Source organism: Pseudomonas sp. Leaf129, assembly GCF_001423465.1.
Lineage (GTDB): Bacteria > Pseudomonadota > Gammaproteobacteria > Pseudomonadales > Pseudomonadaceae > Aquipseudomonas > Aquipseudomonas coleopterorum.
In genome coordinates, this window is record NZ_LMOC01000001.1 from 170,047 (window position 1) to 282,769 (window position 112,723).

The following is a 112,723-nucleotide window of genomic DNA, read 5'->3' on the forward strand; positions in this document are numbered from 1 at the left end:
CGAGTATGCGCTCCTCGCCAGGCCCTGGCGCACCGCCCAGCGATCAGCGACCTTCGAGCAGCGCCCCGGCCTGATCGAGCAGCGCCAGCGGATCATCGGTCTTGTGGATGTCCACCGACAGCAGTTGGCGAAATTTGCGCGCGCCGGGAAAACCGGTGCCCAGGCCCAGCATGTGCCGCGTGACGTGATGCATGGCACCGCCCGAGGCGATATGCGCAGCGATGTACGGACGCATCTGTCGCAACGCATCGAAACGACTGATCACCGGTGCGTCGCTGCCGAACAACTGCTGGTCGACCTGCGCCAACAGATAGGGGTTGTGGTAGGCCTCGCGACCCAGCATCACCCCGTCGAACGTCTGCAAGTGCTCGGTGCAGTCTTCCAGGGTCTTGATGCCGCCATTGAGGATCACTTCCAGGTCGGGAAAATCAGCCTTGAGGCGCTCGGCAACGTCATAGCGCAACGGCGGAATGTCGCGGTTTTCCTTGGGCGACAGCCCTTCGAGGATGGCGATGCGCGCGTGCACGGTGAAACTGCGACAGCCGGCCTCCCGCACCTGCCCGACGAAATCGCACAACGCTTCATAACTGTCGCGGCCATTGATCCCGATGCGGTGCTTGACCGTGACCGGAATCGACACCGCATCGCGCATGGCCTTGACGCACTCGGCCACCAGCGCCGGATGCGCCATCAGGCAGGCCCCGATCATGTTGTTCTGCACACGATCACTGGGGCAGCCCACGTTCAGATTGACCTCGTCGTACCCGTGCGCCTGCGCCATGCGTGCACACGCCGCCAAGTCGGCAGGCGTGCTGCCGCCCAACTGCAGCGCAATCGGATGCTCGGCCTCGTCGTAGCGCAGGAAACGCTCGTGGTCGCCATTGAGCAGGGCGCCGGTGGTGACCATTTCGGTGTAGAGCAGGGTGTGACGCGAGAGCAGGCGCAGGAAGTAGCGACAGTGGCGGTCGGTCCAATCCATCATCGGCGCGACAGAAAATCTCCTCACCACCGCATCTGTTGGGGATGGCTTTGTTTCTGCGGCTCCGGTCGACATTCTGCTATCTCTCATTCTCTACCATTTACTACTGTTTTTGCTTATTCTCCAAACCCCTTTGCTGAAATTCAGCAAGACAGTTGGAGGTTTCAGCAAAATGGGCTCTATCTCAGTCCGCAAGCGCAAGGACGGCTCGACCGCGTATCACGCGCAGGTCCGCATCATGCAAAAGGGCGTAACAGTCTATCAGGAAACCCAGACCTTCGATCGCAAGGCGACGGCCCAAGCCTGGATGAAGAAGATCGAGACCGAGATGGCGCAGCCAGGGGCTATCGAGAAATCGAAGCGTCACGGGGTGACCGTCAAGAAGATGATTGAGAAATACCTGCTCGAATACGGAAGGATCCGGCCTCTCGGCAAGACCAAAAGTGGAACCCTGATTGCAATCGGCAACACATGGCTGGGCGATATTGAAGACACAGCGCTCACCAGCCAGGTTCTGGTCGAGTATGCGAATCGACGAATGCAGGAAGATGGCGTGCTGCCGCAGACCGTTGGTAACGACCTGGCACACCTTGGATCGGTCCTGTCTGTCGCTCGTCCTGCATGGGGGTATGACATCGACCCCATGGCAATGCCTGATGCGCGGCGGGTACTGCGGAAGATGGGCGCAGTGTCCAAAAGCGGCGAGCGTGACCGACGCCCCGCCATTGATGAGCTCGAACGTCTCATCGACTTTTTCGTCAGGAAGCGTGAAGCACGGCAGCAGGAAATCGATATGGTCCGGGTGATCGCCTTCGCGCTGTTCTCCACCCGTCGCCAGGAAGAAATCACGCGGATCCGCTGGGATGCCATCGACGAGAAGCGTCAGTCGGTGCTGATCACTGACATGAAGAATCCTGGTCAGAAGCACGGCAATGACGTCTGGTGCCATTTGCCTGACGAGGCATGGAGCATCATGCAGTCCATGCCGAAAGTCGCTGCCGAGGTCTTTCCCTACAACGCCAAGTCGATATCAACGGCGTTCACGCGGGCCTGCAGCTTTCTGGAAATCAAGGACCTGCATTTTCACGACCTTCGCCACGACGGCATCAGTCGGTTGTTCGAAATGGGGTGGGATATCCCGAAGGTTGCCTCTGTATCCGGCCACCGGGATTGGAACTCGATGAGGCGCTACACGCACCTGCGGGGGAATGGCGATCCGTATGAAGGATGGCCGATGCTGGAGGGGGTAATATCGGGCCCCGTGATCGAGGCCCAGAAGAGGAAGTCACGAAACCCGTCGTAGGCCTTTACCCATCAACTTGCCGTGCTCGGTTTTGGCCTTTAGGTGCTGGGCGTCCAAGTAGTCAGCCAGGTCGTTGAGGTGCACACCGCGCGCCGCCTTCTGGCTGCTCTCCATGCGGATCAACGGCAGGTCGATTTCCCCGGCCGCCACCTTCATCTTCATCTTCTCAGGTGTGAGGTGGCTGAAGTAGTCCGTGCACACGCGCTCGAGCGGAATGATGGCCATGCCGTTGTACTGGGCCATCAGGAGAAACTTGGTATTCATGTGGTGCTCCGTGCCGCGCTTGGCGGAAGAACGGGTTAGTCGGATATCTTGGCCAGCACGGCGTCGGCAATCTTCATGGCCGCCTGGGCATCATTGACGTATGCGGGGTCGAATCCCCCGCATAGATGGATGGTGGCCTGGCAGGCCCGTAGGTTTTCGCGGGTCAGTTTCAGGGCTGCGACCAACTCTTCGCGTAGCGCACCTTCGGCGCGGCCGATATCCCAGAAGCGCTGACCCCAATGACCCTCTGGAGGCGGATTGGTGTTCTGGTGCCCAACGCCCATGGCGCCAACAGCTGCGTCGAGCAGGTCTCGCTTGTAGGCGTTGTCACCGTCGATGCTCAAGCCGCGTCGACGCAGGGCGCTGACCACCTCGTTTCTATCCAGACCCTGGTCTTCCAGAATGATGTCTCGCTCCGGCTCGCCCGGGGTGACAATGATCAGGGCCAGCTTGGCGCCTGGCAGGCAGTACTCGCTGAGTTTGATCAGGGCGTCGTTTGCTGCTTCGTGGAATCGCTGAACTGCTGACATAGGGATACCTCGCTTGCCAATCACCGGCAGGCTGCATAGATGGGAGGGGAGGGGTTACTGGATGCGGCCGGTCAAGCGCTCTCGCCAGGTAAGGCCGCGGGGCAGATGCTCGCGGTCGTCGATCTCGATCAGCGTGAAGTCATTGCTGTAGAAGCCGCGACGCCCTCGATGGATAAGCGCTGCCTCCATCTCGGCCTGCCGCTGATCGAGCGCCTCAAGCTGGATGACATCAAAGCCCCGGCTGTGAACGTGCCATTCGTGAAACACGGCGATGAAGCGGCTCATGACTGTTCCTGCTCGGCGGCTTGGGCCAGCCTTTCCAAGCGATCGGCGGACTGCGCCACAAGCGCATCATGATCGGCTTGGTCGAGGGCAGGCATGGGCACGAACAGGATGCCGGCCTTGACGTAGGTGTGGGCCACAACGGCGGCTCGGCGAAGGTCTGCTGGATTGGCTCGCTTCATTGGATCAACTCCTTGGGAACCTGCACGGTGTCGCCCAGCTTGGCGGCTACGATGGCGCGGCAGGCGGCAATCAAGTGGGAAGGTCCAGAAGCGGAGCCGCCCAAGTCGTCCAGTCCGACGCAAGCGAAAAAGCCATCTGGGTAAATGCCGAAGCCCATGCGGTGGCTGCGAATCAAAAGCCCGTCCACCGCCCAGTCAGTAGATGGCTGATAGTATTCCGTCCAACATCCGGAACCGCATGGCAGCTCGTAGATGCAGCAGATTGATCCAGCCGCCGTGATGCGCAAATCATCGGCTCCTGTTGCCTTGGCCACGGCCCAGTCAAGGGCGGCGCCGGCCAGGGTGCTGGTCTGTACCTCGAGCAGGTCGGTCATGACCTCTTGCTCCGAGCGACATCCTCATCGGTGACGATATGCGGAGTAACGTCCTTGATCGTGAAGAAGTCAGGCTGGCAATGCTTGCGCGCCCAGGCCTTCAAAGGTGCGAGCGCTATCTGCAGCTCTGCCTCGGCCGCCTTGCTGAGGTCTGGATAGGCATCAACCCATTCGCCAGCGTCGCTATCGCAGGCGTTTTCGTACATTCGCTCGGTCACATCTTCGGCATCTGGTAGGAAGCGAGCGGGGTCGTCCTTGCACACAACGCCTCGATAGACCGTGCCGCCTTCGTACAGTCCAAGCCTGAAGCTGGCCGGGTGCCCATCGCCGTCGCTGTCGTGGCCGTAGTTGTCCTTGAGCAGCTCCTCGAGGGTGTCGTAATCCCATGAGCCGTTTTCACCGTCCAGCGACCACCTTTCACCGGCCACGAGCGCCTCATAGGCAGGGACCAAGTTCGCGGCAGCTATTGGTAATGCGGCCTTGAATTGCTTGAGGTACTCAGCCTGTGTAGATCCCCAGCTATTAACCAGGCACTTGTCATCTACCGGATCACCTGAGTCTTCGGGATCATCAGATGGCTCACCTGGCACCATGAAAAACTCGCTCTCCACCGCGTGCAACAAATCGGAAAAGCGTTTGGTGTTTTCGATATTGACTAGAAGGGTAGACAGCTCATGGTTTGAGCTGAGACCGAACACATTATAAATGTGGGCCAGTTCCGGCCGATGCTTAGGCATGACTTCGTCCTCACCGCTACAGCGGCTGACTTTGAATTGAAGGGGAAGGGGTTACTTGGCGATGACGTCGGCGCTTGCGATGTAGCGGCCGATGATCATGCCGAGGGGAAGTTGTAGGCAGAGCCACACGATGACGCATTGAGCGGCTAGTAGGCTCATTGTTTCCTCGCTTGTGCATACCGCTGCTGGCGCTTCTTGGAGCAGGAGCGGTGGTTTCCGTGGGCGCGGTATTGGCCGCATTCGTCGCATACCCCGTTGAGTTCGAGGCAGGGCATAGGCATGGCGCGGGGTGTGGTGGTGCGGCGCAGGGCGGTCAAGCTGCCACCGCCTTCACTTCATCGATCACCGACTGCACACCGCGCGCAAAGGCCGCTGGCTTACCCTTCAAGCCACGCTCCAGGTAGTTGATCAGCTGCCGGTACCCGTCAGGCTTGCCGACGACGTTGTGCAGGTTGCGGATGGATTCGAGGGCCCATTCACGGCCTTCGCGGTAGAGGATGGTGCACATAGAGAGGCTCCAGAATTGTCACGTTTCTGTGCTGGCGCAACTGATGGATGTGAGGTATTTGTTTCCGACCGGCACTGTGTCGGATCAAGGAGAAGAGCTTGAAAACACCATTGGTTGATCATCTATGGACGAAAATTGCAGAGCGCGACGGAGTCGCTCGCGCTGTCACTGAGCAGAAGTTGCAAGAGTTGAAATCCATCGAAACAGCGATTGCTCTCCACGATGGCGCAGAAGCCGTGCACAACGTTCTGGCTTACGGCTCGATCCGGAGGGCTTTGGAGCGCTGCCTGCAATATCACCAAGGCGCAGAAGACATGGACGATGTCGATATGCTCATCTTTTACAACTACGCGACCCGTGCAGCCAAAGAGGCCGAAGACGTGATCGATAGAGAGCTCCCATATCTAGGGTTATAGAGCCATCTCTACCTGAGCCTCCCGCTGCCAGATCGGCGAACTGTTATAAGCTTCGATTCTGTCGGCGATAACACAGGCGCGCTGGCCGGCGGTGGGCGGGGCATACATCCCAAAACGGCTGATGCTTCCACCATTAACCGCGGCATTGGTGGAGTCAGCCGAAGCGAAAGGCAGGTGCTGGAAGATGGCTGGGTCGAGCATGCGAAGGCCGTGCAGGCGGCACGCTGGCCGGCCTTGGTCGTCGCAGATGGCGTCCATGGCCGCAGCCATTCGCTTCCACCACGCTGCTGTGCCGGGCGAGCGCCATTGCCCTGAACTGCCAAAGGCCACAATCGGCCACTCGCTGGCGAGCCGTTGCAAGCGCTCGAGCGATTCATGCAGATGCCACACCGGCACGCCACGCAGCGCCCTTGGCCACGCTGCGAGCAACGCATCGTTCGCCGCTTCATCCCCATCGATCACATCGGGGATCAACGCCCAATCGAAGCCTGGGTGCCGATGCCAGTCCTCAACCCAACGGGTATAGCCGTCGACGTCGAGAGTCCCGCCCTTGTTCCAGATGCTGAAGGCACCGTTGTCGAACACGAACGACTGGCAGACCTCTGCGACGATGCCCATGTCGTCCTGGCGCGGGAAGGGAACCAGGGCGTGCCGACCGGCAAGAAACCGTGCGCCGTCCTGGCGGGTGCCGCCGACCGGCGTGCCGTGGTAATGGATCATTGGTCTCTCCCCGAGCCTGCAGCGCGGTCTCCGGGGGACCATAAGTCGAGACCGGCGAACAAATCGATTGCTGTGGTCAATGTAGCCACCTACTGGTAAATTGAGGTTAACTATTTCGGATTTTTTGTGATGACTGAGATTTTGACTAAAGACGCTGTAAAAACTGCTGTTGCCGAAGTTGGCGATTTATTTGGCGATCAAGGCGTGTCTAACATTCTTCTTGAAGAGGTTGATAGGTCGGCGGATAGGGATTTCCTGATAACTATCGGGTTTGATAGGGATGTTAAAAGACCAAATATAGGGGCTTTAGGCGCGGCTCTGGCTGGGCTAGCAAGCAGGGAGCGAGTCTATAAAGTTGTCTGTTTAGAGTCGCAAACCGGCATGGTGAAATCTATTAAAGATCGTCTTATTGATCGAAAATGAAAGAAAAAGTTATCCTAGATACGAATCTTTTGTTGCTGCTCGCCGTAGGGGTATATAAGCCCGACTACATCCGGCTGCACAAGCGAACCGATACTTTCTCAGCGGATGACTTTGAGGTTCTCTTGCTAAGATTGCAGGATTCTGATATCGCCGTTACCCCAAATATCGCAACTGAGGCAAGCAATCTTCTATGGCAGACGAAGGACCCACATAAGCGAGAAATTCGTCAGGTGCTTTGTGAGCTCGTTAGTAACTTTGCAGAGCATTATGTCAAAAGTAGGGATATTGTAGTTGTTAATGAGTATAAAACCCTTGGGTTGACGGACTGTGGGATTCTGGAACTGGTTCAAGGTTCAGGCACAATCCTTACGGTGGATTTAGATCTTTACTTGGCAGCTCAACAACGCGGCATCCCTGTAGAAAATTTTAACCACAGCTACCGGATGTCTGGGCGGTAGCGATTGGACGGCTTGTTTGCGCGGTGCGCGGTCCGCCTGCCGAGGCGTTCAGCGTGATAGGTGAAGGTAGGGGGAGGGTCAGGCCGCTGGCGCTGAGTCGCGAAACACATCCATCTGCGCAGCGCCATCCAGCCAAGCGGCGTCGATCCGGGCGCGTGCCAATGCCGCGTATTCTGGGTTCAGCTCGCAGATGATCGAGCGTCGTCCTTCCTGCATCGAAACCAGCGACGTGGTACCTGCACCGCCGAATGGGTCCAAGACTACTCCGCCCCGTGGCGCGCCCGCCAAAATGCATGGCCTGATCAGCTCAGGCGGAAAGGTCGCAAAGTGGGCTCCCTTGAATCTTTGGGTCGGCACTCTCCAGACGCTACGCTTGTTGCGCTGGGCCCGAGGTCCGATTTTGTGAAGAGAGCCCCTGAGGTTTGAGTTCTGTGTTGCGCGTTCTCCAGGCAACGACTCAATGGGTGCAACGTTGCCGGGCCCGCGCGGCTCCAGCGCCTTTTCAGCGATGGCGGCTTGGTCGAAGTAGTAGTGACGCTGTTTGCTCAGCAGAAACAGATATTCATGGCTTCTGGTGCAGCGGTCACGCATGCTTTCAGGCATCGGATTGGGCTTTTGCCAAATGATGTCCTGGCGCAGATACCATCCGTCATCCTGCAGCGCAAAGGCGAGCCGCCACGGGATACCCATAAGGTCTTTCGGCTTCAGCCCGATCTCGCGGCCACGTACACCGGTCTTTGTGTCGAACGACGGGTGGTTATTGATCTGCCGAGCCGACACCACGCTTCGCCCGGCCATTTGACCGTTACCTTGTGGCCGCCCCTGCGCACCCCAACTCCCAGCGTAGCTATCGCCCATGTTGACCCAGGCCGTGCCGTCAGGGCGAAGCACCCGACGAACTTCCCGGAAGACCTCCACCAGTTGAGCGATGAATTTTAGCGGGGAGGCCTCAAGGCCAAGTTGTCCGTCGACCCCGTAGTCGCGCAGTCCGAAGTAGGGCGGGCTGGTCACGCAGGTGTGCACGCTCTCGTCCGGTAGCGTCCGCATCATCTCGATGCAGTCGCCGACCAGAATGCGGTGATTTTCCATGGATGCTCCAGGTAGCCGCCCGCCTGCCGAGGCGTTCAGCGTGATAGGTGAAGGTGGGGGTGATGGTCAGGCGCCGCGCAGCTTTGCAATCTCGTCGCGAGCCGGGCGGCGGTAGTTCAGCAGCCATGGCGGCATCTTGGTCAGCCTGCCATTGTGGGTAGCCCGGACGCTGGTGCCGATATCGGGCTGGTTTGGAAAAGCGTCGTCGTACTCATTGAGCAGCACAGCCATGCGCTCCTGCCACTCTTCTGGCATGTCCTGCATCAGCACGCGCGGAAGGACAAGAAAGCTCGCATAGCTGAGGCCGAACCAGCAGGCCAGGTCTTTGCGTTGGTCAAAATCAACCGATTGGCTCATGGCAATCTCCATTGCAGGCGCCGCCCTCCGTATCCGGAAGGAGGCGAGACTGGTTAAAATGATTGTTTTGGTCTGGATGGCACAGACATGGACACAAGGACGAATGAGGCAAAGCCCCTGAGCTACAAAGGGCATACAGTCAGAGCCTTCGTTCACTGGACGAGTGGATCTGGGGAATCGCATCCGCTGCGCATCATCAATGTGGTTGTTGGCATGAAGACCAAGGTTATCTATGGGCCTTGGGAGTCCAATGAGGCTGCCATCGAGGCAGTGCTGAAAGCAGCCGGCGAAATTCTCGACTCTTCACCTCACGCCGTGCTCGGCCCTCCGATATCTCGGTGAGTGGCAAATAGGGATGGGGTGGGCTATAGATATTAGCCGGCATTGGGCCGGATCAAGGAGCGAAAATGGCAAATCTGGTTTACGTGGACAATTCAAACGTATGGATTGAAGGGAAGCATGTCGCAGCCTACGCGAACGGTCTGGCGCCAAGCGTTTGGGATGCAGTGACTAACAAAATCTGCGACAACAGCTGGAACATAGATTTCGGAAAGCTTTTCGCTTTCGCCGGAGGTGATAAGGCAGATGTCAGAAAAGCTGCGCTGTTTGGGTCCCGGCCGCCGCAAAATGACTCTGTTTGGGACGCTGCCCGGAGAAACGGATGGGATGTAACAACGTACGATCGCAATGTTGCAAATCACGAGAAGAAGATTGATACCGATATCGTCGCGACCATGATCGAAGACTCGTTTCTTGTTCTACAGCCTGGCGACGAAATCACACTTGTTGCTGGGGATGCAGACTATGTCCCTGCCATTGAGAAGCTGAAAGCACGCGGCATTTCCGTCCATGTCGTCTTTTGGAAGCATGCCTCTCGCGAGCTAAGGCAGGTTGCCACGAAATTTATAGAGCTCGATTCATATCTTGATCATCTTTCTCGCTAATAGGGGCTAGTACTTCATCCCCCGGATCCTGCTGAATCATCAGCATGCTCTTCCGTTCGAAAGCCAGCGCCACAATCCGCGAAGGTCGGTATTCGTGGCGCGGCACTTCCAGCAACGGCAGTGCCCGATCAGGCCCTAGTTCATGCAGCCGATGAATCATCAGGGTTAGCGCCTCGCCCTGTTCCTCGATGCCCGCCCACCGCATCAACTCGGCCAGAGCCTGCTTGGTGCCTGGCCGAACCTTCAGCCGCAGATCCTCTTCCTGCAGCCTGGCCGCTTTGTCGTGCCGGCGCTGGTCCCGCTCTTTCTGTGTCATACCCATCGCAAGGCTCCGTCAGTCCGCTGGGCGGGATGTGAAATTGTTCCACCCGGCGACGCCAGGCTTTCTGCTTGATCATCCCTTCCTCGGCTTCGTAGTGCGCAGGGGAAAGTCGATGGCGTACTGGTCGACGATGCGGGAGAGGACCTTCTGAGTGATGCCGATCTGTTCGGCCGCATTGCGTCGTGTGCATCCGCTGGGAAGCAGAGCTTTGATCTTCGCGACGATCGCCAACTCGTCCTCAATCTTGGTGCGGGTGCCGAAGCGGATCTTGTAGTCAGTCGAGATCCGACGGATGCGGCCGCGACGCACGCCCAGCGCTTCGGCAATCTCAACCTGGCCCATGCCTTGGTTGCACATCTCGCGCACCTGGGGGGCGAGCTTGGCATCGAGAGCGCGCTCCGCTTCGTGGCTTCGAGCGAAGACCATCTTGTTCTCCGAGGCAATCCGGCTTAGGCGGTGCTGGGACACGCCCAAAGCCTTTGCCGCCTCGACCAGGCCTACGTCCAGGTAGGCAGTCAGCTTCGCGGCGATACCGTCCTCGAACGCTTTCTTGCGAGCCTTGTTCGCCGCCTTGATTGCAGCATTTCGCTTGGATGCCGGGGAAGGTGCACCATCCGATGGGCGATCAAATCGCACAGAAGTGGACTGGATGCTTTCGCTGTTGAACCGGGTTGGGTTGAACAGGCTTCGGCTGATAGGCACTACCTCTACCACTCGGCCGGCCTCGTAGTCCGCCATCGCCCGAGCAAGCCAAGCGCGTTCGGTGTCCTTCTGCTGAATGCTGCTGAGCTCAAGGCTGATCATGCTGACTGCTCCAATGGTGTGAGCTCAACTTTCCGCTTGTCCTTCGCTGCAACCACCTGAACGACCAGGTCGTCGAACCCAATCGCAATTGCCTTGGCAGCATTGAAGGCCGACTGGAGCCCAGCCATGTCGGTAGCAGTGGCAATATCCGCAAGGGCATCAATCAGTAGTTCCTTGGCGCGCGCTTCCGGACTGACGCCTGAGTTGAGCCAGGCCAACAGCTTCTGGCCTGTTGCCTCGGTGATCAGCTCCGGCTTGTCGAACAGCTTCGTTCGATCTTTGCTGGCCATCGCGGTGTGCACGTCGTGTGTCAGATCCAGCACCACGGTGAACTCGTAGTCGGTGCCGTCGCGCTGTTCCGACTTCATACCCAGCTTCACGATCTTTTTGCCCTCACCCTGGACTGTTTCCGTCTTGCTGCGCATGGTGCAGATGACGTGAAGGGTGCTGGTCAGGATCTTGTTGGTCAGCTGACGGTGCCGCGGCGTAGTTTCGTTCCAAGCAGCCCAGGTGTTGCCTCGAAACTTCTGGTGGGCGAGCGCCTCATTCGATTCCAGGCAGCCACCTGGCCCGGTCCACTCATGTGAGTAGCTATCGATGATCAGCACGCTGTAGCCAGCTGCCTCGGCGGCGGTGATGGCTTCAACGTATCGTTCAGGCGAGAAGGGCGCCTGCAGCTCCAGAACATCGAAGTCGGCAATGTCGGAGTAAAGCGAGGCACTGCCCTGTTCGGTGTCGATGACCGCGATCCGTCCGCCCAGACCTTTGGCCATGAGCAGGGCGGAGTAGGTTTTTCCTGAGCCCGACGGCCCGGCAAGTGCCAGCCGTAGCTTGGCCTGCTTGCGTTCAGCTTTCTTGAACATGAGTGGTTGCCTCAGTTGGCGTTGTTTTCCCATTCCCGCTCGATCAAGCGGGCTTCGTCTTCGTATGCGGCGCGGTCGTCGCCAGTGAATTGCTCAGGTGCGAACTCGCCGACCTGGGCCCAATCGAGATGGGCGGCCATGCGTGGTGTGCTCATGGGGTGCTCAGTAAGCGATGGTGATTGCCGGGATCTGCTTGCTGGCAATCAGTGTGATGGCCTGCTTTGCGCAAGCTTCGGTCATGCCGTGGTTCAGGAAAGCTGCGATGGCGGCACGGTTGATGGCGCGTCGATGCTCCACATCAGCCTCGCGCAGCCTTTCCTGCCGGATGATCTCTTCAGCAGCTGCCTTCTGGCGCGCAAGCTCGTCGAGTCGGGCCTGCTCCACAGCTTCAGCGTGTCGACGTTCAGCGGCGATTCTGTTTTGCTCGGCGCGCTGCTCAGCGGCCAGGCGATCCGCTTTTTCCTGTGCTGCTGCGCGCTCGGCTTGCTCGGCCTGGAGCTTCAACTGCAGCTCGCGCTGTGCTGCGGCTTCGCGCTCAGCTTGTGCTCTTTGATCGGCTTCGCGTTGGACTCGCGCCGCTGCTTCAAGGGCAATGGCAGCTTCATGCTCGGCGCGTTCCCGCTCAGCTTTTTCAGCATTGAAGCGAGCGATCTCGGCCAGCTCGGCTTCATGCTTTTGCCGCACTGCCAGAGTTTCACGAAGCGTCTTCAGCGAGTCGTCTTTGGCGCGCGCTGCCTCGGTTTCGAACTCTTGCCACCGATAACCCAGCTCAACCGCCTCGACCATTTCGATGCGGCCCAGCAGGTCGTCAACGATGATCCCTTCAAGGTCGGAGGCCAGCACAGTAATGCGCAGGATCGCGTCACGGTGACGATCGATCCGAGCATCTTCTGCCGCCTGCCAGTCATCCAGCGGCTTGCGCACTTCCTTTTTCCAAAGCTCCAAGGTGTCCCATACGCGCTTGCGCTCTGCGTCGATCTTCTTCGGGAGCTCCTTCTGCTTGGCAGACAGCGCCTTTCCTACCGCTTCGAGAGCTGTCTTGGACTTGGCAATCTGATGCGCCATCGACGCGTACCGATCACGACCCTTCTGCGTGGTCAACTCAGGTAGCGTTTTGTTGAACTCGTCTACCTTCAGCCGGACCTGCTGCAGCCAGGGCTCAAGGCCTTTATCAGTGGTGAATACCTGGAGCGCCGTTTCAGCAGGCGGCACTTCTGCCAGCTCTTTGGATTGGGTCATGCTGACTCCTTGCGCTCCATGTTGAGCGTCGTCATGGGTTAGGGGGCCGCCGCCACAAACACTCTGCATCTGGCGAATGGCGTGGTTCATACGGTCCGGCAGTCCGGCCAGTCGCTTTCGCTCGGCGGCCTGTTTCCGTGCAGCGATAAGTGCGTTGTTTTCGTCGTCGAACCAGTCGTCAACGAATACGGTTGAGGGCTCTGCAGCCATTCGCCGATCGCTTTCGAGCGCTTGGAAGCTGTCCGCATAGCTCTCATTGACGTTCATTGCCGGCCACCGCCGATCCGATACCTCAGAACGTGAAGGCGCCGGCCGTTCGGTGCAGGGTCTTCATACTGCTCGACTGGGGCGCCGTAGAATCCGCGCCGCTCGGCCAGCCGGTAGGCATCACGCATGTCGAACGCGCTGAAGTCCTCCAGCTGCTCGTCTCGGGTGCTTTTAACCAATGGGGTAGTCATGCGACCTCCCTACGACTTGAGCAGCAGAGAAGGGCTATTCGGCGTGTGCGTACCGCACGGATGCGCTGATGCATGAGGGTGGATTCCTCGTGCGTGATATCGCCGGCAAAGAATGCGTAGGACACCAGCCCCGCTGCCCATCCCAGTTCATGCTCAAACCCGAGCTCGTGCTCACGCGCCATGTTGCTTGCAGCTTCGATGTGGGCGTCGAAAGCCGACCTGGCTGTTCTGTTGATCATGCGCGAATACTCCTGAGCATCTGCCGCGCCAATTCATGAGCGTGCGCAGCATCAGCCAGGCACTGCTGGGCGTACTTGAAGTCGCAAGCGACCATGAAGCTGCGCGCTCGGGCGGTGTGGCTGAATGCAACGTCAAAGCACTGCTGGACCGCCGACCGTGGCCAAGCTTGGCGTGAGCGGCGGCGCGGAAGTTTTTCCAGGCGTTTGGCCATGGTGGTGTCCTCGGTGGGTTATGCCGCTGAAGCCATCAGCACCGCGTAGGCATCCAAAGCTTCTTGTTTGGTGTCGCCGAATGCGTAGTTGCTGGAGGCCTGGAGGTCTTCGAAGCCTTCGCCGACTACGCACCACGCAGTTCCGTCCTTCATCACGCGGACCTTCCACCATGGCTTCTGGAAGCCATCGCTGTTGCATTCGTTGCAGGCCCAAGTGCCTCCGTAGACAAAGCCGGGGGTTCTACACTTGCCGTGCGGAAAGGGATGAACGAAATAGACTTTTCCTGCTGCGATCTTTTTATCGGCGGCCCACCATCCCTGCTCACGCTCCCAGCGGTACGCTCCGCGGATAGCGCTGTGGAGCTCTACACCCTGAATCCGGGAGTTGAAGCCACCCGCGACGTGCGGCCCGCAAGCTGCGATGTTTGGAAAGTCTTGAGCGAACAGAATGGCTTTCGGTTGCTTGTTCATTGATCGATCCTCTGACCGCATTGGTCGGATGCCAGGCAACAGGGACCAAGCTGGGCGTGAATAGCCAGCCTGGCACCCGCCGATGCGGTCGTATGGGTTGGGGTGGGGTTAATGCAGGGGGCCGCGTTGCGCGGTGCAGAGTCGTCCGCATCCCGCTGCGCACTCGCTGAATGCGCAGGAGGATGGTTCAGTCCATCATGATCGGATTGGCCAATGCATGATCCATGGCTTCGGACTTGGCGATTTCACTGTCCAAGAACCGAATCAGGTATGGCATCACCGTGTCGACTTTGCCGTCGGGGAACTCGACGATGGCTACCGTGTAGTTACCGGGGCCAGCTTCGAACTCTTCGTAGCCGGAGCCCCAACCGTGAAACTTGCCTTCGCGATCATCATCAAGCCCTTCGAGCCTCCGTCCGAGCGAGTCATGAATCGTCTTCATCGTCATTACTGGTCGCACTGTCTTGCCCTCCTTTGATTTCCCGTCTGGCCCTGTTGCCAAGGCCAGCCAGTGAAATCTGGTGCCGGTCTTTTCCCGGCTGTCATCCAGTCCTCGGCACTGGCGCCGCTCCGTGCCCGCTGCTGATTGCAGGCCGTGAGCCGTCGATGGTTTGGGCGGTGAGCTTCCTCCCCAGGGCGTTAATCAACATCTGTTCGCCTTGGATCGCGGGCCTATACAACATGCATGCTGCAGCTCGTTTGCCCGGATGAGTGGGGCAGGGTGCATGAGGTCCGGCGCTCCCAGCCGAAGCTATCGGGGGCGCTAATTCGATTCGGTCTTTCTGAGCCCCGTTACGTGCCACGGTGGCCTTGGCTGCCTAACGGCTATCTCCGCCACGCTAAATCGCCGGATTCATATCACTGCCCGCTGCCGCAACTGGCGTCACATCGGGTGGCTGTGCGTGGTTTCGCTTGCCCTCATATGGGACAAGGCCAGTTCCAGAGCTGGCATGGGATCGACTGTTTGTTGCTCGCACTTACCTGTGAAGGGGTAGTCGGTCGCGAGGATCTTGGCGGTGGTAAAGAGCGGACCGATCCGCGGAGGGCCTCGTGAGGGGCTGTTGCGTCTCGATGGGTGAACATTACAACCTAGAATTGTAGCCTGCAACTTAAAATTGTAGCTTGAGGCGAGATAAATTGTAGCCCCTGTAAAATCAGGGGCTTGCGGATTGCGGAGCGGGATTGGAATTCAGACCAAGGTTAAGCTGCGCGCTCGTAATCGATGATTGCGGCAGCGGCCTCTTCGGCACCGTAGAAAACGTGAGGCTCTATACCTTCCTCAAGGCTTTGGCGCTGCAGGTCCTCAAGGCTCTGCTCGTACTCGCTTATCAGGGCAGGGTCAAACCGGTCCAGATCCTTGGGCGTCCAAATGAACAGGGTGCACTTATTTTGCGGGGCATCCTCAACCTTGTATTTCACGAGGTGCAAATCCCATAGCCTGCTCTTGGCGCCGTCTACATGCCTGCTTATCTGCTTGGAAGGCTTGATCTTCGCAAGGCTGGCGGCCATTCGGTTTCCGGCAAAGAAAAGACTTCCCCTGGAGCCCTGCATGGCCTGCGTATGGAGAGGCAGATTGAAGCGATCCTTAAGCCTGGGCAGGATGCCAAGCACGCGATCTTGAATATCGGAACGTAGCTGACCAAGATTCAGCTCGTAAGCGACAGGATCGTCAGAGTCATCATCTTCTTCCACCAAAGCATCTGAATGGACTGTAGAAAGGCTCGAGCTAAGGCTCGATGCTTGCTGGAGTATGTGGCTCATATTCTCCCCGAGCCCCATACGCACCTTCCCAATGACAACGCCGTGTATGCCGCAAGAAAAAGGCCCGGTAAACCCCGATTTCGCATAGTCAAGCGCACCCGAAAGAGCCATAGACATCATGCGCTGCATACCGGCCGCCGAGGCACCATAGAGGCACTTTAGGGCTTTTTCGCTGATAGTTAAGCATCCATTCACCTCGTCACCGGACGAGGCTACGACTGCTATTGTCAGCCTCTCACCGGACTGCACTATGGGTTCGAGGTAAACTGGAGCCCACCTCGCCTCATACTCGGGGAAGCTTGGGAAATCAGAGAGATCTGGGAGCATCCTTTAGACCGCCATGGTTTTCTGTTTGATGCCAAGCGCTCCGTCCATTAGAGCACTCATGTGCTGCACGCGCGATTCGAGAAAGTCTACTACCCGGTCGACGTGGATCTGGTCTACCTGACAGTAATGAGGCTGACTCGCTGCAGCATGAGCCCGGAAGTCCGCAGTATAAACAGGAGCGGAACGGTCCTTCAGTTTTTTGGATGCCTGGTGGCGCTCAAATTCTGAGACCTCTCCGAGCACCATGCCAAGCAGATGGTTCCTAATGTTTTGGCTAGCCTGCAGCGAAGGCGAGGCCAGCGCCTCCTCATGATCTATGAGCCAGATTGCCCCATCACCGCCAATCAGCATATTCCTCAGATTTCTATCTGTGTTGGCCAAAAGCTCATCAAAGACAATTGCCGCATGCAGGTGTGACCACTTGTTCAGGAGATGGGAAACCTTGTCAAAATTTATGACCCTGCTTATTGGTACCGCGTTGGTGTCAACGCTAGCGAGCACAATGCATTTGCCCGAGCCTCGTCCGACGTCTATCCCGCGCGCTATCGCTAAGGCGGTCAGCGGTATTGGCAGCCCGAAATATCTTCCAATACTCGCACTCATGGTTTCCGCAAAAAGTCGCTCAGCGGGCAGAACCTTAACGTATGCGTGTAGGTCCCGGCGGTAGCCCTTAAGCCCACTGATGGTTCCGTAAAATAGAGGATGCTGACCCTTGATATCAGGGTCATCCACAGCCTCCCCTTGGAGGTAGAGAGCAAGGGGGATATCAGCCGATACTGGTTTTGCGCTTTCCATGCTTGATCTTTTCGTCCTTTTCCACTGATTTACTTAATCCATGGCCAATCATCTTTAGGAGATCATCTGCATCACCGCCCTGGTCCGCAGTTGTGAACGCGGCTTCAGCTAGCCCATCCAAGTGCTCCGGCAAATTCGGAGCAGATGGCTGGATTGATCTATTTTTCTCGATCAGTGCGGACGCGAGCTTTGCCAAGAGCAAAAGGTCGCTTCGTGTCAGCATTGCCGTCTCAAATCCCTCCGCAAGCACTCCACCGATAACTGGTACTGACCTCAGCGAAGCAAGCTTAGAAGCGCCAGATCGCCTTTGCAGCTCGTCGTGAATTTCGTCTCCGCTTACCCCTTCACTCTCGACAAGGTGGGTGATGGAAACGCCAAGAACGATGGCTAGTGATTCGAGCTTCTTTGGTCTGGGGATGTTTTTGTCTGACTCCCAGGCCTGTACTGACTGGGGAGTGACCTTTAGCGCGCGCGCTAGCTCGGACTGATTCAGCCCGGCCTTCTCTCTAGCGGCAGCAATACGTTTTCCAATAGTTCTCATAATCAGAACTGTACAACCACCAGTTGTAGGCAGCATTTCAATTCTCAGTTGTAAATAAATTTGCGTGGTTGTAACCTTGCGTTGTAATCCAAATTTCAGAGGTAGTTATGAGCCAGAACGCCGCAATGCGTGCAGCTGAGGCAGCCGGAAGCCAGTCCGCATTGGCCCGCGTTCTCGGCTGCACGCCTCAAAACGTCCAGAAATGGTGCGCCAGTGGGCGCATACCGGCAGAACGGGTACTAAGAGTTGAGCAGGCTACTGGTGTGCCACGGCATGAGCTTCGCCCCGACCTCTACCCATAAAAACCAATCATCCAAGCTGCTTAAACCCATTCACCACCCAGGAGTACCCCAAGCATGTACATGGATCCCAATCAAAAGCGCGCCATTCCGGTGAAGGTTCGTTTCGAACCTGTGCTTGACCGGATCTTGCGCCGCGCCGCAACCAAGACCCGCATGCAACACGCCACGTACCTGTACGAAATCATCGAGTGGGCGGTAGCCAACGGTGTGATCGAAGAGCTGATGCAGGACAAGCAAGAAGATATCGCGGGCTGAAGCCCCTTTGGAGGGCCAAATGACCGTTGAACTTGAAAAGCTGCCGCCTCAAACACGGCAAAGAGTCGAGGGATTGATGGCTGAGAACGGCTGGACGTTCAGCCAGGCCATCAACGCGATGATGGAAAGTGCGATCGCCAATGGAGCGCTTTCTGAAGTGGGCAGGAGGAAGGCGAAGGTTCTTCAACTGGTGACCCCAATGAGGGCCTCAGGCAGGGACTCTTCGGGGTAACTCAGAGGGCCTCTGCCAAATCCGAGACGAAAAAAAGCCGGGGTAGTGACCCGGCTTCTTAAACAACAACTTGTGGGACCGATTATATGCAAATCCATGCACAAGGCAATACCCACCATCCCGCGCCACGAAATGCGATCTCCGAAAACGTGGCGCCATTAGAAACAATGAGCAGCTTCGATCTGCTCGAGTTGGTGAATCAAGCCCGCGCCGAGCTCGGAGAGACTGAGGTTCGCCGTGCAGATTTCACTGCGCGCTGCCGGGATGAGTTGGAGGGGGAATACTACGAAACTTTCGTAGTAAGGAATGCGCGCGGCCCGGCGTCCGAAGGACTGCTGCTGACCCGTGATCAATGCATGCTGGTTTCAATGCGTGAATCGAAAGCGGTCCGCCGCTCCGTTGTTCGCAAGTTGAACGACCACGCCGCCCCCCGCGTGATCGCTACGCTCCCTGACTTCTCCAATCCGGCAGCCGCGGCGCGTGCTTGGGCTGAACAGTTTGAACTCCAGCAGGCTGCCAACCAAGCACTGGCCATAGCCGCGCCCAAGGTGGAGTTCGTCGACAAGTACGTCGATTCGACCGGGCTCAAGGGCTTCCGCCAGACCGCAAAGCTGCTGGGGGCCAATGAGGCCCGCTTCCGTGAGTTCCTGCTAGACAAGCGAATCATGTACCGCATGGGCGGGGAGTGGCAGGCCTATCAGCCTCACATCGACGCCGGCCGCTTCGACGTCAAGACCGGTACCAGCGAAAGCGGTCACGCTTTCAACCAGACCAAATTCACCCCCAAGGGCGTCACCTGGGTGGCCGGCCTATGGGCACAGTACAAACTGGAGGCCCAATGATGGCCGGCGACTGGATCAAATTCGAACTTACCACCATGGACAAGCCCGAGGTCTGCCAGATGGCAGATCTGGCCGGCATTGACCCTGATGCAGTGGTAGGAAAGCTGATGCGCGTATGGGGCTGGTTCGACCAGCAGACCCAGAATGGTAACGCTCCGAGCGTTAGTAAAAAGTTACTCGACCGTTCCGTGGGTGTTCCGGGTTTCTGCGAACACATGAAATCCGTCGGCTGGATGGCTGAGGCGGACGGCTGCATCAGCTTGCCCCATTTCGAGCGGCATAACGGCAAGACCGCCAAAAATAGGCTTCTCACCGCGAAACGGGTCGCTTCTCACAAGGCAGGTAACGCAAGAGGTAACGCTCCCACCGTTACTTCTGCGTTACCTAAAGAAGAGAAGAGAAGAGAAGATCAAAACCCACTCTCTGCGCAGGAAACTGTCGACCCTCGCATGCCCAGCGAAATGACCCTCGACTGGGCGCCTGACCAAAAGCTGCTCAAGACCTACGCCGTGCACTCGGGTGTGGCCCTGAACCTGTTTACCGAAGAGGCGCGCCGCGCTTTCACTGCTCACTACGAGCCGCGCGGTCAGGTGAATACTCAAGCCGAATGGGTGCAGATGCTGGTCAAGTGGGTGCTGAACGACCGCAACCGTGCCGCAGCCTCGAACATCCGGCCATTCCCAGCGCGCCAGAGCACTGAACCCGACTTCGACGACACCTCCTGGGCTGATGGCCTTGTGGTGAAGACATGAAGTCCGTGAACCAGCTGATGGCAGCAGCAACCAATCTGCCGGCGGTCGAGCCCACTCAGGCTATGCCCGTCTCCCCGGAAACTACCGAGGTCGTCAACGCACTGTTCCGCAAGCTGCGCGGGATCTTCCCAGCCTGGCGCCAGGCATGGCCATCCACCGAAGCGCTGAATGCTGCCAAGGAGGAATGGATCAAGGGTTTCGCTGCCGAGGGCATCCGTTCGCTCGAGCAGATCGAGTTCGGCATCCAGAACTGCCGCAAGGCCAAGAAGCCATTCGCTCCGAGCGTTGGCGAGTTCATTGCCCTGTGCAAACCGAGCCCGGAAGACTTCGGCATGCCGCCAGTGGCTGACGCATGGATCGAAGCGCTGATGGGCACCTACAGCCATGAAGCCGTCCACTTGGCAGCCAAAGCCACCGGCCTGTTCGATCTGCGCGGCGCCAAGCAGGACGACAAGGGGCTGCGCCAGCGCTTCGATCGCAACTACGACGTGATCCTGCGCCGCGCACAGGAAGGCCAGCCACTCGACGGCAAGATCCTGACCGGCATCGGGCACGACAGCCAGAAGAGCGAGCTGGAGATGGCCAGCGAGCGAGCGGATCGGCAGGCGCGGGAGCGGATCATCCAGCAGGGCATACCAGCAGACGGCGCCTCGGCGCGCGCGTTGTTGATGGCGAAATTCGGCAAGCGGAGGGCTTCGTGATGGGCAACGACAAGATGCGTGAGGAGTTCGAGTCGTGGCACAAAACCGAAGTTGCCAATTTCGTTGCCGCCGGCCAGATGCAGGCTGCCCGTGTTCTTAGCGAATTCAAGCAGACGGCTCTGGCGATCTGGGAAGCATCACGCGCCGCGGTGGTGGTGGAGCTGCCCGCCGTACGGGAGATCCAATATGGTCGTTGTGGGAATGAATACGATAGCGGGGTTAATTTTGGGGTCGAGCTATGTCGAGAAGCCATTGAAGCCGCCGGCCTGCAGGTGAAGCCATGATTGATCCTCGCCGAGTCTTCGTTACCGAGGTCGCCTTGTCCATGCTTGAGCAGTGGTATACGACATGGGAGGGGTTCCGGTCGCACAAGGACTCCACCATCCGGCGCCTGGCGCTGCATGCAAAAACGCGTGGACTGGTTTGCCATGACCGGACACTGGCTAAATCGGAGGTCGTGATCAATGACTGACAAGATCAGCGTGAACAGCGCCTCCAAGCTCTCCGAGGCTATCACCAAGCTCTCCGCGATGTACCGCGACAAGAAGTTCGTCGTGGTGAGCCTTCGGCCTGGCAAGGACCGCACACTGGATCAGAACGCTCTGTGGTTCGCCTTTTACAAGCGTATCGCGGAGATGACTCAGATCGGCGACGCCGCCGAAGCGCGCCGGTACTGCAAATTGCACATCGGCGTGCAGATCCTGCTGAACGAGGATGCCGAGTTCCAACAGGCCTGGTACCGGGTTATGCGTCATCTGTCGTACGAGGAGAAGCTGGCGATGATGGGTGATTGCAAGCTCTTCGGCCCGGACGGTTTTCCGGTGACCAGCCTGTTCAATCGAGCCCAGGGCATCGCGTACACCGACCGCATCGTGGCTGAGTTTTCAGGCAAAGGCGTTTTCTTCGGCGATCTGCTCGGGGAGAAGGCCGCATGAGCCTGGCCATCAAGAACCCTCGACCGAAGAAGTGCAAGGTTGCCACCTGCAGGGCCTCATTCGTGCCTACCAAGAGCTTTCAGACCTGGTGCAGCCCTGACTGCGCCGTGGTGATCGTTCGTGCCAAGCAGGCATCCGAGCGGAAGTCGTTCGAGCAGCGCGAACGCCGCGAGATCAAGGTCCGCAAGGAGAAGCTGAAGAGCAGGGCGGATCACCTCAAGGAGACGCAAACCGTGTTCAACGAGTGGATCCGCCTGCGTGATTCAGGCCTGCCCTGTGTGAGCTGTGGCCGTCACCACGAAGGCCAATACCATGCCGGGCATTACCGCACGGTTGCTGCCAGCCCCGAGCTGCGCTTCGAGCCGCTGAACGTCCACAAACAATGCGCGCCCTGCAATAACCACAAGTCCGGAGACATCGTGAACTACCGGATCAACCTGGTGCATCGCATCGGGGCCGAGAAGGTGGATTGGATCGAAGGGCCTCATGAGCCCCAGCGCTACGCGATCGAGCAGTTGAAAGAGATCAAGGCGCACTACCGGGCGCTGATACGAGAATTGAAGGAGAGGGAGTCGGCATGAACATCAACTCAGCACGCCAGGCCTGGCATGACTGCACCTACAACCCTGCTCCCGGCCAGACCTCTGATGTCGTCCAGCTGGGCGTGGTAGTGCAGAAGACCGAACGCGGGCCAACAGCCAATCACGCGATGCACAGTGCGCTGGCAGGCCACATCCAATCCGCAATCGCCCGGCTTCACCCGCAGGTCCGATTATTCGGGGAGTTCATGTACGCCGCCAACCGGGATGACGATATCCGGGAGGCAGCAGAGGCGCTGGTGTTCGGTATGGTGGTTTCGAAGTCCAAGCGCATGACCGCGGCGAAGCGCGAAAAGCTCGAGTACGTGGTCAAGGGGGTGATGCGCCGGTACCGCTACATGCACCAGGGTGGGCAGTCGGCCAACGAAGATCCGCTGAGCAAGCCTGAGGGGTTTCGTTCGTGGCTGATGGCCGAGTACGGCGTCCGCCTCGAATCCTTCAACTGGGACCGGGATTGGGAGTCGGTTGTGAGGCTGACATTCGACTGCTGCGAAGACTTGGATCGGCTTGCACTGAGCCCGGTTGCCGCCGTGATTTACCAGATGAAAGAGGCCGCTTGACTTCCCGTGCGGCTCAGGGCAGAATTTCTCCATAGTTACAGTTTTGCCTTCGGCAAATTTGAAAGTCACACAAGAAAACCCGGCCAATGTGCCGGGTTTTTTTGTTTGTGTTATTTGATTCAGACCCTTGTTACCAATTCGCCCGTAGAAACGATCTCGAATTCGGTGTCGCTTTGGCGATTCGCATTACCTCCCCCCGCGACCTTGAATTGCTTGAGTCCATCGGCCCATTTGTTATCCGCAGGATTCAAAAACTCATGATAGGTCTGGTGTGTGATCTCAATCATATCGTAGACCTTGCCTGACTCAGACTTCACCTTGAACGCATCTGTCTGCTGCTGCCTGGATTTCATCTGATCTTCCTTGTGTGATGGTTGAAGGCTGAAGATAGCATGCCAAATGTGGGTGTGAATGGGCGCGATTGCGATGTACCTATTCAGGGCCTCGATCTATATCAAGGTCTTATTGTTTTCGATTCCGCCACGCCCATCGCTCCGAGCTGGGAGTGCAGTCGGGATCGGATCTATCAATCTCCCCTTGGGGAGTTACCCGGATGCCTAACATGCCTGACAAGCCAGACACATGGGCCAAGATCTGGCTGGCGTTGAGCAATCCGCTCTGGCAGGGCGTGATCATGTCCATCACCGTATCGCTACTTCGAGTCATGTACGACGCGAAGGAAACCAGCAAGCGCCGTATAGTTTTTGAGGCGCTTATCTGTGGGTCGCTGAGCCTGGTTGCGTCCAGCGTTATCGAGTGGATGGCGTGGCCTCCGAGCCTGTCTGTTGCTGCAGGAGGGACTATTGGATTCCTCGGCGTGACGGCCATTCGTGAATTGGTGACCCGCTTTCTGGGCCGCAAGGCGGATGCAGCATGAAAACTATCGCTGCAGGGATCATCATCGGTCTGGTTGCACTGCTGCTTGTAGGCATCCAGCAATACCGGGTCGTAGCACTGCAGGCCATGGTCAGCGTAGAGACCAAGGGCAAGAACGACGCCATAGCCGCAAACCTCGAAAGCCAGAAGACCATCACCACGCTCCAAGGTGAGGCCAAGCGCAACGCCGACTACCTGGCTGACTTGAACAAGCGACTGAAGGCCAGCGAGCAAAAAGCCCAGCAGGCGAGGAAAGACTTTGAACAACTCAAGCGCACCAGCAAGCCTGTTCGTGATTGGGCTGCTCAGCCTCTTCCTGACGGCCTGCGCGGGAAGCCCGCAACCGGTAGCGGTAAAGACAACCGCGGTAAGAATTGAGGCGCCCGAGATGGTGCCGTGTGAGCGGGTGAGCGCAACCGAAGACGACCTGGCGCTGAATGGCGACCTCTGGGCATTGAAGGATCGAGCCATCAACCTGCTCGACACCTGTGCTGACCAGGTAGACGCGCAGATCCTCCGCAGCCAGACCAAATAGCTCGCGCCACAAATTCACCACCGCCATTTCGTGGCGCGGGACAGATCATTTTATGACCACATCAAAACCGCGAATCCAGATTCAGGACGGTAAGGTCGTAACCACCGACAGCCTTTCGAACATGGTCGCCAACATCGGCACCAATCGCGACAAGCGCACGCACAGCCAATTCGGCTTCGAGTTCGTCAATCAGGTAGAGCTGGAAGCGGCGTATCAGTCCAACTGGCTGGCCCGGCGCATCGTCGACAAACCGAACGAGGATGCCCTGCGTGAGTGGCGCGCATTCAACGGCAAGCAGGCCAAGCAGATCGCTACCGAAGAGCGCCGCCTGGGTGTGCAGCAAGCCTACCTCGACACCTGCTGCTGGGCTGACCTGTACGGTGGCGCGGCGCTGCTGATGGTGACCGGTCAGGATCTGGGCAGACCGCTCGACCTGGACAAGATCAAGAAGGGCGGACTGAAGAACCTGGTGGTGTTCGACCGCTGGGATATCCAGCCGATGGACTTCAACTACTCCGACCCGCTCGCCAGCAACTGGATGCTCCCCGAGTTCTACATGATGGTGAACGGGACGCAGCCTATTCACCACAGCCACATCATCCGCCGCACTGGGGCACGCCTGCCGCGTCGTATGCGCATGTTTGAGCAAGGCTGGGGTGATAGCCGTCTGCGTCGTTGCATGGCCGATCTGCGTGATGTGGTGGCGACCAAGGGGGGCATCGCCTCTCTGGTGCTGGAGGCAAATGTTGATACAGTCAGCGTCAAGGGTCTAAAGGCTGCTCTCGCCAGCGCACAGTGTGACAATGTAACCGAGCGATATCGCATGTTCGGCATGCTCAAGTCCATCGTGAACCTTGGGCTCCTGGACGCCGAGAGCGAAACGTATGAGCGCAACAGCATCTCGTTCTCCGGCCTCAGTTCGATCATGGAGCAATTCATGGTGTGGACGGCCGGCGCGGCCGAGATGCCGGTAACTGAGTTATGGGGCCAATCGGCCTCAGGGCTTGGCGCTACGGGTGACGGTGACCTGAAGACCTACCACGGCACCATCAAGGGTAAGCAGGACGGCCAGATGCGTCTGGACCTCGAAGCCCTCGACCAGGTGCTGATCCGCTCGGCGCTGGGTGCCTACCCCGACGAAATCGAGTTCGAGTGGAATCCTCTGGCGCAGACGTCTGGTGTCGAGCAGGCACAGGAAGACCTTGCAGAGGCTCAGGCCGACTCGCTCTACCTGGAGAACGGTGTAATTCGTCCAAGCCACGCCATGCGCAAGGCTCAGGCGAAAGGCACCTACGCCATCACCGACGAACAGATCGCCGCGCAAGAGAAGCTGGAGAAGGATCAAGCCGATGGCAATTTCGACGACGGCGAAGGCCTCCCGGGTTTCTCCCTTGGCAAGTCTGATGGCGATGAACAAGGCGGCACGGGAAAAGCGGAAAAAGAAACCCCAAGCGCCTAAGGCCATCTACCCCAGCAAAGAGGCAGAGCAGTACTACCGCGGCCAACTGCGCGGACTGGTGCGGCTGATGGCCTCCGAGCTGGTTGCCGCGGTCGAGCCTGAGCTGAAGCGCTTGAGGCCCGACTACATCGCCGACAGCCGCATCACCCTGGACGGCAGCTGGACTGACGAGATCCTGAAGGCCATTCGCAGCGTGTCCCAGCGCTTCATCTCGCCCCTGTTCGAGGCACAGATACAGCGGGTGGCGGCCAGCACGATCAGCCGGGCCGAAGCCGATAACGCACAGGCGTTCCGCGACTCGGTGAATAAGGCCGTCGGCATCGACTTCCAGATGATTGCCAGACCCCAGGGGATGCAGAACTACCTTGAGGCCTCGACGGCTGAAAACGTCAACCTGATCAAGTCCATCCCGGCCGACTACTTCCGCAAGGTCGAGTCGCTGGTGCTTGGCGGGATGAAGGAAGGTCTGGCCCCCACGGTCATTGCCAAGCAGATCCAGCAGGAAACCGGTGTCACCGCCCGGCGAGCCAAGCTCATCGCACGTGACCAGATATCACAGCTCAATTCGGACCTGACCCGACAGCGCCAAGTGGCCGCCGGCATCACCTTCTACAAGTCGGTGGATGCTGATGACCAGCGGGTGTCGGGCAATCCGGCCGGCAAGTACCCGAACGCCAAGATCAGTTGCTATGGCATCGCCCGGCAGGACATCGGCCACGGCCCGGGTGTGTACCCCATCGCCGACGGCGCCTCATGGGGCGGCAAGACTGGCCTGCACCCAGGCAAGCACCACCCGCTATGCCGCTGCGTCGCCATCGCCATGATCCCCGGCGTGAACTACTTCCCCGACAAGAACGGGTAACACATGAAACGAATGACCATCGACGAGACGTTCGCGCCTACGTCTCGCTTCCTCACGCCGGAAGGTTTCCTCTGCGTGAAAGGGATTGCAGCGCGCACCGGGGTCTATCAGTACCTCTCAAGCGAGCTGGACCTGGACGGGCCTGAGCGCATCGTCAACGTCTACCGATCCCCCGAAGAGGTGTTCTCGCCTGAGTCCATGGCGACGTACCTGCACAAGGACGTAACCAACGACCATCCCGCCGACCTCGTCGACTCGAAAACCTTCAAGGATGTGTCGGTTGGCCACGTGCGCGGTGTTGAACGCGACGGCGACAACCTGATCGTCGACATGATCATCAAGGACCAATCGGCCATCGACGACATCCAGTCGGGCAAGGCCGAGCTGTCCCCTGGCTACCTGGCCGAGTACGTGGAAGCCCCCGGCATCGACCCGGTGTCCGGTATCGCCTACGAGTACGTGCAGCGGGACATACAGATCAACCACAACGCGGTTGTAGAAGCAGCGCGGGCCGGAAAGGTCGCCCGCATTTTTGACCACAAACCGAAAGGTATTCCCAATATGGCGACCCGGAAAGTCTTCCTAGACTCCAAGAAAAGCCGCTCCATCATTCTGGACGAAGAGGCCGCACAGGTAGTCGAAGACGCCGTGTCTGCCCTGCAACGCTTCGCTGACGAGCAATCTGAACGCGCCGACAAGGCCGAGGCCACCAAGGACTCCGCTGAGGAAGAGCTGGAGGAAGCCAAAAAGGCCACTTCTGATTCTGCTATCGGCCTGCGCGTCAAAGCCACCCTCGACACCATCGCCCTGGCCGGCAAGGTCGTGAAGTCATTCGACGCCAAAGGCCTGGTCTCTCCGCTCGAGATCAAGCGCGCCGCCATGGCGCAGCTCAAGCCGACCCGCGACTGGGCTACCAAGTCCGAGGCCTACGTGGTCGCCGCCTTCGATGCTGCTGCTGACGAAGCTGCCGAGAAGGATGACGACGAAGACGAAGACGGCACCAAAACCAACGACAGCCTGCGCCAGTTCGCCAAGGACGCCATCAACGCGCCGAAGCTGACCACCGACGGCTCCACTGCCTACGACAAGTTCCTGCGAGGTGAAAAGTAATGGCGACCGCATTCGATACGTTCGGCCAATACGCCGGCAAGGCCTTCGAGGGCCAAATCAATGACCTGGCAATGGCAGACGTCACCAGCGTCGTCGCTGAAGTGGCGATTCCCTTTGCTCGCGCGGTTGTTGTCGGCTCCGCTGCCAAGCGCGGCAAGCTGCCCGCTGCGGCTGCTGGGTTCTTCCTGGGCATCTCCGTCCGCAAACCGGTAGGCGTGAGCGGCACCTACATGACCGGCCAGGCTGTCGACAACGGCAATACCGTCGGCGCCTACCGCGTCAACGAGGAAGTCAGCCTGGTCAGCCACGGCCGTGTCTGGGTCAAGACCCTTGGCGGCGCGGTAGTCGGTGGCAAGGTCTACGCGCTGCCCACCACCGGTGAGCTGACCAACGCCGCGACCGCTGGCAACCATGAACTGGTGGGGTGCTCTTTCCTGACCGCTGCCGCCGCCGGCGAGCTGGCCCTGGTGCAAGTGAAAGCCATCGCCAACACCACTCTCGCCGCTTAAGGATCGAACGAATGAAGACTTTCGACGCTTCCCCCCAGGCGCAACTGGGCTTCCTGATTGGTCAGCTGACCTACGTTGAACAGGAAGTGCTGCGCCAGCCGTACGCCGATATCAAGTACCCCACGATCCTGACCGTGGACACCTCCGCCCCGGACTACGTCGAGTCCATCGCCTTCAAGGTGCTCGACTACAAGGGTGAGCCTGCACCGATCGGTGACGTCTCCCACGACTTCCCCCTGGCTGAAATCGCAGCCAAGGTCGGCGGTGTGGACGTTGTCCAGGCCGGCCTGGGCTACACCTACACCCAGATCGAAGTCGGTAAGGCCATGCAGATGGCCAGCGCCCAAGGCTTCGGTGGTGCGATCAACTACCTGGCCGAGAAGCCAATCGCTACTCGCACCCTGACCGAGCAGTGGCTGGACCGTGTTGCGTTCGTAGGCGATGCGCGCTGGCCTTCGCTGGCCACCGGCGGCCTGATCAAGTACCCCGGCGTGCCGATCTTGGCAACCGGCACGCTGCTGGGCGGTGCGAACAAGACCATTGCCCAGATCCTGGCCCAATCGCCTGATGCTGCCGCTCAAGAGCTGCTGACCCTGCTGAACAACCTGATCCTTCAGGTCTACCAGGTGCAGACCAACAGCATCTTCCGCCCGACGCATATCCTGCTGCCGCTCAAGCAATACGGCCAGCTGACCACCTTCCGAATCCCGAACACCTCGGAAACGCTGATCAGCTACCTGGAGCGCGTGCTCAAAGTCACGTTCGAGCCGATCCTGCAGTTGGCCGGCGCAGGTGTTGGCGGCACTGACCGGATGATGGCCTATACCAAGAATCCTCAGTTCGCCAAGTTCCACCTGCCCATGCCGTTCACTCTGAACGCGCCGATCCCGTCTCACGGCGGCCTGCGCTTCGAAGCGGCCGGTGTCGTACGCACCGCCGGTACCGAGCTGCGGGTTCCGCTGTCCCACGCCTACGTCGACGGCATCTAAGGGGGTCCCATGACTTCGAAGAAGGTTTACACCAACGTCACCGCCAGCCCCGTGGTGCTTTCCAATGGCACCACTGTTGGCGCCGGCGAGCAGACCACCGAAGAGCAGTACGAACTGGCCAAGGGTTCGTTCTGGGAGGAGCACGGCGTGCTCGTCTCGGGCGAACCGAAGCTCAGCGATGACGGCTCTCGCCAGATCGACGATCTGCGCGCAGAGAACGACAAGCTGCGTGAGGACCTGTTCAATGAGCAGGCCAAATCGCAGAAGCTGGAAGCGGACGCCAAGGACATGCCCGCCGAACTGGAGAAGGTTCGCAAGAGCCTGATCGACGAGCAAGCGCGGTCGCAGAAGCTGGAAGCGGATCTGAAGGCCGCCCTGGCCAAGAAGTAAGCGGCACCTGCGGAGAATCGTATGGCCTCCATCACCAACACCAGTTCGCACCGGATCGACATCGCTGATTTGTCCTTGGCGCCTGGCGAGGCCATCGAGCACTTCGATGATGCTGATGCGGAGCGGCTGAAAAGCTCCATGTTCTTCAAGGCAGGCTGGCTCAAGATCGAGCCGACGCCTGAACCCGTAGCACCCGAATAGCCCCGCCCAGTGCGGGGCTTTCACTTTCTGGAGTTTTCACATGGCCGAGCTGACCATCGAAGTAACGGCCGAGATCATTGCCGACTTCCGAGTGTTCTACCCTGAATTTTCTGAAAGCGCCGTTTGGTCTGATGCCCAGATCACCCGGGCGCTGTACATCTCGCGTGGCGAGTTCGGCGGCTGTGGCTGTGCCGGATGGGGCGACTACAAGCCCTATTCGTTCCTGCAGCGCGGCTGGTTCGCCCTCGCAGCGCATTACCTGACCTGGCTCAAGATGCAGACCGCTGCCACTTCGGCAGACGGTAGCGCGTCGACGCCATACGCCCAGGCCAGCAAGAGCGTGCGAGATGAATCCGTGTCCTACGTCATCCCGGCCGCAAACGCAGCGCTCACGATGTGGGAAGCGGCTCTGGCACTGACTCCGTACGGCGTCGAGTACCTGCACCTGCGCTCGCGGGCTGCCATGGGGGCGATCTGCGTATGATTCGGCTATTCACGAACCTCATCAACACGCAGAAGGTCAAGTTCGCCCTCAAGGGGCTTGAACAGCGTATGGCGCAGGACGCCCTAGTCTTGGTCGGCGTTCCCAAAGGCGCCGGCAGCTACGAGGACGGATTGACCATCGCCACTATCGCCGCGGTGAACAACTTCGGCTCTGCGGACGGAACCGTTCCCCCGCGACCTTTCCTCGTTCCGGCCATCGACAAAGGCTCGCCCCAGTACCGGCGCCTCGCCGAGATCATGCTTCCAAAGGTGATGGCAGGTGAGATGGACATGCGCGTACTACTTGAGCAGATGGGCAACCTGGCTGAAGGGCATGTGAAGCAGGAGATCACTGACCTGCGAATTCCGCCCAACGCTGCGTCCACTATCTCCAAGAAAGGCTCGGACAACCCGTTGATCGACACCGGTGCGCTGCGCCAGTCCATCCGCTATGTCGTCGACGACGGCAAAGAAGCTATCGAAGAGGGTCTGTGATGGGCCTGAACATGCGCGGCCACGTCAGCGGCCCATTCATCACCCATAGGGGCGTTCAGCTCAATCGCTACGACAGTCGCGTTGTGGACTTCGAGCAGAGGCTGACCCTGGTCTACTTCGACAGATTCGATGCCAACGTCCAGCCGGTGAGCGACAAGGAAATCGAGTTCTTCCAGATCGGCGCCGAGCGAATCAACGACGTGCGCGTCATCCACCGCAACGACGGCAAGGGCATCGAGGTATCCACCACCGGAAAGCTGGCCGACATCCTCGTCTTCGCGGAGACGCCGGACAAGCCGGCCACCTGGTGGAAGTCCATCGCCACCGATTACCGCCCTTGGCACAACTTCTGTCGCGCGGTAATCGCCAAGCTCGACCCGAGCGAGATCGCCAAGCTGCAGGGGCAGACCAATGCTTGATACCAAGGCGCTGTGCAAGACGGTCTGCCGCATCGTCGTCGCGGCCACCGGACTGCCAGCCGACCACGTCATCATCGGTGATCCAGGCGGCCCAGCGCCGGCTGGCTCCTACTGCGCCGTCCGCCTGCAGAACCCTGAGCAGTTCGGCCAGGCCCACGCCACACAGCGTGATGTGCCGGCCCTCGACGATCCCCAGTACGAGGACATCATCGTCAGGGTGGCGACCCAGTTCACCCTGGGCTTCAGCGTCAACTTTTACCGGGGCGGCGCCGTGGCGAACGCAGCGGCGCTATGCGAGGCCAACAAGCGAGAGCCGGTCAAGTCTCTGCTCCGCTCGGCAAAGCTCGGATGGTCCCGTGTCTCCGGCATCAACAATCTCACCGGCCTTTACCAGGGCGGCATGGAAGAACGAGCCCAGCTCACCCTCTACCTCTACGGCGAATCCATCGCAGAAGACCGCGTGCAGCGGATCTATCGCGTCGGCTTCGAAGTGCAAACCGAACAATCTGGCGCGATCGCGCAAGGGGAAGTAAATGGCTTATCCGGCTGAAAGCATCATCAACATCAACGCGCTGATCAGTTCGGCCGGACTCGGCACTGCCAACTTCGGCGCGGGCATGTTCTTCGCTGATTTCGACTCGTCCAGCGACGCCACCTTCACCGCTGGCACCTATCGCGACTACGGCTCGGCCTCGGCTGTTGCCGTGGACTTCGACATCGCATCTGATCCATACCGAGCCGCGTTGGCCTGGTTCTCGGCGCTACCTAAGCCCAAGACCCTGCGCGTCTATCTACGCATCGAGGAAGACACCCCTGTCGAGTCGCTGAATGACGCGATCAACAAGGGCATCTGGTTCTACTGGCACGAATTCGAAACCGCCATCCGCGCCAATATTGCGGACGTGCTCGCCCTGCAGGCCGCCTCCGATGCCGCTGGCAAATTCTGGCCGCTCACCACCAATGACGCCGCCGTGCGCGACCCATCCTTGACCACTGACGTCGTCAGCCAGGCCAGGGCCAAGGGCTCGCGCCGCATGTTCCTTCTGAGCCACGCCACCGCGCCTTACGCGGGCTTCGAACTGGCTGCAGTGTTCAGCCGCGTCAACTTCAATGCTGCGAATACCACCATCACCGGTGAGTTCAAGAAGCTGCCTGGCATAACCGCCGAGAACCTGACCCTGACCGCCTACAGCGCGATGAAGCAGAAAGGCGCCGTGTTCTACACCGTTGTCGAGACCGGCGGCGAGCAGGATAGCGGGCGCGTCATCAACTCGAAGACGACGTCCACTTACGGCGAGTTCATCGATGACGTGTTCAACCTGGATGCCTTCGTCAACTTCCTCACCGTTGGCCTGTACAACGCTCTGGCGAAGGTGCCGACCAAGATCAAGCAGACGCCCGAGGGCCAGCAGATCTTGATCGACGCGGCCGCACAAATCGGCGAGAAGTTCATCGACAACGGCTATTTGGGTGCTCGCAACTACACCAGCGAAACCACCGGCGAGGAAGTTCTTAGCCGTGGCTACGAAGTGCTCACCGTCGCCAACGACATCCTCGACATTTCCGACGCTGAGCGCTCTGCGCGCGGCGCGGCCCCCATCACCATGCGCATCTTTCGAGCTGGCGCTATTCATGCGGTCGACGTCACCGTCAACGTTGATTAAGGAGCGCTAGACCATGGCACTGAATGACCTGTCTGTAGAAAACACGATCGTCGTGATAACCGGTGTCGGTGTGATCGATGATTGGGGCCGAACTGACCCGCCTTTCATCGTTGAGCCGATCGACGATCAGGCGAACCTCAGTCGCGGTCTGGGCGGCAACGCGGTTCGCTTCCACCGCAAGAATCCCGGCCTGCGCCTGACTGTGAACCTGATGCCCGGCAGCCCGCAAGCTCTGGCGCTGCAGGCTCAGGTAACGGCCAAATCGGAGGTGTCGGGCTCGTATGCATCCATTGCAGGGCTTGAAGGTGCCGTCTTCTCCGAGGGCGTTGTGACCCGCGGCAAGTCGATGGCTCGCGGCGGCCCAGGCATGAACGACGCTACCTTCATCATGGAATTCAACAAGGGCGTGATCGTATGAACCAGGCCGAGTTGATGGTTCGCACTATCGAGTTCGAGGGTGTTACCTACCGCTTCGCCATGCCGAGCGCCGAGAAGCAGCGCGCGATTCTATTCCGGCTGGGCAAGTATGGCGTCGAGCCCATGATTCGCGGTCTAGCGCTGGCCGAGGTCGGCGCCAGTTCGTCGATCGCGGTCGCTGGCGGCATCGTCGGCACCATGCTGGCGCGGATTCCCGAAGACGACTTCAACTTCATTTGCGACTCGCTGCTGGGCAAGCTCTTCGTAGAAGGCAGCACCACGCCGGTGACGCTGAATGATTTCTCGGGTCGGCTGAAGACCTACTTCACCGTGGTAGTGCTCGCCTTGGGCACCACCTTCGAGGATTTTACCGGACTCCTGACCCTCTTCCAGAAATCTACCGATTCAGCCGAGGCGGTGGTTCCGGGCCAGGAGAGCGAATCAACCCCGCAGTCGACTGGGAGCTCTGGCGACCTTGCATAGGCATCCCCGGCCTGTGTCCACCGCTATGTCAGTACAAGGACCTGCAGGACGGCACCTACTCACTTGGGTGGGTGAAGCGCGCCAACTTGGCCATGGACGAAATGCTCTACGCACGACACCTGTCAGATCTCAGTCGAGACAGCTGAGCCAGCTGGCGCCGGGCATTTCCCCCATGACGATGCTCCGTCGCGAGGGTTGATCTTTTGTGGGCACCAGCCCGCCTGCTTCAGCTCGTCAATGACACTGTCGCGTTCGCTGCAGTACTCATGCGTCAACGCCTGATCCCCCGAGCCGCCTCTGCACTTTTCGTTCAGCTCCTCGGCAAGACCTATCAAGGGCTGCACTCGCTGCAGCTTGCTGTCGGCGTTGGCCATGGGCGCGAATAGAGCAATCGCGAATAGAGCTGATGCCGCTGGGTAGTTGGTTCTCATGGGGGCGCCCTGACATTTGCGGAAAACCACATTTTAGCCCAGGCACAGTCGCACTTGGGGCCTTCAATCATGACTACAAGGTGACTCTGTGAAGGTCCTGGAACAGTTCCTCATATCGCTCGGCATGAAAGTCGACGAGAAGTCCTTTCAGACCGCCGATAACGCATTCGGCGGCCTGACCCGTTCGGCGCTTCAACTCGGTGCTGTACTTGCAGGAAAGCTCGCCATCGATAAAGTGGTCGACGACTTCAAGCAGGCCGGTACCGAGCTGAACAACTTCAACAAGCTCACCGGTCTCGGCGCTCAGAACGTGCAGATGCTGGGCCAGGCCATTGCCGCCCAGGGCGGCAGCGCTGCCGACGCTTTTGCGGACATGAAGAAGATCCAGGACCTGATGGCATCGCCCATCACTGGTGACACCGGATGGTTCGGCGACGTTGCAAAGCTCGGCCTCAACCCAGATGCCATCATCGGCGCGCAGGATACTGCCGAGGCCTTGGCCAATATCGCGGGCGAGTTTGAGCACATGTCGGCGTTGAACCAGCGTCTCGCTGGCAATGCTCTTGGCTTGGATGATTCAACGGTCCGCCTGCTGATACGAGGTCGTGCCGAGGTCGAGAAGCAACTCGACGTACGCGGCAAGCTTGGGCTGATGACGGAACAACAGATCGAAGATTCCGCTCGACTCACGAAGGCTTCAAGCGAACTGGACATCGCGTTCACCGACATTGGTAACACCATCACCGGTGAGCTTGCCCCTGCCTTTGCAGAGATGGCTGAAGACTTTGTGTCGTTCTATCGCAACAACAAGGACCTCGTCGATTCAGGCCTCAAGGAGTTCTTCGGCGGCCTGGCCGACAACATTCAGCTGGTGGCGGTCGCCATGACGCTGATGGGTGGCTCTGCTGCCTTGAAGGGGCTCGCTACGTTGAGGAGCCTGGTCGGTCTGGGAGGAGCCGCCGCCGCAGCCCGTACTGCTGCCACCGCTGGTGCTGCCGGTGCCGGTAGCGCTGCTGCTGGTGCAACGGCTGGCGCCTCAATGCTGGCCGTCGGTGCCGGCGGTGTCGCCGCAACGCTGTACTCGAGCAAGCTCAACGAGAACGAGGACACTGAGCTACTGAACAACAAGCTGAAGAAAGGCGGCACGTTGGCTGCCGGGGCGACGATCGACTTCTTCAAGGCCAAGGGCTGGACCGAAGAGCAAGCGATGGGTATCACTGCCAATCTTCAGCGGGAGAGCGCTTTCAAAGCAGACGCCGTGGGCGACAACGGCGCCGCATACGGCCTTGCTCAGTGGCACAAGGATCGCCAGGACAGCTTCGCGAAATTCTCCGGCAAGGATATTCGTCAGTCGACCGGCGCCGAACAGCTCGATTTTGTAAACCACGAACTCACCAAGGGCAACGAGCGAACCGCCGGCAACAAGCTCCGCATGGCCGCAACGCCTTACGAGGCTGCAAGCGTTGTATCCACCCAGTACGAGCGGCCAAAGGATCGAGATGGTGAGGCTGCTCGGCGTGGCGAGATCGCCGAGACCTACTCGGGTTCGCGTGCAAGCGAAGCTGTATCAAGCGCCCCGGAACTCACCGCCGAGCAAGTTTCGCGACTCATTCGCGGCACCGACAAGCCAGAAAACTCAGAAAACTCAGAAAGGCCAGAGAGCCCAGAAAGACCAGAAGCTCCAGAAACTGGACTGCTTGAAGGTGTCGAGGCGTGGCTAGAGTCGCACCGCACAACGAATAGGGAGCGGCCAGCGCGGGACGAGCAGGCTCCTACTGCGACCCCGGCGCGCGAAACGCCGCAGGAGTACACGGTGAACGCTGTTGTCCAGGCTCCCGCTCAGCAGGTTGCCCCGCCGGCCGCGGTGCAACCATCTGCCGCCGCGTCGCCCTCGTACAGCGATCACCGGCAGTATCACATCCACGGCGCTGACACCGAGAAGGTTCGACAGCTACTGAACGAGCAGATGGGCCAACTGGCCGAGCAGACAGCGCAAGACTTCAGGAGTCCCGAGCAATGAGCTTGATGAGCATCTTCACCAAGACCCTGCCCAAGATCGGGCCTCTGGAGTTCGACGCAAAGCTCGAGGGCATAGCCAGCAAGGCCGTGGCGCTGACCCAGTACCCGGTCGAGTTCGGTGCAAATGCCAATGACCACGCCATCCTGTTGCCGAACCGGTACCTGCTGACAGGTGCTGTTTCCAACACACCGCTGGGGCTGGGTCTGAGCGATATCGGGATGATGGGCGCCGGCGCGGTTGCTACCGCCGTCGGCGGCGTGGCGGGTGCTGCTATCTCTGCGGTGTCCGCCTACCTTTTGTCCGGCTCCGAGGACACCAGGGCGGCCACTGCCTGGGCATCGCTTACAGCCATCCTGGAAGCTCGCGCCAAGTTCGATCTGGACACCGGCAAAGAGATCATGCGCGACATGATGCTCATTCGCTTGGATGAACGGACCCGGCCAGAGAACGAGGATGGGCTTGTCTTTGTTGCGGAGTTGCAGCAGCTGAGAACGCGTACCTCGAAGGTAGGGCGCGGGGTCACTTCCGCAGATCAACTATTGCAGAACGATACTGTGTCCAGTCAGGGCGCGCCCATGATTGATAACGGCGCTGCGTCCGTCGAGGTTATTCCATGAGCCGATTCAAGGTTGAGCTGCAGGCTCTGCCCGCTCAGAAATTTACGGCCCGGCTTGGCAGCTTCACGTTGACGATCGAGCTTCAGTGGATGGCGCGTGCCGAGGTCTTCCGTGTAAACATCTTCACCGCCCAAGGCGCGCCTCTTACAGCCGGCCGCTACCTACTGCCTGGGGCAGATCTGCTCGCCAGCCTGTATCCACCACCGGGCGCGAACTACGGGTCGCTGATGCTGGTAGGCGATATGGCCACACCGGCTAATTTGGGGATCAACAACATGCTGGTATGGGCCGATGAGTGACGAAATATTCCTACGCCGATATCGCCTGAAGGTAGGCCGGGATACCGGCACGCTGACCTACGAGATGAACCCCTTCGATACCACTGGGGGCGATCGAGACGGCCTACGCGTTACCTTCCAAGTCACGCACTTCGCCGGCGGCGCATTCAGCATCGCTGAGATCACGATCTACAACGTCAATCGCTACTCGGCCCGGCAAATGCTGGGTGATGGCGTTGCGAAGAAGTATGAGTTCATTTCCTTGGAGGCTGGCTACGAGAGTCAATTCGGCACCATATTCAGCGGCCAGATCACTAATGCCCAGCGCGTGCTGGAGGAAGGCGGCTCCACCCGGGGTGTCCGATTCTTCTGCAGGTCGACCGCTAAGGAGCGTGATCAAAACCTGATCAACGTCACCTTGGCCCCTGAAACCGATCCGGTCCAGATCATCGAAGAGTGCGCACGCCCGTTCGGCGCCGAGATCCAGTTCTACGGTGACTTCGCAAATCTGAAGAAGCGATCGCGCGGCACTGTACTGCAAGGCAGCCCGACGTCGTGCATGAACGAGCTGGCCGAAACATACGCCTTCGATTGGATGGTCGAAAATGGCGCGATGAAGATCATCAAGCGGGGCTTCGCCATGCGAGATCAGGTCTACGTGATCAGCTCCGACACCGGAATGATCGGCTCGCCCGTGGTGAGCGATACCGAGGTGGGCATCCGCTGCTCCCTCAACCCCAAGCTGCGGCTCGGTGACACCATCAAGCTTGAGTCGATGGCGCCAAGGTTCGAGTTCTCGGGCGCGTTCTACTACGACATCCCACGCACCATCGGCGAGGGGTACTACAAGATCAACTCCCTGGTGTTCGCTGGTGATTCGCATAGTGACCAATGGGAAAGCCAACTCAGCTGCCTGCGCCTGGGCGCTGCGGCGCAAGCCGGTATATCCGCAAGGGCTACTCGATGAGCGAACCAATGAATGACCCGCTCGCGTCTCGCTTGCAGTCCAGGTTCAGCCAGATGCTGCGCGACTCGTTCGGCGAATACCTGAAAGACAACATGAGGACCAGCGTTCCAGGGCACGTATTGAGCTTCAACCCTAAGACCCAGATGGCCGAAGTCCAAATCGGGCTGATGCTCGAAGACCGGCTGGGTAATCAGCACGCGCGCCGACCGATCATATGCGTACCGGTCCAGTTCTGGGGCGCCGCCGGCGGAACGCTGGAATGTCGAGTGGGCAACGGCACCGAAGGCGCTTTGTTCTTCTCGCAGGAGTGCATCGACTCATGGGTCGACCAGGGTGGCGTGGCGGTCAAGTCCGAGCCTCGCCGCTTCTCGATGAACGACGCCTACTTCATCCCAGGCATTCGATCGCTGCCGGGCGCCATCACCGACTTTGCAAACGACGGTATCCGTCTGCGCAGTAACGACGGCAGCGCGTACTTCTGGATTCATGACGACAAGACACTCGAAGTGGACGGGATTTCGCTCAACGTGAAGTGCACATCCAACTTCGAAAAGCCGGTCAACTTCGAGCAGGCCGTAACCACCGAAACCACTATCACGAACCACGGCATCAGCATCGGGTTCGAGCATGGCCACGTCGGTGTGCAGGCAGGCAATGGCGTAACAGGGGTGGTGAATCCATGACCGTTCGAAGGCTCGACGAAGACGGCGACCTGGCTATGGGTCAGGTCAAACTGCTGACCGGCTATGGCGCGGCTGAAGTCGCGCAGAACGTGGTCACTCGTCTCAAGTTCTTCTTGGCCGAGTGGTTCCTTGACACCTCGGACGGTACTGACTGGTTCGGCAGCGTATTGGGAAAAGGTTCGGCCATGGCTTCGCGCGAGTCCGTGATACGGCGCCGCATCCTTCTGACGCCCGGGTGCGCCGGCATGACCGCCTTCGCGGTCTCCACAGACATCGAGACGCGCGAGCTTACGGTAAGCGCCACGATCGTCAGTCAATCCGGCGAGAGCGCCGATATCAACTATGTACAGGCGATCGTCTAATGGCTCAAATCACCGACCAGGGTATCGCTGGGCAATCCCTCAACGACTATCTAGGCGACATCAAGGACGGCACACTTGCCATCGACCCGGACTGGAACATCGATCCTGACTCGCCAGACGGCCAGCGCATCGGTATCGAGGCCGAACTGCTGGCCAACCTCGACGAGAATGTCGTTGACGCATACCGAAGCAAGGACCCAGACAGCGCCCAGGGCGAGGCCCTCCGTAACATCGGCAAGATATCCGGTGTACTGATCCGAGCCGCCACGTTCTCCGTGGCAAGCATCTCTGTCACCGGACAGGCAGGGGCGGTCATCCAGGCCGGCTCACAGGTGCGCAGTCGCATCGACAACACGCAGTGGCTGACAACATCGGCGATCGTGATCGGCGTGGGCCAGACCGGCACCGGTTTCGTGACCTGTGCTGTAGCTGGCAGGGTGCTCGCTGCTACTGGCGACCTGACGATCATCGGCACGCCTCAGGCCGGCTGGTCGTCGGTCACGAATATGGAGGCCACGCCCGGCACCGCTGCCGAGTCCGATTCCGAATTTCGGATCAGGCGAAACCGGTCTGTATCTCTGGCCGGCAGCAACATGAAGGACAATATGCTGGCGAACATCGCCAACGTGCCCGGCGTCACCGACGTGAAGATCTTGGAGAACAACAGCGATTCACCCGCTGATCCGGACGGCATTCCATACACCGCTATTGCGGTCATCGTGAACGGCGGCACGGATGCTGACATTGGCCAGGCCATGTACGAGAAGTACAACCCCGGCACGCCCATGTATCCGCGCTATAGCACCAAGACTGATAGCTGGGTCGACGCTCCAGGCGCCACCGGCGTCAAGGTTGAGGTGACATCAGCTCGCACTGGAAACGTGGAGACGATGACCTTCCAGCGGGCCATTGGGCTTCCAGTGCACGTAGCACTGAACGTCAAAAAGGTCGGAAACCTGCCGAGCGATATCGAAGACAGACTGCGCAAGGCGATCATTGAAGACTCGACACGCACGCTGTTCTCGGGTGAGACGGTCACCGGATTCAATCAGGGCGGTTATGACATCGGCGAACTGGTTCCAGTGGGCCGCTTGTACACCCCCGTGAACAAAATTCTCGGCCAGTACGGTGACAGCTATATCCAGACCCTCACCATCGGTCTCTCGGCTGGAAGCCAGGGCCTTACCCCGATTCAGCCTGGAATCGCCCAGATGGCGACCTTCGACGCCGAAAACATTCTGGTAACGGTGACCTCATGAAAATGGATCACGTGGCGCGCGCCAAGCTACGCATCATCAATCAGTACCGCGGCAAGCCGCGCATGACCAAGTGGCTGACGCTGCTACCTGACATCGCCAACCGTAGGCTTGAGGCGCCGCTCGACCAGATCACCAGAAGCTACGACGTTGATACCGTCACCGGCGAGATGCTGGACGTGATCGGGCGGATCGTCGGTATCCCTCGACCCATCCTCAGGGGGGCCGCCTACGATGTCTTCGGATACGCAGGCAACGACAACTACACCAACTACAACGTCGCGCCGTACATCGGCACCGGTGCAGACGTAGACGCACCGCTCAACAACGACCTCTACCGCAAGCTGATCAAGGCCAAGATTGCCCGCAACGTCAGCGACGGTACGAGCGACAGCATCATCGAGCTGCTGGAGATCGTGATCGGCGTTAAGGTCACCGCGCTATCCAGCAACGGCGACAAGTCCTTCGACATCGGGATCGCGTCCGAACTCGACAACACTACTCAGTACCTGCTGGACAATTTCGACCTGATCCCGCGGCCGCAGGGCACTCGGATCAGACAGATATTCATCCTCCCCACGAACATTGCTGCCATCGAGCAAGCCTCGGATCGCATTTATTCGTTTGCCAACTTCACGCTTCCAGGAGATGTAGCCTAATGGCCAGACAGCCTTTCAACGTGCGCTGGGCCCAGGGTGTGGAAGCGCAAGACAACGAGAACGTCTACCAAACCCCTGGCGATGTTCGTCTGGGTATCGGCTGGGAGGGCGGGCAGGACAAGGACGCGCCACGAGCTGGGCAAGAGAATTGGTGGCATAACCGGGTCGATACGGCGCTGCAGGACCTAGAGCGCCGCGGGGCGATGGCTTGGCATGCACAGGCCGTCTACTCGATTGGTGCGCCGTGCTTCGCGAGCGACGGCAATTACTACGAGTCGCTTGCCGACAACAACGTGGGGAACATCCCGCAGAGCAGCACATCCTACTGGCGCCTGATCGGCCTGAGCCTTTACTCGAGCTTCAGCGTTGGTGAGTACAAGGACGTGTCGCACAACGGCTCGCCGGACTCAGGCTGGTTGAAATGCACCGGCGCTGTTCTTCTGCGTAACGCATACCCCAAGCTTTTTGCCGTCATCAGTACCACCTACAACACCGGCCAGGAGCTGAGCACCCAGTTCAGGCTGCCGGATTGGCGCGGGATGTTTCCGCGATTTCTTGATGATGGCCGAGGTATCGATGCCGGCCGGGCTCTGGGCAATGTGCCGCAGGCAAGTCAGAACCTCAGTCATGCCCACAGCGCTTCTACCGCCACATCTGGTGAGCACAGTCACACAACAACCTTCACTCGAGAGAAGGTTCCGAACGGCAGCAAAGACAACGCAGTGCTAGGTGACGCGCTCGATGATGGGTACCAGGTGATGGAAACCAGCCGCGCCGGTTCACACGCGCACACCGTGAGTATTGCCTCAAACGGTGGGACTGAAGCTCGCTCAGTCAACCTCGCCCAAGTGCGATGGATTCGATATTTATGACTCAGAAGACCGTATACCAGTACGACGCTGAGGGTTGGTACCAGGGCGAGGCCGTGGCCGATGCTGATCCTCAAGTCCCCGGCAACTGGCTGCTACCGGCTGGCACCACCGAAACCAAACCCCCAACATTCACGGCCGGCAAGATACCCAAGTGGGTCGGCTACAAGTGGAAACTGATCAACCCTTAGGTGGCATATGGAACGCAAGGTTAAGAGACGCTTCACCGACAAGATGGAGCTCTTCTGCCTCGCCTATGTCGAGACCGGCAACGCCTCCGAGGCGTACCGCCGGGCCTACAACACCGCAAACATGGCCGAGAAGACTGCCCAGCGCGAAGGCTACAACACCCTCCAGAAGCCGCAGGTGCAGGCCAGGATTGAAGAGCTAAGGAACCAGGTCATGGATCGCCATGAAATCACCGTCGACACGCTTTTGCTCGAGCTTGAGCAGGCGCGAAGGCTCGCTCTGGAGACTAAGAAGGCCGCGGCTGCCGTGACGGCTACCATGGGCAAAGCCAAGCTCCTTGGCCTCGACAAACAGATCGTCGAGCTGACCGGCAAGAACGGCGCGCCAATCGAGACCCAGTCCACGATCAAAGTGGATCAGGAGGCTCTAGACGCGGTCCTGGGCTGCTTATGAATGAGCTGCTCGACTGGGAGGCAATGAGCGGCGCAGAACGGCAGGCAGCAAGACTTATCAGCGAGCACTCACCTCTGTCGTTCATGCGCGTTTGGTTTCAACTCAACCAAGGCATGAAGTTTCTCTGCAACTGGCACCACCGCTACATGGATCACACCGCCCTACAGGTGCTGCAGGGCAAGCTCAAAAACGTAGTCTTCAACATGCCTCCAGGCGGGACCAAGACCGAGTACTGGTCGATCCACCTCCCGGCCTACGTCATGACGAAGTACGATCGGACGCGGAACTTGAGCGTCTCGTACTCGAAGGCTTTGGTGGAGGAGAACTCCAACCGCATCAAGTCGATCGTCGAGAGCAGCGAATATCAGGACCTCTGGCCCTGCTTGCTGGGCAAGTCCGACGTAGCCAACTGGATCATCTGCGACGAGGACGGCCGCAACAAGCATCAGATGTTCAGCCGCTCAACTGGCGGGCAGATCACTGGCGTTCGTGGCGGCTATATCTCCGGAGGGTTCACCGGCTTCATCAACCTGGACGACCCGGAGAAGGCCGACAGCGCGTTCTCTGCCACCATGCGGGCCAAGGCTCAGCGTATCGTCACAAACACCCTGCGTAGCCGCCGTGCATCGCCTGACACCCCCGTGATCTGCACACAGCAGCGACTTCACACCGACGACGTGTCTGGCTTCCTACTCAAAGGCGGCATGGGCCTGGACTTCACGCACATCAAGGTCCCGGCCTTGGTGACGCGCGACTACATCGAAAGCCTGCCTCCAGAGATCCGGGAGCACGCCGAGCGCGACGTGTTCAACGGCCCTTCGGTGGTGCGCGGCGGCATCGAATACTGGTCCTACTGGCCGGCCAAGGAATCAGTCACCGATCTGATGGCTTTGTGGGACCGCGACTCCTACACCATGGTGAGCCAGTACCAGCAGGAGCCGGTGGCGCTCACTGGGGGCATGATCGACGCAGACTGGTTCAAGACCTACGACCAGCTTCCTTTTCTGGTCTGGCGCGGTGTGTATGCCGACACCGCCCAGAAAACCGGGGAGCAGCATGATTACTCGGTTTTCAGCCATTGCGGCCTGGGCATCGACGGCAACCTGTACATCATCGAAATCGTACGTGGGAAGTGGGATGCAGGCGACCTCGAGGCTGAAGCGTTACGCGTTTGGCAGCGCTGGCAGCCTTGGGACCAGTTTCGTCCCGCAGCACTGCGATACATGCGCGTCGAGGATAAGTCGTCCGGTACCGGCCTGATCCAAACCATCAGCAAGAAAGGTGCTATCCCGATCGAACCCCAGCCACGCGGGCCGGCGGCCAACAAGGTCACCCGGTGCATGGATGCGGTGCCGTGGTTCAAGTCTGGCCGGGTCTTCGTGCCCGCGCTGTATGACGAGCAGGGCAGGAAGATCGAGCACGTCCGTGACCATCGCGGCCAGTCCGTTGCGGCCACAGATTGGGTTGTGCCTTTCCTGACAGAGGCAGCGGCCTTCACTGCGGACGATAGCCATGCGTTTGACGACCAAGTCGACACTATTTTCGACGCCGTGGCCGACATGCTGATCAGCAACAGCGGCGACTTCTTCTCCAGTGGCTGGCTTTGACCAAATCTGAAATCCCACGCTGACCACTCCGGTCGCGCTCATTTAATTCGCCCTAAGGAAATGACATGGCTGACCAGACTCAGCGGCTCGAAATCGCCACCGTAAGAGCGGAAGTCGGTAGCAACATCCTGTATCTGTTTTCGAATGCTGCCGAAGGTGCGCAGCCCATCGCGACCGAGTCCGGAGAGATCAAGAATCTCAAGCAGGTCATAGCTGCAATCCAGGACGAAGCGGCTGAGAAGATCAGCGTTGCCACGACTATTTTTCAGACTGCTGCAGCTGGCCTGGCCGCTACTGCTGATGGTGGGGTCTATCTGGTGCAGTCCCCGGCTGCCGACATGATCTATACCGTCTGGAAGAACCAGGCCGGCTCTGCGGTAAATACCGGCAAGACTGCTATGTCTTCGCAGGCCATCCAGGACGCTCTGACAGCCTCGAACGAGGCAGCCCAGGCAGCTGAAGAGGCAGCAGATATCGCCACCAGCCGCACGGCCGGTTTTCTTCAGCCCGCAGCAGAACCCCCGACCAGTCGAGACGATGGCCTTCCCTTGCAGGTAGGCGATCGGTATTTCAACACGGTCGATCAGGCGGAATATCTGTTTCAGATAAACGGGTGGGCAAGCAACGACAGCCTCGAAGCGATATCGAACCTGGAGGCGCTGATCACAGCTACGCCCGCTCCTGGGAAAATTCCGCAAGCCGATGAGGGGGGGCGCCTCAATCTGGGCTGGTTACCAGATAGCCTTCGCAAGGCAGCAATATTGGGTGAGGTAGTTTTTACCCCAGCAATGTTCGGCGTGACTGGAGACAGCACTACTGATTACACTGAGAATATCCGCCGGATGCACGCCGCCGCGAACGCAATACCTGGATCTAAGGTTGTATATGCAGGCGTGGGAACTATAAATATCCAAGCTAATGCTTCAATCCTCATAAATTCTGATACGGATTTCTCAGGCTCATTCATTAAGTTAATAGGAGGTATGGTATCTCCTTTGCCAGATGATCGGTTAAACCGGCTTTTTTATGTGAATGATCCGAGTTTGGCGTCGTTCACTGTGCCTCTGATACAGAGTGAGCTGACTGAGGGGGCAAGTCAGTTTACCGTTCCGGATACGGTTGGGTGCGGACTATTGAAAGTGGACTCCAACAAAAGGGTTGGAAGCCGAACTACAGCTCCGACTAAGTTTAGGTATTACACACAGGTTTTTGCACTGGAGCGTGGTGGAGTTTTGGTTCCTGGAGGCCTAGATACTGATCTTGTGTCAAATAGCGTTACCGCAACCTTTTATCCAGCACCTAAAAACTGGATAAAAATTAGGGGGCTGAGCGCAGATGAGCAAACCTTCAACAACCAAGAGCTTTTAGTGATAAATAGGTCAATGGTGGTTGTGGAATGCCCAGTCTGTGAGCCCACTGGAAAGAATGCGACACCTGAAAGTGTAAACTATTTGCTTCGTATCCTTACCAGTATGAATGTAGTGGTGACAAATAGCTGTATTTCCGCTCAGTCTGCAATCGGCGTTTCTACTTACGGTATAAATGTTAACGCCTGCGCCAACGTTTGGTTTGAAAAAGCTTTTGGTGGTGGGCGAAATACATGGGGGATAATGATAACCAACTATGTTAACGGGCTTTATATCAATGACTGCCATCTAAACAGATTTGATACTCATGAAGGTGCGCATAACGTATTTATCAAGGGGGGTAGTTTGAATGGCTATCCATATCAATATGGTTGGGGTGGCGGTCAGATATTAATGGATGGTGTTACAATAAACTCAAACTCGCCTACCCTAAGGGCGCGTACTGACTACGATAACAATTTCAATGGAAGTATTCGGCTTAAGAATATCCACTATAACCTAGGAAGGATTTCTGCAAATCCCAATACTGGTATTTTTGAAATGGCCCCTATCTTTGACGCAGAGAAGCTTGGTGGTGATGCTGGATCTGTCCGGTGGGCCAACGATATTGAGATATCTGATATCACAGTTAATTTCGTTGGTGATGGAGATATATTGCTTTGTCGTCCATTTAATGCCGCGTTGATAAATTCTAGCGTTGCAGTTCAGGCGCCAAATCGCATATCCATACGCCGTATAAAATCATCAAGAAAGCGCATGATCATCTCAATCGATCCTGCGTTTCAATCTTTTAATGCTCCAGAGTCTGGTCGTTGCAAAATTTCTCTTGAGGAGTTCGAAACGACGCCTAGCCCTACTTACCCAACCCTTAATAGGGCTAATCCTGTTTCTGGTTATGCTGCAGCAGGTGGAGGGTATGACGTCATCATAAATCGTGTCAAAAACTACAGCCAGTACTTCGCGGCACCTAAAAACTCGGCTGTCGATATATATAACTCAACGATCACCGCGATAAGATCATTTTCCGGCACCTCATCGGGACAAAAGATAAATATCTACAGCTCTGAGATAGCAAATACCATCTCGCTTGCCGCTGGCGGCCAGGGCGAGCTGGGTGCGGGCACAGCAGAGCTGAGCCTGCGCGACTGTATCATCAGGTCGAACGCAAACATAGCTGCTGCCACCGCGCTAAATGGGTTGCTTATTGCCACAGGAGTAACGTGCGCCCTTCCTTCGGGCGTAACTGTTTCTACTGCATTTACTGGCTATAAGAGCTCTAGTCTTTACCAGGCCTAGGCATTTCCAGATCTGGAAATAGCACCCTGAATTAGCCATAGGTCGAGCATAGCCTCTCCACTGAAAAACCTGTTATTCTCTGCCGTGTTTGATGAAGCAGGATCTTGGCTTTCTTGAACCGGAAGGCTTGTTTTACAGGTTTTGTATGGTCATTTCCTTCCGATTCAAACTTGTCATTTTACTGATTGTCACGAAGGAAAAACTTGCGGTTAGGGAGGCTGTTGTGACTGAAGAGCGAATAGTTTACGAGGATGATCATTTGATAGTGCTCCATCGCCATCTGGGCAGCACTTTGATTATCTCTTTTAACGAGCGAGGCTATAGAAGCATCAAGGAATGTTGGGGTAGTAAGGTATTTCTTTCTCTAGGGCTTTCGTCTCTCGGTTACGTATCAAAAAAACCTAACTGGTTTCCATTGGATAGCGTCAAAAGATCGTTGGCGGCTGTTGGTGGAATTATAGATTCCTATTCCTGCAGAGTGACCTATGGTCACTCCCAAGGTGGATACGCATCACTGAAGTATTCGGCTTGCCTCAAAGCTGACGCTGTCCTCAGTTTTTGCCCCCAATTCTCAATAGATCCTGACGATCTTGATAATATAGATAATAGATTCAAAAGGTACTTTACCGACAAGAGGCAGCACGCGAAGATATCATTCGAAGATGTTTCCACTAAGGCAAATGTTTACATTTTCTATGATCCCAGCTCCAAGCTTGATAGGTTTAACCTAAATAAAATTACTGATGCAGTAAGTTTTTTGATTCCGGTGAAGGTGTTTGGCACGGATCATTCTTCTATCAGACCATTTGCTAATAGAGAGGCTTTTTCAGAACTCGTGCGCATGTCCGCAATAGGGGATACAGTTGGCATAAAGGAACTGAGTAGAGCACGTAAAAAACTATGGAGGGAAAGGCCTGCGTTCCTAGCAAGAAGCTTGGCCGAGAGCAAGCTGGATACTGCTATAAAGGTTTTGAGTGGAAAGCATAATTTACTAAGCGAGGAGACCTCACCTCTTATCGTTCACTTTCTGGCCGAAAAAGGTCGATATGAGTATCTGTCGAGGCACGCATTTGACTTCATGCCCTTTGTTCAAGAAAAAGAAGCTCGGCACTTATACAGGGCTCTTCTTGCTACAGACGACATTAAGGGCGCCATTCGATTTAGCTCTGATTACTTCGTTAGGCGCGGAATTCGACTTATGTCGGATGACCTGGTGCCTAAACAGCTTTACGCCGAATGCAGCTGGGTTTTCTTTTGTGAGGGTTGGTCTGGCTACGAGAGATATGGTATTTGGGCTGTCTCCAAAAGATCCAGACTGATTATCGATTGGGCGAAGGTTCCAGACTCATGTAAACTATTAAGGATCAAATTCTCTCAGGTCTTAGAGGGAAGGATTCACATATCTGCTAAAGCCTTTTCTGGCTCTAAAGATATGAATTTGTCTTTTGATTCGGCCGGACAGGTTGTGATTACTCGTGAGGGGAGGATTATAGAGGTTGAATTCTATTCGGACTATTTGATTTGCCCTTACGCTGAGGGGGTCGGTAAAGACTACAGGTACCTAGGCGTAACTCTAACTAGCCCAAAATCCTGGCTGTCATGAAAGTCCATATTAAATATTGACTCCTAAAAACCTCTCAGCCCGCCCAGTGCGGGTTTTTTTTCGCCTGGAGAAAAGCATGACCAGTGGAAACCGCGGCATCCGCAACAACAACCCCGGCAACATCGATTTCAACCCGCGCAACGACTGGCAGGGCCAGCTGGGCTATGAGCAGGGCGTGGCCAAGCCTAGGTTCGCCCGTTTCGACTCTCCCGAGAACGGCATCCGCGCGCTGGCGAAGCTACTCATCAACTACCGAGGCAAGGACGGCATGCCTGGCGTGGGCGGCAAGGGAATCGACACCGTGCGCGAAACCGTGAGCCGCTGGGCCCCCGGCGTCGAGAACGACACGGAGTCCTATATCAAATCCGTGGCCCGCGCCCTCGGCGTTCAGGCCAACCAGCCCATCGACATCCGCTCTCGCGATGTGCTGCTGGTGATCACGAACGCGATCATCAAGCACGAAAACGGCGGCAACCCGTACGCGCCATCGGTGGTTGCCGAAGGCGTGCGGCGCGCCCTGGCCTAACTCCCTGCCGTCCAACTGCAATCGGGCAACAACCACGCGCTCCGCTGCGCTGCTTTCCAAAGGTAACCCCCATGGCTGCATACACTGCTCAAAACACGTTCGCTTGGCGACTTTCCAACTCGCCGGTTGTGATAACTGCTGCAATCACCTCGGGCACAGTCGTGGTCGAGAAATCCGCCGGGGATACTTGGGTCCCTGCCTACACATTTGCAGAGACTGGCTGCCAGGCGTTATGGCTGGGGCGCGGTAAGTACCGTGTCACTCCGACCGGCAATTCTGTCTACGAGGTTGATGAGCTATGACAGTCACGGCGGGCAATGGGGTCGCCGCTGCGCCAGGCATCAAAGCGTCCATTCAAGGTGTCATGGCCGGCGGTGGAGACAGCCGAGGGCTGCAGTTGATCCCGAACTACAAGTTCGCAACCGACCTTGCGGGATGGTCGGCTGACGGCGGCTACGCGCGAAAGACCGAGGCAGGGTTCAATGGTGGCGATCCGTTTGTCGAGTACAACGGCGTATCAGGCAACTTCGACAACTTCACCACCTCGAACGATGCTGCGTCGGGCCTCCCGGTGCAGCCGTCAACCACGTACGTCATCAGCGGAACCAGAACCGCGAGCTTCACCGGGAACTACCCTCAAGTGCAGATCAATACCGGCGAGGATGACGGCGCCGGCCATGCTTTCCCAGGCACCACCCTGAGCTCCATGCGATTCACGGCGGCTGCGGCCGAAACTCGTTGGTCACTGCAGTTCACCACTGGTGCTGATACGAAGAGGGTCTGGATCCGATTCCAGGGCCTGGGTGGTGTCGGCAGGTTGAGACTGATGAAGCTCAACCTAACGAAGGATGCCACCGTCCAGCCATACCGAGATTATTTCCAAAATGGGAAGTGATGAAATCACCATGCTCAGAGGTGTCGCATGCCGCTTGCGCAAAGACTAATGGGGTACGGAGTTATCGCGCTGTTGCTGGTAGGCCTTTGCGGCGCTGCGCTTTACGCCGCCTACAGCCACGGCGTGACGGTGACCAATGCAGCGCGGGACGCCGAGTGGTCGCAGGCCGTGGCCACCCAGCAGGCTGAACTTGCGCGGGCGGTGCAGGCTGTGCGCGAAGAAGAACAACGCCTCCAACGCGAGGCTAATCAGGTAGGAACCGATGCGAGAGAAAAGAACGCTGCTGCCGATGATGATGGCCGCGGCCTTGACGCTGCTGGCGACCGGCTGCACGTCCAGGCCGGAAAGCTTGCCGCCAGCGCTGGCGCCTGCTCCCGTGATACCGGATCTGCCGATCGAGGCGCGTCAGCCACCCGCGCCGCCCTGGTGCTCTCCCAACTGCTCGAGCGGGCTGATGCGAGAGCGGGAGAACTGGCAAAGGCTTATGACCGAGCCCGAATAGCGGGGCAGGCCTGCGAGCGGGCCTACGACCTGATCAGCGGCGCCCAGTCTGCCCGGTAGCTGGATCACTGAGCATCCTTTGCGTTGCCGACGATCCACAGCAGGTCCCGCCAAGGGAACACGCTCTGAACCCTGATCAGCTTGCAGGTCGGGCCGTGTACGAATGGCTTTGCCGAATCCTGTAGCGATTGCCACCCATCACAGCTTCTGCAGCGGATGTGTGGAAAGGGATCATCGTGCACAGACCAGAACTTGGTCCAGGTGTCTACGTCACTGAGCTTGGGTGTCAGATTCAGCCATTCCAGCGTGTCCATATGCGCCTCCGTTGTCCTGGTCCAAGCATAGTGAGCGCTGGTGCTCTGCGCTAGTGGGCTCGGCAAGTGCTGAATCTGGCGCTGCAGACGTTTCGGGGAAGGGATAGGGAATCTCAGCTGCTTGCCGGGCGGCCATCTGCATACCGCGCATCTTGTTGCCGATCGCTGACAGCTCGACGTGAGCAGTGGAAAGGTCGCGCTTGTAGGAAGCCAGCAGGTGCAGCGCTTGATCGCGCTCGCGCGCGGTGATGGCGTGAATGTCCACCAGCTTCAGGATGTTCGCGCGTGCCTGGCGCAGGTCAGCGGCCACCTGCTCATACTCTGCTTGGACCAGGGCAGCCTGCTGCTTCCATATCTGGGCTTCGGTGGGTATGCCAAGGCATCCGAACTCTTCGTCTTCGATTTCCATATTGCTGCTCGCAAGTACTGTATGTGCGCACAGTATTCGAGGTCGGGCGGATTGCTCAAGGGTGGGTCGATGGGTGGTGCAGGGGTGAGGGGTATTCGGTCGGCAGAACGCCGGGGGAGGGTTCGATCTGTCCAGTCCTGACTGGAAGACCACAGTGCTTGAAATTGCTCAAATCAGCTTCATTCTTGCCTCATTGCTGAGATTTTGCTAAAGCAACGTTTCGGTTATCTCTAAGCGACTGAAATTATTAAACAAATTATTTTAGTCGATTCGATCCATCATGGGGGCAACACTGAAGCGGCGAGACGGCTCCAGGCTAGGTGTGGCGGGCGTTTCAGCTACATTCTGTACCATTTTACTCTGCGCGTTTTGTACCGGTTTTCGGGTGTTTTCGGACGTTTTCTTGGGGTGGGTGGTAAGTTTTGCCACCCTGACGATGACCTTTATCCCTTTTGCCGTGGCCATTGTTTGCTTGGAAAAACGGGCGGACGAGGGGGGGGCTAAACAGGTCGGATCTGTACGAAACGTTATGGGAAGCAAGTCTACCAAGACGCTCGGTCGTTCGTGCGAAAACAGGTTGGGAGGGCTTTTATTTTGATGAAGCAGAAGAGGGTAATGACGTAGTCGTTTTTGAAAATGATCGCTGAAGGTAGTGCCGTCGTTTTGACCAGGCATTTCGTAAAGCCAGTCAATAGCGCTGGTATTGTTCAGGCCGTCCTCAATCCTTCAGTCTAGGGCCTGGCGGTTAGCGCGCTCCGCCTGATAGGGTAAGGCCAAAACCTCCAACGGATTGGTTGCCATGTCAGAAGCCATTCAATCACGACGCCTTTGTTTACGTCCTCCGGTACCAGCAGTCTTTGATGCTGCACGATATCTGGATGCCGCTTGCTCAGCACACATATCTGGGAATCGAGCCCTTGCCGAAGAGCTGATCAAAGCGGCTGACATGCCTGAAGTCCGCGAATGGACAGAGTCGTTGTGGGGCAAGGCGAGCCCCTATGTTCGCAAGCAAGATGTGCCAGGCGCGCCACCCGTGCAGGCCAAAGAACATCGAATCCCGGTGAGGATGCCCACAGCCGCTGAAAAAAGGATTCTGCATCAGCGAGACGGCTTCCATTGTCGGTTTTGCCAAGCGCCGGTCATTCGTCCCGAGGTGCGGACTCTACTCAGACGACACTATCCCTCATCGCTCTCTTGGGGAAATGCAAACCGAGATCAGCACGCTGCATTCCAAGCACTGTGGGCTCAGTACGACCATGTGCATGCTCATGCTCGCGGAGGTGACAATAGTCTTGGCAACACTGTAGTCACCTGCGCCCCCTGCAACTTCGGGAAGATGAACTATACGCTTGAGGAACTTGGCCTCGCAGATCCACGAGACAGAGCGCCAGTGCCCAGCAGGTGGGATGGACTTGAGCGATTGCTGACTCATACGTAAACGCGTCGGCATGACACTTTGTCAACGTTTTCGCTGTATTCGCCGTAACCTTGCAATCAGAGTGCGAGCCGCATTTTGATGGGGGTTTCGACCCTGCCGCATGGAAGTGTGCAAGGCGGAAGCTCTTCGATCCAGATGAAACCAAGCTTTCTGTAAAGTGATCGAGCTGCCGTGTTTGACGTGAAAACGCTGAGGTCGACAGAGTTGAAACCAGCTTCTCGACAGTGCCTTATCACTACTGAAAGAAGAGCGAATCCGTAACCATTCCGGCGGTACTCTCGCTTGACCTGCATTCCCAGAATTCCAACGAACTCGCTGCCGCCTGTCCGGCAAAAGCTATCTGGATAGGCTTCAGCTGAGCCGATTATTTGACCTTCGCGCTCGATCACATAAACCGGCCAACGATTTTCCACCACCTGTGTCAACGCATGCTCGACTGCTTGAATAGGAGGCGGGCTTGAACGTGCCGAGTAAAGGCCCTCAGCGCTTACCTCACAAAATAGGGCGTAAAACGCGTTTAGATCGTTGAGTGTGATAGGCCGTACTTCCATGTTTACCTCACCGTTTTGATGCTGCGTCAGATTTGCAAAGGATGGACCGCGTTACCTGAAACCCTTCATGTGTAGCGGTCTCCGGTAGCATCTCGCTACGCCGGGTCAGGGGGAGATCGGAACCCAGCCGCCAACGCCCCTCCAGTATTTGAGCACAAATGTACTTTCACCGTAGCGAGGTGCGCTGACGGCCATTGGCGTCGAAGTTATCATCGGCCAGCCAGCGCTCGAAAAGGAGCTTGTTAGCTGGCCAGTCTTCAGCAAACTGTGCATACCAGGCTGTATCGCGCCATCTGCCTTTGATGATTTGAGCTTGACGCCAAATGCCCTCAAAGGAAAATCCTAGTCGCAGTGCCGCGTTTCGAGAGGGCAGATTAAGGGCGTTACACCGCCAAGCGACTCTGTTGAAACCAATAGAAAAAGCGTGATCAATAAGAAGGTAGATCGCCTCAGTTGCGGGTCGTGTCCGCTGCATTTCTGGTGAGAACCAGATGCTGCCTAACTCAAGAGCGGCATTGTCCGTATCGATGTCGCAAAACGAAATCCATCCGCTGACGCTTCCATTAGAGGGTAGAACAGAAAAAAATGGCTGATCTGCAAGCCCCTCGAGTCCAGCCACATGCGCCTCGAATTTCGCGTAGGATTCGAACGGGCCGTAGCCAAGATACGTCCAACTTTCGTCCGCGTTTTGAGCTGTGTGCCACAGGTCTGGAGCGTGACTTCTGGTCAGGGGGATCAGCTTGACGCTCTTACCTACATGGCTCCGTTTGGAAGGGGGGCGACATTCTGGTATGGATGCGATAGGCCCGATAGGTAGCGGTGTCATTGTTTCTCCCATAGTGAATGTCTTCAGTAGTTTGCTCGACGAACTGGAGGCCATTGATCGGCTTGTCGTAACACTTTGCCACACCAGCCTCAAACTAATCATGGCAGCAATTCTACCCGCATGGCGCTTTGAAACAGCGGTCGCCGAGAGAGTTTAGGTGTGTGACAGCAACATCAATTCAATGGGGAGTTGGTGTCCGGTTTGGTAGGAGCAAGTCCACTGGATCTAGTCCTTGGCAGGGGGGCGGAGATCAAGTCTGGATTGGAGCCAGGAGGATTGTTGAGTGGGATGACGCTGCGATCTTTGGATCATGAGACGCTTGACGTTATCAAACTAGTGGAACGTGAGTCAGAATTCAGCAGCAAGCACTCAGTTTTCAATCAGTTTTCAATCGCGAAAATCAGGAAGATCCACTATGGCCAAGAAAGCCAACAACCCGTTCTACTTCGCCGGCGCCCCGTTGATTGCAGTCGGCTGCGCCTTCGCCGCGATCGGCGCCTCGGGTCAGGAGGCTTTTGGATGGACGTCCATAGGACTGCTGGTGCCTGGCGTGGCTCTGCTTGTTGCGGGGCTTATGAATAGGCGCCGGGCGAGCTGAACACGTCCGTCCACCGACTCTGCAGGTAAAGGGAACGGGATCATCGGTAGAGGGGCAAGACGCATGAGTGCATCATCAACCCGAGTTCAGCACGCTGTCTCCGCCGCGGCGATGGCTGGGTGTTTCAGCGTGCATCTGGAAGCCGTCACCAGCGGCACGGTCTCGCATCTGGTCATCATCGATGATCACGAGCCAGCCGCCGTGCTGCTGAGCGTCGACGCTTATCAAGCGCTGCAGGATGAGCTTGAAGATCTGCGTTCTGAACGCCTGGCCATCGAGCGCCTGCCTAGCATAGACAGCGATGTGACCTTGAGCCTGGAAGAAATGAACGCCCGGTTCGAATAGGCATTTGTGCCGCACATTTGCGTTCTTCGTTTCCAGTGGGTGACGGATACAAAGCCCAATCTACCAAGCGATTCTGAAGCTTCCTGCGAATGATGTTCGAACGCCACGAACATGACCTGCCCATCACACCTTCCAAATCCTAGAAACCCGCCCCAGCCCCCACGAACTTCCGGCAGTGCACCGACGCATCGCGAATCATGAAATTGACCAACGTCGGCGAGACGCCCAGCTCGGTGGCGATGTCTTTCTGTGGTTTGCCGTGCACGCGGTACATCAGGAAGGCGTAGCGGGCGCGCTTGGGCAGTTGGGCCAGGGCGCGGTCGACCTTGCCCAGGGTCTGGCGGTCGACGTTGATCGACTCCGGGTTGGACATCTGGGGGACTGTGTCGAGGGTCTGGTCGTCCTGGACGAAGTAGCGCTGTTCGGTGGCCTGCTTGCGGTAATGGTCGATGGCCAGGTTGCGCACGATGCGGAAGATGTAATTGAGCTGGGCGTTGAAGGGCAGCATGCCGGCTTTCATTCTGCGCACTCGCAGATAGGCATCCTGGACGACATCTTCGGCGTGGCTGCGGCATCCGGTGATTTGCGCGGCGATTTTGATCAGGCCCTGGCGGTGCGAAATGAGTGTCTGCAGCAGCGAGGGGAGGTCGTGGAGTGAGTTATCCGTGCTACGTGAATCCTGCATGTTGATACCTGCGGCGGGCAGTGACAGAAAGTATGTCCTTATGTGACGGCGCTCAAAGTAGAGTTGTTGATTCTCATTGTCAAATGAGAAATTGTTCTATTCATAGGTTTTCTTGATTGCGTGAAGGAATTAGCCCGCTCGTCAAATGAAGGCTAATTTTTGGGAGGTGTGGGACGTCTTTGAGGGGTAGGCCTGTGCTACGCGCAGGTACGTTGGGTAATTTTCAGGAGGCAAGGCAATGGCGTTCGACCGCGAAGACACGATGTTTCTGGTAGTGGTGAATCACGAGCAGCAGTACTCGATCTGGCCCGATTTCAAGGCCGTGCCGGCGGGTTGGTCAACGGTGAGGGAAGCGGCGTCCAAGGCCGAGTGCCTGGCCTGGATCGAAGCCAACTGGACGGACATGCGCCCGGCCAGCCTGCGTGAAGCGATGGGGGCTTGAGGAAGTACGCGTGACCGCGCGGCGCGTGGCAGGGTCACGCGCCGTCGTCATTTTGGGGCACCGAGCATTCAAGGTGGCCGAGGTGAAGCGGGTCTTGGCGACGATCAGTCCCTTGGGGTCCAGATGAATCCGGTACTTGCCAGAGGGGCCGATCGCCGTGTGCCTGGTCAGCCGTTACCAGCGGTAGTTGACCGACCCGATCAGCGCTCGCTCGTCGCCGTAGCGGCATGAGACGTTGCAGAACAGGTACTTCTCGTTGGCGACGTTTTGCGCCTTCATGGCCACGGTCCAGTTCTTGTCGACTTCATAGGTAACTTTCGCGTCGAACATCGTGTAGGCGGAGACCTTTTCGTTGGCGTCCGAGCTGGACGTACGGCTGGTACCCATGTAGCGGGCGCCGCCGCCGACCACGACCTGAGGCAGGCCCAGGGCGGTCAAGCGGTAGTCGGCCCACAGGTTGGCCATGTGATAAGGCACGCCGTCGATGCGCGTGCCCACGCGGGTGGACACGGCATCGTCGGTGATCTTCGCATCGGTGTAGGTGTACGAGGCGGTGGCGCTGAGGTTCGGGGTGATGTCCGCTTTGGCCTCGAGCTCCACACCTCGCGCGCGGGTTTCGCCGAACTGCACGGTGTTGCCAGTGAGGTCGGTGCTCAGCGAGTTCTTCTGCTTGAGGTCGTAGACCGCAGCGCTCAGCAGGGCCGTGGTACCGGGCGGGGTGTAGCGCACGCCGATCTCGTACTGCTCGCCCTCGGTCGGATCGAACGAGGTGTTGGCGTTGGCGTTGAAGACGTTCGCCGGCAGGAACGACTGGCTCCAGCTGATGTACGGGGCCAGGCCGTTGTCCGCCTGGTAGACGAGGCCGACACGGCCGGTGGCTTTCTTGTCATCGCGTGGTGTGCGGGCGCCGCTGGCGAAGTTGTAGGTGCGGCTTTCGGCCCAGTCCTGGCGGCCGCCCAGCAACAGAATCCACTTGTCGTCGAACTTGATCTGGTCTTGCAAGTAGACGCCGGCCTGGGCGCTGTGCAGGTCCGAGCCGGTGTTGGCGGATGTGGCGTTGGTTGGCACGCCATACACCGGGTTGGCCGGGTTGAATATGGAGTTGGCGCCGGCGAAGCGATGGGAGTCGTAGGTCTTGTGGTAGTAGTCCACGCCCGCCAGCAGGGTGTGCTGCCAGCGACCGCTGTTGAGGGTCCATTGCACGTTGTTGTCGCTGGTCCAGCCTTCGGAGCGTTCGCGGCGGATGCTGGGTCGGCGCGCCAGCTGGCCCCGGTTGCGCAGGGCGGCGCTGCCGGTATCGGCGACCTGCATGTAGTCCCAGCTTAGATCCGCCTCGAAGTGGCGCAGCGAGTGGCGGATTTTCAGGTCGGGAGTGAATTCGTGTTCGAACAGGTAGCCGATGCTGGTCGAATAGTTGTTGTAGTGATCGAAGCCGCGCTCGCCGGTGAACAAGTCGCGGTCGACCTTGGGGTAGCGGGTGCCGGACGAGGTGGTCAGGTCGAAATCCAGCGGCGGTGCGAAGCCGGTGCGGGTTTCCTGGTAGTTGGCCAGGAGGGTCAGCGAGGTGCTGTCGTTCGGGCGCCAGGTGAAGGCGGGGGCGATGTAACGGCGGTCGTCGTCGGCGTCGGTGGTCTGGGTGTCGCTGTCGCGCCACAGGCCGGTGAGGCGATAGGAGAACTGCCCGGCGTCGTCGATCGGGCCGCCCAGGTCGAAGCTGTACTGTTTGCGTGCATGGCTGCCGTACTCGACGTTGACTTCATGCAGCGGCGTATCGGTCGGGCGTTTGGTGATGGTGTTGATCAGACCGCCCGGTGAGAGTTGGCCGTACAGCACCGAAGAGGCGCCCTTGACCACTTCCACGCGCTCCAGGCCGTAGGGTTCGATGCCGCCGTCATACACGCTGCCTTGCAGTTTCATGCCATCGCGCAGAATGCCGCCCGTGCCCGAGCCGACGTTGAAGCCGCGGATCACGAAGTCGTCGGCGACCCGGCTGAACCCGCCGGGCTGGGCGATCACGCCTGGTGTGTAGCCCAGAGCCTCGGCCAGGGTGTCGGTCTTGCGGTTGTCCATCTCGTCGCGGGTGACGACCGAAATCGACTGCGGAATGTCCTTGATCGCCGAATCGGTCTTGCTCGCGCTGGTGCTGCGCGTGGCCACGGGACCCTGGATCTGCCCGGTCGGGTTCTCGAGGACCCTGGCGTCGATGTTGGTTTCCTGCAGTTCCAGGGTGCCGCTCGAGGCGGCAGTGCTGGCGCTGTCGGCGGCGTAGGCTGTACTCAGTGGCAAGCCACCGAGCAACAGCGCCAGTGTCAGCGGATGGTAGACGAAGACTTTTTTTGCGGGCATGGCGGCTCCTGAGTGTGAAGTGTTGTTTTTCTGGTGAGTTGAAGTCATGTCGCCCGCTGCATGATCCCCATCAAGCAGCGGGCGTCCCATTGGCGGCGGTTACGGGCAGTACTCGTCGAAGAACGTCTCGCGCTCCAGGCGCAACAGGGCGGCTTGCTTGTGCGGCAGGGTGATGGTCTTGAGCCTGCCGTAGCCCTGGGATTCGAGGAAGCCGATCTGCCGGGTGTGGTCGATCCGCGGTTCGCCGAGGATGCGCTGGGTGCGCGGCTCGTCGATGAACATGTAGTGCATGAGCGAGCGGAACCAGCCCTTGAGCTTGCCGGCGCTCTGGTGCTTGCTCTCGCCGACCACCACGTGCCAGCCACGGTCGTGGTCTTGGACGTCGTAATAGGGAGCGATGCGATCTTCCTTGCACCAGTAGATCTCGAAGTAGGCGAACGGCTCGCCGTCGTAGCTGCCGATCAGTGGCAACACACGTGGGTCATCGAGCATCTGTTGCAGGTATTCGGCGTGTTCTTCGGGGCTGCCGGTCTGCTCCCAGAAGAACGCGACCTGCTCCAGGTTCATCCAGCGATTGAAGCGTTCCAGGTCCAGACCGATGTCGACGGTGCGCAGGGTGAACGTGGTCTTCAGGCCCGGTAGTTCGCGGCGGTAGACCTCGCCGTGCGGGATCGGCGGGCGCTGTGGGTGACGCTTGTCGCCGCTGAACGTGTAGCGCAGCGGCATGCCGGCGGCCGATGGAGTGGTGAGCCAGGGCAGCGGGTGTTGCCAGAAGCTGCTGCGGGCGCAGGCCAGGCGTGCGGTGCGGCCGTCGTGGCCCAGAAGGGTATCGAACACTCCTTCACGCACCGCGTCGCGCGCGCGGTCGAGGGCGAGCGGGGCGCTGACTTCCAGCCCAGGGACGCGTGACGAATTGCAGAAGACCTGACCGAGCAGGGCGAGCAGGCCGCTGACCGGGAACGCCACGGGCAGGTTCTCCAGCCGCACATGGCCGTCCTGGCGGAAAAAGTGCACCGGTTCGATCCCTTCGATTGCCAGACTGCCGTTGCCATCGTCCGCCACCTGGGCGATCACGTGGCGGCCGTCGGCCAGGGGCAGGGTGAAGTTCGGCGTGGTCATGGTGCTTCTCCGTGAGTGGCTTCTCGCGTGTGCCAGCGCGCAGGAACCTACCGGGTACTGACCGGTCGGGTGGTTCCAGGGCATAGCTTAGGTAGAATTGTAACGAATGGGAATCGTAATTATTTAAGGTTGATTCCCATCTTTACTTGCTTCCTTGCTGATTCTGCTCAGCGCTTGCGCACCAGGAGCCACATGAAATACGGCCCGCCGATGAAGGTCGCGAAGATCCCCGCCGGGATCTGCCACGGGAACACCAGGTTGCGGCCCAGCCAGTCGGCCAGCACCAGCAGCGTGCCGCCGAGCATGGCCGAGAGCAGCAATTGCGCGATCGGCCGGCGTGCGCCGAGCATCCGTGCGATGTGGGGCGCGATCAGGCCGACGAAACTCAAGGGGCCGACGGCCAGCGTGGCGGCTGCGGTCATCACGGCGGTCAGCAACAGCAGGGCCAGGCGGCTGCCGCCCAGGGATATCCCCAGTGCCCGCGTGCGCTCGGCGCCCAGGGGCATGATCGCCAGCCAGCGGTTGCACAGCGGCGTGACCAGCAGGAACAGCACCGCCAAGGCACTGACGACCAGCGCCTGGCCGGCGTCGATGCGATAGGTCGAGCCGGTCATCCAACTGAGCATGAGCAGCACCCGGGAATCGCCGCTGACCATGAACAAGGCGGCGAACGCATTGAGCAGGGTGCTCAGCGCGACGCCGGTGAGCAGCATGCGGTCTGGCGCGAAGGCGCTGCGCCAGCTCAGCGCGACGATGGCCAGCAACGCGATCAGGGCGCCGGCGATGTCCGCGGTCAGCAGCACCCAGGGGTTGAAGCCGGGGACGATGACCAGCACCAGAATGCCGCCCAACGCCGCACCGGAACTGACACCGAGCATTTCCGGGCTGGCCATCGGGTTGCCGGTCATGCGTTGCATCAGGGTGCCGGCCAGGGCCAGCAGCACCCCAGCGGCGAACGCGGCGGCCACCCTGGGCGCGCGCCAGGGCAGCAGCGCATCGAAGGTCGCACCGCTGCTGAAATACCAGCCGTCCGCGCCGCGTCCCCAGGTCAGCGCGAGGTAAACGGACACGACCAGCACCGCAAGCAGTACCCAACGGGTCCGTTTGAGGGAAAGGGAGCGAACGTTGCCGGCGTTGGCGGGTGGATTGATGCGGGTCTCATGCAGACGGCTCAGCAGCACTAGCAGCAGCGGCGCGCCGAGAAAGGCGGTGAAGATGCCCGTGGGCATTTCGGCACCCAGCACGCGCGCCGAGGCCTGGACCAACTGGTCGGCGAGCACCAGCAGCAAGGCGCCGAACACCGGCGCCCAGATCAAACGCTGGCGCAATGTGCGAGCGCCGGCCAGTCGGGCCAGGGCCGGGCCGGCCAGGCCAAGGAAGCCGATCACGCCGACGCTGGCGATGGTGCTGGCGCTCAAGGCCACGGCCACGCTCAGGGCCAGCAGGCGCATGCGCCCAGGCGACAGGCCGAGGCTACCGGCCGTGGCGTCGTTAAGGCCAAGAACTTCCAACGGCCGAGCGAGCAGGGCGGCGAGCACGGCCACGGCCGCCAGACGAGGCGCCAGGTGATACACATCCTGCCAGCTGTTCTGGTTCAGCGAGCCTGATTGCCAGATGAACAGGTTGTTCAAGACCTCATGGTTGGCCAAGACCAGCAAGGTGCTCAACGTCGCGCAGTACAGGTTGATGATCAGCCCGGACAGGATCAGCGCCACCGGTGACATGCGTCGGCTCCAGGCCAGGCCCAGCACCGCCAGCATGCCCAGTCCGGCACCGATGAGGGCGACGCCTTCCTGACCACCGTCGAGCAGGCTCGGTGCGTAGATCGCACAGGTGGCCAGGGCCAGGTGGGCTCCAGAGGCAACCCCGAGCGTGGTCGGTTCGGCGATCGGATTGCGCAGCACTTGCTGGAAGATCACCCCGGCCAGCGCCAACGCGGCGCCGACCACGAGGCTGACGACCAGGCGCGGTAGGTAGCTGTAACGAACCAGCAGGGCTGAGAAGTCGTCGGGTATCACCGAGCCGAATACGTGATCCCATGACCCGTGTGCAAGCAGTGAACTGGCCTGCTGCACGCTCAACGCCAGTGCGATCAGCAGCAGTCCAAGGGCCAGCCAGGCGGGCTGGCGACGCAGGCGTGAAGGGGAATCAGGCATGGTCGGCTTCCATGGCGAGCAACTGCTCGGTGATCGAGAGGGCCAGGCGTTGCGCGGTCAGCAGGCCGCCGCTGGGGTAGAAGCGTGGCAGCGCCCGAATGCGGCCCTCGCGGATCATCGGCAGGGCGCGCCAGATAGGGCTGTTGTCCAGGCGGCGCTGCGCCGCGACCGCTTCGCGGGGGTTGGTGTAGTACAGGAATGCGGCATCCGGGTGTTCCAGCAGCGTCTCGATGCCCACCGCCGGACTACCGCCCCAGGCGTTGGTACGCCCTTGGTAGGCGTTGCGCAGGCCCAGGCGGTCGAGCACGGCCTGGTACATGCCCTTGGCGCCGAAAAGCAGCAGGTGACGGCCATCCGGATTCAGTCGTGCGATGTACACCGGGCGGTCCTTGACCGGGGTGAGCCTGGCACGCAGGCTTTCGAGCAACTGGTCGGTCTGTTCCAGCAAGGCTTGCGCCTGGGCACGACGGTCGACCAGCGCGCCGAGGTCGAGCAACACTTGCCCGGCATTGCGATAGGGTTGGGCGTTCGCCGCATAGATGTCGAAGGTGCGCAGCGGCGCGATACGCTGCAGCAGGGTACCCTCGAGCTGCCAGGACGTGCCGATGATCAGGCCGGGTGCCAGGCGTTGCAGGTATTCCAGGTTGGGCTCGATACTCGGGCCCAGGTCGATGACATCGTCGGGCAGGGAGGGCTGAGCGACGAACTCGCGATAGAAACCGGCGTTGACCACGGCACGGGGCACGACGCCCAGGCCCAGCAGGCTTTCGGTGAGGGCGGGCTCGAAGCTGACGATATCGACTTTCGGCGCTGCTCGGGTTACGGCGGTTGGCACGACAGCGTCGGCAGCGCTGACCAGAGACGAACCGCACAGTGCGGCTGGCAGCAGCGCCAGGCCGGTCAGGGCTCGACGGCGGGTAAGGGACATTGCAGGCTGACTCCGAAGCAGAACGATCGCCTCCTGGCGAGAATGGGAGTCTATAGCAACTGCGTTTGCTTCCCAATACCCTGTAGGCATATGGACTTTATCGCGGTAAAGAATCAACCGCCGGCTTCGTTTACCTGTGTAACCCCAACTATCGACGGCGACAGGCGTGATGCCTGCGCCCGCCGACTCTCAAGGAGACCCCATGTCATTGTTCGGTATGCTGGTTCGCGCTTCGCGCACGCGGTTGGCCGTGGCCATCGGCGCGAGCCTGGTCTGCGGCCTGGCCAACGTGCTGCTGGTGGCGCTGATCAACCAAGCCCTGAACGCATCGCTGCAAGACCTCACCGGTTACGCGCTGCCTTTCGTGCTGGTGATCGCCCTGGTGATGGGCAGCCAGGTGCTGTCCCGGGCGCTGTTCGCGCACCTCAGCCAGCAAGGCCTGGCCACTTTGCGCCTGCACATCTCCCGGCATGTGGTCGCGGCACCGCTGCGGGGGTTGGAAACGGCGGGGCGCGGGCGCATCCAGGCGGCCTTGGCCGACGACACCACCACCTTGTCGAACTTCTTCACCGGGTTTCCCATGCTGGTGACCAGCGCCGTGGTGGTGCTGGGTTGTCTGGGTTACCTGGCCTATCTGTCGTGGGCGATCTTTCTGGTCTCGGTGCTGGCCATCGGTCTCGGTTCGCTGGGCTATCACCTGTGCCATTCGCACATGCTTCAGTATTTTCGCAAGGCCGGCTCCAGCCAGGACGAACTCTTCGGTCATTTCGACGCCATGGTCTCGGGTGCCAAGGAGCTCAAGCTCAACCGCTCCAAGGCGCAGCGCTTTCTCGACGAGGTGTTGGTCAGCGCCGTCGAGCAGGTGCGCCACAACCGTGCCAAGGGGCTGATGCTGTTTGCCATCACTGGCGGCTGGGGACGTTTGCTGTTTCTGGTGCTGATCGGTGTGGTGCTGTTTCTGCGCTTGTGGATTCCTTCCGACGCGGCGGTGATCACCGGCTACGTGATGGTGTTTCTGTACATGATGGGGCCGCTGGAAGGGGTACTGCTGAACCTGCCGCAGATGAGTCAGGCGCGGGTCGCCAGTGCGCGTATCGAAGCGACCCTGGCCCAGCTGAAGGCTGAAACCCAGCGGCAGACCCCCGTGCCGTCGCCGGCGCCCAAAGGTGTGACCCTGGCGCTCGACGGCCTGACCCACGGTTACTTCAGCGAGCGCGAGGACGAAGTGTTCACCCTCGGCCCGGTGCAACTGACCCTCAAGCCCGGCGAAATCACCTTTCTGGTGGGTGGCAACGGCAGCGGCAAGACCACCCTGGCCAAGCTGATTGCCGGTCTGTATCGACCGGAAAGCGGCGTGGTACGCGTCGATGGTCGAGCGGTCGGGGAGGATGAGTGGGACGACTATCGCCAGCTGTTCTCGGCGGTCTTCTCCGACTTTCACCTGTTCGACACCTTGCTCGAAGCGCCGGATGCGAGCGTGGATACCCAGGCCGGCGAGTGGCTGGCGAAGTTACATCTGGATCACAAGGTCAGTGTCAGCAACGGTTCGTTCTCTACCCGTGAACTGTCCCAGGGGCAGCGCAAGCGTCTGGCGCTGATCGTTGCCTGTCTGGAAGGCCGCCCCGTCATCGTGTTCGACGAGTGGGCGGCGGACCAGGATCCGGCGTTCCGCGAGGTGTTCTACTGCGAGTTGCTGCCCGAGCTACGTGCCCAGGGCAAGACGCTGCTGGTCATCTCCCACGACGATCGCTATTTCCATCTGGCCGATCAGTTGATCAAGCTCGAGCGCGGCCAGATCGTCCATCGCGAGGCGTCGACCCAGGCGGCACTCTTGCAGCCTGTGGTCTGACACCTCTCGCCAGCAGCCTGGGCGGAGTTTGCCCAGGCTGCTCAGGACAGGCCGCGATTCCTGTTCTGGTTATCCCCAAATGATAATTTTTATCAATAACGCTTAATTCTGCACCGTTTTGTTTCGTCCTTATCAGCAGTGTTCCAGGCAAGGCCACTCCGGCTTGCCGACTGCTTTTAAGGAGATCGCGCAGTGTCCGTCCCACCCGATTGCATCCGCCTGTTCTGCTTCGCGTGTTCCGGGGCGAGCGCCATGCCGTTCGCCGCATGGCGTGCCGTCTTGCCGGCCTGGATCGACGTGCAGCCGGTCGAGCTGCCCGGTCATGGCCATCGCAGTGACGAGCCGTTGCAGGTGGACATGCCGAGCCTGGCCGCCACTCTGGCGGACGAACTGGCGTCCTTGATCGATGGGCCTTACCTGATGCTCGGCCACAGCGTCGGCGGGGTGGTTGCCCTGGAAGTGGCACACGCCCTGGTCGCCCGTGGCCTCGAAGCGCCCAGCGCCCTCATCACCGTTGCCAGCACCGCGCCCAGCCAGCGTGCTGGCAACCCGCAGGCGCAGCCCATGAGCGATGCCGAGCTGGTCGCTGAGCTGCAGCGCCTGGACGGCACGCCCCAGGTCGTGCTCGACGACCCCGAGTTGCTGGCCATGGTGTTGCCGGTGTTGCGCGCCGATTTCCTGCTGGGCGAGCGCCATCGGCCGTCTTGCCGCGAGCCGCTGCCGTGCGCGCTGCATGTGTTCGGTGGGCGCAACGAGAGCATCGTGGTCGGCGCTCTGGCGGCCTGGGAAATGGAGTGCACAGGGCCGTTCCGAATGGAAATGTGCGCCGGCGGGCATTTCTTCCTGCACCGCCAGCGTGCCGACTTTCTACGCCGAATGGTGAGCCTGGCCAAGGCCTATCGCCCCTCGCTTGCTTCTTCCTTCCTCGCGCGCGCCGGGCTGAGTCATGCCTGAGCGCGCTCCTCTGTATGCGGAGTCTTCCATGCTTGATTCACGCTTCGATGTCCGGCCTCTGCGACACGCCGATACCCCGTTGCCCCTGCTGATCGAGGCGCGCGAGCCGGGTCTCGATCTGGCCGCGTGCCTGCCTGATCTGCAGGCGCTGATCGATGAACAACTGCTCAAGGCCGGCGGTGTGCTGCTGCGTGGTTTCGACGTGCAGAACGCCGAACGCTTTCGCCGCTTCGCCGTGGGTTTCGGGTCCGATCTGCTCACCTACGAATTTGGCTCCACGCCACGCAGCAACGTGACCAGCGGGATCTACACCTCCACCGAGTACCCGCCGCATCAGCACATTCCGCTGCATAACGAGCAGGCCTACACCCGCGACTGGCCGATGAAGATCTGGTTCTTCTGCCAGCAGGCCTCGCCGGTGGGCGGTGCAACGCCGATCGGTGACAGCCGGGCCATCTATCGACGAGTGGGCGAACGGATTCGTCAGCGCTTCGCCAGCAAGGGGCTCATGTACACCCGCAACTACGGCAACGGCCTGGACGTGTCCTGGGAACAGGTGTTCAACACCCAGGACCGCAGCGTCGTGCACGCCTACTGCGAGGCCCACGGCATCGGCCTGGAATGGAAGGACGATGGCGGCCTGCGTACGCGGCAGGTCTGTCAGGCCGTGGCGACTCATCCGCGTACCGGTGATGCGGTGTGGTTCAACCAGGCGCACCTGTTCCATGTGTCCAACCTGCCCGAGGAAGTGCGTGAAACCCTGCTCGACCTGGTCGAGGAAGAGGACTTGCCGCGCAACGTCTACTACGGCGACGGCAGCGCGCTGGAGGAAACCCTGCTCGAAGACATCCGCGGTGTGATGCAGCAGGAGCAGGTCGAGTTCGCCTGGCAGGACGACGACGTGCTGATGCTCGACAACATGCTCACCGCCCATGGCCGAGCGCCGTTTCAGGGGCCGCGCAAAGTGGTGGTGGCCATGGCCGAGCCCCACGGTGCCGACGTACGTTGAGCCACCCCCGGATTTCCCGATTTTTTGCGATTGCAGGAGGACGCCCCATGGCCATCCCACACCAGCCTCAACCCCGATCCCTCATCGAGATGCTGGCCCAGCGCGCCGGACACCAGGGCGAGCAACTGGCGCTGCGCTTTCTCGGCGACGGCAGCGAAACCACCGAGCTCTATACCTACGCCCAACTCGATGCGCGGGTCCGCCACCTGGCCGCCTGCCTGGGCCAGCACACGGTGAAGGGCGACCGGGTGCTGCTGCTGATGACTAACGGCCCGGACTACATCGTGGCGTTTTTCGCCTGCCTGTATGCCGAGCTGATCGCCGTGCCCGCCTATCCACCGGAACGCAATCGGCAGTTCCACACCGAACGCCTGCAAGGCATGGCCATGGATGCCGAGCCTTCGCTGATCCTGTGTGAGCAGGCAGCACTGGATGCATCGCTGGCGTTGCGCGATGGCCTGACCCTGGCAAGCGCGCCGGTGGTCGCCAGCGTCCAGGACCTGGAGGCGCAACCGACGCGAAGCTGGCAGCCGCGCGAGGTATTGGGCGAGGCCATCGCCATGCTCCAGTACACCTCCGGCTCCACCTCCGAACCCAAGGGCGTCGAAGTCACCCACGCCAACCTGCTGGACAATCAGCGCCTGCTGCAGATGGGTTTCGGCAGCCGCCCGGGCGACGTGTTCGTCAGCTGGCTGCCGCTGTACCACGACATGGGCCTGATCGGCGGCATGCTGCAGCCGATCTACGCCGGCGTGCCGCTGGTGTTGCTGACCACCCAACACTTTCTTGCGCGCCCGGCACGCTGGCTGGAAGCGATCCACCGTTATGGCGGTACCCTGAGCGGCGGCCCGGATTTCGCTTTCCGCCTGTGTACCGAAAGCGTGCGCGACAGTCTGCTCGCCGAGCTGGACCTGAGCCGGTGGCGTGTGGCGTTCTGCGGCTCCGAGCCGGTACGCGCCGATACCCTGGCCGATTTCGTCGAGCGCTTCTCCGCGGCCGGTCTGGCGGCGACGACGCTGCATCCCTGCTATGGGCTAGCCGAAGCGACCCTGATGGTCACCAGCAACATTCGCGGTGGCCCTTACTACACGCTGCACGTGGACCACGAAGAACTGGCCCATGGTCGAGTGGTGCCCGACGCCGATGGCACCGAAGTGGTCAGCAGTGGGGGCTTGCTGTTCGACGACCAGGTGCGCCTGATGGATCCGCATACGCTGGAGCCCGTCGCAGACCATACCGTCGGTGAAATCTGGGTGCGCGGCCCCAGCGTCGCTCGCGGTTACTGGCGCAACCCCGAGGCCACGGCGAAGACTTTTCTCGACCGACCGGACGGACGCTGGCTGCGCACCGGCGACTTGGCGTTTCTCTACAACGGTGGCCTGTTCATCACCTCGCGGGCCAAGGACGTGATCATCATTCGCGGCCAGAACCGCTACCCGCAGGACATCGAGAAAGCCGTTGAGCAGGGCGTGGACGCGGTGCGCAAAGGTCGCGTTGCGGCCTTCCCGGTGCAGGTCGACGGCCGCGAGTGCATCGGTATCGCGGCCGAGATCGGTCGCAGCACGCAGAAGAAATTCGATCCGCAGACGTTGATCGAGGCCATCGACCGCGTGGTCAGCGACACCCAGCAGGAACCGGCCAGCGTCATCGCCTTGCTGGAACCGGCGGCCTTGCCCAAGACCACCAGCGGCAAGCTGCAACGCTCGGCCTGCCGTCAGCGCCTGGAAACCGGCGAGCTGGGCGCCTATCACGTCTACCACCGCCCGCTGACGGACACCTGCGCAAGCGGTTCGGGAGATGCGCCCCAGGGCCAAACCGAGCAGCGTCTGGCCGCCATCTGGTCCGAGGTGCTCGAAGCGGGCGAGTTCAGCCGCGACGATGTCTTTCTCGCCAAGGGCGGTCATTCCCTGGCGGCGGTGCAGGTGGTCGCGCGGGTGCGCCGTGAGTTCAGCGTCGAGCTGCCGCTCAGTGCGCTGTTTGCCGCCAAGCCCCTTGCCCAGGTCGCAGCCATGGTGGACGCTGCGCCGCGCCTGGCGGCTGGGGTGCCACTGGAACGCCTGGATATCCGCGGTCCCCACGCCATGTCGCCAGTGCAGCGCAGCTTATGGCTGGCCCAGCAGTTGGGCGGCGAGCAGGGGCGTGCGGCGTACAACATGGTTGCGCAACTGCGGCTGTGCGGTGAGCTGCGATCCGAGGCCCTGCACGGCGCCTTGAATGATCTGCTGCAGCATCAGGCGAGCCTGCGCAGCGCCTTCGTGCCCGGGCCCGACGGGGTGGCTCGCGTGCACTGCGCCGACCACCTCGAACTGGGCTTGCCGCTGCTCGACCTGAGCGGGCTGCGCGATGCGGAACAGAGCACCGCCCTGGCCATGGCCGAAGCCGAAGCCGCCGGGCAACCCTTCGATCTGCAGCAGGCGCCGTTGCTGCGCGTCACCCTTGTGCGCCTGAACGATCGAGAGCACCGGCTGCTGCTGAGCCTGCATCACCTGATCGGCGATGGCTGGTCGTTCGGCGTACTGGTCCAGGCGCTGGGCGTCTTGTATCAGGCGCGCTTGACCGGTGGCGAAGCGGCATTGCCGCCGCTGACCCTGCACTACAGCGATTACGCGGCATGGCAGAACGCCAAGGAAGGCGGCGTCGAGCGCCAGCGGGAATGGGATTTCTGGTCGGAGTACTTGAGCCGTGCGCCACAGCACCTGGCCTTGCCCACCGACCGCCCGCGTCCGGCGACGCCGCAGAGCGACGGCGCCAGCGTGATCTTCCAACTGAGCGCCGAGCAGGTGGCCCGTGCCGAAGCTCTCGGCCAGGCCCACGGTGCCAGCCTGTTCATGGTCCTGCGTGCTGCCTTCGACTGGTTGCTGCATCGCGTCACGGGGCAAAACGATCTGGTCTACGGTACCGACATCGCCGGTCGGCCCAGGGCGGAGCTGGAACAGCTGATTGGCTTCTTCGTCAACATCGTCCCGTTGCGCGCTCGGGTCGATGCGCAGCAGCCGTTCAGTCAGTGGCTGGCCCAAGTCAGGGAGGATTCCCTGGCGGTCTTCGAACGGGCGGATCTGCCTTTCGAACAGATCGTGGAGGCCAGCGGCGTACCTCGTGAGCGTCAGCGCAACCCGCTGGTACAGGCGCTGTTCGTGCTGCACAGCATGCCCAATGGCCAGTTCGCCGTCCCCGGGTTGAGCGCGCAGCTGCTGGCCGCGCCGGCGCAGACCTCGAAGTTCGACATGGCCCTGTTCCTCACCCCCAATGCGCAAGGGCTGAGCGGGGAGTGGGTGTTCGCCACGGCGATCCTCGACAAGGCGCGGGTGCGCGCCTGGGTCGCGGCCTGGATCGACCTGCTCGAGCAGGTGCTCGACGCACCTGAGCAGCCCTTGTCTGTGCTGTCTTTGGGAGCCTTGCAGCCTGCGCCCGTCGCGCCAGCCAGCGGTCGCTCGCGGTTGGAAGCCAAGCGCGACAAGCTCAAATCGTTCACCCGCCAGGCCACGCCGTCAGCGGCCACGCCGGCGGTACGCTGCACACCGCTGACGGCCGACAGCGAATTCCCGCTGGTGATCGAGCCGGTCAGCGCGGACCTCGATCCCTGTGCCTGGGCCAGTCAGCATCGCGAGTTCATCGAAACCCACCTGCGCCGTCATGCCGGTTTGCTGTTTCGAGGCTTCGGGTTGCACACCGCCCAGGACTTCGAGGCGTTCGCCGAGGCCATCCAGCCGGGTCTGTATGGCGCCTATGGCGACCTGCCGAAGAAGGAGGGAGGGCGCAACACCTACCGCTCCACGCCTTACCCCGAGCGGCAGATGATCCTCTTTCACAACGAGAGCGCCCACCTGCGCCGCTGGCCGCGCAAGCAGTGGTTCTTCTGCGAGCTGCCATCGCCCGTGGGCGGCGCCACCCCGATTGTCGACTGCCGCGCCATGTACCGCGCCTTGCCGACTGAGCTGGCCGAGACCTTCGAGCGCAAGGGCCTGCTGTACGTGCGCACCTTTACCCCCGGTTTCGATGTGGATTGGCGCGACTTCTACAAGACCGACGATCGCGCCGTGGTCGAGGCCGCCTGCCGCCAGCAGGACGTGGCGTTCGAGTGGCTGGCCAACGGCGGCCTGCAGACCCGTACGCCGTGCCCGGCGGTGATCCGCCATCCGTTCACCGGGGAGAAGTCGTTCTTCAACCAGGTGCAGTTGCACCACGACTACTGCCTGCAAGCCGACGTGCGCCGTGACCTGCTGGGCATCGTCGGCGCCGAGCACATGCCCCGCCAGGTGTACTTCGGCGATGGCACGCCCATCGACGACGCGATCATGGAGCAACTGGGCCAGCTCTACGAAGCCTGCGCGGTGCGTTTCCAGTGGCAGCGCGGCGACGTGGCGATGCTCGACAACATGCTCGTGGCTCACGCCCGCGACCCCTTCGAAGGTCCGCGGCGAATCGTCGTGGCCATGGGCGAGATGACCGACCGCAGCGTGTTCGATGGCGCTGCCGCAGACACCGACGAGCGCTCGGGCCAGATGGCCGGCCTCTCTGTTCAAGGATATTCGCAATGACCGACCTGAGCCTCGATTCAAGCGCGCTGCACACCTTTGCCCTGAGCCCCGAACAGCAGGCGTGCCTGCTGGGCCGCGATCCGTCGCGCCCTGACGCGGGCAGCCATCGCTTGCGCATCGCCGTGAACGCCTCGCAGGGGCCGGCCACCTTTGCAGCCGCGTTGCAAAGCTATGCCGCAGGCCAACCGGTGCTAGGCACACGTTGGCTGCAGGTGCCCGGCTTTCTCGGCTGGCGCCAGACCTGTCCCAACCAGGGCGATGCGGTGCGTTGGGTGGAACTGGACGCCACCGCGCCCGCATTGACGCTGGAGGAAGGGGAGGTGCTGGCGGTCAGCTGGCGAGCCCTGTCCCAGGACCGTTTCGAGGTGGAATTCGTGGCGGCTGCCCTGTCCCTCGATCCGCCCAGCCTGGAGCGTCTGGCCGCCGATGTGCTGGCATCGGTGGAGGGCCGCACGCCGGTCTCCAGCGATGTGGACTATGAGCAATATGTGCAGTGGCGCCAGGATATGGCCGCCGACGAAGACGCCGCCCAGGGTCGGGCCTATTGGCAGCATGCCGAAGTCGACCCCGCACGTGGCGCCGCGCTGCACCTGGGTGTGCGTGGCAGCTCGGCGACACCGCAGGCATCACGCCTGGACGCGCAGCTCGCCGTACCCCTGTCGACTCTGGGCGCCGCCCAGGCCGTGGCGGAGGCCTTGGGGCAACCGCTGGACTTCGTTGTGCAAGGACTGTGGTGGGTGCTGTTGGGACGTTTGAGCGGGCAGCAGGCGTTCGTCGGTGGTTGGCTGCACGATTGCCGCAGCGACTACGATCACTTCGAAGACACCCTGGGGGTTTTCGAAAAAGTTTTGCCGCTGCGTGTCGAACTCGACCCTGCGGCGCTCTTCGCGCAATGGTCGCAACAGGCCGAAGGTCGTCTGGCCGATCATCTCGGCTGGCAGGAATACTGCCCGATCCAGTCACCTACGAGCACCGCGCCACTGCGGGCCGGGTTCGTCTTCGAGCACGCGCGCCTTGCGCCCGAGCAGGTGCTGGCGTACCCGAGCCGTCCGGCCTTCGAACTGCTGCTGCGTGCACGCGTCTGGGGCGACACCCTGCACCTGGCCATCGAGGCCAGCGGGACTGCGCACAGCATCGCCAGCCTGGAGGGGCTGCTGGAACAGCTTCGCACTCTGCTGCACACCCTGCCGGTCGATGGCGCCGTGGCCCTGGCCGATCTCGATCCGGTGGGCACGACGGAGCGCCAACGCCTGTTGGCCCTGGCCCCCAACGAGACGGCAGCGGCGGGCGAGTGGCTGCCCCAGCGGCTCGCTCGGCATGCCCGGCAGACCCCGCAGGCCATCGCCCTCAGTGATGGCCAGCAGTCCCTCGATTACGCCGCGCTGCACCAAGCGGTGACCCACCGGGCCGGCTGGCTGCAAGGGCAGGGGGTCGGCGTCGGCCAGTGCGTGGCCATTGAAAGCGAGCGCTCGCTGCAGGCCGTGCTGCATATTTTCGCCGTCCTCAGCGTCGGCGCGTACTACCTGCCGCTGGAACCGAGCTGGCCCGCCGAGCGCCGCCACGACCTGCTGAACCGTGCAGCGCCGGCGCTGGTGCTGTGTGATCCTGGGTCGAGCAGCGCCCAGGGGCCTTGGCCGAGCGCGAGCCTGGTGCAGGCGGGCAGTGAAGAACCGCTGCCGTTCCAGCCGCCGCAGCTCACCGATCAGCACCTTGCGTATCTGTTGTTCACTTCCGGCTCGACCGGGGCGCCCAAGGGTGTGCTCGTCGAACACGGTGCGCTGCGCAATTATGCCCAGGCGGTCAGTGAAGCGTTGGGCCTGGCGCCTGGCATGCGTCTGGCGCTGACCAGCCCGTTGAGCGTCGACCTTGGCCATACCTTGCTGTTCGGTGCAATGCAGATGGGCGCGGAGCTGGTCATCGCCACTGAGGCGGATCTTGCCGAGGGTGCCGCCTTCGGCCGCTTTTTGGCCCGAGAGCGCCCGGACGTGGCGAAGTTCGTGCCGTCGCACTTCGCCGCGCTGCTGGACAACGGCTTGGCACCGCTGCCCGGCACGCTGATTTTCGGCGGCGAAGCCACGCCGCGCAGGCTGGTCGAGCAACTGCGCGAGCAAGCGCCGTCGTTGCGCCTGTTCAACCACTATGGTCCAACCGAAACCACCGTCGGTGTGCTCTTCCACCCGGTGCGGGCGGACGTGCCGGACCACGATGAGCGGGTCCCGCTGAGTCGCGTGCTCGCGGGCAACCGGGTCTATCTGCTCGACGAGCGCCTGCGCCTGGTGCCCACCGGTGCCCTGGGCGAGCTGTACATCGGTGGTGCGCAGTTGTGCCGTGGCTATCTGGACCAGGTCGATGACGACCGTTTCATCGACGATCCCTTCCACCCAGGTCAGCGCCTGTATCGCTCCGGGGATCTGGGTCGCTACCGCGCCGAAGGTGGCCTGCAACTGGTGGGACGCCGGGATGATCAGGTCAAGTTGCGCGGCCAGCGCATCGAGCTCGGCGAAATCGAGGCGGCGCTGCTGACCCTGCCTGGCGTCGAGCAGGCCGTTGCGCGGCTGTGGGCACCCAGTGAAGGCATGGCCAGCCTGATCGCCTACGTCGTACTCGCCCAAGGCCAGGCCGATGACGCCCTGCAGCCGCTACTAGCCGCACTGGCCGAGCGCCTGCCCGAGGCGCTGTGCCCGACGCGTCTGCTCGCGGTGCCCAGCCTGCCGCGTCTGGCCAACGGCAAGATCGATCGTCATGCCTTGCCCGATCCCGGCCAGCCGCTGCGTCGGGCGCCGGCGCGAGCGCCGCAGAACGAGTTGCAAGCCTGCCTGCGCGATGCCATGGCCGACCTGCTGGGCTGTGCACCTGCGACGCTGGGTGTAGACGACGATTTCTTCGAGGCCGGCGGCCACTCGCTGCTGGTGATCAAGCTGGTCGCGCGCCTGCGCACCCTGTTCAAGCTCGAAGTGCCGCCGGGCCTGGTGTTCGACCATCCCGACGCCGCCCGCCTGGCCGCCGCCCTTGGTGAACTCGCCGATCCGGCGCGCCTCGAGAAGACCGCCCGTCTGCGCCGAGAGCTGGACAACCTGAGCGACGAGGAGCGCGCCAACCTGCGCGCCCAGGCCCTGGCCGCCAAAGGGCTGGCCGCCCACTGACACCGGGCCGGCCCCGGTCGGCCCCCTCTTTTGCGAACTGGATTGACCATGACCGATATCGACCGCGACGAGTTGCTTGCCCTGTTACTGGATGACGAAGGACTGGACGATGCAGCGCCAGCCACACCCAGCGGGCCGGTCCGCCGCACCGAAGATGGACCGGCGCCACTGTCGTTCGCCCAGCGCCGTTTGTGGTTTCTTCAACAATATGACGTACACAGCCCGGCCTATAACTCGGCTCGCGCGCTGCAGATTCAAGGCCAGCCGAATGTCCCGGCCTTGCAGGCCGCCCTGCGCCGACTGATCGAGCGCCATGCCAGCCTGCGCACGCGTTTCGTGCAGGTCGATGGGCAACCTCTGCAGGTCATCGATCCCGAGGTGGAATTTCATCTGGAATGCGTTGACCTGTCTGACGACACAGGGCTGCAAGCCGCCCTGCGCCAACGCGTCGCCGTGCCCTTCGACCTGGGTCGGGCACCGCTGCTGCGCGCCAGTCTGCTGCGCTACCCCGGCGGTGCCGTGTTGCTGTTGTGCCTGCATCACATCGTTGCAGACGCCTGGTCGAACCCGCTGCTGATTGCCGACCTCGGCCAGGCTTATGCCGCTGCCCTGCAAGGCCACGACCGCGCCTTGCCGAAACTGCCGCTGGAGTACGCCGACTACGCGACCTGGCAGCGCAAGTACGTGGCCGGCCAGGCCGGCCGCCAGGCACAGGCCTACTGGCGTGATTATCTGGGCCAGGACGTGCCCGTGCTCGAACTGCCCAGCGACCGACCGCGTCGCGCCGAACCGCGCCTGGAAGCGGCGCGTCATGACCTTCGGCTGCCGGCCAGTACGGCCCAGGCACTGCGAGAATTCTGCCGATTGCAGCAGTGCTCGCCTTTCGTGGTGTTACTGGGCGCCTGGCAAGTGCTGTTGGCGCGCTACAGCGGCCAGCGCGACTTTGCCGTCGGTGTGCCCAACGCTGCGCGCAGTCATGCCCAGGTGCAGAACATCGTCGGTTTCTTCGTCAACACCCAGGTGTACCGCGCACGGCTGGAGCCTGCGCTGACCACGCGCGCGCTGTGCTGCCGTTTGCGCGAGCAAAGCCGTGTCGCGCTGGAGCAATCGGATTTTCCCTTCGAGTGCGTCATGGACGGCCTGAATCTGAGCCGCGATCTGCATCACACGGCGCTGTTCCAGGTGCTGTTCAACTTTCGCCATTCGCGGGATGCCCAGGCGCTGCAACTGCCGGGATTGCAGGTGCAGGTGTTGGACGTGGAGCTGGAGAGTGCGCGTTTCGACCTCACCCTCGATGTCATTGCCAACCCTGACGGCATCGATTGCCGGCTGGAGTACGTCATCGCGCTCTATGACGCTGCGACCATCGCGCGCATGGGCCAGCATCTTGCTCAGCTCGTGCAGGGCATGGTCGCCGCGCCCGATCGGTCGGTGTTCAGCCTGCCGCTGATGGATGTTGCCGAGCTGTACCAATTGAGCGCCTGGAACGCGACCGACAGTGGCTACCCGCAGTATCCGAGCCTGCCTGCGCTGATCGCCGAACAGGTGCGTGCGACGCCCGATGCGTTGGCGTTGGTCCATGGCGATACGCGTTTGAGCTACGCCGAACTGAATGCCCGGGCCAATCAGCTTGCCCATTGGCTGCAAGGGCAGGGCGTCGGGCCGGATGTGCCGGTTGCGGTGTGTGCCGAGCGCTCGGTGGAATTGGTGGTGGCGTTGCTGGGCGTGATCAAGGCGGGCGGCGCCTATCTGCCGCTGGATCCGGAGCACCCGCGCGAGCGCTCGCAGGGCATGCTCGAAGACAGTGGCAGTCCAATGTTGCTGACTCAGAGTGAGTGGGTAGAAAAATGGTCGGGCGAGGCGGGTGTTCCTGTTTATGCACTGGAAGATCTGCCCTTGGGCAGCTTGCCGATGAGCGCGCCGGACGTTCTCATCAGCCCGGAAAACCTCGTCTATTGCCTGTACACCTCGGGCTCCACCGGCAAGCCGAAAGCCGTCGGTAATCGACACGCCGGTCTGCTCAACCGACTGCAATGGATGCAAGCCGAATACGGCCTGACCGCCAGTGACCGAGTATTGCAAAAGACTCCTTACACCTTCGACGTATCGGTATGGGAATTCTTCTGGCCGTTGCTCAGCGGCGCCGCGCTGGTCATGGCACCGCCTGGTGCACACCGCGATCCACAAGCACTGCGCGAGCTGATCGTCGAGCACGGCATCACCACGCTGCACTTCGTACCGTCGATGCTGCAAGCGTTCGTGTCGGCGGGTGAGTTGCCGACGTGCATCTCGCTCAAGCGCATCATCTGCAGCGGCGAAGCCTTGCCGGCGGAGTTGCAGCGCCAGGTGCTGGCGCAGACGTCCAGCGAACTGCATAACTTGTACGGTCCGACCGAAGCGGCCATCGATGTCACGGCCTGGGCCTGCCGCGAAGACGGTCGCAGCGTGCCGATCGGTCGGCCCATCGCCAATACGCAGATCCACATTCTGGATGCCGATCTCAATCCGGTGCCGGTCGGGGTGGCGGGTGAGTTGTATATTGCTGGCATCAACCTGGCGCGTGGTTACCTGGGTCGCCCCGCATTGACCGCCGAGCGCTTCGTCGCCAACCCCTACGGCACCCCCGGCTCGCGCATGTACCGCAGCGGCGACCTGGCGCGCTGGCGCGCGGACGGCACCATCGACTACCTTGGCCGTCTCGATCACCAGGTCAAATTGCGCGGCCTGCGTATCGAGCTGGGCGAGATCGAAGCGGTGCTGCTGGCTCACCCGAACGTACAGGAAAGTGTGGTCATCGCCCCTGACGAGAGACTCATCGGTTACTGGGTAGGCGGCGACACCGATGAAGCCGAACTCAAGACCCATCTAGGCCAGCACGTGCCCGACTACATGGTGCCGTGGCGCCTCGTAAAGCTCGAAGCGATGCCGCTGTCGGCCAACGGCAAGCTGGACCGCAAGCAGCTGCCGACGCCCGAAGGACAGGTAGCCGTCGAGGCCTACATTGCACCGCGCAGCGAGGTCGAACGGGCCTTGGCAACGATCTGGGCCGAGGTCTTGGGCGTCGAACAAGTGGGTGTCGCCGACAACTTCTTCGAACTGGGCGGCGACTCCATTCTGTCCTTGCAGGTGATCAGCCGGGCGCGGCAGGCGGGATGGCAATTGAAGCCACGCGATGTGTTCGAGCATCAACACATCGCTGCCTTGGCAGCCGTCGCGGTGGCCTTGGACCACGCCCGTGTCGATAGCGGCCCGGTGCAGGGCGAGGCGCCGATCACACCGATTCAGGCGCATTTTTTCGCCCAGGCAGTGCCCTTTCCCGGCCACTGGAATCAGGCATTGCTGCTACGGCCGCTGCAAACACTTCAGGCGCAGGCGCTGGACAAGGCGCTGACGGCGCTGTACGCCCATCACGATGCCCTGCGCCTGCACTTTCAGCGTGTCGAAGGCCGCTGGCGCGCACACCACGGGCAGGCTACGGCCTCGCTGCTGCAGTGCCAGAGCCTGGGCGACGCCGGCCCCGAGGTGATCACTGCGCTGTGTGAAGACGCCCAGCGTGGTTTCGATCTGGGTCAGGGTCCGCTGTTCAAGGCCGTGCTCATGGAACCGGGCGACGGCAGCCAGCGGCTGTTGCTGGTCGCCCATCACCTGGTGGTGGATGGGGTGTCCTGGCGCATCCTGCTGGAAGATCTGGCGCGGCTGCACACTCAGGCGCTGGCGGGTTTGCCACTTGAACTGGCTCCGCGCACGGCCAGCTTCAAGGCGTGGGGCGAGTACCTCGTCAATGAGGCGCGACTGGGGGCAAGGGATGTCGAGCGCGACTACTGGCGCGCCTATGCGCAGACCCCGGCCGCTTCGCTGAACGTGCAGCATCCGCACGGCAGTCGTGCCTTGGCTGACACCGCTCAGGTGCGCGTGCAACTCGATGCGGCGCGCACCCAGGCGCTGCTCGGCGCTGCTAATGGTGCTTATCGCACGCGCATCAACGAGCTGCTGTTGACCTCGCTGGCGCAGACGCTGTGCCACTGGAGTGGCCAGTCGGCGGTGGACATCCTCCTGGAAGGTCACGGTCGCACCCCCGACGCCGATGCGGATATGGACCTGAGCCGTAGCGTGGGCTGGTTCACCGCCCTGTACCCACTGCAACTCACGCCCGGCAGTGACGCGCCGGAGCGAGCCATCAAGGCGATCAAGGAACAGCTGCGTGCGGTGCCGGGCGAGGGGCTGGGTCATGGCGTACTGCGCTACCTCGACCGGGGCGAGCTGGCACAGCAACTGGCGGCCCGGACGGCCCCGCAGGTCACCTTCAACTACCTCGGCCAGTTCGATCCGGGTCGTTCGGCCGGTGGCCTGTTCGCCTGGGCCGATGAGCCCCTGGGTGCTTCCCTGGACCCCAGCGCCGAGGCCGACAGCGAATGGGTGGTGACCGGCCAGGTACGTGACGGCTGCCTGCACGTGAGCTGGCGCTACGGCGTCGAGCGTTTCGATACGGTCGTGGTGCAAGCCCTGGCGCAACGGTATCTGGCGACATTGGCCGGTCTGATCGACCATTGCTTGAGCCCTGGGGTCGCGGGCGTCACGCCGGCGGACTTTCCGCTGGCGCAGCTCACGCAGGCGCAATTGGACGCCTTGCCGGTGGCCGCGGCCGACCTTGAGGACCTGTACCCCTTGTCGCCACTGCAGCAGGGTTTGCTTTTTCATGCCCTTCAAGGCGGCACCCGCAGCACCTACGTCAATCAGGTCAGCGTGCCGCTGAGCGACGTGGACGGCCTGCGGTTTGCGGCGGCTTGGGAGCGTGTCACCCGCGAGCACGCGATCCTGCGCGCCGGTTTCGTCTGGGAAGGCGATCTACCGCAGCCGCTGCAATGGATTCATCGCCAGTTGCCTTCGCCGGTGCAGCACCTGGACTGGCGCGCACGCCCTGCGCAGCAGGTGCGTCTGGACCTGGCCGAACTGGCCGACGCCCAGCGCGACCAGGGCTTCGACCTGCGCCAACCGCCGCTGCAACGGCTGTTGCTGGTGCGCCTGGGCGAACGGGATTACCAGCTGATCTGGACCCGCCATCACATCCTTCTCGACGGCTGGGCCACCGCGCGAATGCTCGAAGAAGTGCTCTTGCATTATCGCGGCGAGTCGCCGGTGCCGAGCGCGAGCGCCTATCGCGATTATCTGGCCTGGCTGGCACGTCAGGATGCGCAGGCGAGCGAGGCGTTCTGGACCGACCAGCTGCGTCACCTGGATGCGCCGACGCGATTGGCCGACGCCTTGCCGGCAGTGCCCGAGCAGGCGGGGCACGGTGACCTGCGCCTGCACGTGGACGAGACGACCACCGCGGCACTGGCGGCGTTCGCCCGACGTGAGCGGGTGACCCTCAACACGCTGGTGCAGGGTGCCTGGAGCCTGCTTTTGCAGCGCTACACCGGGCAACGCAGCGTGGCCTTTGGCGCCACCGTGGCCGGCCGCCCAGCCGAGCTGGCCGATGCCGAGCGCATGCTCGGGCTGTTCATCAACACCTTGCCGGTCATTCAGGCGCCCGGCCCGCAGCGTTTGTTGGGCGAGTGGCTGCGCGAGCTGCAATCGCTCAACCTGACACTTCGCGAGCACGAACACACGCCGCTGTTCGATATCCAACGTTGGGCCGGGCAGGGTGGCCAGGCGCTGTTCGACAGCGTGCTGGTGTTCGAAAACTACCCGGTGGACAGCGCCTTGCGCAGCGGCAGTGGCGTGCGGTTCGGCCAGGTCATTTCGCGGGAGACCACCCATTACCCGCTGACCGTGGTGATCCATGCCGGCGATACCCTGAACGTGCAACTGAGCTATCTGCTGAGCGCTTTCGCGGCGGACAGCGTGGCTCGGATCGGCGAGCATTTGCGCAACCTGTTGCTGGCGATGGCTGCCCCGACACTGGACACGGCTTCACTACGCCTGGGCGAGCTGCGCCTGCTCGATGCGGTGCAGCAACGTCAGTTGTCGGACTGGAACGCTACGGATGTCCGGTATCCGTCTTATCCAAGCCTGCCCGCGCTGATTGCCGAACAGGTGCGCGTCACACCCGATGCGCTGGCGTTGGTCCATGGCGACACACGCATGAGCTATGCCGAACTCGATGCCTGCGCCAATCAGCTTGCCCACTGGCTGCAAGGGCAGGGCGTTGGTCCAGATGTGCCGGTTGCCGTCTGTGCCGAGCGTTCGGTGGAGCTGGTGGTGGCGTTGCTGGGTGTGATCAAGGCCGGCGGTGCGTACTTGCCGCTGGACCCGGAGCATCCGCGGGAGCGTTTGCAGGGCATGCTTGAGGACAGTGGCAGTCCGTTGTTGCTGACTCAGAAGCACCTGATGAAAAAATGGCCGGGCGAGGCGGATGTTCCTGTTTATGCGCTCGAAGATCTGCCCCTGGGCGGTTTGCCGATGAGTGCGCCGGACGTTCTTATCAGCCCTGAAAACCTCGTCTACTGCCTGTATACCTCAGGCTCCACCGGCAAGCCGAAAGCCGTTGGCAATCGCCACGCCGGTCTGCTCAACCGACTGCAGTGGATGCAGGCCGAGTACGGCCTGACAGCCCATGATCGAGTGCTGCAAAAGACCCCTTACACCTTCGACGTATCGGTATGGGAATTCTTCTGGCCGCTGCTCAGCGGCGCCGCATTGGTCATGGCACCGCCCGGTGCGCACCGCGATCCGCAAGCGTTGCGCGAGCTGATCGTCGAGCACGGCATCACCACGCTGCACTTCGTGCCGTCGATGCTACAAGCGTTCGTGTCGGCAGGCGAGTTGCCAGCCTGCATCTCGCTCAAGCGCATCATCTGCAGCGGAGAGGCCCTGCCGGCGGAGTTGCAGCGCCAGGTGCTGGCGCAGACCAATAGCGAACTGCATAACCTGTACGGACCGACCGAGGCGGCCATCGACGTCACGGCCTGGGCCTGCCGCGAAGGCAGCAATAGCGTGCCGATTGGTCGGCCCATCGCCAACACGCAGATCCACATCCTCGATGCCGACCTCAATCCTGTACCCGTGGGTGTGGCCGGTGAGTTGTACATCGCCGGCGTCAACCTGGCGCGCGGCTACCTGAGTCGCCCCGCACTGACCGCCGAACGCTTCGTCGCCAACCCCTATGGCGGCCCTGGCTCGCGTATGTACCGCAGCGGCGACCTGGCGCGCTGTCGCGAGGACGGTACCATCGACTACCTCGGCCGTCTCGATCATCAGGTGAAATTGCGCGGCTTGCGTATCGAGCTGGGCGAGATCGAAGCGGTGCTGCTGGCTCACCCGGCGGTGCGCGAATGCGTGGTGGTTGCCGCAGACAACCAACTGCTGGGCTACTGGGTCGGCGACGCCGTTGACGAGGCCGCGCTTAAATTTCACCTCGGCCAGCACGTTCCTGAGTACATGGTGCCGTGGCGACTGCTGCAACTCGAAGCCATGCCGCTGTCGGCCAACGGCAAGCTGGATCGCAAGCGCCTTCCGCAGATCGAGGCTCAGGCCGCCAAGGGGCATGTCGAACCGCGCACTGCCGCCGAACGCGACCTGGCAAGGATCTGGTCCGAAGTGTTGGGCGTGGCGCGGGTCGGGGTGACGGATGACTTTTTCGAACTGGGCGGGCATTCGCTGCTCGCGACCCGTCTGGCTTCGCAGATCCGCCACCAATTGGGCGTACAGATTCATCTCGGCGCGGTGTTCGACACACCCACCGTCGAGGCACTCGCTCGGCACCTGGAGCACATTCCGGCGCACGCCCCCGAAGAGGAGGTGGACGCCATGACCCAATTGCTGAACGAACTGGAGCGCATCGAATGAACGACCTGAGCCAACCCCACGGCCCGAGCCTGCGTGACGATCCGTTGCGCCCGTTGGCGGAACGGTTCAACGCGCTTCCAGCGCAAAAGCAGCGGATATTTCTGCAGCAACTGCGCGCAAAAGGCATCGACGCCCGTCGCTTGCCGATCGTCCCGGCACCTCCCGAGGCGCAATCACCGTTGTCCTACAGTCAGAAGCGGCTATGGCTGCTCTGGCAGTTGGAGCCGACGGCGAGCGCCTATCACATCACCGGTGGCCTGCGACTGTCCGGCGAGCTGAACGAGGCCGCTTTGCAGGCGGCGATTGCCGACATCGTGGCCCGACACGCGGTGCTGCGCAGCGACTTCCCCACTCAGGACGGCGAACCGGTGGTGCGCGTGCACGACGTCGATGCCTGCACCGTGACGCTGAGCCGCGAAGACCTCAGCGACGTATCGGTGTCGGCCCGCGATGCGGCGTTGGCGCGTCTGGCGCAAGAGCAGGCCACACGACCGTTCGACCTGACCCAAGGCCCCTTGCTGCGTTTGTGCCTGGTGCGTTGCGAGGCCGAGCGGCATGCCTTGCTGGTCACCTTGCACCACATCGTTGCCGATGGCGTCTCGGTCGAGCTCTTCGTCGAAGAGTTGGCCAGCGGCTACGCCCGCCGTCTGCGGGGCGATGCCGATGCCTTGCCCAGCCTCGAGATTCAGTACAGCGACTACGCCCGTTGGCAGCGCCTGTGGCTGGAAGCGGGTGAGGGCGAGCAGCAGCTGACGTACTGGTGCGAGCGCCTGGGCACCGAGGAACCGGTGCTGGAGTTGCCGGTGGATCATCTGCGGCCCGGCTTGCCCAGCTACCGCGGCGCCCGGGTCGGCAAAGCCTTGCCCGACGCCCTCAGCCAGCGCCTGCGCCAGTTCGCCCGCGCCCAGCACGCCACGCCGTTCATGGTCCTGCTGGCGGCGTACGGGGTATGGCTCGGCCGGCTGTGTGGTCAGTCGCAGTTGCGTATCGGCATTCCGGTGGCCAATCGCACGTCCCCAGCCACCCAGGGTTTGATGGGCTGTTTCGTCAATACTCAGGTCTGGCCGCTGCAGGTGGCGCGGCAAGCGTCTTTCGTCGACCAGCTCAAGGCCGTGCGTGAACAGGCGTTGCAGGCTCAGGCTCACCAGGACGTGCCCTTCGAACACCTGGTCGAGGCGCTGCAACCGGCGCGCAGCCTGGGCCGCAACCCGTTGTTTCAGGTGCTGTTCAACCACTTGCAACGTGGCGACCGTGAGGTGGAGGCGGGCGGCCTGGTGTTCGAGCGGCTGGAGCAGACGGCCCAGACCGCTCAGCTGGACCTGGCCCTGACCACCGAAGAAAACCCCCAAGGCCAGATTACCGCGACCTTCAGCTACGCCACCGACCTGCTTGAGGCTGCCACCGTGCAGGCGTGGCACGCGCACTTCGTGCACCTGCTCGAACAGGTGCTCGAACAGCCCGAGCGCGCGCTGCATGAACTGGCGCCGCTGACACCGGCCGAGCAGGCGCAATTGACCGCTTGGAACGCGACCCTAGAAGACTATCCATCCTACGCGAGCCTGCCTGCGCTGATTGCCGAGCAGGTGCGCGCCACACCCGATGCGCTGGCGTTGGTCCATGGCGACACGCGTTTGAGCTATGCCAAGCTGGATGCCCGCGCCAATCAGCTTGCCCATTGGCTGCAAGCTCAAGGTGTTGGGCCGGATGTGCCGGTTGCGGTGTGTGCAGAGCGCTCGGTGGAGTTGGTGGTGGCGTTGCTGGGTGTGATCAAGGCAGGCGGTGCGTATCTGCCGTTGGACCCGGAGCATCCGCAGGAGCGGCTGCAGGGCATGCTCGAAGACAGTGGCAGTCCGTTGTTGCTGACTCAGAAGCACCTGATGGACGCCTGGGCACGCGTACCGGTTTATGCACTTGAGCTTCTGCCGCTTGGCGGCCAACCCACGAATGCGCCGAACGTCGTCATCGGCCCGGAAAACCTCGTCTACTGCCTGTACACCTCAGGCTCCACCGGTAAACCCAAAGCCGTTGGCAATCGCCACGCCGGTCTGCTCAATCGACTGCAATGGATGCAGGCCGAATACGGCCTCACCGCCCATGATCGGGTGTTGCAGAAAACCCCGTACACCTTCGACGTATCGGTATGGGAATTCTTCTGGCCGCTGCTCAGCGGTGCCGCGCTGGTCATGGCGCTGCCCGGTGCGCACCGAGACCCGCAAGCGTTGCGTGAGCTGATCGTCGAGCACGGCATCACCACGCTGCACTTCGTACCGTCGATGCTGCAAGCGTTCGTGTCGGCAGGCGAGTTGCCGGCCTGCACCTCGCTCAAGCGCATCATCTGCAGCGGCGAAGCCCTTCCGGCCGAGTTGCAGCGCCAAGTGCTGGCGCAGACCAATAGCGAACTGCATAACCTGTACGGACCGACCGAAGCGGCGATCGACGTCACCGCTTGGGCCTGTCGTGAAGACGGCAGCAGCGTGCCGATCGGCTGTCCCATCGCCAACACGCAGATCCACATCCTCGATGCCGATCTCAATCCGGTACCCGTGGGTGTGGCCGGTGAGTTGTACATCGCCGGCGTCAACCTGGCGCGTGGTTATCTGGGCCGCCCTGCGCTGACTGCCGAGCGCTTCGTCGCCAACCCCTACGGCACCCCCGGCTCGCGCCTGTACCGCAGCGGCGACCTGGCGCGCTGGCGTGCGGACGGCGCCATCGACTACCTCGGTCGTCTTGATCACCAAGTCAAATTGCGCGGGCTGCGTATCGAACTGGGCGAGATCGAAGCGGTGCTGTTGGCTCACCCGAACGTACAGGAAAGCGTGGTCGTTGCCCGTGATGAAAGACTGATCGGTTACTGGGTGGGGGACGCGATCGATGAAGCCGAACTCAAGACCCATCTAGGCCAGCACGTGCCCGACTACATGGTGCCGTGGCGCCTCGTACCGCTCGAAGCCATGCCGCTGTCGGCCAACGGCAAGCTCGATCGCAAGCAATTGCCAGCGCCCGAGGGGCAGGTCGCCGTCGAGGCCTACGTCGCACCGCGCAGCGAGGTCGAACGGGCCTTGGCGTCGATCTGGGCCGAGGTCTTGGGCGTCGAACAGGTGGGTGTCGCCGACAACTTTTTCGAACTGGGCGGTGACTCCATTCTGTCCTTGCAGGTGATCAGTCGGGCGCGACAGGCAGGGTGGCAGCTGAGCCCGCGAGATCTGTTCCTGCACCCGACCCTCGCCGCGCTGGCGCAGGCCGCACGTAGCGCCCGCCAGTGTGCCGAGCGGGTGCCGACCGTGGCCCGCGGGCCGGCGCCGCTGACGCCGATCCAGCACTACTTCTTCAGCCAGGACATTGCCCAGCCTCAGCACTGGAACCAGTCGGCATTGCTGCGCCCATTGCAGGCCTTGCAGGCCGAGCCACTGCGCGCCAGCCTGGCGGCTCTGGCCGAGCACCACGCCAGCCTGCGTCTGCGTTACCACCAGGGTGCCGACGGCACCTGGCAGCAACGCTACACCGCGTTCACCCGCGACGACCTGCTGGTGGAAATCGATGCCCCGGACGCCGAAACCTTGCTTCACGAGGCCGAGCGCCTGCAAGCCAGCCTCGACCTGAACGAGGGGCCCGTATTGCGCGCCGCGTTGCTGGCGTTGAGCGACGGCAGCCAACGGTTGTTGATCGTGATTCACCACCTGGTGGTGGATGGTGTGTCCTGGCGCGTGCTGGTGGAGGACTTGCAGCACGCCTATCGGCAACACAGCGCCGGTCGAGTGGTGACGCTGGCGCCGGTGGGTGCCAGCTTCGGGCAATGGGGCGAACGGCTGCTGGCCTTCGCGCAAAGCCCGGCGCTGCTCGCTGAACTGGAATACTGGCACGCGCAGACACAAGGGCAACCGACTCAGGCCCTGGGTCGCGAAGGCCAGGCCGTGGAACACCGGCTGCGCCTGCCGGCCGAGCTGACCCGCCGCCTGCACAAGGAAGCACCGGGCGCCTACCGCACGCGTCTGGATGAACTGCTGCTGGTGGCCCTGGCCCGCGTGCTGTGCCGACACAGCGGCCAGACCTCGCTGAGCGTGGCCCTCGAAAGCCATGGCCGTGACGCCTTGCCCGCGCCCTACAGCGACGGCCTGGACATCGAGCGCAGCGTCGGTTGGTTCACCAGCCTGTACCCGGTGCGCCTGAGTCCGGGCCTGGGCGATCTGGGCACGGCCATCAAGGCGGTCAAGGAACAACTGCGCCAGGTGCCGAACAAGGGCATCGGCTACGGCGTGCTGCGTTATATGGGCCCGTCGTCCGCCCAGGCATCGCTCGCCGAGCAGGCCCCGCCACAGGTGATGTTCAACTATTTGGGCCAATACGACACCGGCTTCGATGCTCAGCGTCTGTTCACCCTGGCCAGTGAACCGCAGGGCCGGCAGCGCGACGACCAGGCGCCGCTCAGCCATGCATTGACCGTCAATGCACGCCTGGTGGAAGGCCAACTGCACTTCGACGCCCGGGCCGATGCAAGTCATTACAGCCCCTCGCAACTGGAGTGTCTGCTGGACGACCTGCGCGCCGAACTGAGCCTGCTCGCCGCCCACTGCCTGGCCCCGGCGAACGCGGCGCTGACACCTGCCGACGTACCGCTGGCCGGACTGACCCAGGCCCAACTCGACGCCTTGCTTCTGACCGCACGCGACGTGGAAGACCTCTATCCGCTGTCGCCGCTGCAGCAAGGCCTGCTGTTCCACAGCCTGCAAGGCGATGCCCAGGCGGCCTACGTCAATCAGATCGATGTGGTGCTCGAAGGGCTGGATCTGCAGCGGTTCCTGCAGGCCTGGGACAGTACCGTGCAGCAGCACGCCACCTTGCGCAGCGTGTTCCTCGGCCAGGGCGAACTGCAGGTGCCGCTGCAGGCCGTTCTGCGCCGCTGCCCGGCCGTGGCTCAGGTGCACGATGCCCGTGGGCTCAGCCAGCAGGCGCTGGACGACTGGGCGGCTGCAGAGCGCTCGAAAGGGTTCGACCTCACCTGCCTGCCGCTGCAACGGGTGCAGTTGTTGCAACTGGACGCCAACCGTTGCCGCATGATCTGGACCTTCCACCACATTCTGCTGGATGGCTGGAGCAGTGCGCGCCTGATCGGCGAGGTGCTGCAACGTTACGCGGGCGAGCAGCCGCTTGCGCCGCGCAGCCAGTATCGCGACTACATCGCCTGGTTGGGTACCCGCGACAGCGAGGCTGCGCAAGCGTACTGGCAGGCGCGCCTGGCTGCGCTGGACGGACCGACGCTGCTCGCTCAAAGCCTGCCGGCCCAGGACACTCAAGGTCTGAGCGATGCAACCGGTCATGGGGTGATCCGCAGCGGCCTGTCGGCCCAGGACACCCAGCGCCTGCGCCAATTCGCCCGTCGCCAGCGGGTGACCCTCAACACCCTGGTGCAGGGCGCCTGGATTCTCTTGCTGCAAACCTACACCGGGCAGGCGCAGGTGGCGTTCGGCACGACCGTATCGGGCCGGCCCACGGCGCTCGACGATGCCGAGTCGGTGGTGGGGCTGTTCATCAATACCGTTCCGGTGATCGGCAGTGTCGAGCCGGGCGAAAAAGTAGGTGAATGGCTGCGCGAGCTGCAAGCCCGCAGCGCCGACGCGGGGGAGTACGAACACACGCCACTGGCGGACATTCTGCGTTGGGCAGGGTTGAGCGGGCAAAGCCTGTTCGACAGCCTGCTGGTGTTCGAAAACTACCCTGTCGACCACGCCATGCGCCAGCGCAGCGGCGTGCGTATCGAAGCATCGAGCACGCGTGAAGCCACCCATTATCCGTTGTCCGTGGCGATCTTCGCCGGTGAGACGCTGGACATCACCTTCGGCTACCGCCGCGATGCGTTTGCCGCGGTCCGCATCGAGGCGCTGGTGCAGCACCTCAACAGCCTGCTGCTCGGCCTGATCGCAGACGCCCAGCAGCCGCTGGCGGCAATCAGCCCGCTCGACAGCCGCGAATACCGCCAGGTCATGGCCTGGGGCACCTCGGACTACGCGCCGCACGCGTTCCTCAGTGTGCCGCAGCGCATTGCCGCCCATGCCGCTGCCGATCCGCAGCGCGTCGCCTTGATCTGCGCCGGTGAGACCCTCACCCGCGGTGAACTGGAGCGGCAGGCCAACCGTCTGGCCCATGCCCTGATTGCCCGCGGCATCGGTGCGGAAATGCGCGTCGGCGTGGCGCTGCAGCGCTCCAATCGGCTGCTGGTGGCGTTGCTCGCCGTGGCCAAGGCCGGTGCCGCCTTCGTGCCGCTGGCGTTGGATTACCCCCGCGAACGTCTGGGGTATGTGCTGCAGGACAGTGGCATGAGCCTGCTGATCACCGAGCAGCTGGCGCTCGAGAGATTGCCTAAAACGCCGGGACTGCCGCTGCTGGACCTCGACCGCGAGGCGCTCGACGACTACAGCGAGCACGCCCCCGAGGTCGATGTGCAGGCGCAGAACCTCGCCTACCTGATCTACACCTCCGGTTCCAGCGGCACGCCCAAAGGGGTTGCGGTCGCTCATGGTCCGCTGGCCATGCATTGCGCTGCCACCGCGCCGTTGTACGACATGAGCGAGGCCTCCCGCGAATTCCACTTCATCTCATTCGCGTTCGACGGCGCCCATGAGCGCTGGATGACTGCCCTGACCTGTGGCGCCAGCCTGGTGCTGCGCGACGAAGAACTGTGGTCGGCGGCGCGCACCCTGCAGACCTTGGCCGAACAGCAGGTCACCAACGCCGGCTTCCCGCCGGTGTACCTGACGCAGCTCGCCGCCGAAGCCCAGGCGCAGCGGCAGGCGCCGGCGCTGGACCTGTATTCCTTCGGTGGCGAAGCCATGCCCCAGGCCAACTTCGAACGCATTCGCCAGACCCTGGCGCCGCGCACCTTGATCAACGGCTACGGGCCCACCGAAACCGTGGTCACGCCGCTGGTATGGAAGGTCGCTGCGAGCCAGGTCTGCCGGTCGGCCTACGCGCCCATCGGTCGACCGGTGGGTGATCGTCGTGCCTACATTCTCGACGCGCGCCTGCAACCGGTGCCGGCCGGGGTCAGCGGCGAGCTGTACCTGGGCGGCAGCGGCCTGGCCCGTGAGTACCATGACCGACCGGCGCTCAGCGCCGAGCGCTTCGTGCCGGATCCGTTCGGCGCACCCGGTGCGCGCATGTACCGCACCGGCGACCGCGTGCTGTGGGGCGTTGACGGGGTCATCGAATACGTGGGTCGCATCGACCAGCAGATCAAGATTCGCGGCTATCGCATCGAGCCCGGCGAGGTCGAGGCATGCATTCAGCAGCACCCCGAGGTCGAGAGCTGCGTGGTGCTGGCCCGGCCTTCACCGTCCGGTGTGCGGCTGGTCGCCTATGGCGTAGCCGCGTCGACGGCAGATGAATCGACTCTGGAATCTCGGGTCAAGCAGGCGCTGGCCGAGCAGTTGCCGGACTACATGATCCCGTCCCGCTTGCTGTGGTTGCCGCAATTGCCGGTAACGCCCAACGGCAAGCTCGACCGGGCTGCGCTGCCGATTCCGGACTGGCACGAGCAGAGTGGCGATTTCCTTGCACCCCAAGGGGAAGTAGAGATCGTGCTGGCTGGGCTCTGGCAACAGCTGCTGGGGGTGGAGCGAGTGGGCGCGAACGAAAACTTCTTCGAACTGGGCGGCGACTCCATCGTGTCCCTGCAACTGGTTGGCCGGGCGCGTCTGGCCGGTGTGCTGCTGACGCCCAGGCAGGTGTTCGAACAGCAGACCGTTCGGGCCTTGGCCCAGGTTGCCAAGCGCCAGGCAAATGTTGTCCAGGCGCAGGGGCCGGTCACCGGTGCAGCGACCTTGACGCCGATCCAGGCGTGGTTTTTCGAAAGCCCGATCAGCGCGCGGCAGCACTGGAACCAGTCCGTCCTGCTGCAGCCGACCGAACCCTTGGACGCCACGCTGCTCGAACCGGCCCTGCAGACTTTGGTGACCCACCACGACGCCTTGCGCCTGCGTTTCGTCGAGGACGACGACGGGCACTGGCAGCAGTCTTACGCCGAAACGGCCACAGTGCCGCTGGACCAGTTGCAGGTCACCGACAGCGCGCAAATGACCCAGGCGTGCAGCCGCAGCCAAGCCCTGCTGAATCTGAGCGAAGGCCCGCTGCTGCGCGCGCTGCTGCTCGACACGGCGCAGGGGCAGCACCTGTTGCTGGTGGCTCACCACCTGGTGGTGGACGGTGTGTCGTGGCGCATCCTGCTCGATGATCTGCAACGTGTGTATGAACAGTTGCAGGCGGGCCAGACGCCGACCCTTGGGCACAAGACCAGTGCGTTCCAGCGCTGGGGCGAAGTGCTCCTGAAGCAGGCGCCCGCGCGCCTGGCGGAGCTGGATTTCTGGCGCGCTACGGTTGCGGCCGGGGCCGTCAGCCTGCCGCTGCTGGACGCTGCGGGCAGCCGCCGTCGTGACCAGGTCCGCGAGTGTCAGGTGCGCCTGGCCGAGCCCCTCACGCGTCAGTTGCTGACCCAGGCGCCGCAGGCCTATCGCAGCCGCGTCGATGATCTGCTGCTCACCGCGCTGGCCCGTGTGGTCTTGCGCGCCACCGGCGGTCAGAGTTTGCTGATCGCCCTGGAAGGCCATGGTCGCGAGGTCCCGGCGCAATACAGCGATGTCGACCTGAGCCGCAGCGTCGGCTGGTTCACCAGTGTCTACCCGGTGCGCCTGCACACCGACCCGGGAGCGGACGCCGGCGTGGCGATTCGCGGCATCAAGGAACAGCTGCGCCAGGTCCCCGATCACGGTATGGGCTACGGCATCCTGCGCTACCTGGGCGAGCCGCAGGTGCGCGCCGAACTGGCTGCCGGGTCGCAACCCTCGATCACCTTCAACTACCTTGGCCAGACCGATCTGGGCATGGAGGGCCAGGGCTTGTTCCGCCTTGCCCGCGAGCGTGGCGGCGATGATCAGGCGCCCGATGCGCCGCTGGGCAATGAGCTGGTCATCAACGCCCAGGTGCGCCAGGGTGAGCTGCACATGAACTGGCAGTACAGCGGCGCGCGGCTCGCCTCGGCTTGGGTCGAGCCTTTGGCCCAAGCCTGGTGCGACGAGTTGCAGCAGCTCATCGAACATTGCCTGCAGCCCGACGCACAGCGTTTCACGCCTTCGGACTTCGCCTTGGCCGGGCTGGATCAAGCGACGCTGGATGGCCTGCAACTGCCCGCCGATACCGAAGCGCTGTATCCGCTGTCGCCGTTGCAGCAGGGCATGCTCTTCCATACCTTGCAATCGCCCGATGAAAGCCATTACCTCAACCAACTGAGCCTGGCCATCGACGGCCTGGATGCAGCGCGCTTCCAACAGGCTTGGGATGCCACCGTCGCTCGTCACGACGTGCTGCGCACCGCGTTCCTCTGGGAAGGGTTGAGCCAGCCCTTGCAAGCCGTGCGGCGCAGCGTGCCGTCGGTGGTGCGCCTGCTCGACTGGCGTGACCGGAGCCAGGGCGACGGTGCGGTCGAGGCGTTGGCGAACGAGGAGCGTGACCAAGGCTTCGATCTGGCGCAGGCGCCCCTGCTTCGCGTGCTGCTGGTGCGCCTGGACGAGCAACGCTACCAGTTGATTCTCACCAGCCATCACCTGTTGCTCGACGGCTGGAGTTCGTCGCGGCTGATTGCCGAGGTTTTGCAGCACTATCGCGGCACGCCGCCTGCCGAACCGGCCGGACGTTTCGTCGACTACGTGCAATGGCTGCAGCAACGCGATCTGGCCGAGCGCGAACGGTTCTGGCGTGAACGCCTGGTCGATCTGAACGAGCCGACCTTGCTCGCCAGCACGGTGAGCGGCGCGGGCGAGGGCGTGGGTCACCGCCAGCACCTCTGGCAATGCGATGCGGCGACGACCGCACGCCTGAGCGCCATCGCCCGCCGCGAGCGGGTCACCTTGAACACCTTGGTGCAAGGTGCCTGGAGCCTGTTGCTGCAGCGCTACAGCGGGCAGGCTACGGTGGCGTTCGGCGCAACGGTGGCCGGTCGCCCGGCGCAGTTGCCCGAGTCTGAACGCACGCTGGGCCTGTTTATCAACACATTGCCGGTGATTCAGACGCCGCCCCCTCGGCAGCCGCTGGGCGACTGGCTGCGGCAGTTGCAGGGCTTGAACAGTGCGCTGCGTGAACATGAACACACACCGCTGTTCGAGATCCAGGGTTGGGCCGGGCAAGGTGGCCAGGCGTTGTTCGATACGCTGCTGGTGTTCGAAAACTATCCGGTGGAACAGGCCCTCGGTGAGGCCAGCGGTTTGCGCTTCTCGCCCGTGCAGCGCCACGAAACCACCCATTACCCGCTGACTCTGGTGATCCACGCGGGCGCGCAGTTGCAGATCGAGTTCAGCTACCGCCAGGACGCGTTCATCGAAGCCGATGTCCTGCGCTTCAGCGAACACCTGGCCGGGCTGTTGGCCCAGTTCGAGGACAGCCAGCGTCCGCTGGCCAGCCTGACCTTGCTGAGCCCTGCCGAGGTCCAGCAGATCGAAGCGTGGAACGCGACCGATAGCGGGTATCCGCTGTATCCAAGCCTGTCGGCGTTGATCGCCGAACAGGTGCGTGCCACACCCGATGCATTGGCGTTGGTCAATGGCGACACGCGTTTGAGCTATGCCGAACTCGATGCCCGCGCCAATCAGCTTGCTCATTGGCTGCAAGCTCAAGGCGTTGGTCCGGATGTGCCGGTCGCCGTCTGTGCCGAGCGTTCGGTTGAGTTGGTGGTGGCGTTGCTGGGTGTGATCAAGGCGGGCGGTGCGTATCTGCCGCTGGACCCGGAGCACCCGCGGGAGCGGCTGCAGGGCATGCTCGAAGACAGTGGCAGTCCGTTGTTGCTGACTCAGAGTCATCTGTTGAACACATGGTCGGGCGAAGTCAGGGGGCCGGTGCACGCGTTGGAGCGCCTCCAGCTGGACGCACAATTGACCACCTCGCCGAACGTCGTCATCAGCCCGGAAAACCTCGTCTACTGCCTCTACACCTCCGGCTCCACCGGCAAGCCCAAGGCCGTTGGCAATCGCCACGCCGGTCTGCTCAACCGACTGCAATGGATGCAAGCCGAATACGGTCTTACCGTCCATGACCGGGTGCTACAGAAAACCCCGTACACCTTCGACGTATCGGTATGGGAATTCTTCTGGCCGCTGCTCAGCGGCGCCGCATTGGTCATGGCACCGCCCGGTGCGCACCGTGATCCGCAAGCGCTGCGCGAGCTGATCGTCGAGCACGGCATCACCACGCTGCACTTCGTGCCGTCGATGCTGCAAGCGTTCGTGTCGGCAGGCGAGTTGCCTGCCTGCATCTCGCTCAAGCGCATCATCTGCAGCGGCGAAGCCCTGCCGGCCGAATTGCAGCGCCAGGTGCTGGCGCAGACGTCCAGCGAACTGCATAACCTGTACGGACCGACCGAAGCGGCGATCGACGTCACCGCTTGGGCCTGCCGCGACGACGGTGGCAGCGTGCCGATCGGTCGGCCCATCGCCAACACGCAGATCCACATCCTCGATGCCGATCTCAATCCGGTACCCGTGGGTGTGGCCGGTGAGTTGTACATCGCCGGCATCAACCTGGCGCGTGGCTATCTGGGCCGCCCCGCGCTGACCGCCGAACGCTTCGTAGCCAACCCCTACGGCGCGCCTGGCTCACGCATGTACCGCAGCGGCGACCTGGCGCGCTGGCGCGCGGACGGCGCCATAGACTACCTCGGCCGTCTCGATCACCAGGTGAAATTGCGTGGCCTGCGTATCGAGCTAGGTGAGATCGAAGCGGTGCTGCTGGCTCACCCGGCGGTGCGCGAATGCGTGGTGGTTGCCGCAGACAACCAACTACTGGGCTACTGGGTCGGCGACGCCGCCGACGAGGCTGCGCTTAAATTTCACCTCGGCCAGCACGTTCCTGAGTACATGGTGCCGTGGCGCCTGCTGCAACTCGAAGCGATGCCGCTGTCGGCCAACGGCAAGCTGGATCGCAAGCGCCTCCCACAGCCCGAAGGGCAGGGCAGCTCCAGTGCCCATGTCCCGCCGAACACCGATGCAGAGCACGCCCTCGTGGCGATCTGGGCCGAGGTCTTGGGTCTGGAACAGATCGGTGTCACCGACAGTTTCTTCGAGCTGGGCGGGCATTCGCTGAGCGTCATGCAGGTGCGCGCCCAGTTACAGCAGCGTCACGGCTGTCACCTACCGATCAACGCTTTCTTCGATCACGTCACCGTGCAGAAGTTGGCCCGGCAACTGCCCAGCGACGTGTTCGCCGCAGCCGCCGATCACCGCGAGCGGCTGAATGACATGGCCCGCTGGCTGGATGAATTCGAGGTTTGAGATGAGTATCGATCCGCATCAAATCGCCCACCGGTTTGCCGAGCTGAGCCCCGAGCGTCGCCAGGCCTTCCTGGCTCGGCTCGAGGAAAACGGCATGCGCTTCACCGACCTGCCCATGGTCGCGGTGCCGCGCTCGCCCACAGCGCCGCTGTCGCTGGCCCAGCGCGGTCTGTGGATCGCCTGGCAGCGCGAGCCCGACAGCCCGGCCTACAACCTGGCGGGCGTATTGCGCCTGGGTGGCCCGCTGAACGTCCAGGCCCTGGAGCAGGCCTGCAACGATCTGCGTGCCCGGCACGAAGCGCTGCGCACCTCGTTCGCCCAGGACACCGAGGGCGAGCCGCAGCAATGCATTCAGCCGCATCAGTTCCAAGCGCTGGTGTGCCTGGAACTGGACGAAGCCGGCTCGCAGCAGCGGGCTCGGGTATTGACCCAGGAGCCTTTCGATCTGATGGGCGCCCCCGCGCTGCGTCTGGAGCTGCACCGCCTGGATGCGCAGCAGCATCGTCTGGTGATCGTGCTGCACCACATTCTGGCCGACGGCTGGTCCATCGGCCTGATCATCGAAGACCTGGCTGCCGCGTATGCCGCGCGTTGCCAAGGCCACGCCGCGCAGTGGCCGGCGCTGCCCGTGCACTACGCCGATTACGCCGGCTGGCAGCGGCGCTGGCTGGAGGCGGGCGAACAGGCGCGCCAGCTCGACTACTGGCGCCAGCAACTGAGCGATGATCACACGCCCCTGGCGCTGCCGCTGGACCGTCCACGCAGTGCACAGCGCGATGCCCGCGGTGCCAGCGTCCGGGTGCAGGTGTCCGCCGATACCAGCGCGCGCTTGCGCAGCCTGGCCAAGGCGCAGGGGGCAACCACGTTCATGGCCATGCTGGCCGTGCTCAAGCTGCTGCTGGCCCGCCAGAGCAGCGCCGACCGCGTGCGCATCGGCTCGCCGTTGGCCAACCGCACCCGCGCCGAAACCCAGCGCGTGGTGGGCTACTTCACCACCCTGAGCGTGTTGAGCACCGCCGTCGATGAGCGGCAGAGCTTCAGCGCGCTGCTGGATCGAGTGCGCAGCACCCTCTTCGAGGCCCAGGAACATGCGCACCTGCCGTTCGACCAACTGGTGCAGGCGCTGGCACCGCCGCGCGAGGCCGGCACCCATCCGCTGTTTCAGGTCAAGTGCACCGAGCAACCGGCCAGCCGTCCGCAGCGTTTTGCCGAGCTGTCCATGAGCCTGGAAGGGCTGACCGCAGGGGAGGTGCATTTCGACTTGAGCGTCGACTTCACCGACCGCGCCGAAGGCATCGAGGTGTCGATCGCCTATGCGTGCGACCTGTTCGACGCCGTACGCATCGAACGCTTCGCCGCTCAGTTGTTGTCATTGACCGAAGCGGTGAGCCATGAGCCCGAACGGCGGCTGCTCGAACTGGCCGTTGAGCACGAGAGCGACGAGGGCGAACCGGCGGTCGAGGCCCAGGAAGTAGTGAGCCTGTGGCACCACCAGCACCGGCTCGACCCGGATGCCGTCGCCTTGACCGGCGCCGGCATGAGTTTCAGCCGTGCACAGGTCGAACGCGCAGCCGACGCCTTGGGCCAGCGCCTGCTCGCCCAGGGCGTCGGGCCCGGCGCACGGGTGGCGCTGCTGAGCGCGCGCACGCCGGCCATGGTCGTCGGTATCCTCGCGGTGCTCAAGTGTGGTGCTGCCTATGTGCCGGTCGATCCGCGCTGGCCGACAGAACGGCAGGCGGCGGTATTGGCCGACAGCGGGGTCTGTCTGGTGCTGGGCGCCGATCCCCAGGTGCCGGACCTTGCGTGGCTGGCCCTGGATCTGGACCTGGACGCGCCGCCATCGCCGCTGCCTTGGCCGCGTACGGTGCCCGAGCTGCCGGCGTACCTGATCTATACCTCCGGCTCCAGTGGCACGCCCAAGGCCGTCGTCGCCACCCGTGCCAACCTGGCCGCCTATGTCGCGGGCGTCGGCCAGCGCCTGCAGTTGCCCGCGCACAGCCGCTTCGCCATGGTGTCGACAGTGGCCGCCGACCTCGGCCACACAGTGCTGTTTCTCGCTCTCAGCCAGGGCGGTGCGTTGCACCTGGCCGACGAAGTGCAGGCCTTCGACCCCGATGCCTTCGCCCAATGGCAGAGCGAGCAGGGCAGCGACGTGCTGAAGATCACCCCCAGTCATCTGCAGGCCCTGCTCAATGCCCGCGATCCGCTGCATGTGTTGCCGCGGCACACCTTGATCCTGGGCGGCGAAGCGACGTCCTGGGCGCTGCTCGATGAAATTCGCCGGCTTGCTCCACAGCTGCGCGTGTTCAACCACTACGGGCCTACCGAAACCACGGTCGGTGCGCTGTGCCAGAACGCCGCCGATGCCGATCGCCCGCGCGCGCGAACCTTGCCCATCGGCACGCCGCTGCCCGGCGTACAGGCGCGTGTGCTGGATGCCTACCTCAACCCGGTAGCCGACGGCGTGGTCGGTGAGTTGTACCTGGGTGGCGTTGGCGTGACCCAAGGGTACTCGGAGCGTGCGGAGTTGACCGCAGAGCGGTATGTGCCCGACCCCTATGGTGCGCCCGGTGTGCGGTTGTACCGCAGCGGTGATCGCGTCCGGCGCCTGCCCGATGGCAGCCTGGAGTACCTGGGGCGCAGCGACGATCAGGTAAAGATTCGCGGTTATCGCGTCGAGCCGGGGGAGGTCGCCACGGCCATTCGCCGCTTGGCCGGCGTCGGCGAGGCGGCGGTGATCGCGGTCGCCGGCGAAGACGGCGCTCACCAGTTGCACGCCTATGTGGTGCTGACGGCTGAGACCGACGTGACCACGTTGCGCCAGTCCCTGGCAGACCAGGTGCCGGACGCGCTGCTGCCGTCTCACTGGACCGTGCTGGATCAACTGCCGCTCACCGCCAATGGCAAACTCGATCGGCTGGCCTTGCCCAAAGCGGAGGCGGCGCTGCCGACCCGCGAGGGCCCGCAAGGGCCGACCGAGCAGGCCCTGGCGCAGCTGTGGTGCGACCTGCTGGGACGCAGCGACATTCCACGCAGCGCATCGTTTACCGAACTGGGCGGCGACTCGCTGCTCAGCCTCAAGCTGCTCGCGCGCATCCGCAAACAGGGGCTGCAAGGCGAGCGCAAGCTGACCCTGGCGGACGTGCTCAATGCCTCCAGCCTCGCTGCCTTGGCGGAGCGTCTGACACCACCGCCGGTGGCCGAGCCCGAGGTGGTGTTTCTGAGCCGTTCCGGCCATGGCGTGCCGCTGTTCTGTCTGCCTGGGCTGATCGTCAACAGCAGCGAATTCAAGCCATTGGTGGCGGCACTGGGCGAGGATCGGCCGGTGTATGGTTTCGTCAGCCATGTCTACACCTTGCAGCGCTGGCGTGGCTACGACGTGCTGGCGCTGGCCAGCGAATACGCCGAGTACATCGTCCGTACCGTCAAGGGGGGCCGCTGCGCCTTGCTCGGCTGGTCATCCGGAGGCGAACTGGCGCTGGAAACCGCTCGCTTGCTGCAAGGGCGCGCCCAGGTCGAGTTCCTCGGCCTGGTGGACGTGTTCGAGTCGGTGCCCTTTCATCCACGTCAGCCACTGGACGCTGCCACCCGGGATCGCGCGCAGCCGCTGCTGGAATACTGGCTGGCGCGATCGGCCATGGCGACGCAATGGCGTGTGTTGTTCACGCTGATGGACGCGCGTGAACGCGATGCGTTGACCGAGCACGTACTGGCCCACGACGGCCAATTGCCCTGCGATGGACCGGATCTGCTCTCCCGCGAGTTCGAGCAATGGGCATTGCTCGACAAGCGCTTGAAAGCCGCGCGCCATGTGCTCGAACCCCTGGCGATAGCGGCGCACGTCTGGCAGGCCGAGGACTCCCTGACCCGTAGCGAGCGCTTGCGCGACTGGAACGGGTTGGTCGAGGTGGTCGAGCAGCGCTGTGTAGCGGGTGCGCACCACCTGGACATCGTCCGTCACCCCGGCTTCATGGCCGATCTGGCGCAGGCACTGAAGGCCATCGAAAGGGGCAGGCGACCAGAGTTGGCTAAATTTGCCGAGGCCACGAGCGTCTTCTAGGAACACGTCACCCGAAGGCCGCAGGCAACCCTGCGGCCCTCGCTCCTACACCCTCTTCTGGAAGGAATCGGTCACATGACGCAGCACCTCACCCCGACGGCTCCCCACGACCTCATCGGCATCGGCTTCGGCCCGTCAAATCTGGCCCTGGCCATCGCCTTGCAAGAGCGCGCGGAGCAGGGCGGGCGGCCCCTCGACGCGCTGTTTCTGGAGCGTCAGCCCGACTACAGCTGGCACGGCAACACCCTGGTCGCCCAGAGTGAACTGCAGATTTCGTTTCTCAAGGACCTGGTGACCCTGCGCAACCCCTCCAGCCGCTTTTCGTTCGTCAACTACCTCAAGGCCCACGGTCGCCTGGTGGACTTCATCAACCTGGGCACCTTTTACCCCTGCCGCATGGAGTACAACGACTACCTGCGCTGGGTCGCGCAGCAGTTCGCCGAGCAGAGCCGCTATGGCGAGCAGGTGCTGCGGGTCGAACCGATCGTGGAAGGGGATGGCCGGGTGCAGCGCCTGAACGTGGTCAGCCAGCACCAGGGCCGCGAAGTCCAGCGCCAGACCCGCTCGGTGATCGTCAGCACCGGCGGCACGCCGAAGATCCCCCAGGCGTTCGCCTCGTTCAAGGACGACCCACGGGTGTTCCACCATGCCCGTTACCTGTCGGCCATGGCCACCCAACCCTGCAGCCGTGGCGAGCCGATGCGCATTGCGGTGGTGGGCGCAGGGCAGAGCGCCGCCGAGGCGTTCATCGACCTCAACGACAGCTACCCCAACGTTCAGGTCGACATGATTCTGCGCGCCGCCGTGCTCAAGCCGGCGGACGACAGCCCGTTCGTCAACGAAATTTTCGGCCCGGATTACACCGACCTGGTGTTCAATCAGCCCGAAACCGAACGCGAGCGTTTGATCCGCGAGTATCACAACACCAATTACTCGGTGGTGGACCTGGACCTGATCGAACGCATCTACGCCATGCTCTATCGCCAGAAAGTCTCCGGCGTCGAGCGCCATGGTTTCCTCTGCCGACGCATGATCGAAAGCGCCACTGACGTCGATGGCCGCGTGCAACTGCAACTGCGCGACCTGGCCACCGGCAGCACCGAAGCGCGGCGTTACGATGCGGTGATTCTGGCCACCGGTTACGAGCGTCGCTCGCATCGCGAACTGCTCGCTCCGCTCAAGGACTACCTGGACGACTTCCGGGTCGACCGCGACTACCAGTTGATCGCCCGCCCGGAGCTTGAAACGCCGGTCTTCATCCAGGGCTTCAGCCAGCACTCCCATGGCCTGAGCGACACGCTGCTGTCGGTGCTGCCGGCTCGTTCGGGAGAGATCGCCGCTGCTCTGGAGCAGCGTCTGGAGGGCGTCGACCAGGCCCGCCCGAGCGTCGCACGCCGCGCGGTCGGGCGAAGCCTCTCGGCGTGATGGCTGAACACGAGCGGCGGATCGGATATGCTGGGTGAATGATGCTGGTTCTCATTCACTTGCTCACATGACCACAGGTGCCAGGGGCTGATGATAGACGTGCTTGCGCCGCTGTTTCGCGGCGATTTCGAAGCCTACCGGGACGTGTTGGTGCTGGCCGACGATCCGCGGCCAGCCACGGTGTACGACGAGCTACTGGCGCCCGATGCCTTCGCCGAGCTGCAACGGCGATTCGGTCAGCGCTACAGCGGCGATGATCGCCGTGCCTGGGTGTCGTTGTGGGCCAAGCACTACATCGTCAAGCTGTTGCCGCCGGTGATGGGCGCCACGTTGCTGTTGCGCTGGCGGCTGCCGCTGGGGCTGGCCGACACGGCCTTGTTGCTGGACGAAGGCGCGCTGCCGCAAGGCTTTCGTCTGAGCGACAAAGGCGCACCGTTCGCCGCCGATGTGAACGAGCCGTTCGAGCTGTTCGCAGGCCTGCTCGACGATCATCTGCAGCCATTGTTCCAGGCCCTGGCCAGTCAGACCAAACTCTCGCCCAAGGTGCTGTGGAGCAACGCCGGCAACTACTTCGAAAACCTGCTCAACCTGATGGCCAAGGCCGGCATGCCTGCCGAACGCCTGGCGCCGGGCCGCGCTCTGCTGGAAACCAAGACACGCCCCGATGGCACCCGCAACCCGCTGTTCCAGCCGGTGCGCTACCTGCCCATCGACGACGCCAGCGGCCAACCCACCTTGCGCCGCGAACGCAAGGTCTGCTGTGTGCGTTATCTCTTGCCCGAGCTCGAGCTGTGCGGCAATTGCCCGCTGAAGGTGAATCCCGCCAGGGTACCGGCCTGATTCAATCCGGCAGTCGCGCTCAGTAGTGGAAGCTGATCGCCGAGCCATCGCCCGGATGCGCCATGACCCCCATGCGGATGCCGTAGATCGACTCCAGCACTTCAGCGTTCATCAGCTCAGCCGGTGGCCCCTGAACGAGTAGCCGCCCGCTGTGCAACGCCACCAGGTGATCGCAGTAACGCGCGGCCATGTTGATCTCGTGCAGCACCACGACCACGCCCAGGTCCAGCTTGTGGCTCAGTTCACGGATCAGGCCCAGCACTTCGATCTGATGAGCGATGTCCAGCGCTGAGGTCGGTTCATCGAGCAACAGGTAGCGGCTGTTCTGCGCCAGCAGCATGGCCAGCCAGACGCGCTGGCGTTCGCCGCCGGAGAGGTTGTCCACCAGGCGCTCGGCATAGGCGCGGGTGTGGGTCAATTCCAGGGCTTGTTCGACCTGGGCATGGTCCTCTTCGCTCATGCGTCCCAACGCGCCATGCCACGGATAGCGGCCAAAGCGCACCAGTTCACGGACGCTCAGGCCATCGGCGGCCGGCAGTTGCTGCGGCAGGTACGCCACCTGCCGGGCGAACTCGCGGTTTTTCCAGTCCGCCAGGGGCACGCCATCGAGCTTCACCGTGCCCTGGCTGGCAGCTTGCTGGCGCGCCAGCAGCTTGATCAGGGTCGATTTGCCCGAGCCGTTGTGCCCGATCAAGCCGATGATCTGGCCGTGGGGCAGGGTCAGGTCGAGGGGGTGCAGAAGGGTGCACTCGGGAATGCAGAAGGACGCGGCCTGCAACTCGAACATGGAAGGGTCCTGAAAAGAAAGACGCTAATCTAAACGAGATAAGAACCATTATCAAAGGGTGAGGATCGGATTGATTGCCATTCTGACCGGCTATGAGCCGCAGCGAAATGAGCCTGGGTGAAGCCCAGAAAGCGATGCTCAAGTGGTCGTGGTCGAGGTTTTACATCTGCTTGATCAGCGCGAGCTTGACCGGTGAGCGTTTGGTGCCCGGGGTCGATCCGACCAGGCTTTACGGGGGGATCCCACGCTTTCATAAATAATCGTATGGTCACATTTCGGATCTTAATCGCAAATAGCCATCGCTCGATTGACGCTCCAGCGACCTGTCGTGATTAATAGCTTCGACGCTATTTCACCCAGAGGTCGCCGCCATGTTCGGAACGTTTCCCCGCAAAAAACTCGCCCTCAGCGCCCTGACCGGCCTGGCGCTGCTTATCGGCGCGAACGGCGCGATGGCAGCGCAGACCTTGCGTCTGGCCCATGCCTCGAGCTCTGAAAGCCTGATCAACCAGGCCATGGTGCGTTTCGCCGCGCAGGTCAGTGAACAGACCAAAGGCGAGCTGAAAGTACAGCTCTATCCAGACGGCCAGTTGGGTGACGAGGCCCCGATCGTCGATTCGGTCGGCGCCGGAGCGATCGATATCGGCCTGGGCGGTTCGACCGACGGCATCGACCCGCGCCTGAATGCCCTGTCGCTGCCTTTCCTGTTCAAGGACGCCGCTGCGGTCCATGCTTATCTGGATAGCCCGGCCGGCAAGAAATTCCTGACCATGGGCCAAGACCATGGCTTTGTGATGCTCTCGGCCCTGGACTCGGGTTTTCGCCAGTTCGCCAACAGCAAGCACCCGATCTTCAAGCCTGCTGACCTCAACGGTCTGAAGATCCGCACTCCGCCCAACCCGGTCATTCTGGCCACCATCAAACAGCTTGGTGCCCTGGGCCAGTCGATCCCGTTCGGCGAGGTCTACACCTCGTTGCAATCGGGCGTAGTAGATGGGGTCGAGCCTGAGTTGCGCGATTTCTACGACCAGAAGTGGTTCGAAGTGGCCAAGAACGTCTCGGTGTCCAACTACGTGTGGTCTGCCAACTTCTGGTTCATCAACAAAGACCGTTACGAAGGCCTGGACGACAGCGAGCGTGCCGCTCTGGACAAAGCCGTCGTTGACGCCACCGCCTGGTATCGCTCCCAGCTCGAAGCGGTCTACGCGAAGATCAAGACCGAAATGGAAGCCAAGGGCGTGAAGTTCAACGAGGTCGACACCGGCCCGTTCCGCGAGCTGGCCGGCCCGGTCTACGCCCAGTTCGGCAAGGTCTGGGGTGAAGACTTCGTCAATCAGTTGCGTCGCGACGCCCAGGGCCAGTAACCATGTCTATTTCCCAACACCCGGACCTGCCGCCCAAGGGCTGGCCGGAGCGTACGTTGGCGGTGGCCGGCGCGGTGATGTTCACCGTGACCTTCCTGGCCATCCTGGCCGGGGTGTTCTCGCGCTATTTTAACCTGCATGGGTTCGAGTGGTCATTCGAGATCGCCACCCTCGGCTTCATCTGGGTGACCTTCATCGGCACCGTGATTGCCGAGATCCGCCATGAAAACGTGCGCTTCCAAGGCCTGGCCAACCTGTTGCCAGCCTCTGTGCAGCGAGGCCTGGACGCCTTCGCCAGCCTGGCTCTGCTGTGCATCAGCGGCTGGTTGCTGTACAGCGGCAGTGCGTTCATCGCGCGCACCGGTTGGGCGCCGACGCCGGTGCTGCGCTGGCCGGCGGGCCTGAGCTCGGCAGCGCTGGTCAGTGCCGCCGCCATGCTTGCCGTCCTGGCGCTGATCCGCCTGATCCGCCTGATCCGCCTGACTCGTAGCGGAGTTCGCCCATGACCGTCCTGATCTTGTTCCTGGCATTCGTGTGCCTGTTGCTCGCCGGTCTACCGGTGGTGTGGGCCATGGCGGGTGGCACCATTGCCGCCTTGCTGTTCGGCGATCTGCACCTGCCATTGGCTTGGCTCGCCCAGCAAACCCTGCGCGGCGCCGACTCGTCCACCCTCGCTTCAATTCCATTGTTCCTGCTGGCGGGCGAGTTGATGAACCGCGGCGGGCTCACCCTGCGCATCATGCGTGTTGCCGAGCATTGCTTCGGTCGCCTGCGCGGCGGTCTGGGCCTGGTCAACGTTGCCACCGCCTTTGTCTATGGCGGCCTGACGGGCTCGGCCACCGCTGACACGGGCACCGTGGCCAAGGTGATGATCCCGGTGATGGAGGAGCGGGGCTATCCGCGGGCCTTCGCTGCCGCGGTGACCGCTGCGTCCGGCACCCTGGGCATCATCGTTCCACCCAGCGTGATTCTGATCATGTTCGGTGTGCTGACCAACACCTCCATCGGCGGCCTGTTCATGGCTGGGGTCATCCCGGGGGTCATGCTGGCGGCGGTGTTCATGGTGACGGCTTATGTGGTCGGCGTACGCGAGCACTTTCCCAAGGTCGAGGGCAAGATGGACTGGGCCGAACTGCGCCGAGACCTGCTAGGTGCCTTGCCGGCGTTGCTGATGCCGATCATGGTGCTGGGCTCGATCGTGACCGGCTTTGCCACGGCTACCGAGGCTGCCTCGCTGTCGGTGCTTTACGCGCTGGCGGTGGGCACCGTGATCTACCGACAGTTGGGCTGGCGTGATCTGTTCCCTGCTGTGACCGAAGCGGTGACGATTACCGGCTCGGTGATGATCATCATGGCCGTGGCCATGCCGTTCGGCTGGATACTGACCTTCGAACTGGTACCGCACACCGTGGCGTCGTGGATCGTCGATATGCACACCGGGCCGTTGATGACCATTCTGCTGGTGATTCTGGTACTCAAGGTGGTGGGCTTCTGGCTCGATCTGGGCCCTGCAATGATCATCCTCGCGCCGATCCTGGTCCCCGTGGCGAAGGCCGCCGGTTTCGAGCCCTACCAGATCGGCCTGATCTTCACCATGACGCTGGGCTGGGGACTGTTCACACCGCCCATCGGCACTAATATCTTCGTGGTGTGCAACGTCGGTCGCATCGAAATCGGTGCCGTATCGCGCCGGCTGATTCCGTTCTGGATCGCCACCGCATTCGCCATCGCCCTACTGGTCTTCTTCCCTGGCCTGACCCAGTGGCTGCCACGTGTCATGGGCTACTGAGCCCCCTCATTGTGTAGAGAATTGCAGATGAAACATTTGATCGGTGGAATTTCCAGCGGCGGCCGCGCTTTGCCTGAAATCGATGGTCAGGCCTTCGGGGTCCGCCGCAGTGAAGGGCCTTGGCTGTGGGATGAGCAGGGCGTGCGCTATATCGATACCGCCATGGGCTTTGGCGCGACGATGCTAGGCCATGCCCAGGCCCAGGTCGTCGCGGCCAGCAGCGCCGCCCTGCGCAATGGCCCGATGCCCTCGTTCGCGCATGCCGACGAAGAGAGTGCCGCCGCGGCGCTGGCCCGCTTCACTGGTGAGCTCAGCCAGGTGATCTTCGTCAACACCGGCAGTGAAGCGGTGCACTTGGCTTGCCGAACCGCTCGGGTAGCCACCGGCCGCACACGCATTGCCAAGTTCGCCGCGGGTTACGACGGCTGGTACGACGCGGTGGCCTTTGGCAACGCCGGGCAACCGGCGGCGCTAATGGCGGGTACCGAGCGCCCTGAACAGGACGGCATGCTGCTGTTGCGCTATAACGATTTCGCTGACGCCGAGCAGTTGTTCCGTGACTGCGGCGACATTGCCGCCGTGGTGGTGGAGCCGGTGTTGGCCAATGCTGGCTGCATCGTGCCGGCGCCCGGCTACCTGAAACACCTCAGCGACCTGGCCCACGCCAATGGTGCGCTGGTGATCCTCGACGAAGTCTTGATGGGGCTGCGCCTGCATCCTGGTCTGAGCGGTACCCTGCTGGGCGCCGAAGCGGACCTGGCCACCGTCGGCAAAGCCATCGGCAGCGGAGTGCCGGTGGCCGCCTTGGTGGGTAAGCCGCAGTACATGGGGTTGTTCGAGCAGGGCAAGATCATCCGTGCGGGGACTTACAGCGGCGCGCCTCCGGCATGCGCAGCGGTACTGGCCACGTTGAAACAGTTGGCGAGCGCTGACTACCCGGCTCTGCTTGCGCGTGGTGACCAGCTGCGCGCCGATCTGGTGGCTGCGTTCGCGCAGAAGGGGATAGCGGTCAGCACCACCGGCTACGGCTCGGTGTTCACCTTGTGGCGTTCGGCAACACCACCGCTCACCTACGCCGGAGCCGTGCAGGTGGCTGACAGCGACTGGACCCTCGCCCTACACAAGGCCTTGCGTCGCCAGGGCGTGATGACCATGCCGTTCGCCTTTGGCCGGGTCTACCTGACCTTCGCCCACGACGAAGAGGCCCTGCAGATGCTGCTCGACGGCTACAAAGCCGCAATCGCCTTGCTGTGAGGCGCATTCGCCGCCCGGAATCGGTCAAGGACGAAGTGGGCCAGGCGGCGGGTGTTGAGCAAGGCATGCTCGGGCATCAGCAACGCCAGTTCGATGCTCGGCAGTTCCGGAAGCTGCTCGCCGCGCAGAATTCGCCAGCCCGGCGGCACCACGGACGCCGGCAGCACCGTGACCGCCGTACCCAAACGCACGGCATGCATCACCCCGGGTAGATGCGATGAGGAACTGACCACCCGCCACGGCGTACCGAGGCGGTCCAGTGCTTCGATGATCTGCGGCCTTGCCCGGCAACTGTCGGTGAACAACGACAACGGCAGGGTGCGTTGTTGTTCGGGAAAATGTTCTGGCGATGCGCACCACAGCATCGGTTCGCAGCGCAGCAGCTCGCCCTGCAGCTTGCCATTGGCACGGGTGATGATGGCGATATCGATGCTGCCTTCGGCAATCATCGCTTCCAGACGCGAGGAAAAATCACAGATGATTTCCACCTGAAGATGAGGATGACGCTGCGTGAACGCCTGCATCAGTTCACAGCCCAGGGTCTCCAGGTAATCATCCGGCATGCCGATGCGGATGCGTGTGGCTTCCTGGCCACATTCGAGGGCCGTGAGTGCCTCATCTTCGAGCATCTGAATACGCCGCGCATAGCCGATCAGGCGTTCGCCGTGTTCGGTCAGGGTCACTCCGCGACGTGAGCGCTCCAGTAATTTGCGGCCGACCCTGGCCTCCAGCCGACCGAGCATCAGGCTCACGGCCGCTTGTGTCTTGCCGATGCGCTCACCGGCGGCGGTGAAACCGCCGTAATCAATGACCGCAACGAAGGCGGCAAGACAGTCTGTGTCGAGATGGCGCATGGGGCAGGGTCCCTCGGTGAAAAGACAGCGGGCTGACGTGATCATGCACGTTTCATTCCCACACCTTCATCGCTCGTCTTATCGCAGTGGTCAGGTCGCGTTCAGCTCTGCTTCCTGCTTGTCCAGACATCCCCGCTCGTGCTCACGCCTCAGGCCTCGGTGGGTTTCATCATCACGGTGTTACCTTTCATGACAGGCTATCGCCTCGGTAACGTTGATTCAGGTTGCCATCGAGGCACCGGTCAGCAAAACGGGCGCCATGGGAACCAGAACAAGCCCGCTACCTGAGGGACAGATGGCGATCGCTGTCTAAGCTTATGTTTATTCAGTATTAATTGGATCTGGAACGGTCGATTACACTCACCGCCCGCACGTCATACGCAGGCGCTTTCCGATGTTCGCTTTGTCCATTTCCAACGGTTCGAAGGTCGGACGATGACTTTCGACTACGCGTTTGCGCTGTCTACGCTTCCCGCCTTTGTGCGGGCAGTCGGCGTCACTCTGCAGGTCGGTTTGATAGCCATCCTGAGTTCACTGGCCGTTGCGGTGCTCAATGCGGCCATCGCCACGTTCAAGGTTCCGCTGCTGCATCGGCTGGTGCCGCTGTACGTCGAACTCGCCCGCAACACGCCGCTGTTGATCCAGCTGTTCTTCATCTATTTCGCCTTGCCCGCTCTGGGCGTACGGATTTCCGGTTTCGCGGCGGCCGTCATTGCCATGACGTTCATGGGGGGTGCGTACCTGACCGAGATCCTGCGTGCCGGTATCGAAGCGGTGCCCAAGGCGCAAATCGAGTCGGGGCTGTCCATCGGTCTGTCGCGCTGGCAGCTGCTGCGCCACGTGATCCTGCCCCAGGCAGGCATTCTCAGCCTGCCTGCGCTGTTCGCCAACTTCGTGTTCCTGCTCAAGGAAACCACGGTGGTGTCAGCCGTTGCCGTGCCGGAAATTCTCTACACCACCAAGAGCTACATCGCCCTGTATTACAAGACCTACGAGATGCTGGCGGTGATGACCGGCCTGTGTGTGTTGTTGTTCTTGCCGCTGTCGTTGCTGCTGGGTCTGCTGGAAAGGAGGCTCCAACATGGCCAGTTCGGGTCTTGAGTTGCTCTGGGTATCGGCACCGCAACTGCTCACCGGGGCCGGTCGCACCTTGGGTATTTCCGCATTGGCGATCCTGTTCAGCAGTATCGGCGGCCTGCTCTATGGCGTGCTGCGCAGCCTCGGCAAACGCTGGCTGGACGTGCCGCTGAGGGTCTACCTGGAGCTGTTTCGCGCCATTCCGGTACTGGTCTGGTTGTACCTGTTCTTCTTTGGCCTGCCGATCTTCTTCGGCGTCAGCCTGCCTGCGTTCTGGTGCGCGGTGCTGGTGCTGTCGCTGTGGGGCGCCAGCGAGATTGGGGAGGTCGTGCGCGGTGCGCTGCGTTCCATACCCCGCGGGCAGCGCGAAGCGGGCCTGGCCATCGGCCTGGACCTGGGCCAGTTGTACGGCCGGGTATTGCTGCCCCAGGCGCTCAAGCGGCTTACCCCGCCGGTCATCAACGTTTGCACTCGTTTGCTCAAGACCAGCTCGCTGGCGGTACTGATCGGCGTTGTCGACATCACCAAGGTCGGCCAGCAGATCATCGAGCGCACCTACGAATCGGTGCTGATCTACGGGTTTCTGTTCGTCTTCTTTTTTATCGTCTGCTATCCGCTGTCGGCCGCCTCCCGCGTGCTCGAACGGCGCTGGAATCACGCATGAGCGCATTGATCGAACTCGCAAGCTTCAGCAAGAAATTCGCCGACACACCAGTGTTGACCGACATCGATCTGCGCGTGAGCGAGGGCGAGGTGGTGGTGATCCTTGGCCCCAGCGGTTGTGGCAAGAGTACCTTGCTGCGCTGCCTGAACGGCTTGGAGCTGGGTCACAGCGGTACCTTCACTTTCGATGGCCAGCGACTGCCCGCCAATGCCGACTGGCGCCGGGTGCGTCAGCAGATCGGCATGGTGTTCCAGAGCTATCACCTGTTTCCGCACATGACCGTGTTGCAGAACGTGCTGCTGGGGCCACTGCAGGTACAGAAGCGCGATGCCCAGGAGGCGCGGCAGCAGGCCGAGGCGCTGCTGGCTCGGGTTGGCCTGGCCGAGCGCGCCAACGCCTACCCCCGCGAGCTCTCGGGCGGCCAGCAGCAGCGGATCGCCATCGTACGGGCGCTGTGCATGAACCCCAAGGTCATGCTGTTCGACGAAGTCACCGCTGCGCTGGATCCGGAAATGGTCAAGGAAGTCCTGGAGGTGATCCTCGATCTGGCGCAGGGCGGCATGACCATGCTCATCGTCACCCACGAAATGGCCTTCGCCCGGGCGGTGGCCGACCGCATTCTGTTCATGGACCGTGGCCGCATCGCGGAACAGAACGATCCCGAAACCTTCTTCAGCGCCCCGCAGACCGCACGCGCGCAGCAGTTCCTGGAAAGGTTTTCCTATGTAGAAAACATGCCGAAAAGGAAAGCATCGTGAACTTCAAATCTGCCCTTGTTCTACCCGTATTCGCCCTTGGACTGCTGGCCGGTTGCGACAAACCGGCCGAGCCCAAGGCCGCCACCCCGGCCGCGACGGCGAAGCCTGCGACCAGCTACCTGGAAACCATCAAGGCCCGCGACAAGCTGATCGTCGGGGTATTCAGCGACAAGCCGCCCTTTGGTTTCGTCAACGAGCAAGGTGAATACGTCGGGTTCGACACCGACCTGGGCAAGCGCTTCGCCAAGGACCTGCTGGGCGACGAGAAGAAAATCGAGTTCGTCAGCGTCGAGCCGGCCAGCCGCATACCGTTTCTGCAAAGTGACAAGGTCGACCTGATCCTGGCCAACATGACCGTGACACCCGAGCGCAGCCAAGTGGTGGACTTCACCAACCCCAACCTGCGGGTGGCCGTGCAGGCGCTGGTGGCCGATGGCAGCAGCGTCCAGAAGCTCGATGACCTGGCCGACAAGACCACCATCGTCACCACCGGCACCACGGCCGATCTGTGGTTGACCAAGAACCACCCGGACTGGAAGTTGCTGAAGTTCGAAAAGAACTCCGAATCACTGCAGGCCCTGGCCAGCGGCCGCGGCGATGCCTACGCCCAGGACAACCTGGTGCTGTTCAACTGGGCTAAGCAGAACCCCGGCTATCGCGTGCTTGCCGAGAAGCTGGGTGACGAAGCGCCTATCGCGCCGGCCGTGAAGAAGGGCAACACCGAGTTGCGCGACTGGGTGAACGAGGAGTTGGCAAAGCTTGGCGAAGAGAAAGCCCTGCTCAAGCTTTATGACCAGTACGTGCGCAAGGACTTGCCAGCGGACACCGATCCCAATCTGGTCATCGTTGAAGGGGGTCATTGGAAGCCTTGAGGTCAGTCCACATGGATCTTTCGCGTCCTCCTGGGGGAGGGCGATCCTCGTCTGCACGTCTTCCCCCTGTGGGTGCACCCCGAACTATCCATAAGCCTAAACGTTATTTCAGATCGATGCTTAGTAGCCTTAAGCTATATCCCATCGGACTGCCGAAGTTAACTTATCAAGGATGATTGCCACCGTTTCCCCCGGATCGGTCGTCCACGTCTGCCTGTTGCAGGCAGGCATCGAACCAGGGGAGTGGTTCATGCACTTTGTTCATCGTAGAACCCGCTTGTCGCTTGCCATCGTTTCCACCAGCCTGCTGTCAGGCGCCGCGTGGGCCGCTGACCCGCAAGTATCAGCGCAGGCCGAGGCCAGCCAGCTGGACGCGGTCATCGTCACCGGCACTCGAACCCAACAACGCACGGCCAGTACCTCGCTGTCGCCCATCGACGTCGTTTCGGGCGAGAGTCTGCGCAGTGGCGGATCGGACGAGTTGGGAACCGCCTTGGCGCGGTTGATTCCTTCCATCAATTTCCCTCGCCCCAGCCTGGTGGACGGCGCTGAACTGGCGCGGCCTGCGCAATTGCGCGGGCTGTCACCGGATCAAGTACTGGTGCTGGTCAATGGCAAGCGTCGCCATACCGGTGCTTTCGTCAATCTGGGCGGCGCCGTGGGTCGGGGCTCGGCGCCGACCGACCTCAATGCCATCCCTTTATCCTCGGTGGACCACATCGAAGTGCTGCGTGACGGCGCGGCCGCGCGGTATGGCTCGGATGCCATTGCCGGGGTGATCAATGTCATCCTCAAGGACGCCAACCATGGCGGACAGGTATCGGCCAAGTACGGCAGCTACAAGAAAGGCGACGGTATCCAGCGCCAGCTCAGCGGCAACACCGGCTTCGCCCTGGGTGATCGCGGCTTCGTCAATTTGACGGCAGAAGGCGCCGACAACGACTACACCAACCGTGCCGGTGACGATTACCGGACCGCCAGCATTGGTTCAGCCACATACGGCCAGCGGGTGTTCCGTCAGGGCGAGCCTTCTACCGACGAAGGCAAGCTGTGGCTCAACAGCGAGTTCGACCTCAACGATTCCGCCCAGGTCTATGCCTTCGGCGGCTACAGCAAACGCCGTGGCGAGACCGCCGCGTTTTACCGCGCCAGCAACGCTTCGAACAACCTGCCGTCCATTTATCCCGAGGGTTATCTGCCCTTGATTCGCGGAACCCTCGAGGACCGCTCGGCCGTGGTGGGCATTCGCGGCGAGGGTTGGGCCGACTGGCATTACGATGTGTCGGCCAACTACGGACAGAACCAGTACCAACTCGGTACCCGCACCATCAATACGGCCCTCGGCCTGGCCACGCCACGCTCCTTCGATAACGGCACCTTGACCAACGAGCAGAAGCAACTGAGCCTGGATCTCTCGCGGGAGTTCGATGTGGGCTGGTTGCCCAATCCGCTGTCGGTGGCGTTCGGCACCGAGTACTTGCATCAGGGGTATCAGATCAGCGCGGGTGACCCTGCCTCCTACTACCAGAGCGGCAGTTCGGGCCTGGGTGGCTTTCGTGCCTCGGATGCCGGCAGCTACAGCCGACACAATTTCGCCCAGTATCTGGATCTGGAAACCGACCTCAGCGACCGGCTCAGCGCTTCGGCCGCAGTACGCCACGAGGACTACAGCGATTTTGGCTCTAACACCAGCGGCTCTCTGGCGGGTCGCTTCGCCCTCACCGACAGCGTGGCCCTGCGTGCCAGCGTCTCCACCGGCTTTCGCGCGCCATCGCTGGCTCAGCAGAACTTCACCTACACCTCTTCGCAACTGATCGGCAACACGGTCCAGGAGGCTGGCACCTTTCCGGCCAACAGCCAGGTGGCCGGGTTGCTGGGCGCGCAGGACCTGAAAGCCGAGAAGTCGCGCAATTACAGCCTGGGCGTGGTCTTCGAGCCCAGCACCCATTTGACCCTGACCGCCGATGCCTACCGGATCGACATTCGCGACCGAATCACGCTGTCCTCCAACCTGGTGCTCAACGATGCCGCCCGGTCGTACCTGCAGGCCAACGGTGTCGGCAACATCAATTACACCAGCGCCCGTTATTTCACCAACGCGGTCGACACCAGCACAGACGGCATCGATCTGGTCGCCAACTATCGCTACGCTTTCGACAATGGCGTGCGCTGGAACAGCACCGTTGGCTACAACTACAGCCATACCAAGGTGACCGATGTCGCCGCCAATCCGGCCATTCTCGATCAGCTAGGGGTCAACTTGACCCGTGTCGACCGCCGCGAGAAAAGTGGTCTGCTGGGCGATACCACGCCTGAACACAAGTTGAGCCTGAGCAACGACTTGAATTATGGCAACTGGGGGTTGCACAGCACGCTGGTACGTTATGGAAAGTTCACCAGTTACCAAGCCGACAAGGTCAATGACCAGACGTTTGCGGCCGCTTGGGTATTGGATCTGGCAGTGGATTACAAATACCGCAATTGGCTGTTCACGCTGGGCGGTGACAACGTTACCGACAAATATCCTGAAAAACTGGACGCCTATGCCAGCAGCGGCGGGAATTTGGCCTACAGCACGTTTTCGCCCTACGGCTACAGCGGGGCTTTTTATTACGCCAAAGTAGGGTACAGCTGGTAACAAGTGGAGCACCGATGAGTTTCGCACCTTGGTGCCCCTGGCAACGATTCGTTGGGCGCGACGGAAAGGCAAGCATTCTTAGAACATTTATGCATTTCCGTTATGGGAATAGCTCCGATACCTATATCCATAGTGTCGAATACGCCGTGCCTATCGCCCGCTCCAACGTCGTTGCGCCGAAGCGCACGCGATAACGCCGGTCTCGCTCGCCTGGCCACCGAAACCGCCAACATCCAATGCTTAAGAAGCACTGGAGCATCAGCTTGCGGCAATCGGGTGTAGCCCTAGAATCGCAGCCATCAGATTCACCCCTATCATCCAGACTGCTCGAGGACTTACCCAATGATGAAT

The 112,723-nt window shown here is 61.6% G+C and carries 108 protein-coding genes (1 of these 108 cut by a window edge); 74 read left to right on the top strand and 34 right to left on the bottom strand.

Annotated features, from left to right (window positions below):
- Positions 1-43 precede the first annotated feature (43 nt).
- Positions 44-1,054, bottom strand: a complete 1,011-nt coding sequence (gene dusA, locus ASF66_RS00785; RefSeq protein WP_056842310.1) for a tRNA dihydrouridine(20/20a) synthase DusA — start codon at positions 1,052-1,054, stop codon at positions 44-46.
- 97 nt (positions 1,055-1,151) lie between these two features.
- On the opposite strand from dusA, the gene ASF66_RS00790 reads away from it, so the two are divergent.
- Positions 1,152-2,282, top strand: coding sequence for a site-specific integrase (locus ASF66_RS00790; RefSeq protein ID WP_056842311.1), 1,131 nt, complete (start codon positions 1,152-1,154; stop codon positions 2,280-2,282).
- Here the strand turns inward: ASF66_RS00790 and ASF66_RS00795 are convergent.
- The 7 genes from ASF66_RS00795 to ASF66_RS00825 form a co-directional block, all read right to left on the bottom strand.
- Positions 2,265-2,546, bottom strand: a complete 282-nt coding sequence (locus ASF66_RS00795; RefSeq protein ID WP_056842312.1) for a pyocin activator PrtN family protein — start codon at positions 2,544-2,546, stop codon at positions 2,265-2,267. The genes ASF66_RS00790 and ASF66_RS00795 overlap by 18 nt on opposite strands.
- Before the next feature lie 35 nt (positions 2,547-2,581).
- A complete protein-coding gene (locus ASF66_RS00800; protein ID WP_056842313.1) occupies positions 2,582-3,076 on the bottom strand; it encodes a hypothetical protein in 495 nt (164 codons plus the stop codon).
- 54 nt (positions 3,077-3,130) lie between these two features.
- On the bottom strand, positions 3,131-3,361 hold the full coding sequence (locus ASF66_RS00805; protein WP_056842314.1) for a hypothetical protein: 231 nt from the start codon (positions 3,359-3,361) through the stop codon (positions 3,131-3,133).
- On the bottom strand, positions 3,358-3,540 hold the full coding sequence (locus tag ASF66_RS00810; RefSeq protein WP_056842315.1) for a DUF1382 family protein: 183 nt from the start codon (positions 3,538-3,540) through the stop codon (positions 3,358-3,360). Before ASF66_RS00810 ends, ASF66_RS00805 begins: the two co-directional genes overlap by 4 nt.
- Positions 3,537-3,914, bottom strand: coding sequence for a phage protein NinX family protein (locus ASF66_RS00815; RefSeq protein ID WP_056842316.1), 378 nt, complete (start codon positions 3,912-3,914; stop codon positions 3,537-3,539). The genes ASF66_RS00810 and ASF66_RS00815 overlap by 4 nt, the downstream gene beginning before the upstream one ends.
- Positions 3,911-4,651: a hypothetical protein gene (locus tag ASF66_RS00820; RefSeq protein ID WP_056842317.1), complete on the bottom strand. Its 741-nt coding sequence runs from the start codon at positions 4,649-4,651 to the stop codon at positions 3,911-3,913. The genes ASF66_RS00815 and ASF66_RS00820 overlap by 4 nt, the downstream gene beginning before the upstream one ends.
- A 313-nt stretch (positions 4,652-4,964) precedes the next feature.
- Positions 4,965-5,159 carry a hypothetical protein gene (locus ASF66_RS00825; protein WP_056842318.1) on the bottom strand — a complete coding sequence of 65 codons (195 nt, stop codon included), beginning with the start codon at positions 5,157-5,159 and terminating at the stop codon, positions 4,965-4,967.
- Positions 5,160-5,257: 98 nt separating this feature from the next.
- Between ASF66_RS00825 and ASF66_RS00830 the strand changes: the two genes are divergently transcribed.
- Positions 5,258-5,575, top strand: a complete 318-nt coding sequence (locus ASF66_RS00830; RefSeq protein WP_056842319.1) for a hypothetical protein — start codon at positions 5,258-5,260, stop codon at positions 5,573-5,575.
- Here the strand turns inward: ASF66_RS00830 and ASF66_RS00835 are convergent.
- Entirely contained in the window at positions 5,570-6,295 is a 726-nt protein-coding gene (locus tag ASF66_RS00835; RefSeq protein WP_056842320.1) for a hypothetical protein, read from the bottom strand. The genes ASF66_RS00830 and ASF66_RS00835 overlap by 6 nt on opposite strands.
- 129 nt (positions 6,296-6,424) lie before the next feature.
- Here ASF66_RS00835 and ASF66_RS00840 point away from each other — a divergent pair, with 129 nt between their 5' ends.
- Both ASF66_RS00840 and ASF66_RS00845 read left to right on the top strand, forming a co-directional pair.
- On the top strand, positions 6,425-6,718 hold the full coding sequence (locus ASF66_RS00840) for a hypothetical protein (RefSeq protein WP_056842321.1): 294 nt from the start codon (positions 6,425-6,427) through the stop codon (positions 6,716-6,718).
- Positions 6,715-7,176, top strand: a complete 462-nt coding sequence (locus ASF66_RS00845; protein ID WP_056842322.1) for a PIN domain-containing protein — start codon at positions 6,715-6,717, stop codon at positions 7,174-7,176. Before ASF66_RS00840 ends, ASF66_RS00845 begins: the two co-directional genes overlap by 4 nt.
- Positions 7,177-7,254: 78 nt before the next feature.
- Here ASF66_RS00845 and ASF66_RS00850 read toward each other — a convergent pair whose 3' ends face one another.
- Both ASF66_RS00850 and ASF66_RS00855 read right to left on the bottom strand, forming a co-directional pair.
- Positions 7,255-8,265 (bottom strand): DNA-methyltransferase, encoded by a 1,011-nt coding sequence (locus ASF66_RS00850; RefSeq protein WP_056842323.1) that lies wholly within the window; start codon positions 8,263-8,265, stop codon positions 7,255-7,257.
- Positions 8,266-8,331: 66 nt separating this feature from the next.
- Positions 8,332-8,622, bottom strand: a complete 291-nt coding sequence (locus ASF66_RS00855) for a hypothetical protein (protein ID WP_056842324.1) — start codon at positions 8,620-8,622, stop codon at positions 8,332-8,334.
- Positions 8,623-9,029: 407 nt separating this feature from the next.
- On the opposite strand from ASF66_RS00855, the gene ASF66_RS00865 reads away from it, so the two are divergent.
- Complete coding sequence (locus ASF66_RS00865; RefSeq protein ID WP_056842326.1) at positions 9,030-9,566, top strand: NYN domain-containing protein; 537 nt, start codon at positions 9,030-9,032, stop codon at positions 9,564-9,566.
- Here the strand turns inward: ASF66_RS00865 and ASF66_RS00870 are convergent.
- From ASF66_RS00870 to ASF66_RS00895, 7 genes are all read right to left on the bottom strand, one after another.
- Positions 9,526-9,888, bottom strand: coding sequence for a hypothetical protein (locus ASF66_RS00870; protein WP_056842327.1), 363 nt, complete (start codon positions 9,886-9,888; stop codon positions 9,526-9,528). The genes ASF66_RS00865 and ASF66_RS00870 overlap by 41 nt on opposite strands.
- Before the next feature lie 72 nt (positions 9,889-9,960).
- Positions 9,961-10,692 (bottom strand): hypothetical protein, encoded by a 732-nt coding sequence (locus ASF66_RS00875; RefSeq protein ID WP_056842328.1) that lies wholly within the window; start codon positions 10,690-10,692, stop codon positions 9,961-9,963.
- Complete coding sequence (locus ASF66_RS00880) at positions 10,689-11,555, bottom strand: ATP-binding protein (RefSeq protein ID WP_056842329.1); 867 nt, start codon at positions 11,553-11,555, stop codon at positions 10,689-10,691. Before ASF66_RS00880 ends, ASF66_RS00875 begins: the two co-directional genes overlap by 4 nt.
- A gap of 11 nt (positions 11,556-11,566) precedes the next feature.
- Entirely contained in the window at positions 11,567-11,710 is a 144-nt protein-coding gene (locus ASF66_RS22365) for a hypothetical protein (protein ID WP_156463100.1), read from the bottom strand.
- Between the two features lie 7 nt (positions 11,711-11,717).
- Complete coding sequence (locus tag ASF66_RS00885) at positions 11,718-13,061, bottom strand: hypothetical protein (RefSeq protein ID WP_330219428.1); 1,344 nt, start codon at positions 13,059-13,061, stop codon at positions 11,718-11,720.
- Positions 13,058-13,252 (bottom strand): hypothetical protein, encoded by a 195-nt coding sequence (locus tag ASF66_RS00890; protein WP_056842331.1) that lies wholly within the window; start codon positions 13,250-13,252, stop codon positions 13,058-13,060. The genes ASF66_RS00885 and ASF66_RS00890 overlap by 4 nt, the downstream gene beginning before the upstream one ends.
- A complete protein-coding gene (locus ASF66_RS00895; RefSeq protein ID WP_056842332.1) occupies positions 13,249-13,491 on the bottom strand; it encodes a hypothetical protein in 243 nt (80 codons plus the stop codon). The genes ASF66_RS00890 and ASF66_RS00895 overlap by 4 nt, the downstream gene beginning before the upstream one ends.
- Before the next feature lie 35 nt (positions 13,492-13,526).
- Between ASF66_RS00895 and ASF66_RS22370 the strand changes: the two genes are divergently transcribed.
- Positions 13,527-13,667, top strand: a complete 141-nt coding sequence (locus ASF66_RS22370) for a hypothetical protein (protein ID WP_156463101.1) — start codon at positions 13,527-13,529, stop codon at positions 13,665-13,667.
- A 54-nt stretch (positions 13,668-13,721) separates the two neighbouring features.
- Here ASF66_RS22370 and ASF66_RS00900 read toward each other — a convergent pair whose 3' ends face one another.
- The 5 genes from ASF66_RS00900 to ASF66_RS00920 form a co-directional block, all read right to left on the bottom strand.
- On the bottom strand, positions 13,722-14,174 hold the full coding sequence (locus ASF66_RS00900) for a hypothetical protein (protein ID WP_056842333.1): 453 nt from the start codon (positions 14,172-14,174) through the stop codon (positions 13,722-13,724).
- Positions 14,175-14,361: 187 nt separating this feature from the next.
- Positions 14,362-14,622, bottom strand: coding sequence for a hypothetical protein (locus ASF66_RS00905; protein WP_177331278.1), 261 nt, complete (start codon positions 14,620-14,622; stop codon positions 14,362-14,364).
- 752 nt (positions 14,623-15,374) lie between these two features.
- Positions 15,375-16,262: a hypothetical protein gene (locus ASF66_RS00910; protein WP_056842335.1), complete on the bottom strand. Its 888-nt coding sequence runs from the start codon at positions 16,260-16,262 to the stop codon at positions 15,375-15,377.
- A 3-nt stretch (positions 16,263-16,265) separates the two neighbouring features.
- Positions 16,266-17,057, bottom strand: a complete 792-nt coding sequence (locus ASF66_RS00915) for a hypothetical protein (protein WP_056842336.1) — start codon at positions 17,055-17,057, stop codon at positions 16,266-16,268.
- Positions 17,029-17,634, bottom strand: a complete 606-nt coding sequence (locus tag ASF66_RS00920; protein ID WP_056842337.1) for a helix-turn-helix domain-containing protein — start codon at positions 17,632-17,634, stop codon at positions 17,029-17,031. The genes ASF66_RS00915 and ASF66_RS00920 overlap by 29 nt, the downstream gene beginning before the upstream one ends.
- Positions 17,635-17,723: 89 nt before the next feature.
- On the opposite strand from ASF66_RS00920, the gene ASF66_RS21815 reads away from it, so the two are divergent.
- From ASF66_RS21815 to ASF66_RS00970, 11 genes are all read left to right on the top strand, one after another.
- Complete coding sequence (locus ASF66_RS21815) at positions 17,724-17,900, top strand: transcriptional regulator (protein ID WP_236707056.1); 177 nt, start codon at positions 17,724-17,726, stop codon at positions 17,898-17,900.
- Between the two features lie 54 nt (positions 17,901-17,954).
- Positions 17,955-18,155, top strand: a complete 201-nt coding sequence (locus tag ASF66_RS00925; RefSeq protein WP_009048020.1) for a hypothetical protein — start codon at positions 17,955-17,957, stop codon at positions 18,153-18,155.
- Between the two features lie 19 nt (positions 18,156-18,174).
- Positions 18,175-18,387, top strand: a complete 213-nt coding sequence (locus ASF66_RS00930) for a hypothetical protein (RefSeq protein ID WP_056842338.1) — start codon at positions 18,175-18,177, stop codon at positions 18,385-18,387.
- A gap of 86 nt (positions 18,388-18,473) precedes the next feature.
- Positions 18,474-19,229 (top strand): phage antirepressor KilAC domain-containing protein, encoded by a 756-nt coding sequence (locus tag ASF66_RS00935; protein ID WP_056842339.1) that lies wholly within the window; start codon positions 18,474-18,476, stop codon positions 19,227-19,229.
- A complete protein-coding gene (locus tag ASF66_RS00940; protein ID WP_236707027.1) occupies positions 19,226-19,981 on the top strand; it encodes a DnaT-like ssDNA-binding domain-containing protein in 756 nt (251 codons plus the stop codon). Before ASF66_RS00935 ends, ASF66_RS00940 begins: the two co-directional genes overlap by 4 nt.
- Positions 19,978-20,682 carry a replication protein P gene (locus ASF66_RS00945; RefSeq protein ID WP_056842340.1) on the top strand — a complete coding sequence of 235 codons (705 nt, stop codon included), beginning with the start codon at positions 19,978-19,980 and terminating at the stop codon, positions 20,680-20,682. Before ASF66_RS00940 ends, ASF66_RS00945 begins: the two co-directional genes overlap by 4 nt.
- On the top strand, positions 20,682-20,966 hold the full coding sequence (locus ASF66_RS00950; protein WP_056842341.1) for a hypothetical protein: 285 nt from the start codon (positions 20,682-20,684) through the stop codon (positions 20,964-20,966). The genes ASF66_RS00945 and ASF66_RS00950 overlap by 1 nt, the downstream gene beginning before the upstream one ends.
- A complete protein-coding gene (locus tag ASF66_RS00955; protein WP_056842342.1) occupies positions 20,963-21,154 on the top strand; it encodes a hypothetical protein in 192 nt (63 codons plus the stop codon). Before ASF66_RS00950 ends, ASF66_RS00955 begins: the two co-directional genes overlap by 4 nt.
- Positions 21,147-21,617: a hypothetical protein gene (locus tag ASF66_RS00960; protein WP_056842343.1), complete on the top strand. Its 471-nt coding sequence runs from the start codon at positions 21,147-21,149 to the stop codon at positions 21,615-21,617. The genes ASF66_RS00955 and ASF66_RS00960 overlap by 8 nt, the downstream gene beginning before the upstream one ends.
- Positions 21,614-22,198 carry a recombination protein NinG gene (locus ASF66_RS00965; RefSeq protein ID WP_056842344.1) on the top strand — a complete coding sequence of 195 codons (585 nt, stop codon included), beginning with the start codon at positions 21,614-21,616 and terminating at the stop codon, positions 22,196-22,198. The genes ASF66_RS00960 and ASF66_RS00965 overlap by 4 nt, the downstream gene beginning before the upstream one ends.
- Positions 22,195-22,776 (top strand): hypothetical protein, encoded by a 582-nt coding sequence (locus ASF66_RS00970; RefSeq protein ID WP_056842345.1) that lies wholly within the window; start codon positions 22,195-22,197, stop codon positions 22,774-22,776. The genes ASF66_RS00965 and ASF66_RS00970 overlap by 4 nt, the downstream gene beginning before the upstream one ends.
- A 119-nt stretch (positions 22,777-22,895) precedes the next feature.
- Here the strand turns inward: ASF66_RS00970 and ASF66_RS00975 are convergent, their stop codons facing one another.
- Positions 22,896-23,129, bottom strand: a complete 234-nt coding sequence (locus tag ASF66_RS00975) for a hypothetical protein (protein WP_056842346.1) — start codon at positions 23,127-23,129, stop codon at positions 22,896-22,898.
- Positions 23,130-23,338: 209 nt separating this feature from the next.
- On the opposite strand from ASF66_RS00975, the gene ASF66_RS00980 reads away from it, so the two are divergent.
- The 34 genes from ASF66_RS00980 (at position 23,339) to ASF66_RS21825 (ending at position 50,307) form a co-directional block, all read left to right on the top strand.
- Complete coding sequence (locus tag ASF66_RS00980; RefSeq protein WP_162240064.1) at positions 23,339-23,653, top strand: phage holin, lambda family; 315 nt, start codon at positions 23,339-23,341, stop codon at positions 23,651-23,653.
- Positions 23,650-24,030 (top strand): hypothetical protein, encoded by a 381-nt coding sequence (locus ASF66_RS00985; protein ID WP_056842348.1) that lies wholly within the window; start codon positions 23,650-23,652, stop codon positions 24,028-24,030. Before ASF66_RS00980 ends, ASF66_RS00985 begins: the two co-directional genes overlap by 4 nt.
- Before the next feature lie 28 nt (positions 24,031-24,058).
- Positions 24,059-24,187, top strand: a complete 129-nt coding sequence (locus tag ASF66_RS23025) for a hypothetical protein (protein WP_269083333.1) — start codon at positions 24,059-24,061, stop codon at positions 24,185-24,187.
- 52 nt (positions 24,188-24,239) lie between these two features.
- Positions 24,240-25,646 carry a DUF1073 domain-containing protein gene (locus tag ASF66_RS00990; RefSeq protein ID WP_056842349.1) on the top strand — a complete coding sequence of 469 codons (1,407 nt, stop codon included), beginning with the start codon at positions 24,240-24,242 and terminating at the stop codon, positions 25,644-25,646.
- Positions 25,591-26,508 (top strand): phage head morphogenesis protein, encoded by a 918-nt coding sequence (locus tag ASF66_RS00995; RefSeq protein WP_236707028.1) that lies wholly within the window; start codon positions 25,591-25,593, stop codon positions 26,506-26,508. Before ASF66_RS00990 ends, ASF66_RS00995 begins: the two co-directional genes overlap by 56 nt.
- Before the next feature lie 12 nt (positions 26,509-26,520).
- A complete protein-coding gene (locus ASF66_RS01000) occupies positions 26,521-27,618 on the top strand; it encodes a DUF2213 domain-containing protein (protein WP_056842350.1) in 1,098 nt (365 codons plus the stop codon).
- A complete protein-coding gene (locus ASF66_RS01005; protein ID WP_056842351.1) occupies positions 27,618-28,127 on the top strand; it encodes a structural cement protein Gp24 in 510 nt (169 codons plus the stop codon). The genes ASF66_RS01000 and ASF66_RS01005 overlap by 1 nt, the downstream gene beginning before the upstream one ends.
- An 11-nt stretch (positions 28,128-28,138) precedes the next feature.
- Positions 28,139-29,116: a major capsid family protein gene (locus ASF66_RS01010; RefSeq protein ID WP_056842352.1), complete on the top strand. Its 978-nt coding sequence runs from the start codon at positions 28,139-28,141 to the stop codon at positions 29,114-29,116.
- A 9-nt stretch (positions 29,117-29,125) separates the two neighbouring features.
- Positions 29,126-29,506, top strand: coding sequence for a hypothetical protein (locus tag ASF66_RS01015; RefSeq protein ID WP_056842353.1), 381 nt, complete (start codon positions 29,126-29,128; stop codon positions 29,504-29,506).
- 21 nt (positions 29,507-29,527) lie between these two features.
- Positions 29,528-29,707, top strand: coding sequence for a hypothetical protein (locus ASF66_RS01020; protein WP_056842354.1), 180 nt, complete (start codon positions 29,528-29,530; stop codon positions 29,705-29,707).
- A 40-nt stretch (positions 29,708-29,747) separates the two neighbouring features.
- Complete coding sequence (locus ASF66_RS01025) at positions 29,748-30,191, top strand: DUF4054 domain-containing protein (RefSeq protein WP_056842355.1); 444 nt, start codon at positions 29,748-29,750, stop codon at positions 30,189-30,191.
- Positions 30,188-30,685: a hypothetical protein gene (locus ASF66_RS01030; protein ID WP_056842356.1), complete on the top strand. Its 498-nt coding sequence runs from the start codon at positions 30,188-30,190 to the stop codon at positions 30,683-30,685. Before ASF66_RS01025 ends, ASF66_RS01030 begins: the two co-directional genes overlap by 4 nt.
- On the top strand, positions 30,685-31,104 hold the full coding sequence (locus ASF66_RS01035; RefSeq protein ID WP_056842357.1) for a hypothetical protein: 420 nt from the start codon (positions 30,685-30,687) through the stop codon (positions 31,102-31,104). The genes ASF66_RS01030 and ASF66_RS01035 overlap by 1 nt, the downstream gene beginning before the upstream one ends.
- A complete protein-coding gene (locus ASF66_RS01040; protein ID WP_056842358.1) occupies positions 31,097-31,654 on the top strand; it encodes a phage neck terminator protein in 558 nt (185 codons plus the stop codon). Before ASF66_RS01035 ends, ASF66_RS01040 begins: the two co-directional genes overlap by 8 nt.
- Positions 31,638-32,768, top strand: a complete 1,131-nt coding sequence (locus ASF66_RS01045) for a DUF3383 family protein (RefSeq protein ID WP_056842359.1) — start codon at positions 31,638-31,640, stop codon at positions 32,766-32,768. Before ASF66_RS01040 ends, ASF66_RS01045 begins: the two co-directional genes overlap by 17 nt.
- 13 nt (positions 32,769-32,781) lie before the next feature.
- Complete coding sequence (locus ASF66_RS01050) at positions 32,782-33,186, top strand: hypothetical protein (protein WP_056842360.1); 405 nt, start codon at positions 32,782-32,784, stop codon at positions 33,184-33,186.
- A complete protein-coding gene (locus ASF66_RS01055) occupies positions 33,183-33,668 on the top strand; it encodes a phage tail assembly chaperone (protein ID WP_056842361.1) in 486 nt (161 codons plus the stop codon). The genes ASF66_RS01050 and ASF66_RS01055 overlap by 4 nt, the downstream gene beginning before the upstream one ends.
- Positions 33,669-34,187: 519 nt before the next feature.
- Complete coding sequence (locus ASF66_RS01065) at positions 34,188-36,119, top strand: phage tail tip lysozyme (protein WP_056842363.1); 1,932 nt, start codon at positions 34,188-34,190, stop codon at positions 36,117-36,119.
- Positions 36,116-36,736, top strand: coding sequence for a phage baseplate protein (locus ASF66_RS01070; protein WP_056842364.1), 621 nt, complete (start codon positions 36,116-36,118; stop codon positions 36,734-36,736). The genes ASF66_RS01065 and ASF66_RS01070 overlap by 4 nt, the downstream gene beginning before the upstream one ends.
- On the top strand, positions 36,733-37,035 hold the full coding sequence (locus tag ASF66_RS01075; protein WP_056842365.1) for a phage baseplate plug family protein: 303 nt from the start codon (positions 36,733-36,735) through the stop codon (positions 37,033-37,035). The genes ASF66_RS01070 and ASF66_RS01075 overlap by 4 nt, the downstream gene beginning before the upstream one ends.
- Positions 37,028-37,981, top strand: coding sequence for a baseplate hub protein (locus ASF66_RS01080; protein ID WP_056842366.1), 954 nt, complete (start codon positions 37,028-37,030; stop codon positions 37,979-37,981). The genes ASF66_RS01075 and ASF66_RS01080 overlap by 8 nt, the downstream gene beginning before the upstream one ends.
- Positions 37,982-37,989: 8 nt before the next feature.
- Positions 37,990-38,664: a Gp138 family membrane-puncturing spike protein gene (locus ASF66_RS01085; protein WP_056842367.1), complete on the top strand. Its 675-nt coding sequence runs from the start codon at positions 37,990-37,992 to the stop codon at positions 38,662-38,664.
- On the top strand, positions 38,661-39,026 hold the full coding sequence (locus ASF66_RS01090; protein WP_056842368.1) for a hypothetical protein: 366 nt from the start codon (positions 38,661-38,663) through the stop codon (positions 39,024-39,026). The genes ASF66_RS01085 and ASF66_RS01090 overlap by 4 nt, the downstream gene beginning before the upstream one ends.
- Positions 39,026-40,285: a baseplate J/gp47 family protein gene (locus ASF66_RS01095; protein ID WP_056842369.1), complete on the top strand. Its 1,260-nt coding sequence runs from the start codon at positions 39,026-39,028 to the stop codon at positions 40,283-40,285. The genes ASF66_RS01090 and ASF66_RS01095 overlap by 1 nt, the downstream gene beginning before the upstream one ends.
- Positions 40,282-40,941 carry a DUF2612 domain-containing protein gene (locus ASF66_RS01100; protein WP_082484348.1) on the top strand — a complete coding sequence of 220 codons (660 nt, stop codon included), beginning with the start codon at positions 40,282-40,284 and terminating at the stop codon, positions 40,939-40,941. Before ASF66_RS01095 ends, ASF66_RS01100 begins: the two co-directional genes overlap by 4 nt.
- A complete protein-coding gene (locus ASF66_RS01105; RefSeq protein ID WP_056842371.1) occupies positions 40,941-41,813 on the top strand; it encodes a tail fiber protein in 873 nt (290 codons plus the stop codon). Before ASF66_RS01100 ends, ASF66_RS01105 begins: the two co-directional genes overlap by 1 nt.
- Positions 41,810-42,001 (top strand): hypothetical protein, encoded by a 192-nt coding sequence (locus ASF66_RS01110; protein ID WP_056842372.1) that lies wholly within the window; start codon positions 41,810-41,812, stop codon positions 41,999-42,001. Before ASF66_RS01105 ends, ASF66_RS01110 begins: the two co-directional genes overlap by 4 nt.
- Positions 42,002-42,008: 7 nt before the next feature.
- Positions 42,009-42,452, top strand: a complete 444-nt coding sequence (locus ASF66_RS01115) for a terminase small subunit (RefSeq protein ID WP_056842373.1) — start codon at positions 42,009-42,011, stop codon at positions 42,450-42,452.
- Positions 42,449-44,059 (top strand): phage terminase large subunit, encoded by a 1,611-nt coding sequence (gene terL, locus ASF66_RS01120; protein WP_056842374.1) that lies wholly within the window; start codon positions 42,449-42,451, stop codon positions 44,057-44,059. Before ASF66_RS01115 ends, terL begins: the two co-directional genes overlap by 4 nt.
- 65 nt (positions 44,060-44,124) lie before the next feature.
- Positions 44,125-46,722 carry a hypothetical protein gene (locus tag ASF66_RS01125; protein ID WP_056842375.1) on the top strand — a complete coding sequence of 866 codons (2,598 nt, stop codon included), beginning with the start codon at positions 44,125-44,127 and terminating at the stop codon, positions 46,720-46,722.
- 91 nt (positions 46,723-46,813) lie between these two features.
- On the top strand, positions 46,814-48,325 hold the full coding sequence (locus ASF66_RS01130) for a hypothetical protein (RefSeq protein ID WP_056842376.1): 1,512 nt from the start codon (positions 46,814-46,816) through the stop codon (positions 48,323-48,325).
- Between the two features lie 76 nt (positions 48,326-48,401).
- Positions 48,402-48,851 carry a structural protein P5 gene (locus tag ASF66_RS01135; protein ID WP_056842377.1) on the top strand — a complete coding sequence of 150 codons (450 nt, stop codon included), beginning with the start codon at positions 48,402-48,404 and terminating at the stop codon, positions 48,849-48,851.
- A gap of 298 nt (positions 48,852-49,149) precedes the next feature.
- Positions 49,150-49,746, top strand: a complete 597-nt coding sequence (locus ASF66_RS01140; RefSeq protein WP_056842378.1) for a hypothetical protein — start codon at positions 49,150-49,152, stop codon at positions 49,744-49,746.
- A gap of 27 nt (positions 49,747-49,773) precedes the next feature.
- Positions 49,774-50,307 carry a DUF2514 domain-containing protein gene (locus ASF66_RS21825; RefSeq protein ID WP_082484351.1) on the top strand — a complete coding sequence of 178 codons (534 nt, stop codon included), beginning with the start codon at positions 49,774-49,776 and terminating at the stop codon, positions 50,305-50,307.
- Positions 50,308-50,517: 210 nt separating this feature from the next.
- Here the strand turns inward: ASF66_RS21825 and ASF66_RS01150 are convergent, their stop codons facing one another.
- The 3 genes from ASF66_RS01150 to ASF66_RS21840 all read right to left on the bottom strand — a co-directional run bounded on the left by ASF66_RS01150 (position 50,518) and on the right by ASF66_RS21840 (position 53,785).
- Positions 50,518-50,970, bottom strand: coding sequence for a hypothetical protein (locus ASF66_RS01150; protein WP_056842380.1), 453 nt, complete (start codon positions 50,968-50,970; stop codon positions 50,518-50,520).
- Positions 50,971-52,464: 1,494 nt separating this feature from the next.
- On the bottom strand, positions 52,465-52,959 hold the full coding sequence (locus ASF66_RS21835; RefSeq protein WP_082484355.1) for a GNAT family N-acetyltransferase: 495 nt from the start codon (positions 52,957-52,959) through the stop codon (positions 52,465-52,467).
- Positions 52,960-53,125: 166 nt separating this feature from the next.
- Complete coding sequence (locus ASF66_RS21840; RefSeq protein ID WP_082484543.1) at positions 53,126-53,785, bottom strand: GNAT family N-acetyltransferase; 660 nt, start codon at positions 53,783-53,785, stop codon at positions 53,126-53,128.
- 415 nt (positions 53,786-54,200) lie between these two features.
- On the opposite strand from ASF66_RS21840, the gene ASF66_RS01155 reads away from it, so the two are divergent.
- Complete coding sequence (locus tag ASF66_RS01155) at positions 54,201-54,383, top strand: hypothetical protein (RefSeq protein ID WP_056842381.1); 183 nt, start codon at positions 54,201-54,203, stop codon at positions 54,381-54,383.
- Positions 54,384-54,446: 63 nt separating this feature from the next.
- The gene (locus ASF66_RS01160; protein ID WP_156463104.1) at positions 54,447-54,728 is read left to right on the top strand and encodes a type II toxin-antitoxin system Phd/YefM family antitoxin; all 282 of its coding nucleotides are present in this window, start codon (positions 54,447-54,449) and stop codon (positions 54,726-54,728) included.
- A 139-nt stretch (positions 54,729-54,867) separates the two neighbouring features.
- Here the strand turns inward: ASF66_RS01160 and ASF66_RS01165 are convergent, their stop codons facing one another.
- Positions 54,868-55,413: an RNA polymerase factor sigma-70 gene (locus tag ASF66_RS01165; RefSeq protein ID WP_082484358.1), complete on the bottom strand. Its 546-nt coding sequence runs from the start codon at positions 55,411-55,413 to the stop codon at positions 54,868-54,870.
- Positions 55,414-55,651: 238 nt separating this feature from the next.
- On the opposite strand from ASF66_RS01165, the gene ASF66_RS01170 reads away from it, so the two are divergent.
- Positions 55,652-55,855, top strand: a complete 204-nt coding sequence (locus tag ASF66_RS01170; RefSeq protein ID WP_056842383.1) for an MbtH family protein — start codon at positions 55,652-55,654, stop codon at positions 55,853-55,855.
- Between the two features lie 174 nt (positions 55,856-56,029).
- Here the strand turns inward: ASF66_RS01170 and ASF66_RS01175 are convergent, their stop codons facing one another.
- The 4 genes from ASF66_RS01175 to ASF66_RS01190 form a co-directional block, all read right to left on the bottom strand.
- Positions 56,030-58,201 (bottom strand): TonB-dependent siderophore receptor, encoded by a 2,172-nt coding sequence (locus tag ASF66_RS01175; protein WP_056842384.1) that lies wholly within the window; start codon positions 58,199-58,201, stop codon positions 56,030-56,032.
- A 99-nt stretch (positions 58,202-58,300) separates the two neighbouring features.
- Positions 58,301-59,320 carry a GNAT family N-acetyltransferase gene (locus ASF66_RS01180; protein ID WP_056842385.1) on the bottom strand — a complete coding sequence of 340 codons (1,020 nt, stop codon included), beginning with the start codon at positions 59,318-59,320 and terminating at the stop codon, positions 58,301-58,303.
- Between the two features lie 167 nt (positions 59,321-59,487).
- Complete coding sequence (gene fhuB / locus ASF66_RS01185; RefSeq protein ID WP_056842386.1) at positions 59,488-61,476, bottom strand: Fe(3+)-hydroxamate ABC transporter permease FhuB; 1,989 nt, start codon at positions 61,474-61,476, stop codon at positions 59,488-59,490.
- Positions 61,469-62,404 (bottom strand): ABC transporter substrate-binding protein, encoded by a 936-nt coding sequence (locus tag ASF66_RS01190; protein WP_056842387.1) that lies wholly within the window; start codon positions 62,402-62,404, stop codon positions 61,469-61,471. Before ASF66_RS01190 ends, fhuB begins: the two co-directional genes overlap by 8 nt.
- Before the next feature lie 202 nt (positions 62,405-62,606).
- On the opposite strand from ASF66_RS01190, the gene ASF66_RS01195 reads away from it, so the two are divergent.
- The 10 genes from ASF66_RS01195 (at position 62,607) to fhuF (ending at position 100,315) form a co-directional block, all read left to right on the top strand.
- Positions 62,607-64,253, top strand: a complete 1,647-nt coding sequence (locus ASF66_RS01195) for a cyclic peptide export ABC transporter (RefSeq protein ID WP_056842388.1) — start codon at positions 62,607-62,609, stop codon at positions 64,251-64,253.
- Between the two features lie 192 nt (positions 64,254-64,445).
- Positions 64,446-65,207 (top strand): thioesterase II family protein, encoded by a 762-nt coding sequence (locus ASF66_RS01200; RefSeq protein WP_156463105.1) that lies wholly within the window; start codon positions 64,446-64,448, stop codon positions 65,205-65,207.
- 28 nt (positions 65,208-65,235) lie between these two features.
- Entirely contained in the window at positions 65,236-66,216 is a 981-nt protein-coding gene (locus tag ASF66_RS01205) for a TauD/TfdA family dioxygenase (protein WP_049859987.1), read from the top strand.
- Between the two features lie 47 nt (positions 66,217-66,263).
- Complete coding sequence (locus ASF66_RS01210; RefSeq protein ID WP_056842389.1) at positions 66,264-70,754, top strand: condensation domain-containing protein; 4,491 nt, start codon at positions 66,264-66,266, stop codon at positions 70,752-70,754.
- On the top strand, positions 70,751-73,897 hold the full coding sequence (locus tag ASF66_RS01215) for a non-ribosomal peptide synthetase (RefSeq protein WP_056842390.1): 3,147 nt from the start codon (positions 70,751-70,753) through the stop codon (positions 73,895-73,897). Before ASF66_RS01210 ends, ASF66_RS01215 begins: the two co-directional genes overlap by 4 nt.
- Positions 73,898-73,945: 48 nt before the next feature.
- Complete coding sequence (locus ASF66_RS01220; protein WP_056842391.1) at positions 73,946-81,685, top strand: non-ribosomal peptide synthetase; 7,740 nt, start codon at positions 73,946-73,948, stop codon at positions 81,683-81,685.
- Positions 81,682-93,990, top strand: a complete 12,309-nt coding sequence (locus ASF66_RS01225; protein ID WP_056842392.1) for a non-ribosomal peptide synthetase — start codon at positions 81,682-81,684, stop codon at positions 93,988-93,990. Before ASF66_RS01220 ends, ASF66_RS01225 begins: the two co-directional genes overlap by 4 nt.
- A 1-nt stretch (position 93,991) precedes the next feature.
- Positions 93,992-98,050, top strand: coding sequence for a non-ribosomal peptide synthetase (locus tag ASF66_RS01230; protein ID WP_056842393.1), 4,059 nt, complete (start codon positions 93,992-93,994; stop codon positions 98,048-98,050).
- Positions 98,051-98,125: 75 nt separating this feature from the next.
- Positions 98,126-99,475, top strand: coding sequence for a lysine N(6)-hydroxylase/L-ornithine N(5)-oxygenase family protein (locus ASF66_RS01235; RefSeq protein ID WP_056842394.1), 1,350 nt, complete (start codon positions 98,126-98,128; stop codon positions 99,473-99,475).
- 90 nt (positions 99,476-99,565) lie between these two features.
- Positions 99,566-100,315 carry a siderophore-iron reductase FhuF gene (gene fhuF, locus ASF66_RS01240; RefSeq protein WP_056842395.1) on the top strand — a complete coding sequence of 250 codons (750 nt, stop codon included), beginning with the start codon at positions 99,566-99,568 and terminating at the stop codon, positions 100,313-100,315.
- 19 nt (positions 100,316-100,334) lie between these two features.
- Here the strand turns inward: fhuF and ASF66_RS01245 are convergent, their stop codons facing one another.
- Positions 100,335-101,102: an ATP-binding cassette domain-containing protein gene (locus ASF66_RS01245; RefSeq protein WP_056842396.1), complete on the bottom strand. Its 768-nt coding sequence runs from the start codon at positions 101,100-101,102 to the stop codon at positions 100,335-100,337.
- A 371-nt stretch (positions 101,103-101,473) separates the two neighbouring features.
- Between ASF66_RS01245 and ASF66_RS01250 the strand changes: the two genes are divergently transcribed.
- The 4 genes from ASF66_RS01250 to ASF66_RS01265 are packed head-to-tail and all read left to right on the top strand — an operon-like array spanning position 101,474 to position 105,509.
- Positions 101,474-102,466 carry a TRAP transporter substrate-binding protein gene (locus ASF66_RS01250; RefSeq protein ID WP_049859996.1) on the top strand — a complete coding sequence of 331 codons (993 nt, stop codon included), beginning with the start codon at positions 101,474-101,476 and terminating at the stop codon, positions 102,464-102,466.
- Positions 102,467-102,468: 2 nt separating this feature from the next.
- The gene (locus tag ASF66_RS01255) at positions 102,469-102,972 is read left to right on the top strand and encodes a TRAP transporter small permease (protein WP_056842397.1); all 504 of its coding nucleotides are present in this window, start codon (positions 102,469-102,471) and stop codon (positions 102,970-102,972) included.
- On the top strand, positions 102,969-104,255 hold the full coding sequence (locus tag ASF66_RS01260) for a TRAP transporter large permease (RefSeq protein ID WP_049859998.1): 1,287 nt from the start codon (positions 102,969-102,971) through the stop codon (positions 104,253-104,255). The genes ASF66_RS01255 and ASF66_RS01260 overlap by 4 nt, the downstream gene beginning before the upstream one ends.
- A gap of 27 nt (positions 104,256-104,282) precedes the next feature.
- Positions 104,283-105,509 carry an aminotransferase class III-fold pyridoxal phosphate-dependent enzyme gene (locus tag ASF66_RS01265; protein WP_056842398.1) on the top strand — a complete coding sequence of 409 codons (1,227 nt, stop codon included), beginning with the start codon at positions 104,283-104,285 and terminating at the stop codon, positions 105,507-105,509.
- On the opposite strand, the gene ASF66_RS01270 is transcribed toward ASF66_RS01265, so the two are convergent.
- Positions 105,482-106,363 carry a LysR substrate-binding domain-containing protein gene (locus tag ASF66_RS01270; RefSeq protein ID WP_056842399.1) on the bottom strand — a complete coding sequence of 294 codons (882 nt, stop codon included), beginning with the start codon at positions 106,361-106,363 and terminating at the stop codon, positions 105,482-105,484. The genes ASF66_RS01265 and ASF66_RS01270 overlap by 28 nt on opposite strands.
- Positions 106,364-106,798: 435 nt before the next feature.
- On the opposite strand from ASF66_RS01270, the gene ASF66_RS01275 reads away from it, so the two are divergent.
- The 6 genes from ASF66_RS01275 to ASF66_RS22805 form a co-directional block, all read left to right on the top strand.
- A complete protein-coding gene (locus ASF66_RS01275; RefSeq protein ID WP_056842400.1) occupies positions 106,799-107,464 on the top strand; it encodes an amino acid ABC transporter permease in 666 nt (221 codons plus the stop codon).
- Entirely contained in the window at positions 107,445-108,104 is a 660-nt protein-coding gene (locus ASF66_RS01280) for an amino acid ABC transporter permease (RefSeq protein WP_056842401.1), read from the top strand. Before ASF66_RS01275 ends, ASF66_RS01280 begins: the two co-directional genes overlap by 20 nt.
- Complete coding sequence (locus ASF66_RS01285) at positions 108,101-108,862, top strand: amino acid ABC transporter ATP-binding protein (protein WP_056842402.1); 762 nt, start codon at positions 108,101-108,103, stop codon at positions 108,860-108,862. The genes ASF66_RS01280 and ASF66_RS01285 overlap by 4 nt, the downstream gene beginning before the upstream one ends.
- Positions 108,859-109,734 (top strand): transporter substrate-binding domain-containing protein, encoded by an 876-nt coding sequence (locus tag ASF66_RS01290; protein ID WP_056842403.1) that lies wholly within the window; start codon positions 108,859-108,861, stop codon positions 109,732-109,734. The genes ASF66_RS01285 and ASF66_RS01290 overlap by 4 nt, the downstream gene beginning before the upstream one ends.
- 250 nt (positions 109,735-109,984) lie before the next feature.
- Complete coding sequence (locus ASF66_RS01295) at positions 109,985-112,372, top strand: TonB-dependent receptor plug domain-containing protein (protein WP_056842404.1); 2,388 nt, start codon at positions 109,985-109,987, stop codon at positions 112,370-112,372.
- A gap of 342 nt (positions 112,373-112,714) precedes the next feature.
- Positions 112,715-112,723, top strand: partial view of a hypothetical protein gene (locus ASF66_RS22805; RefSeq protein WP_082484360.1) — the 5' end (the start) only. The gene runs 477 nt beyond the window's last position; 9 of the gene's 486 nt are visible here — the first part of the coding sequence; it begins with the start codon at positions 112,715-112,717; its stop codon lies off the right edge, out of view.

Excerpts from the sequence above, each read along its gene's own strand:
- ASF66_RS21815 (WP_236707056.1), top strand. The coding sequence starts at position 17,724 with ATGCGTGCAGCTGAGGCAGCCGGAAGCCAGTCCGCATTGGCCCGCGTT.
- ASF66_RS01055 (WP_056842361.1), top strand. The coding sequence starts at position 33,183 with ATGAACCAGGCCGAGTTGATGGTTCGCACTATCGAGTTCGAGGGTGTT.
- ASF66_RS00985 (WP_056842348.1), top strand. The coding sequence starts at position 23,650 with ATGAAAACTATCGCTGCAGGGATCATCATCGGTCTGGTTGCACTGCTG.
- ASF66_RS00855 (WP_056842324.1), bottom strand. The coding sequence starts at position 8,622 with ATGAGCCAATCGGTTGATTTTGACCAACGCAAAGACCTGGCCTGCTGG.
- ASF66_RS00815 (WP_056842316.1), bottom strand. The coding sequence starts at position 3,914 with ATGACCGACCTGCTCGAGGTACAGACCAGCACCCTGGCCGGCGCCGCC.
- ASF66_RS01180 (WP_056842385.1), bottom strand. The coding sequence starts at position 59,320 with ATGACCACGCCGAACTTCACCCTGCCCCTGGCCGACGGCCGCCACGTG.
- ASF66_RS01220 (WP_056842391.1), top strand. The coding sequence starts at position 73,946 with ATGACCGATATCGACCGCGACGAGTTGCTTGCCCTGTTACTGGATGAC.
- ASF66_RS01085 (WP_056842367.1), top strand. The coding sequence starts at position 37,990 with ATGAATGACCCGCTCGCGTCTCGCTTGCAGTCCAGGTTCAGCCAGATG.
- ASF66_RS01280 (WP_056842401.1), top strand. The coding sequence starts at position 107,445 with ATGGCCAGTTCGGGTCTTGAGTTGCTCTGGGTATCGGCACCGCAACTG.
- dusA (WP_056842310.1), bottom strand. The coding sequence starts at position 1,054 with ATGTCGACCGGAGCCGCAGAAACAAAGCCATCCCCAACAGATGCGGTG.
- ASF66_RS01040 (WP_056842358.1), top strand. The coding sequence starts at position 31,097 with ATGCTTGATACCAAGGCGCTGTGCAAGACGGTCTGCCGCATCGTCGTC.
- ASF66_RS01295 (WP_056842404.1), top strand. The coding sequence starts at position 109,985 with ATGCACTTTGTTCATCGTAGAACCCGCTTGTCGCTTGCCATCGTTTCC.
- ASF66_RS01005 (WP_056842351.1), top strand. The coding sequence starts at position 27,618 with ATGGCGACCGCATTCGATACGTTCGGCCAATACGCCGGCAAGGCCTTC.
- ASF66_RS01000 (WP_056842350.1), top strand. The coding sequence starts at position 26,521 with ATGACCATCGACGAGACGTTCGCGCCTACGTCTCGCTTCCTCACGCCG.
- ASF66_RS00975 (WP_056842346.1), bottom strand. The coding sequence starts at position 23,129 with ATGAAATCCAGGCAGCAGCAGACAGATGCGTTCAAGGTGAAGTCTGAG.
- fhuF (WP_056842395.1), top strand. The coding sequence starts at position 99,566 with ATGATAGACGTGCTTGCGCCGCTGTTTCGCGGCGATTTCGAAGCCTAC.
- ASF66_RS00915 (WP_056842336.1), bottom strand. The coding sequence starts at position 17,057 with ATGGAAAGCGCAAAACCAGTATCGGCTGATATCCCCCTTGCTCTCTAC.
- ASF66_RS00845 (WP_056842322.1), top strand. The coding sequence starts at position 6,715 with ATGAAAGAAAAAGTTATCCTAGATACGAATCTTTTGTTGCTGCTCGCC.
- ASF66_RS00790 (WP_056842311.1), top strand. The coding sequence starts at position 1,152 with ATGGGCTCTATCTCAGTCCGCAAGCGCAAGGACGGCTCGACCGCGTAT.
- terL (WP_056842374.1), top strand. The coding sequence starts at position 42,449 with ATGAATGAGCTGCTCGACTGGGAGGCAATGAGCGGCGCAGAACGGCAG.
- ASF66_RS01020 (WP_056842354.1), top strand. The coding sequence starts at position 29,528 with ATGGCCTCCATCACCAACACCAGTTCGCACCGGATCGACATCGCTGAT.
- ASF66_RS00980 (WP_162240064.1), top strand. The coding sequence starts at position 23,339 with ATGCCTGACAAGCCAGACACATGGGCCAAGATCTGGCTGGCGTTGAGC.
- ASF66_RS00950 (WP_056842341.1), top strand. The coding sequence starts at position 20,682 with ATGGGCAACGACAAGATGCGTGAGGAGTTCGAGTCGTGGCACAAAACC.
- ASF66_RS00875 (WP_056842328.1), bottom strand. The coding sequence starts at position 10,692 with ATGATCAGCCTTGAGCTCAGCAGCATTCAGCAGAAGGACACCGAACGC.
- ASF66_RS01175 (WP_056842384.1), bottom strand. The coding sequence starts at position 58,201 with ATGCCCGCAAAAAAAGTCTTCGTCTACCATCCGCTGACACTGGCGCTG.
- ASF66_RS00810 (WP_056842315.1), bottom strand. The coding sequence starts at position 3,540 with ATGAAGCGAGCCAATCCAGCAGACCTTCGCCGAGCCGCCGTTGTGGCC.
- ASF66_RS01285 (WP_056842402.1), top strand. The coding sequence starts at position 108,101 with ATGAGCGCATTGATCGAACTCGCAAGCTTCAGCAAGAAATTCGCCGAC.
- ASF66_RS00890 (WP_056842331.1), bottom strand. The coding sequence starts at position 13,252 with ATGACTACCCCATTGGTTAAAAGCACCCGAGACGAGCAGCTGGAGGAC.
- ASF66_RS01125 (WP_056842375.1), top strand. The coding sequence starts at position 44,125 with ATGGCTGACCAGACTCAGCGGCTCGAAATCGCCACCGTAAGAGCGGAA.
- ASF66_RS00795 (WP_056842312.1), bottom strand. The coding sequence starts at position 2,546 with ATGAATACCAAGTTTCTCCTGATGGCCCAGTACAACGGCATGGCCATC.
- ASF66_RS01105 (WP_056842371.1), top strand. The coding sequence starts at position 40,941 with ATGGCCAGACAGCCTTTCAACGTGCGCTGGGCCCAGGGTGTGGAAGCG.
- ASF66_RS01225 (WP_056842392.1), top strand. The coding sequence starts at position 81,682 with ATGAACGACCTGAGCCAACCCCACGGCCCGAGCCTGCGTGACGATCCG.
- ASF66_RS01090 (WP_056842368.1), top strand. The coding sequence starts at position 38,661 with ATGACCGTTCGAAGGCTCGACGAAGACGGCGACCTGGCTATGGGTCAG.
- ASF66_RS00965 (WP_056842344.1), top strand. The coding sequence starts at position 21,614 with ATGAGCCTGGCCATCAAGAACCCTCGACCGAAGAAGTGCAAGGTTGCC.
- ASF66_RS00825 (WP_056842318.1), bottom strand. The coding sequence starts at position 5,159 with ATGTGCACCATCCTCTACCGCGAAGGCCGTGAATGGGCCCTCGAATCC.
- ASF66_RS00850 (WP_056842323.1), bottom strand. The coding sequence starts at position 8,265 with ATGGAAAATCACCGCATTCTGGTCGGCGACTGCATCGAGATGATGCGG.
- ASF66_RS00955 (WP_056842342.1), top strand. The coding sequence starts at position 20,963 with ATGATTGATCCTCGCCGAGTCTTCGTTACCGAGGTCGCCTTGTCCATG.
- ASF66_RS00865 (WP_056842326.1), top strand. The coding sequence starts at position 9,030 with ATGGCAAATCTGGTTTACGTGGACAATTCAAACGTATGGATTGAAGGG.
- ASF66_RS00900 (WP_056842333.1), bottom strand. The coding sequence starts at position 14,174 with ATGAACAAGCAACCGAAAGCCATTCTGTTCGCTCAAGACTTTCCAAAC.
- ASF66_RS00925 (WP_009048020.1), top strand. The coding sequence starts at position 17,955 with ATGTACATGGATCCCAATCAAAAGCGCGCCATTCCGGTGAAGGTTCGT.
- ASF66_RS01140 (WP_056842378.1), top strand. The coding sequence starts at position 49,150 with ATGACAGTCACGGCGGGCAATGGGGTCGCCGCTGCGCCAGGCATCAAA.
- ASF66_RS01130 (WP_056842376.1), top strand. The coding sequence starts at position 46,814 with ATGAAGCAGGATCTTGGCTTTCTTGAACCGGAAGGCTTGTTTTACAGG.
- ASF66_RS01110 (WP_056842372.1), top strand. The coding sequence starts at position 41,810 with ATGACTCAGAAGACCGTATACCAGTACGACGCTGAGGGTTGGTACCAG.
- ASF66_RS00840 (WP_056842321.1), top strand. The coding sequence starts at position 6,425 with ATGACTGAGATTTTGACTAAAGACGCTGTAAAAACTGCTGTTGCCGAA.
- ASF66_RS00940 (WP_236707027.1), top strand. The coding sequence starts at position 19,226 with ATGATGGCCGGCGACTGGATCAAATTCGAACTTACCACCATGGACAAG.
- ASF66_RS01275 (WP_056842400.1), top strand. The coding sequence starts at position 106,799 with ATGACTTTCGACTACGCGTTTGCGCTGTCTACGCTTCCCGCCTTTGTG.
- ASF66_RS22365 (WP_156463100.1), bottom strand. The coding sequence starts at position 11,710 with ATGAGCACACCACGCATGGCCGCCCATCTCGATTGGGCCCAGGTCGGC.
- ASF66_RS00800 (WP_056842313.1), bottom strand. The coding sequence starts at position 3,076 with ATGTCAGCAGTTCAGCGATTCCACGAAGCAGCAAACGACGCCCTGATC.
- ASF66_RS01270 (WP_056842399.1), bottom strand. The coding sequence starts at position 106,363 with ATGCGCCATCTCGACACAGACTGTCTTGCCGCCTTCGTTGCGGTCATT.
- ASF66_RS01155 (WP_056842381.1), top strand. The coding sequence starts at position 54,201 with ATGGCCAAGAAAGCCAACAACCCGTTCTACTTCGCCGGCGCCCCGTTG.
- ASF66_RS01025 (WP_056842355.1), top strand. The coding sequence starts at position 29,748 with ATGGCCGAGCTGACCATCGAAGTAACGGCCGAGATCATTGCCGACTTC.
- ASF66_RS00970 (WP_056842345.1), top strand. The coding sequence starts at position 22,195 with ATGAACATCAACTCAGCACGCCAGGCCTGGCATGACTGCACCTACAAC.
- ASF66_RS01030 (WP_056842356.1), top strand. The coding sequence starts at position 30,188 with ATGATTCGGCTATTCACGAACCTCATCAACACGCAGAAGGTCAAGTTC.
- ASF66_RS01170 (WP_056842383.1), top strand. The coding sequence starts at position 55,652 with ATGGCGTTCGACCGCGAAGACACGATGTTTCTGGTAGTGGTGAATCAC.
- ASF66_RS00880 (WP_056842329.1), bottom strand. The coding sequence starts at position 11,555 with ATGTTCAAGAAAGCTGAACGCAAGCAGGCCAAGCTACGGCTGGCACTT.
- ASF66_RS01205 (WP_049859987.1), top strand. The coding sequence starts at position 65,236 with ATGCTTGATTCACGCTTCGATGTCCGGCCTCTGCGACACGCCGATACC.
- ASF66_RS01015 (WP_056842353.1), top strand. The coding sequence starts at position 29,126 with ATGACTTCGAAGAAGGTTTACACCAACGTCACCGCCAGCCCCGTGGTG.
- ASF66_RS01035 (WP_056842357.1), top strand. The coding sequence starts at position 30,685 with ATGGGCCTGAACATGCGCGGCCACGTCAGCGGCCCATTCATCACCCAT.
- ASF66_RS01260 (WP_049859998.1), top strand. The coding sequence starts at position 102,969 with ATGACCGTCCTGATCTTGTTCCTGGCATTCGTGTGCCTGTTGCTCGCC.
- ASF66_RS01070 (WP_056842364.1), top strand. The coding sequence starts at position 36,116 with ATGAGCTTGATGAGCATCTTCACCAAGACCCTGCCCAAGATCGGGCCT.
- ASF66_RS00910 (WP_056842335.1), bottom strand. The coding sequence starts at position 16,262 with ATGCTCCCAGATCTCTCTGATTTCCCAAGCTTCCCCGAGTATGAGGCG.
- ASF66_RS00920 (WP_056842337.1), bottom strand. The coding sequence starts at position 17,634 with ATGCTGCCTACAACTGGTGGTTGTACAGTTCTGATTATGAGAACTATT.
- ASF66_RS01190 (WP_056842387.1), bottom strand. The coding sequence starts at position 62,404 with ATGTCCCTTACCCGCCGTCGAGCCCTGACCGGCCTGGCGCTGCTGCCA.
- ASF66_RS01135 (WP_056842377.1), top strand. The coding sequence starts at position 48,402 with ATGACCAGTGGAAACCGCGGCATCCGCAACAACAACCCCGGCAACATC.
- ASF66_RS00990 (WP_056842349.1), top strand. The coding sequence starts at position 24,240 with ATGACCACATCAAAACCGCGAATCCAGATTCAGGACGGTAAGGTCGTA.
- ASF66_RS01095 (WP_056842369.1), top strand. The coding sequence starts at position 39,026 with ATGGCTCAAATCACCGACCAGGGTATCGCTGGGCAATCCCTCAACGAC.
- ASF66_RS01195 (WP_056842388.1), top strand. The coding sequence starts at position 62,607 with ATGTCATTGTTCGGTATGCTGGTTCGCGCTTCGCGCACGCGGTTGGCC.
- ASF66_RS00895 (WP_056842332.1), bottom strand. The coding sequence starts at position 13,491 with ATGATCAACAGAACAGCCAGGTCGGCTTTCGACGCCCACATCGAAGCT.
- ASF66_RS01080 (WP_056842366.1), top strand. The coding sequence starts at position 37,028 with ATGAGTGACGAAATATTCCTACGCCGATATCGCCTGAAGGTAGGCCGG.
- ASF66_RS01215 (WP_056842390.1), top strand. The coding sequence starts at position 70,751 with ATGACCGACCTGAGCCTCGATTCAAGCGCGCTGCACACCTTTGCCCTG.
- ASF66_RS00930 (WP_056842338.1), top strand. The coding sequence starts at position 18,175 with ATGACCGTTGAACTTGAAAAGCTGCCGCCTCAAACACGGCAAAGAGTC.
- ASF66_RS01210 (WP_056842389.1), top strand. The coding sequence starts at position 66,264 with ATGGCCATCCCACACCAGCCTCAACCCCGATCCCTCATCGAGATGCTG.
- ASF66_RS01250 (WP_049859996.1), top strand. The coding sequence starts at position 101,474 with ATGTTCGGAACGTTTCCCCGCAAAAAACTCGCCCTCAGCGCCCTGACC.
- ASF66_RS21840 (WP_082484543.1), bottom strand. The coding sequence starts at position 53,785 with ATGACACCGCTACCTATCGGGCCTATCGCATCCATACCAGAATGTCGC.
- ASF66_RS00805 (WP_056842314.1), bottom strand. The coding sequence starts at position 3,361 with ATGAGCCGCTTCATCGCCGTGTTTCACGAATGGCACGTTCACAGCCGG.
- fhuB (WP_056842386.1), bottom strand. The coding sequence starts at position 61,476 with ATGCCTGATTCCCCTTCACGCCTGCGTCGCCAGCCCGCCTGGCTGGCC.
- ASF66_RS00820 (WP_056842317.1), bottom strand. The coding sequence starts at position 4,651 with ATGCCTAAGCATCGGCCGGAACTGGCCCACATTTATAATGTGTTCGGT.
- ASF66_RS21835 (WP_082484355.1), bottom strand. The coding sequence starts at position 52,959 with ATGGAAGTACGGCCTATCACACTCAACGATCTAAACGCGTTTTACGCC.
- ASF66_RS00905 (WP_177331278.1), bottom strand. The coding sequence starts at position 14,622 with ATGACGATGAAGACGATTCATGACTCGCTCGGACGGAGGCTCGAAGGG.
- ASF66_RS01100 (WP_082484348.1), top strand. The coding sequence starts at position 40,282 with ATGAAAATGGATCACGTGGCGCGCGCCAAGCTACGCATCATCAATCAG.
- ASF66_RS01165 (WP_082484358.1), bottom strand. The coding sequence starts at position 55,413 with ATGCAGGATTCACGTAGCACGGATAACTCACTCCACGACCTCCCCTCG.
- ASF66_RS21825 (WP_082484351.1), top strand. The coding sequence starts at position 49,774 with ATGCCGCTTGCGCAAAGACTAATGGGGTACGGAGTTATCGCGCTGTTG.
- ASF66_RS00995 (WP_236707028.1), top strand. The coding sequence starts at position 25,591 with ATGGCGATGAACAAGGCGGCACGGGAAAAGCGGAAAAAGAAACCCCAA.
- ASF66_RS01010 (WP_056842352.1), top strand. The coding sequence starts at position 28,139 with ATGAAGACTTTCGACGCTTCCCCCCAGGCGCAACTGGGCTTCCTGATT.
- ASF66_RS01230 (WP_056842393.1), top strand. The coding sequence starts at position 93,992 with ATGAGTATCGATCCGCATCAAATCGCCCACCGGTTTGCCGAGCTGAGC.
- ASF66_RS22370 (WP_156463101.1), top strand. The coding sequence starts at position 13,527 with ATGAGCGTGCGCAGCATCAGCCAGGCACTGCTGGGCGTACTTGAAGTC.
- ASF66_RS01150 (WP_056842380.1), bottom strand. The coding sequence starts at position 50,970 with ATGGAAATCGAAGACGAAGAGTTCGGATGCCTTGGCATACCCACCGAA.
- ASF66_RS01235 (WP_056842394.1), top strand. The coding sequence starts at position 98,126 with ATGACGCAGCACCTCACCCCGACGGCTCCCCACGACCTCATCGGCATC.
- ASF66_RS01160 (WP_156463104.1), top strand. The coding sequence starts at position 54,447 with ATGAGTGCATCATCAACCCGAGTTCAGCACGCTGTCTCCGCCGCGGCG.
- ASF66_RS01075 (WP_056842365.1), top strand. The coding sequence starts at position 36,733 with ATGAGCCGATTCAAGGTTGAGCTGCAGGCTCTGCCCGCTCAGAAATTT.
- ASF66_RS00945 (WP_056842340.1), top strand. The coding sequence starts at position 19,978 with ATGAAGTCCGTGAACCAGCTGATGGCAGCAGCAACCAATCTGCCGGCG.
- ASF66_RS00960 (WP_056842343.1), top strand. The coding sequence starts at position 21,147 with ATGACTGACAAGATCAGCGTGAACAGCGCCTCCAAGCTCTCCGAGGCT.
- ASF66_RS00870 (WP_056842327.1), bottom strand. The coding sequence starts at position 9,888 with ATGGGTATGACACAGAAAGAGCGGGACCAGCGCCGGCACGACAAAGCG.
- ASF66_RS01245 (WP_056842396.1), bottom strand. The coding sequence starts at position 101,102 with ATGTTCGAGTTGCAGGCCGCGTCCTTCTGCATTCCCGAGTGCACCCTT.
- ASF66_RS01050 (WP_056842360.1), top strand. The coding sequence starts at position 32,782 with ATGGCACTGAATGACCTGTCTGTAGAAAACACGATCGTCGTGATAACC.
- ASF66_RS00835 (WP_056842320.1), bottom strand. The coding sequence starts at position 6,295 with ATGATCCATTACCACGGCACGCCGGTCGGCGGCACCCGCCAGGACGGC.
- ASF66_RS01255 (WP_056842397.1), top strand. The coding sequence starts at position 102,469 with ATGTCTATTTCCCAACACCCGGACCTGCCGCCCAAGGGCTGGCCGGAG.
- ASF66_RS01045 (WP_056842359.1), top strand. The coding sequence starts at position 31,638 with ATGGCTTATCCGGCTGAAAGCATCATCAACATCAACGCGCTGATCAGT.
- ASF66_RS00885 (WP_330219428.1), bottom strand. The coding sequence starts at position 13,061 with ATGAACGTCAATGAGAGCTATGCGGACAGCTTCCAAGCGCTCGAAAGC.
- ASF66_RS01115 (WP_056842373.1), top strand. The coding sequence starts at position 42,009 with ATGGAACGCAAGGTTAAGAGACGCTTCACCGACAAGATGGAGCTCTTC.
- ASF66_RS00935 (WP_056842339.1), top strand. The coding sequence starts at position 18,474 with ATGCAAATCCATGCACAAGGCAATACCCACCATCCCGCGCCACGAAAT.
- ASF66_RS01265 (WP_056842398.1), top strand. The coding sequence starts at position 104,283 with ATGAAACATTTGATCGGTGGAATTTCCAGCGGCGGCCGCGCTTTGCCT.